This is a genomic window from Bacteroides sp. OM05-10AA, from assembly GCF_003439055.1.
Classification (GTDB): Bacteria; Bacteroidota; Bacteroidia; order Bacteroidales; family Bacteroidaceae; genus Bacteroides; species Bacteroides intestinigallinarum.
Map to the genome: position 1 here is coordinate 1 of NZ_QSUR01000026.1, position 114,250 is coordinate 114,250.

Genomic DNA, 114,250 nt, shown 5'->3' on the forward strand with positions numbered 1-114,250 from the left:
GACTTACACCCGTTAGATAATGCTCATGCCGAGCGTACAAAGAAAAGGATGAAAACGATTCAATCGCTTTCATCCTTTTTATAATGATATACAATTTCTATTTAATAAGAACGTGCAAATATGACGCGGCAAGCAGATGGTTTACCTGTGACCATACATTTACCCGGTTCTTTGTCGCCCGGAACAAATGAATCGAACGGAATACAACGAATAGTTGCTTTGGTTTCTTCCTTAATCTTTTCTTCTGTTTCGGTAGTTCCATCCCAATGAGCCAGAATAAATCCGCCTTCTTCGATCTTTTCTTTAAATTCATCGTAGGTATCTACTGTTGTAATCTTGGAATTACGATAGTCCAATGCTTTTTTGTAGATATTAGCCTGCATTTCTTCAAGCAGGTTCTGAACGTATGTTTCAATGCCTTCACAGGTAACTGTTTCTTTTTCCAGTGTATCACGGCGCATCACTTCCATCGTGTTGTTTTCAAGATCGCGACCACCCATAACCAAACGAACAGGTACACCCTTCAATTCATAATCAGCGAATTTGAAGCCCGGGCGTTTGTTATCTGCATTATCATATTTCACAGAGATGCCCAGTGCTTTCAACTTAGCTACAATGCCTTCTACTTTAGCATCGATTTGTTTCAGTTGTTCGTCATTCTTATAGATAGGAACGATTACTACCTGAATCGGAGCCAAATGTGGAGGTAATACCAATCCGTTGTCATCCGAGTGAGTCATAATCAATGCACCCATCAAACGAGTAGAAACACCCCATGAAGTAGCCCAAACATACTCCATCTTGTTTTCCTTGTTAACGAACTGAACATCGAATGCCTTTGCAAAGTTTTGTCCCAGGAAGTGGGAAGTACCACTTTGCAATGCTTTTCCGTCCTGCATCATGGCTTCTATTGTGTAAGTGTCAAGTGCACCTGCAAAACGTTCATTGGCTGATTTCACACCCTTTACAACGGGAACAGCCATATATTTTTCTGCAAATTCACCATATACATTCAACATTCTGATTGCTTCTTCCTCTGCTTCTTCGCGGGTAGCATGAGCGGTATGTCCCTCTTGCCACAGGAATTCGGCAGTACGCAGGAAAAGACGGGTACGCATTTCCCAACGGAAAACGTTCGCCCATTGGTTGCAGAGAATAGGCAGGTCACGGTATGACTGAATCCAGTTCTTATAAGTATTCCAGATGATTGTTTCTGATGTCGGACGGATAATCAATTCCTCTTCCAATTTAGCTGCAGGATCTACTACAACTCCTGAACCGTCTTCTGCATTCTTCAAGCGATAATGTGTTACTACGGCACACTCTTTCGCAAACCCTTCTACGTGTTCTGCTTCGCGGCTTAAGAATGATTTCGGGATTAATAGCGGGAAGTATGCATTTACGTGTCCTGTTTCCTTGAACATGTCGTCCAATTGACGTTGCATTTTCTCCCAGATAGCGTATCCGTAAGGCTTAATCACCATACATCCGCGCACAGCAGACTGTTCTGCCAAATCAGCTTTTACCACCAAATCGTTATACCACTGTGAGTAGTTTTCACTACGTTTGGTAAGGTCTTTCAGTTCTTTTGCCATTATATTTTTCTATTTAAAGTTTTCTTGAGTGTTAAAACAGGGTGCAAAAATACGAAAAATGCATGAACTGCCCTATTCTTCATGCATTAATTTTCTAAAGTCATGTGCTTCTATATTACATATCTCATTTTTCATATTCGTTATATAGTTGCATCCGCGACTGTGCTTGTTCAGCATAGCGCCTTTTTGAGAACTAAAGGTACTATGACCCGGTGAAAAGGTTTTATACAAAAGAAATAAGCCTTTCCTACCCAATTATGGTATTTTACTAATGTGGTGACCTCAATCATTTGTTTTCCTGTTTCCAATGGCGTAATGAAAATATCGACATAAAACAATAAATGTTTATCGTCTTTTCTCATAATTGCTTCTTGCTTGTCTTCCTCTATAATAAGTTCTTCGCTTTCAATAGCTTTAGTTTCTATACCGAAAGGTTTGACTAAACAGGCCCTTATTGCATACAACATTCGGAGCCAAGCGGGGTTATGAGCAAAGACTTTTAAAATAATATCTTTAGGAGACAGATGGTTTTCTGTAACTTCTATGGAAAAACTGTCACTGTAATCTACGGGGAGATATTTCTCTATTTTCTTAGCCATATTGGTTATTCAATTGGGGTTATTCTACAATATGTTCAGTTAGGTTTCGTCCGATAATAGATAAAACCATAGAAAAGGGGGACTTGAAAAATAAAAAATCAGGCAGTTTTTTTAAGATAACCACCTGATTTTCAAAAGAGCGGTAAACGAGGCTCGAACTCGCGACCCCCAGCTTGGGAAGCTAGTGCTCTACCAACTGAGCTATTACCGCATATTTACTGCATTTCTCGACTCAAAATGCCTTATGAAATGGTGATGCAAAGGTAAACATAATTTTTATATCTCAAATAAAATCGCAGAAATTTTAATGCAAGAAAAAAGTGAAATCAAAGTCTCTTCAATTCTTTTGTTTTGATGAAAAAAACAACCGGATATGAAAAAACGCATATTAGTACCCCGTATAATTAAAAATAGAACATCTTATAAAAGAGCGTTGAAACCTTCTTTTGTTGTATTGCTATATTCTTTCTGATGAACAAACCTCTCTTTTCATCTGTTAGAATATCTCAAATTCAGATATAACCTAACCAGTATGAAAAAAAATAAGCGACTTTGTATACTATTGACTTTGTATTTTTCCATCGGTCAGATAGATGCACAGACACCATTAAGTTTCGAAGAATCACTGCATCTGTTGAATCAAGGAAATCAGAGTCTGAAAATAGCAGATAAGAGTATTGAGATTGCGAAGGCTGAACGTGATAAGTTGAATGCTTTCTGGTATCCCAGTCTTCAGTCTACAGGTGCGTTTGTACACATGTCGGAGAAGATCGAAGTTAAACAGCCTTTATCGCAGTTTACCGATCCGGCTAAAGACTTTGTACATTCGATTATTCCGGATGACCAGATCATTTCGTCTATACTGGATCAAATTGGGGCAAATACCCTTATATTTCCTTTGACTCCAAGAAACCTGACAACTGTTGATTTATCAGCCGAGTGGGTACTCTTTTCCGGTGGTAAGCGTTTTCATGCCACCAACATCGGAAGAACGATGGTCGATCTGGCACGGGAAAGTCGGGCACAGGTATCGGCCAATCAGCAAAATTTATTGGTTGAAAGCTATTACGGGCTTCGACTGGCACAACAAATTGTGACGGTTCGTGAAGAAACCTACAACGGATTGAAGAAACATTATGAAAATGCCTTGAAATTAGAGGCAGCAGGAATGATTGACAAAGCAGGAAGGCTTTTTGCCCAGGTAAATATGGATGAAGCCAAACGTGCATTGGAAGCTGCGCGAAAAGAAGAAACAGTAGTGCAAAGTGCCTTAAAGGTTTTGCTGAATAAAAAGGATGCAGATGCCAATATCATTCCTACCTCTCCCCTTTTTATGAATGATTCATTACCACCTAAAATGCTATTTGATCTTTCAGTAAACAGTGGGAACTATACACTCAACCAATTACAGCTGCAGCAGCATATTGCCAAACAAGAAGTGCGGATTGCTCAAAGCGGCTATTTGCCGAATATAGCCCTTTTTGGAAAACAGACCTTGTATTCGCATGGTATTCAGAGTAATTTATTACCGCGTACCATGGTAGGCATTGGTTTTACATGGAACCTCTTTGACGGACTGGATCGTGAAAAAAGAGTGCGGCAATCGAAATTAACGGAACAAACTCTGGCTTTAGGCCAGATGAAGGCCCGTGATGATCTGGCTGTTGGGGTAGATAAGCTTTATACGCAGCTGGAAAAGGCACAGGATAATGTAAAAGCTTTAAATGCAACGATTGCTTTAAGTGAAGAATTGGTACGCATCCGAAAGAAATCATTTACAGAAGGGATGGCAACTTCTACCGAAGTTATTGATGCTGAAACCATGCTTGCCAGTGTAAAAGTGGCTCGCCTGGCAGCATATTATGAATATGATGTGGCACTAATGAATCTACTCTCGCTTTGTGGCACACCGGAACAATTTGCAAACTATCAACCTAAACCGTAACAAACAATGAAACCAACTAGTAAAACCCTATCATGGGCTTTTGTCATCATTCTTCTGGCTGTCGGTATTTTCACCGGCCTGGGAGTTATATTAATGCATAAACAGCCGCTGGTCTTGCAAGGACAAGCTGAAGCAACAGAAATCCGTATCAGCGGGAAACTTCCCGGCCGTATCGACACTTTCTTCGTTCAGGAGGGAGACTGGGTACACCAGGGAGATACTCTTGTCGTCATTAATAGCCCTGAAGTACATGCCAAGTATCAACAAGTGAATGCCTTGGAACAGGTGGCGGTGCAACAGAACAAGAAAATAGATGCCGGAACCCGTCGTCAGATTGTAGCTACTGCACTGCAATTATGGAATAAAACGAAGAGCGATCTAACTCTCGCCCAGACAACTTACAACCGTATTCTTACTTTATATAAGGACAGTGTCATTACTTCTCAAAGAAAGGATGAAGTAGAAGCTATGTATAAAGCGGCTGTAGCAGCCGAACGTGCTGCCTATGAACAGTATCAGATGGCTGTAGATGGTGCACAAAAAGAAGATAAAGCGTCTGCTGCCAGCATGGTGGATGCTGCCCGAAGCACAGTGGATGAAGTCTCGGCTTTGCTGGTCGATGCTCGGTTAATCGCTCCGGAAAACGGTCAGATAGCAACAATCTTCCCTAAACGTGGAGAGTTGGTTGCACCGGGAACTCCCATTATGAATTTGGTGGTGATGGATGATATACATGTTGTTCTTAACGTGCGGGAAGATCTGATGCCGCAATTTAAAATGGACGGAACATTTGTTGCGGACGTGCCCGCTATCGGTAAAAAAAATATTGAATTCAAAATCTATTATATTAGTCCGCTAGGCAGTTTTGCTACCTGGAAATCAACCAAGCAAACCGGAAGTTATGACTTACGTACCTTTGAGATTCATGCCCGCCCAACCCAAAAGGTGGATGACTTGCGTCCCAGCATGTCCGTGTTATTGACTTTAGATTAATCGACATCAAATAAACCAGAGAATGGATGAATCACAAACATATTCCCCTTTTCGTTCCGTACTGCTCAGAGAGTGGCGGCGAATGACTTCACGGCGCCTTTATTTTGGTGTCTGCATTGTCTTGCCATTGTTCACACTTTTCTTTATGGCTACGATCTTTGGTAACGGACAGATGGAAAACATTCCTATCGGTATTGTCGATCAGGATAATACTGCTACTTCCCGGACGATAGTCAGGAACATTTCTGCCGTACCAACTTTTAAAGTGACAAAGCATTTTGTAAATGAAGCAGCTGCCCGTGAATCTGTGCAAAAGAAAGAGATTTATGGATATCTTTCCATACCTCCCCAATTTGAACAGAATGCGATTACCGGAAAGAATGCAACACTCTCCTACTATTATCATTATGCATTAATGTCGGTAGGTGGTGAGTTGATGGCGGCATTCGAAACTTCCTTAGCTCCGGTGGCTCTTTCTCCTGTGGTGATGCAAGCGATGGCACTCGGAGTAGAACAGGATCAGATTACCACCTTTTTATTACCCGTACAGGCTAATAACCATCCGATATATAACCCTAGTCTGGATTATTCGGTATATTTAAGTCAGCCCTTTTTCTTTGTGCTGTTTCAGGTTTTGATTCTGTTGATTACCGTGTATGCGGTTGGCATTGAAATCAAGTTCCGCACAGCAGATGATTGGCTGGCGACTGCAAAAGGCAATATAGTGACAGCTGTTTTAGGTAAATTATTACCTTATACCATTATATATATACTGATAGGATGGTTGGCTAATTACGTCATGTTTGGTATTTTGCATATTCCTTTTCAGGGGAGTTGGTGGTTAATGAATATCATGACTGTGCTTTTCATCATTGCAACACAGGCTTTAGGGCTGTTTTTATTCTCGCTGTTTCCGGCAATATCGTTGGTTATAAGCGTAGTTTCTATGGTAGGTTCTCTGGGGGCTACTTTGTCCGGAGTAACCTTTCCGGTTCCCAATATGTATCCGTTGGTGAGGGATGCTTCCAATTTGTTCCCTGTCCGTCATTTTACGGAAATGATGCAAACCATGCTCTATGGAGGCGGTGGGTTTATCCATCTTTGGCCGTCGGCTGTGATACTCTGTATCTTCCCGTTGCTGGCCCTGTCGCTGCTTCCTCATTTAAAACGAGCTATAGAAAGTCATAAGTATGAAAACATTAAGTAAGTTACAACAGTTGTCATTCATCATTCGTCGTGAATTTCTAGCTATCAGTACCAGTTATGCGGTTTTACTGGTGTTGATGGGAGGAATCTTCGTTTACGGGTTGCTCTACAATTATATGTATGCACCGAATATTGTAACCGATGTACCTGTTGCCGTAGTCGACAATTCGCACAGTGAATTGAGCCGTGATTTTATCCGTTGGCTGGATGCTACTCCCCAGGCAGAGATTTCCAGTCAGGCTATGGACTATCATGAAGCAAAAGAATGGATGAAAGAAGGCAAAGTACAGGGAATACTCTATCTGCCTCATGACTTTGAGGAACGGGTGTTCCGGGGAGATGAAGCCGTATTTTCCCTTTATGCAACTACTGATGCCTTCTTGTATTTCGAAGCTTTGCAAGGTGCTTCTTCACGTGTCATGTTGGCTATTAATGATAAATACCGGCCAGATGAAGCGGTGTTTCTTCCACCACAAGGATTGCTTGCCGTAGCTATGGCGAAACCTATCAATGTGGAAGGCACTGCACTCTACAATTATACCGAAGGGTATGGTTCCTATCTTATTCCGGCAGTCATGATGATTATAATTTTCCAGACCTTGCTGATGGTTATTGGCATGGTGACCGGAGAAGAATACAGTAGTAAAGGAATCCGCGCATATACTCCTTTTGGGGATGGTTGGGGAGTTGCCATTCGTATAGTGGCAGGAAAAACGTCCGTGTACTGTGCTCTTTATGCCATCTTTGCCTTTTTTCTATTAGGTTTGCTCCCTCACTTTTTCAGCATCCCCAATATTGGAAACGGATTGTACATCGTACTATTATTGATTCCATATTTGATGGCAACTTCTTTCCTGGGATTAGCTGCGTCCAGGTATTTTACGGATTCTGAGGCTCCCCTACTCATGATCGCCTTCTTCTCCGTAGGATTAATCTTTCTTTCCGGCGTTTCCTATCCAATGGAACTAATGCCTTGGTATTGGAAAGTAGCCCATTACATTTTCCCAGCTGCACCAGGCACACTCGCTTTTGTGAAACTGAATTCTATGGGAGCCAGTATGGCTGATATCAGACCGGAATATATAACTCTCTGGATACAGGCACTTATTTATTTTACAATAAGTATATGGGTCTATAAGAAGAAACTGGAATCAAATTTGATTGGTTAAATTAACAAAAACAAAACATGCGCTAATTGTAACATATAGCAAAAGAACACTTTCAGATAAATCAACTTCGCAAAGTAAATAATCAACTTTGGAAATAAAAATGTTTCTAAATAGATGTTTTCTTGTAGAATCTCTCCTATTTCTTTGCATTTGTCATTGCTTTTGTCTAGTTTCGTTAACTGTTATGTTTATATGATCGTTAGAAGTAGTTTAAAAAACAACTGTTTATATGAAATACATTGTATATATTCTTCTCTTTTTTCCTGTTTGGGTTACAGCACAAACATACAAATATATAGGAATAGAAGATGGCTTGAGCAATCGCCGGATATTCAATATTCAGAAAGATGCCCAGGGCTATATGTGGTTCCTTACAAATGAAGGGATGGACCGATACAACGGTAAAGATATAAAACACTATCAATTAAATAAAGAAGGTAATACTTTAGACGCTCCCATACGTCTGGGATGGCTGTATACAGAACCGCATATAGGCATCTGGGTGATTGGCAAGCAAGGGAGAATTTTTCAATATGACGCTAATAAAGATGATTTCAGAATGGTATATAGATTACCGGATACTTCTGAAACAATTAGCTGTGGTTATTTGGACCGGAATAATAATATTTGGTTATGTCGCAAGGATACTGTATTGCTTTATAATATTAAAGATGCTCGTATCTTCCAATTCCCTAATGTGCTTCACAGTAGTATCACGGCAATAGAGCAAGTAGATGAGCACCATTTCTTTATAGCAACGGAGACAGGCGTACGATATGTCAAACAGGAAAATAATGTTTTAGAGATTATACCTGTTGAAACATTAGACTATTTCCATGCTCAGGTGAGTGAACTGTATTTTCATCAGCAATTAAAAAGACTGTTTATCGGTTCATTTGAAAGAGGAGTTTTTGTGTATGATACGAATACGCAGGAAATTATACGGCCGGACGCTGACCTTAGTGACGTAAACATAGCTCGTATCAGCCCTTTGAATGAAACGGAACTGTTGATTGCAACCGAAGGGATGGGAGTATATAAAGTTGATGTAAACACGTGTAAACTGGAACATTACATTGTAGCCAACTATCAGAGTTATAATGAAATGAACGGAAATAACATCAATGATGTCTTTGTAGATGAAGAAAAACGAATATGGCTCGCCAATTATCCTACCGGGATCACAATAATGGATAACCGCTATGAAAATTATCATTGGATGAAACATTCCATGGGTAATCACCAATCGCTAATTAACGATCAGGTACATGCGGTTATTGAAGACGAGGATGGCGATTTATGGTTTGGAACCAGTAATGGTATTAGTCTTTATCAGTCAAAAACTGGTAAATGGCACTCGTTCTTAAGTTCTTTTGACCAACAGATAAAAGATAAAAACCATATCTTTATTACTTTATGTGAAGTATCTCCCGGTATTATATGGGCAGGGGGATTTACTTCCGGCATTTATAAAATAAACAAGAATACATTGTCGGTTGAATACTTCTCTCCTTACCTGCTTTCTCACGTCAATATGCGCCCGGATAAGTATATTCGTGATATAGTTAAGGATTCAAGAGGATATATCTGGTCGGGAGGGTACTATAATCTAAAATGTTTTAATCTGGCGACTAACAGTGTTCGTTTATATCCGGGATTGAATTCTATCACATCGATTGTTGAAAAAGACAAAGACAATATGTGGATCGGAACCGTTGGAGGATTGTATTTATTAAATCGAAATACCGGCGAATATCAGTTTATTGAAATGGAAATAGGAGCTGCTTATATCAATACGCTTTATCAGGCAGATGATGGCTTGCTATATATCGGAACAAATGGTGTGGGAGTATTTGTGTACAATCATCAAAATAAAACATTCGAGCACTATTTTTCTGATAATTCCGCCCTGGTTTCAAACAGGATATTTACAATACTGCCGGAAGTGAACGGGCGTATAATGATGAGTACAGAGAATGGAATTACCTGTTTTCATACTAAAGAGAAGATATTCACTAACTGGACCAGAGGAGAAGGATTGTTACCTGCCTATTTTAATGCATCTGCAGGAGCAGTGCGTAAAAATAAAGGCTTTGTATTTGGAAGTGCGGATGGGGCGATTGAATTTCCGGAGGATGTAAAGTTTCCAAAGTATGAGTTTTCCAGACTGATATTCAGTAACTTTTATCTTTCATATCAACCTATTTATCCGGGTGTTGAGGACTCTCCTTTACAGAAAAGTATTGATGAAACGGATGTATTGGAACTCAAATATGATGAGAATACGTTTTCATTCGAAGTCTCTACAATCAACTATGATTCTCCAGAGAATGCATTATACTCTTGGAGACTGGAAGGATTTTATGAGAAATGGACACAACCGGGAACTAATAATTTGATTCGTTTCACCAATTTACCTCCAGGTAAATATACCCTTTATGTACGTGCAGTATCCAGAGAAGAACATGATATTGTCTTTCAGGAACGTAGTATGAAAATCATCATCACACAACCTTTCTGGTCGAGTTGGTGGGCTATTTTGTGCTATATTTTGTTTGTGATCGGAGGATTTTATTTCGTTTTGCGTGTGATAAATCTAAGAAAACAAAAGAATGTATCTGATGAAAAAACGCAATTCTTCATTAATACAGCTCATGATATACGTACTCCATTAACTTTGATAAAAGCACCTTTGGAGGAATTGCTGGAAGAAGAGAATCTTACTGACAACGGGATAACCCGTACGAACATTGCATTGAGGAATGTGGAAGTTCTTCTGCGGTTGGTCAGCAATCTGATTAATTTTGAACGAACGGATGTATATTCCTCTAAAATGAGTGTTTCCGAGTATGAGCTGAATACTTATATGAATGAAATATATGATACATTCTCTTCTTATGCAGCCATTAAGCGCATTGAATATGCATACGAGAGTACTTTCAGCTATATGAATGTATCGTTTGATAAGGAGAAGATGGATTCTATTTTGAAGAATATAATATCGAACTCGCTAAAATATACTCCGGAAAGTGGAAAGGTCAGCATTTCCGTATCTGATACGAACGATTCATGGAAAGTGATTATCAAGGATACAGGTATCGGTATTCCTGCCAGTGAACAAAGTAAGTTGTTCAAGCTACATTTTCGTGCCAGCAATGCCATTAACTCCAAAGTGACAGGTAGTGGTATAGGATTAATGCTGGTAGGAAAACTGGTCAGCCTTCATGGTGGTAAGATTAGTGTAGAGAGTGTTGAACATCAAGGCACGACAATCAAAATTGTCTTTCCGAAAAGCAATAAAAACTTTCAAAATACCGGGGAGGAAACGCACTCTAAGTTTGAAGCGTTGGCTCCTGTACTCCCCGCTCCGAATGTACCTGCAAATACAACTGTCACTGTGAATAATCCAAATTCACGACGGATTCTGGTTGTAGAAGACAATGATGAGTTACGTTCTTATCTGGTCAGTTCATTATCTTCTATCTATAATGTGCAAGCTTGCGCCAATGGAAAGGAAGCATTGATTATTATAAAAGAATTTTGGCCGGAACTGGTACTTTCTGATATTATGATGCCGGAGATGGGAGGAGACGAACTGTGTGTCGCTATTAAAAGCGATATTGAGACTTCACATATTCCTGTATTGTTGCTCACAGCTTTAGGAGATGAAAATAATATTCTTGACGGTCTGTCCATTGGTGCGGACGAATACCTCATCAAACCTTTCAGTGTGAAAATTCTGCGGGCAAATATTGCTAACTTACTGGCAAACCGGGAACTGTTGCGCATGAGATATGCCAATCTGGATATAGAAAAAACGATGGTTCCATCTGCAAACGGCACTAACAGCCTTGATTGGAAGTTTATATCAAATGCTAAGAAAATCGTGGATGAGAATATAAACAACCCTGAATTTTCCGTTGATGTGCTCTGTGAATCAAGTGGCATGAGCCGTACCAGTTTCTATTGTAAATTGAAAGCATTGACGGGACAGTCTCCGACAGAGTTTATTCGGGTGATGCGTTTGAAACGTGCTACCGAATTACTGAAAGAGGGTAGATATGCTATTAATGAGATTTCAGACATGGTTGGATTTTCTGAAACTAAATATTTCCGGGAAGTATTCAAAAAATACTATAAGATGAGTCCGAGCAGGTATGCTAAAGAAGGAGGTAATCCCGCTGCTACTGATCTGGAAGATGATGACGAAGAAGATTGATAAATAAAAAGCGAATAGATACGTTGTATTTTAAAAAGTTCTCCTCTGTTATGGGTATCTATAACAGAGGAGAACTTTCTTTTTCAAGGCTTATAACTCTTTTCAGGGAAAAGCGGTTATTGATAAGGAAGTTATTTGCGAATCAAATATCTAATGAATAAATAACCTCCGAATACTTGCAGGCACATTCCGGGAATTCCAATGCGGAAATCCTGAATGGCATTGTAGAAATTACCTATATACATCCACTCTCCCAATGTCCCTACAACTTGATAGGTAAGTACCACACCAATTAATACCGGGATGGAGATACGTCCGAAATGTTGTGCGGCCCAACCGGCAGCAATGGCGAGCAATACGGACTTTAATAAAATAGCAGGCAGCACCGCCGGCATCGGCATACCAAAAAGTAAGGAGTTGATAATAGGGGAAAGAACAGCAGTCAGCAGACCGACTTTCCATCCGTACTTATAAGCTCCGATCAGTGTGAAGAAATAGATAGGCAGCCAGGTTATTCCTCCTTGCGGTATGAGATGAAAAAATTGGGGAAAAAGGATGTTGCCAACGATGAATAACGAGGCTGCCAGATAAGTTCTCACATTGCCGTAATTCAGCGAATAGAGTTTTACAGTAGTTGATTCCATATCATTTTATTATTTAAAAGTTCAAATTAATACCACCCATAAACGTAGCTTTGGGCATGGGATAACCTGCATTTATTTCATAACGCTGTGCCAGCAGGTTCTCTCCTTTTATGAAGAGGTTAGCGAAACGGCAGACACGATAATTCCCACGAAGATTCCATAAAACAAAATGATCCTGTTGCTCGCTACCTTTTACAACAGAAGTATAAAGTCCTTTCACATATTGTACTCCAGTCGATATACTCCAACGTCCGGAAGTATAGTCCGCTCCTGCATATAATTTATGTTCGGGGGCAGCAAGAACGGGATTCTCCATGTGCAACCAACTATAATTGGCGTTCACATTCCAGTGTGAATTGATGTGGTAGCCTATATTCGTTTCAACTCCCCAATTCTCTATCTCTCCGGAATTGATATTCAATGGAGGAACGAGTCCGTTTGACATAATCAGATTGTCGCCATTGATATAGTAAAGGCTGACTCCGTAGGACAATGCCCCTTTCAGCAGACGTTGTGAATAGGAAAGTTCATAGCTGATTAGTTTTTCCGGTTTCAGTTCCGGGTTGGCAGGAGGAAACATATACATCTCACGAATGGTCGGATTACGGTATCCTTTGCTGACCATTGCTTTAAGTTCTGCATTCTTAGGTAAATGAAAAGCCAGTCCGCCTTGTGGAATCCATTCTGTACCTACGTGTGAATGGTGGTCTACACGAATACCTGCGTCCAGTGAGAACCAACTGCTGATATCCTGACGGAAATCAACGTATCCGGCAAACTCATCCATTTGCTTGTCTACTCCCGGAGTATGTTCACCCGTAGCCAGTACTTTGTTCCATGATTCACCTCCGAAGTGTTGATAATCAAATCCTACGGTCAAACGATTACCGGTAAAGAAAGTGGCACTCTGATACCATGATACACCCAGCATTTTGTCTTTAGAGTTGAAATGTGATTTTTGCGGTTCTTTTCCTATCTGATAGCCATCATTGATTTTATGCCGTCCCCAGTTATAGAAAAAGCTCAAACCTCCTGAAGTCTTTTCATAATGATTTTCTAAAGCAAACGATGTCATTCCACGAGTGATACGGGAATCGTTGTCGATCAGTGGTACTTGGATAGTCCCCGGATTGGAAGCATTAAAATGGGTTACATTCACATCTCCCCATACTTTCCAGAAAGAACTGATATCATAACCTAACTTTGCGTATCCACCATATTGCTCGAATCCCATATCGGGACGATGTCCATCTGTACGATTATATGATCCGGTTACGACGCTACTGAAACGTCCCTTCTTGACACGGTTGGAAAATTCAGTCTGCAACGTGTTATATGAACCGTACCCAACTTGCATATTCGTCTTCACACCTTCTTCCTGTTGCCGACGGGTAACAATATTAATCACACCACCCATGGCATTCGAACCATAAAGTACAGATGCAGGACCTCGTAAAACTTCCACTTTCTCTGCCATCATAGATTGATAAGCATCCGCTATTGGATGTCCCATCAAACCCATGTACTGGGGATGACCGTCAATCAGTACCAATAATCCCGCTGTCGGACTACCACCGATACCACGCAAGCTCATGCCACCTGCAGCTCCGGTAGATACGCCATATCCCATGATGCCACGACTGGTAGTGAATAATCCCGGTACCTGCTCCGTTAACAACGGCAAAAGAGAAGGCTCATATCTTTTCTCAATTTGTTGCCTGCCGACTACGGAAATGGTCATCGGAAGATGACGCACATCGGTTTCATTACGTGTTCCGGTGACTACGACTTCATCAATCATATAATTTCTTCCGGCCTGTATGCTATCCTTTTTAGTCTGTGCCATTCCCGAGATGGAAAGCAAGCTACCGAACAGGAATAAACAAGCTGTATTTCTTTTCATACTTTATTTCGTGTTTCAAGTTTCTTCTTTTTACTTCTTATTTCTGATCTTTTCCAGAAAATCGCGGATCAGTGGTAATATTTCTTCTGCTGATTCCACTTCGCTGCACATTGTCTCTACAGGACATCCTCCTGTATGGTTACGGTTCCAGATAAAAGGTACTTCCTCTGTAAAACCAACTTTTATATCTGATTTCTGAAGCAACTCCAGAGCTTTGGTACTGATAATATCAGTATATAACTCTTTGATTCCTCCCAGAATCATCAGGGCGGCAGCTCCCTTTCCAACCACCTTATCAGCAATCGAGGCTCCTTTAAGAAACTCCGGTTCCTGGGTCAGTAAATCATAGATATCAGCCACACCGCGTTGAGTGAAAGTACGGATTTCTCCTTTGTTGGCAATAGTACAGGAATATCCTCCCGTATGTAGTAAATTGATTAATTCTTCCATCTTTTCTTTTATAAAGTACCTTGTTTCAATTGTTCTACGAACTGATCTATCCGATGCAGCTCTTTCGGAATATCAATGTTCTGCGGACAGTGTGCCACACACTGGTTACAACCGATGCAATGGCTTGCCTGACGAAGTTTTGGCACGCTACGGTCATATCCGACTAGAAAAGCACGCCGGGCTTTTGCATAATTCTCATCCTGCCCGTTCCTGGGGACATTCCCTTCATTGACGCAACGGTTGTAATGTAACAACACAGCAGGTATATCCAACCCATAAGGACATGGCATACAATATTTGCAGTCGTTGCAAGGGATCGTTGGATATTTCAACATTAATTGTGCCGTTTCTTCGAGAAACTCTTTTTCTTCATCTGTCAACGGTTCCAAAGGAGAATAAGTGCGGAGATTATCTTGCAGATGCTCCATATAAGTCATGCCACTTAACACAGTCAGAATGTCCGGAAATGAACCGGCAAAACGGAAAGCCCAGGAAGCGACACTGCTTTCCGGACGGCGTTGTTTGAGCCGTGCCACCAGGTTGTCATTCAATTTAGACAAACGACCTCCTAAAAGCGGTTCCATGATGATAGATGGAATTCCTCGTTTATGCAGTTCTCCATACAGATATTCAGCATCCGTATTCCGGGTATTGGTTTCTTTGGCATGTTTCCAGTCTACATAGTTCAATTGTATCTGTACGAAATCCCACTTGAATTCATCGTGCCGTGAAAGCAGATAGTCATACACTTCGATATCCCCATGATAGGAGAATCCCAAATTGCGGATACGTCCTGCCTCCCGTTCTTTCACCAGAAAGTCAAGCATTCCGTTATCCAGGTAGCGTCCTTTAAGGGCTTCCATTCCTCCCATGCCGATGCCGTGAAGCAGCATATAATCAATGTAATCTACCTGCAGGTCTGCAAACGATTTGTGGTACATCTTGAGCGATGCTTCACGAGACCATGTATCGGGAGAGAAATTGGATAACTTGGTGGCGATATAATATTTGTCACGGGGATGACGGCTCAATGCAATACCCGTTGCCTTTTCGGAAAAGCCCTGTACGTATGCCGGAGATGTATCGAAATAGTTTACTCCGTGAGCGATTGCATAATCAATCAGTCCATTCACGGCATCCTGGTCGATTACTTCACCATTACCGTTGGGAGCAGGTTTGAGAGGCCAACGCATACAACCATATCCCAAGAGTGAAACACGGTTACCGGTAGTCGGAGACGTGCGGTAAGTCATTTTATCGGTAGGCACCTCTCCTTCTCCTGTTGCGCTGCTTGAAGAGGAAGTACCTTTTGAAGAGCATCCGTATAATAGCCCTGTCGATGTGGCTGCACTAATACCTACAATCTTAATGAAATCTCTTCTATTTATATCTTTCTTATTTTTATCTTCCATAATCTTATACTGATTTAGATCAAATAATTCTATGCATCTGATGTCCTGTCACATAAATAGCGCTGAAAGGACGGGACGGACAAAGGTTCTCACACGCCCCACAACCGATACATTTTTCTACATTTACTACCGGAATCTTTGGAGAATCTGTTTTTTCAGGATCGGAAGCTACCATCTGTATGGCACCTGTCGGACAATGGCGGGCACAGTTGCCACATTCCATTCCATCTGTCAAAGGTACACAGTTCTCTTTAATCCATACGGCATGTCCGATCTGAATAGCTGATTTCTCGGCAAGACTGGTGAGATGAATAGCGCCGGCGGGACAAACTTCCGAACATTTAGTACATTCGGGACGGCAATATCCACGTTCGTATGACATTTCCGGTTGCATCAATGTCAATAGGTTGTCCGATGGGCGCAATACCTGGTTGGGACAAACAGAGACACATAATTGGCAGGCTGTGCAATGTTGAGTGAAATTGCGTGCGCTTAAAGCACCGGGAGGATAGATCGGATTTTCTCTTTGGGGAATCTTTTTATCTTCGATAGTAGCCAATCCTCCGTCTACTTTTTTCTCTTGTGCTTTCAGTACAGAAGTTGTTGCAAAAATGGCCGATGCTGAAAGGAAGCTACGACGGGCATTGTCTACCTGTTCAGTAGTGACAGACTTTGCTTTCGTATCTTCGCTCGTACCTGTTTCGTTCTTAGGTTTCCGTCTTGTGTATGTAATGGCTCCATGCTTACACTTTCCGATGCAATCCATACAAGTCACACAACGGCTATAATCTATTTCATGAGCTTTCGGATTAATACACGATGCTTTGCAATTGCGGGCACACAAACCGCAACTATTGCATTTGGAAGTATCAATTACCGGTTTGAATATCGCATATTTGGATATAAACCCTAATACAGTACCTACGGGGCAGATCGTATTACAATAGGTTCGTCCGTTGCGCCACGCCAGAATGAAAAGAACAACAAGGGTAACAATGGCAATCAGCATCGTCGAAAGACTCTTCATCCATACATCTACCTCATAAAAAGCATAACTATCCATTCGTTCGGCGAAGTACGCCAACAGGTTGTTTCCCCATTGCCAGACCGGTGCAAAAAGACTGGAAGCTATCCGGCCATAAGCACTATACGGTGCCAGCAAGATAGCCAAAGAGTTCAATCCTGCAACCATCATGATAATGAATACTCCTAAAACGCCATACCGCAACCATTTCATTGCTGGTGAATAACGGAACCGGTTTTTCTTTTGTTTGCCGGATACCCACGAAACAATGTCCTGAAACACTCCCAACGGACAAATAACAGAGCAGTAGATACGTCCGAACAGGAATGTAAGTACAACTAAAAACAATACGACACCTATGTTCAAGGCTAATAAAGCCGGCAGAAATTGAATTTTCGCCAACCATCCGAACCATGTGTGCAATGTACCCGTGAAGTCGAGAAAGAGCAGGGTAATAAGTGTAAAGCACACAATGGCGGTTGTAAGTCTGATAGTACGTAGCATAAACTAATTAATTTTCAATTTATAGTAGTTATATCTAAATGTCTAAAACTGTCAGGATTGAACCATCTATATTTCAACTTTGCAAAGTTAATCAGGGAAATTTGTTTTTCAACTATACAAATTACAGAATGTTTTACCAATTTTACTGATAACAGACGGGAAAACCTTTAGCCGATTGGGTAAAGCACTATTTTTCTAATGCCACGACCTCTCCAATCTCCGGAATCAATACATTCAGAGAATCTTTATTCTTCATTTCTTCTGCATTTTTGAGAGGTTCATCCCAACGATGTTTGGCCAACGCATATTTAGAATGATGTACGGTCAGAACTCTTTTCGCTTTTAAATCTCTGGCCGTCTGTGCCATATACTGGGGCATCAAATGGATCAAGCTCCATTCTTCGTTGTATTGTCCGTTTTCGAGGATTGCAAGGTCGATGTCCGGAAATCGGTTACCTATTTCTGCGTAATGCGTATCATATCCTCCGTCTCCGCCGATGTATATCTTTTGTGAAGGAGTTTCTAACAGGAAGGAAGCCCAAAGTGATTGGTTGGCAGTAAGTCCGCGACCGGAGAAATGGCGGGCAGGCAAACAATGTATCATAAAGCCCGGAGCGAGGTTTGCGTCTTCATTCCAGTCAAGTTCTATCAGACGCTCTTTATCAAATCCCCAATATTCGAAATGTTCGCCAACACCCAACGGACAAATCACTGCTCCAATCCGGTCTTTTAATTTTTTGACTGTGTTGTAATCCAAATGATCCCAATGATCGTGACTAATCACGAGATAATCAATGTCCGGCATATCATCCGGTGTATAAAGTTCCGTACCTTTGAATGGCTTGTTGACAAAAGATACGGGAGAAGCCATACAAAATACCGGGTCAACCAATATTCGCTTTCCTCCCGTTTGAATCAGGTAAGATGAATGTCCGAACCATACCAATATTTCTTCATTACGGTCAATCTTGCGTAAATCCGTTTTTATTGCTTTGACAGCCTGTTCGGGGCGCAAACCGTCTATCTTTCTGAAAATGAACTCCCAGATTCCGCTAAAACGTCCCCTGTCGGAAGTCATCAATAGAGTTTCATGCTGATTTTTAAATTCTCCGTTTCTGTAATTAGGAGATTTCATGACTCTTTCCAGCCGTTCCCCACGGGGAGTTCTGCCGAAACTGGCTTGATTGATAAAAACAATGACTGACACCGCCAGCAATGCTATTACAGCTAATATACATCCTATAATCATACGTGCTTTGAATTTCTTGAATATGATACGCATATAATTCATAACTAAATTATTTCACGCAGCAAATATACAGGTATTCAGAGAGCTTGTTAGTATATATATTACAGATTGTTATACCATAATTACTGAAAGCAGTTGCCTGTTGGGTGTCAGTCTATTGTGTGAACAAACCCTTTTCTTGTTCAGTTATTTAGAAATAAATTTTGTAGCTGATGTTCGGAATCAGCCCCGCTCCGTCTTTTTCTTCTACTACGCTCGTTCTTTCATTGTATTGATAGAAATGCATTCCGGTACGCATACCCACATTCAGTATTTTCAGAGAAAACTCGTGGGATACTCTTTTCTTATTGATCCGGAAACTGATGGAAACATCACCGTTTATAGATGGATTGAATCGTTTAGTATAGGCTTTGCTCTCGTCAAAGACGATGTCTTTTTCTTCCTGACTTTTTTCTTCATCCACAGGTGTATAGCGTCCTCCTCCCTGAAAGAACAGACGGCCGTTTACACTTAATACATTCTGTTTGAGTCTGCCAACCATCCATTCTTTTCCGGCGAGCAGGTTCACTAAAAAACTTTTATCCAGTCTCGTATTTCGCCAGATACGGTCTCCTCCCCTATATTTCGATTTGAATAATGAAGCTGTAATCATATAGTAGAAGCCGTTTTTCATGTATTGTTCCAGTGTTATATCTATTCCATAGTTTTTGGCTATTCCGGTGTTTGTCAATATGCGGTCTAAATAGAATTCTTCATAATTGATAATCGAAAAGGAGGAGTTTTCCTCAACTGGTATGTGGAATAAGTATTGATAATAGGGTTCTATTTTCAGATGTAGGGTCTGATTGATATTCCAGTCATAAGTGAATCCGAAATGATGTGCCTTTGAGAAGTCCAGGTACCGGTTTGATTCCTTTTTACCATTGATTATCTGTTCAACAAAGTAATAGTCGAGCCTTTCCCGACGGCTATGCAAGCCGTAAGCAGCTGCTAAAGAATGTGCAGGATTTATTTTCCATTTAAGGGCAACTCTCGGTTCTATCGACCAGTTCTTGTTTAAAGTAAAATATTGTCCGGTAACCCCTAAACTGGTTGTCAGATTGTTGCTCAAGTTTATTACGGAACTACTATATGCCGAGAGGACTGTGCTTTCTCCACTGCCTTTCGATATTTGCTCCATAGGTTTGTTTAATCCCCAATAAGGGCTGACTTTGTAATCAAGATCATATTTAAGTTCCGTAATGGTAATCCCTGTTCTGTTGGTATGCCTCGGACTGAATTTCTTATTCAGATATGAATTGAATACTAAATTCCATCTACTATTCTGAATATCTGCTACATTAATAATAGCGTCGTCGGTATGTAAGTCTGCCAATGAACGGTCTTTGGAATAGGTAGCGGATAGAGAAGAACGGATATAAGTATTTTCATCCAGTACATATTTGTGCGCTAAGCCACCTGCCAGCTTATCCAGTTTATTATATCCTGACGACCGGTCTCCCATCGTTTCCCATTCGGAACGTTCCAAAACATCTGCTTTATTCCTGTCTATCAATCCTAATCCCCAAATCGAAAAGGTTCCGGCTTTACGTGTGGGAAAATTTAGTTTGAAGGCTAAATCCTGATATTTCAGGTTGATGTCATTACCCGATGCCAGTGAAGTAGTAGAAAAGCGATAATTCACCAGATAGGAACTTCCCCGTTTTTTACTGATAGGACCTTCCGAAGCTAAATCTATGCCCATGAGTCCGACCTGAAAGGCGTGTTCGTACTTCTGATTATTACCATTGCGCAAATGCATATCGAAAACACCGGATAAGGCATTACTGTATTCTGCTGGGAAAGCTCCATTGTAGAAATCGGAGTTTCCGATAACTTGCGTGCTTAAAGCAGACAGAAATCCCCCTCCCAGCCCTGCTAAATCGGCAAAATGAGTCGGATTAGGTATTTCAATTCCCTCCAGTCTCCATTGGGTAAATTGCGGAGCGTTTCCCCGGATAGCCACTGCATTGGTACCGACATCTCCTGCCACTCCAGCAAATGCAGAACTTAACCGTGCCGGATCATCAAACCCATTGGCAAATCGGGACGCTTCTTCAATACTAATCATACGCCCTCCCGTAATAGCCATCGGGTTGACTGTCCGGTCTTTTTTTATTTCCGGTTTGACAAGCACTTCAGCCAAATCCTGCACATTTTCATCCATAGGGATTTCTACAAATACTTCTTTGGATGATGTGACAGACACTTCGCTAATGATACTTGGGCGATACCCCATAAAAGATGCCTGAATATTATAACGTCCTATCGGGACGTTATTAATCCGGAAATTTCCCCGGTTGTCAGTTGAGCCTCCCAGTGAAGGTTTCTCTGCTATACAGACGGAGGCATATTCTATTGGCGTATTGGTTTTGGAATCAACAACGATTCCTCTTATGGTTTGAGTCAGTTTTTGTGTATCATCATTGGCAGGCTTTTGTCGGTTATCTTGCAAAGAAATAATAATATGATATCCTTTTATTTTATATACATATCCGGTTTCTTTTAAAAGTTGAGTCATCGCTTTGACGACAGCTACATTTTTAAGAGATAAAGACTGCTTTTTGTCTATATCCAGATTCGATTGTTCATAAGCGATGCTATATCCGGTTTGTGATTCAATTTGAGCAAAGGCTTCTTTTAATGAGATTCTTTTATTTTGTATGGTAATCTTTTTTTCTTTATTCTGTGCGACAGTTGTAAGAGAGAGAAAAGTAAAAAATAAAAAAATGGCGAGCTTAGCTGCCCGTTTATTCGTATTAATTCGATTCATTATTCTATATTTGTATGTTGATACTTCATTTTACGTCACTTGTTGAATGAGGATAGACATTTCAGAACTGGGAAGAGGGTCTCAAGCTGCTTCCCGGTTCTTTTTGTTCATAGGCTGTTTCTTTTATGGTTGGGTTAATACTATTTTATTTTCATGTTGTTGATAATCAAAGCCGATGATATCTTTCAATATATTCAGTATTTCATCCAGATCTTCATCTTTCAGAAATTTGACTGTATATCGTTTGGACGCAGGGATATTTGCCTCATTATCAATCGTGGTGTTATAGTGTCTTTCGAGGGTTCGGAATATTTCTCCGGCAGTAGCATTGGTAAAGATCAGTTTTCCCACTACCCAACTGTTGGTGTCATGAGTATCTATCACTGATATATGGATGTCTGACGACTTCTTATCGTATGTAAGCTGTTCATTGGGTTTAAGTATCCGGGGAGGTTGGGACTGGACGCTCACTTCTACCTTGCCGCTCGTCAGTGTAGTTGTTATTTTTTCATCACCAGGATAGGCTTTCACGTTGAATTTGGTTCCAAGAACCTTTACGGAAAGCTGGGGAACTTCCACGATGAAGGGGCTTGCAGTATCTTTTTGGACAGAGAAATAAGCTTCACCGTTAAGAATGACCAAACGTTTATCTTTAGCAAAAGTTTCCGGATATAAAATGGTGCTTCCCGCATTCAACCAAACTTCCGAACTGTCCGGCAAGATTAGACGTTTCTGTTCTCCATAAGCAACGGATACCTCTATCATCTCGTTTTGTGGAGAAAGATAGCAGAACATTCCTCCTGCTAATAAAAGCAATGGAACAACAACTGCGGCAACACGGGCAAACCTCTGATAAGAAGCGATGCCCGTCAGATGTTCTTTGTTGTATCCGGTTCTTAAATTCACCCGTTCCAGTGAGGCATAAGTGTTCGAATCGGCTTCTACGTCCAATTCATTCCAATAATCCAATGAAGCTTCTGCTTTCGCCTGCTGGTCTTTATCTTTAATGATCCACTTCTGTACTTTCTCTTCCGTTTCGGATGGAAAGCGGGTGGAAAGGAACATTCTGATGATTTTGGTGATATTACTTTTCTCCATTTTTACTGCACTTTACTATATATACAGTTAGGTGGCAAAAAGCTCAATAAGAAAATGAATATTTTTGGAAAAAAAATAAGTAAAGAAGAAAATAAAGTTACAATAATGATAACAGAAAACATGAAATAACCTTCCGTATCTCTTTTAAAGCGAGGCTTAGCTGGCTTTCAACATTTCTTTTGGTAGTGTTCAGTCGTTCGGCAATCTCGGCATTGGATAATCCTTCATTACGACTTAATGTATAAATCATTCTCCGTTGTTCGGGCATTCCTCCGACAAGTTCGTCAATCAGCATTTCCAATTCCTTGGCAATAAGGTCTTCTTCGGAAGTAGAGCTATATCCTGTTTCTTGATTATGGTTCAGGTAGGCATCACACACATATTTATGTTTCAGAAAGTTGATTGCTGCATTTCTTGCAATGGTGTGCAAATAAGAATTGAATGATTTGGACGTATCAATCGAATGACGGTTGATCCAAAGATTGACAAATAAATCCTCTGTCAGCTCTTCTGCATCAGGCTCCGATTTTATATATCCGTCAATAAATGCTTTGGTTTTGTTGTAGTATGTAATAAAAATAGTCTCAAAGGCCTTGTGATTCCCATCCTGAAAGGCCTCCAACGTTTTTATATCAATGTTGTTATTCATACTATTTCCCAACTTTCATTTCATTGGGACAAAAGAAGCAATAATTTATTTTAGATAGATGGTCTTTTTTGAAATATTAATGATATTAGAAAGATTTATTCTATTTTTGTACGAAGCATATAGTAAAAACGGAAATGAAACAATCAAGTAAATATGGAAAATAAAAAATCAACTCTTCGTTTTATCTATCCTCAATGGCAAGGAGGAATTGTAGATCATTGGATGCCTGATATTCCGGCGGAAGATTCATCCAGAGGCTACTATCTGGGAGCACAGTTATTGAACTATTTAGCCCCACAGACCGGTCAGAAGACCGTCGAAGTTCCGGTTTCACTGGATATCAATGACAGAGCGACGGAAAAAGGCATCAGTGCACGCAGTGTCATACTGAAACAAACTAAAGCTGCGCTTGATCTGCTTAAAGAGAATCATCCGGATCGGATTGTCACTTTAGGAGGAGAATGTTCCGTTAGTGTTGTTCCGTTTACTTATTTAATCAATAGATACCCGGATGATGTAGCTATCATCTGGATAGACGCACATCCCGACATCAATCTGCCTTATGATGAATATAAGGGTTATCATGCAATGGCACTAACAGCTTGTTTGGGAATGGGAGATGAAGAAATAATGGAATTACTTCCGGGAAAAATAGATGCTTCCAAAGCCCTGATTGTCGGACTCCGCTCATGGGATGAGGGTATGCAGGAACGACAAAGAAAGTTGGGGATTAAAGGATTATCTCCACAGGAAGTTGCCAATGATCGTACCAAGATTATGGAATGGCTGAAAAGTACCGGGGTTTCGAAGGTGGTTATACATTTCGATATGGATGTATTGGACCCGGCAGAGATAATCGCTGCCGTAGGCGTTGAGCCTAACGGCATGAAGATTGAAGAAGTAGTTCGTATCATTAATGATATATCCTCCGAATATGATCTGGTAGGACTTACAGTTGCCGAACCTATGCCACGAGTGGCAATCAAACTTAGAAATATGCTCAATCAGTTACCTCTATTGAAAGATTAAATCCCCCTTTGACGAGGACGGTAAAGAATACCGAATACATTCAGTAGATACCCCAATAAACACAATAATGGGGCAATACGTATGCGTGTTCCACTAAATATATCGGGATTATAGGCGGCAAGGGTACTCCCCTCGCCGCTCATTAATATATATCCTATGATAATCAATATAGAGCCGATAATTAAGATGACGTAATTTCTTTTGCCCAATACTGTTTTTATTTCTTCTTCTCTTATTCTTTTCGATTTCATATTCTTTGAGTTTAGTTGTGATAATTCATTAGTTGAGTGAGTCGCATATATTTCTTTTCAAATTGCTGATTACTCTGTTCATATCTCTCTTTATCCATATTCTTCAGTAATTCATTACACTGATTCCATTGCCAGAACCTATACAAACAATCCCGTTGAACCATCCCTATCCGGTTATCTCCCAATGAGAAAGCCCAGTCGATATAATTTTTCGATTCTGCTATCAGATGATTCAATAGATCGGTCGCTCTCTGCGTTTCTCCTATGGAAGCATAAGCGGTGGCTATATCATACGAACCGCTCTCGTATACTTCGGGAACATTATATGCCGGAATAGCTTGCCCAGCATACTCCAATACTTTTCTGGCACGGATGTCGTCTCCTTGTTTCACCAATTCTTTAGCCAGTTGCGCAAAAAGCCTTCGATGAGAATAACAGATGCGCAGGGTTGTTTCGTCCAGATAAAGTCCGGGAGTATCCAATCCTCCGTATTTATATCTGTTCATCACATTCTCGTAGAGTTTCTCCGTATCTATGGCATATCCGTTGCCTTCTTTTACGTCTCCCCATTCTTTATAGTTGAAAGGAGTAAACCGGAATGCTAACCCTTCCTGAACAAAGTAGTCATCAAACTTCAGTTTACTGGAGTTGCCTACCGAGATAGCCATGTACAGGGGACGTTCCCAGTTACAGTTAGCCAAGATCTCGAGCATGAGTAAGTCCACTTTAGTCAACAGACGTATATCTTTTAGAGAAATAGACAGTTTATCCGGTATTGCATCTCTCAGTTCTTCTCCTTTTAAATGACGAATGGCTTCAGGCAACATCATTCCAGAACGGAGTAGTGCATCCTTATCAATATAAATATTTATTGTATCGGTAGGTATCACATGGAATTCCTGTTTCTCCGCGAACACCCAATATTTCAGGATATTCTTTATTTCATACGGATCATCTCCAAAACTATCACGGGCTTCTTCGGGATGTTTCTGATACAATGCTTCTATCTGTTTCTTCAATTCCGGACGAACAGCCACATATTCGTTCTTCCCTTCCTGGTATTGATTTTGATCCCAACTGATCGGCAGTCCGGGAGCATCGTACAGAGGACATTGTTGCTGATAAATGTACCAGTCGGTCTGCGCATAACTTAAATTGCAGATACGTACATCTCTGCGTACTTCTTCCGTATCCTGATTATACCACAAGGGGAACGTATCATTATCCCCGTTACAGAATATGATCGGATTTCCTTTGTCGGGAAGTGTCATCAGATAGTTAGCTCCAAAGTCACGACAGGTATATCGGTTGCTTCGATCGTGGTCATCCCAAGTCTGGCTTGCCATTTGTATGGGGACAAACAGGCAAAGCAGCATGAGTAAGCTGACCGGGAGGATTTTTGCCTGTTTTCGGCGAAGCATGTCACAACATCCGGCGGCTCCCATTCCAATCCAGATAGCGAACGCATAAAACGAACCTGCATACGCATAATCCCGTTCACGAGGTTGCCCGGGAGTCTGATTCAGATAGAGCACAATAGCCAATCCCGTCATGAAGAAAAGGAAAAATAAGACACTGAATTGCTGCTTGCCTTTTTTCCCGCGTGTCCATTGCCAATAGATACCGAGTAATCCTAATAATAATGGTAAGCCATAGAATACATTGTGACCTTTGTTCTCACGCAAAGATTCCGGCAAAAGTTTTTGATTCCCCAGTCGCAGGTTATCGAGCCAGGAAATTCCTGTAATCCAGTTACCATGTTCCGGTTCACCGCTTCCTTGAATATCATTCTGTCGTCCGACAAAATTCCATAGAAAATAGCGCCAGTACATGTAGTTGAGTTGGTATGTGATAAAATAAGTCAGGTTCTCTTTTTGTGTGGGAGCCTCATTTGCACCTCCTCCGGACCATCCTTTGTAAGAAGCGGCCGAACGATCATTCCACATTCGTGGAAACAACATATTTTGAGTGTAGCACACATCTTCCTTATAGCGGATGATTTTATACTTGCCTTCTTTTTTATCCGGCCGATAGATGGCAGTCCCTTTTTCGGTCTTTACCTTGTAATAGTCTCCTTCGGGCACATACTCCGGTTCGGATGCATAGGTTCTCCCATAAAGTAAAGGAGCACTTTCATACTGTTCGCGATTCAGGTAGCTTTTGAGCGTGAAAATATTATCCGGTGCATTCTCGTTGAGCGGCGTATTAGCATTGGCACGAATGAGTATGACCGCATAGGTGGTATATCCTATGGTGAGCATGAGTAAACACCACAAACCGGTATTCACGATGCGTTTTCTAAACCGATAAATGGCTCCTATCAGTAAAAACAGGACCAAACCCAGAAAGACGATCAATCCTGACTGGAAGGGTAATCCCATCACATTGACAAAGAATAATTCGAACCATCCTCCTACATCAGCCATTCCGGGTATATAAACAAAAAGAATCAATACAATAAGAATACCGGATAATGCAATGGCCCCGATAACTCCCTTGAGTGATAGGGTCTGATATTTTTGGTAATAGAACACTAATACAATGGCAGGAATACAAAGCAGATTAAGCAAATGCACTCCGATTGAAAGCCCTATAATATAGGCTATCAGGATAATCCAGCGGTCACCGGACACAGAATCTGCTTCATCCTGCCAGCGAAGAATCATCCAAAATACCAAGGCTGTGAGGAAAGAAGAGAAAGCATATACCTCACCCTCTACCGCACTAAACCAGAATGTATCACTGAAAGTATAAGCTAAAGCTCCCACAAAACCCGCTCCCAGAATGATAATAACATCCATAACAGATAATTTCCGTTCATCGCCCACAAGCAAGGCTCTCACTAATCGGGTAATACTCCAGAAAAGAAACAAGATACAACCGGCACTCAATAGTGCATTTAAAAAGTTGACCATTCCCGACACTTGCGAAGCATCGGAAGCAAACTGGGTAAACAGGTTGCCGACAAGCATATAGAAAGGTGCTCCCGGCGGATGCCCTATCTGTAATTTTTCAGCACAAGAAATAAATTCGAGACAATCCCAGAAACTTGCGGTTGGTTCGATGGTCATCCCATACACAAATGCTGCTATCAGAAAGACCAGCCACCCACCGAAATCATTCCATCTTTTAAATAATAAGTTGCTCATTGTTCTGTACTTTTTTGTTTGCAAAGTTACAGGACATACTGCTAAAACAGGTATTTTTTACCGGACGGATACGGACGGTCGTTAATGATAATATGTTGATAATCAACAATAATAAAAATGAAGAGATAGACAAAAACAGACAGAGGATAAATTAGGTACAAATTAATAATGGCATAGTAAAGTAAATGGCATAAAAATGACAATGTATCAACTATGAGAAAACTATTGGGATATTAGGAAAAACAAGTGCCACTCTTGTTTTTTGCTATTTAATTTCGTATCTTTAATGATTTTCATTCTTCTAAAGACAGATAATCATATTACAGAATGACAAATATCACCTTATAAAGTGATATTTGTCACCCTATAGGATGCCCATCGTCCCGTTATAACGGGACAACTACCCGACTGCATAAAAGATTACTAATTTCTGTACTAAAAACCATTAATCTCTGCAACGAAAATCTTTAAATGTAGTAAGGAGATAATGAATCATTACCTGATAATAATTAATTTCTTGCACAAAATGAAAGATCCCCCAATGATTTCACAATATCTTCCAGTGACTCTTTAGAATTTGCCAACATCAGTTTCTCCGTTTTTATTCTGGAGATTCTCCGGGTCAGCGTCTCTGTAGTCAGTTTCATTAAATCAGCAAAGCAAGCAGGTTGGACTCCCTCCCGCAGAAAGGCACATACTCTTAAATCCTCTTCTGTGAGCTTCGGACCTATTTCTTTCAATTTAGATACAAGTCCATAGACGTTTTCCTGGAGTCGCAGTAACTCTGTCCAGTCTTTCTCGGAGAAAGAAGGGATTTTAGAAGACAAAACATTCCGTTCTTTAAACTGTCGTACTTTTGAAACAACGGGAGAACTTTCATAGATATGTAGTTGAAGAGACTGATACTTCTCTTCGAGATGGTTACATTGCAAGATCAGCTTATCCGATTCAACATTTTTTTTCAGTATTTCTTCTTTGAAAAGATCCAATTGGGAAAGTACGTGCCGGTTTTTCTTCCAGAGTAGTCCAAGCAACAAAGACATCACACCGAACATCCCTAAAGCAGAAGAAAGAATTACTGAAGAATCGCTTTTACCGTCATTCAACATCAACTGACTGGCGTATGCCTTTCTCTCCATTTCCAGTGCTTCATCAAAGTTACCGTATTTCTGATAATAAAGACTACATCGTTTGCAGATTTTTGCCAGATGATCGTATTCCTCTGTTTCCTTGGCAAGTTTGATTGCCTCCTTAAAGTGAATTTCTGCCTCCTCTTTCTGTTCCAGATCACTTTCTACACAAGCAAGATAATAATATGCTTTTGATTTTTGATATTCATTGCCATTTTTTTCATAATAAGATGCCGCCTGCCTGATCTGCTTATCAGAAGAATGAGGAATACTTTTGTCCTCGTTAAGCTGGGTACACAATAAATTATATTCTGCCAGTTGGGCTTCATTCATTTGACTGGTCTGAATAGTCTCAAGAATAATAGATGCCGTATCGGGGTCCTGCGCCATGAGCTGTGCGGCTTTGTCTAACCCTTGCTTCACACTCGTTCCTTCCGGATGACATGCAGCCAATGAAAGGAGCATCATATACAATAAAATTCGAAGGTTATTCATAACTCTATTTTTGTCTTTACAAAGGATTGATTGGATTTGCAAATATAAAAAATAATCGGAATTTATCCTTCCCTAAGTCATACAAAAAGTATAGTGACGCTATCCGGGTGTGATAGTGACACTATTTGGCAAGGATAGCGTCACTATGTTTTTTTGACAAATATCAAGCCGTTGTGCACTGCTAATTAAGAAGATAAGCCGTATCTTTGTAGCAAACAAAAAAATTATATATCATGATTAAAAACATTGTATTTGATTTTGGAGGGGTGATTGTAGATATTGATCGCGACAAAGCGGTTCAGGCATTTATCAAACTGGGACTGGCAGATGCCGACACCCGTCTGGATAAATATCACCAGACCGGCATCTTTCAAGAACTGGAAGAAGGTAAGCTAAGTGCGGATGAGTTTCGGAAACAACTGGGGGATTTATGTGACCGTTCATTGACGATGGAGGAAACCAAACAGGCATGGCTGGGCTTTTTCAATGAAGTGAATCTAAATAAACTCGATTATATATTAGAATTGAGAAAATCATATCATGTGTATATTTTAAGTAATACTAATCCTTTTGTTATGTCATGGGCATGCAGCCCTGATTTCTCGTCAAGGAAAAAGCCGTTGAATGATTACTGTGACAAACTATATCTGTCTTATCAGGTCGGTCACACAAAACCTGCACCGGAAATATTCGATTATATGGTGAATGATTGCAATATCATTCCTTCTGAAACTTTATTTGTAGATGACGGCGCCTCGAATATCCAAATCGGCAAAGAACTGGGATTTGAAACTTTCCAGCCGAAGAATGGTGAAGATTGGCGGGAGAAGATGACTGCTATTTTAGAGAAATAACCTTATTGGTTACTAATTTTTTATAGTGTATATATGATAGTATCATAATGGCATGCTACTATCATATATACTGACTTTTTCTCTATTTTATTTCACGTATCAAGGTACGGGCAAACAAATTGTTTACCCGATGTCCGGGACAGTATGCCACAATTTTACCTTTTATGAATTGTCCGGAAAGAGCAAGGTCACCTATTAAATCCAATAACTTATGTCGGGCAAGCTCATTGGGATACTTTAGAGGCAAAGGAGACAAATAGCCAATGTTTTCAGACGGACGTTTTTCTACAGACATTATATCAGCCAATTCATCAAGTTCTTTTTGTCCTATTGGCGTATCATAAACTACAATCGCATTTTCGAAGTTTCCCCCCTTGATGAGACCTTTCTGCAGTAAAACTTTAATATCTTTGACAAAAACGAATGTCCTACACGTAGCAATTTCTTTATCAAAATCAGATGATTCACCAAACTGCACAGATTGTTCTCCTATTACATCAGAATCGAATATAACCTTTAGATCAATGGAAAATTTTTCATCAGGAAATATACTGATACGAGAACCTGAAAGCTCATCTATATACTCAATCTTGTTTCTTATAGTAATAAATTCTCTCTCTACATTCTGTTCTTTAATACCGGAAATGCGTATTTTCTTTACATACTCTGCAGCACTTCCGTCTAATATCGGGAATTCAGACCCATATATTTTAATATGACAGTTATCTATGCTACAACCATACAGAGCCGCAAGAGCATGTTCTACGGTTCCTACTGAAAATCCTTTTTCTGACAAAGTTGTACCTCTATCTGTTGACGTTACATTTTTAGCATTGGCAGCTATAATAGGCTTGTTTGATAAATCTGTTCTTTCTATTTTATACCCATAATTTTCTTCTGCAGGACAAAATAAAACAACAGCATTTTGTCCTGTATGCAAACCTTTTCCTTTTAATGTAAATTCTCTACCTAATGTTTTTTGTTTCATTATTATATTATCAATCAATTAAAAATCTGTTTTATATCGAATCTTGCACAATTGTATGCGATAATACCTTATATATATAGTTGCTCGATCCAAAGGCATACATAAGAAAGACAAGGCAATAATTGTTATGACCAATCCGATAAGAATCAGAATGGTTGGAATTTCTGAAAAAAACAGGACTCCAAAAACAACCGCTGCGATAGGTTCGCCTCCTCCCGCTAAAATGGATACCTTGCCGTTTTCCATATAAAGCAGAGCGATACTGTAAAAAAGATAGGGCAATATGGATGTGCAGGTGGAATGTGCCACAGCAAACAACGTATTTTTCAGCGGTGCAGCCTCGATGAATGAGATAAACACTCCCCAGTTTGTAACCGGAAGTAAAGCAACTGTACATAACAACAGGCTATAAAATAGAATGGTATATGTGCTATATCCCCGATTGGCAGCAATTTTTGAAAAAATGCCGTAGAGAGCACAGAAGAAGCCGGAAAGTAACCCCATAACGATACCACGTACCGACACTTGCAGTCCCATACCAGAAGCTGCCTCAAGCACACCGCTTGCCAATGTGCATCCCACGATTGCCAATATCAGACAATTGATTTTCTTTACTGTAATCCGTTCCCTGAAAATGAATGCCGAGAGAATCATGACAAACACAGGAGCCATACTTAAGAGAATCGCTGCCAGCGAAAGCGTAATTTCACTAACTGCTTCATTATAAAAATAGTTTAGCCCCATGATTCCTAATAGTCCTGTTCCGGCAAATAGCCACAAGTCCTTCAGGTTAATTTTCAATAGTGAACGGTTGTACAATCCAATGATAATAAGCAGGAACACAGTGGCCACTATCATACGGGTGGATAGAACCGTGTAACCGTCCATCCCGAAATCATTCAGTTCTCTAACGAACACACCTGCCGACCCCCAAAGAACGCCGGCAAGTACTGGTAAAACTAAAATTAATTTTCTCATATTTTTTCATTTTATCTATTTGTGGGGCAAAGTTAAAGTGAAAACAAGATAAATATAAATGCTATTTATACGAAATGAAATACTATATTTGCAAACAATATAAAAGTAACGCAATGGAAACTAAAGTTATAGATAATCGCAAAGTGATATGCGAGATAGGATGTTCATTCAAATACGATTCCGGTGTAGAACTGACAACTTCCTTGCATTGTCATTCCGAATACGAGCTGATTTATATCATGGAAGGGCATGGTAAGGAGTTCGTTGGTGATTCGGTGAGGGAATACCATACCGATGACCTTGTACTGATAGGTGCAAACCTGCCACACTTGTTTCTTTCTGATATGCCATCGTCTTCAGAGAGCAATAATAGTTGTTGCATTTTACAATTCCCCCGTAGCCTTTTTCCCGAACAAATGGAGAGCATCCAAGAATATTCCCAAATATATACCGTACTGGAAAACAGCACACGAGGCGTTTGTTTCCATTCAAAAACTTTGAAAAGGAATGTACTTCAGATAATGGAGGGTATCAATATGCAACGTGGTATAGACCGCCTGACCTCCCTTTTCAAATTACTGGATATGCTAGGTAAGTCGGATAACATTACGTTTGTCTCGTCACTTAAATACACTAACCCTTTGGACAGATATATTCTTGATGATCCCATTTCCCGGATATTCAGTTTCTTGATAAACAACCATAGGAAAGAACTCACATTGGAAAATATCGCCACTCACGTCCACATAAATGCGACTTCTATCTGTCGCTTCTTCAAACAACGCACAGGAAAGACACTGTTTCAGTGTCTGAACGAAATTAGGGTAGAACATGCCTGCAAACTACTCGGTAACTCGAACTTGACCATTGCACAGGTGGCATGGGAGAGCGGTTTTCGCAATCAGGCGCATTTCAACAAACAATTCCGCCAAATTACCAAATTAACTCCGACAGAATACGTGAAAAACTTGAATACTTGATTAGAAATATAGGATATATGCAACCACAAGTCATACTTATCACCGGAGCATCTTCCGGGTTTGGAAAGATTACCGCTCAAATGTTATCAGCACAAGGGCACATCGTTTATGGGACAAGTCGGAAACTTTCCGAAGACATGAATGAGGTGAAAATGCTGGTTGTCGATGTTACCAATTCACTTTCTATCCGTCAAGCTGTTGATAGGATTCTATTAGAACAGGGACGGATTGACGTACTGATTAATAATGCCGGGATGGGTATTGGCGGTGCATTGGAACTTGCTACGGAAGAGGAAGCAAACATACAGATGAATACCAATTTCTTTGGTGTAGTGAATATGTGCCGGGAGGTATTGCCTGTCATGCGTAAAAACCGAAAAGGGAAGATCATCAATATCAGCTCTATTGGTGGTGTAATGGGCATCCCTTATCAGGGATTTTATTCTGCTTCCAAATTTGCGGTGGAAGGATATAGCGAAGCATTGGCTTTAGAGGTCCATCCGTTCAATATAAAAGTTTGCGTGGTAGAACCGGGAGACTTCAACACCGGATTTACTGATAATCGGAATATCTCCGAACAGACAAGACTGGATACCGATTATGGAGAAAGCTTCCGGAAATCATTGGAGATCATAGAAAAAGAGGAACGTAATGGATGCCATCCACGGAAGTTGGCTGCTGCAATCTGTAAAATAGTGGAGCGTACAAATCCTCCTTTCCGAACGAAAGTAGGTCCCTGGATACAGGTGTTGTTTGCAAAGAGTAAAAAGTGGTTGCCTGATGCGGTGATGCAGTATGCTCTGCGGATATTCTACGCAATTAAGTAAATGTGATATAATGCAAAAGAGAGTGTCAAAACGCAGATTAACGCAAATTATCGCAGATTATTTCAATTATATTGATATATTAATCAACGACTTATAAAATTATTTCTGCGGTAATTTGCGTTAATCTGCGTTTTATTATTCATTATGACACATCTTCTTTTTTGATTTGAATATCTTCTATGTGTTCCGGATCAATTCTTCGGAACTAATTCTAAAAACATGGTAGTAGTCAGCAACACAGCCAGTCCGACGCAAACGCTTATCAATAGCCAATTGATATATTTGGCTTTCGGCTTGGTGTCGGCATGCAGATTGTTCAGGAAATATTCTCTGAAGAAAAGATACAGGCCGGGAATTGTGGCACTTGCCAACAGGAAATCTTCCGGAATCTGGAAGAAATAAGTTTTGGATAATCCGATCAATGACCAGTGGCAAAGGAACAATACCAGAAACATATTGACCTTTTGCGCAAACAGCAGTAATAATCCGATGGTAAACACAACTACCGAACAAGGCATTACCGGAGAAGTCATTTCCGGAAACGAGAGTCCGCGTGCCAGTGAAACCAGAGGATATATAAAAGGCATTGCCAACAGGACGTAAGACAATAGATCATATTTGTGGGTACGTTCGAAGGTCGTATATCCTGTGATTGCATCCCATAGCCAAATGACAGCCATAACGCCCCAGAACATTGCCATCACCCCATTATAACTGCGCTCTTCACAATAGATATAATAGTAGACCACAGAAATCCATGTATAAAGACCTATCATATAGACCTTCATCGCCATTTTCACCCACGGGCGTGGTTTGCCGATAAGCAATCCGGTCAATGCAATACCAATCAGAATGATAACTATCTGTAAAAGCCAGGTAGCTGAATTATAATATGCAATTGTTCTCCAAAAAATCTCCATAAAAGTAGTTTTTAATGTCTTGTTAATGAAAAGGCTCTATGTGGGAACAGGAACATCGGGAAAGTAGCTCCTACCGCCAACATGAAAATCACTGTACTTGCTACCAGAGTATTAGAGAAGAACATGGACATGAACTTGTCCAGCTTATCCGGATCATTCACATTTTGCAGACACATGATAAGTGAAAATACCATGTTGTATGCAAACTTACCCGGAATCATGGGAAGCAATGCCGGAATGTAAAGTACCGTCATCGGACAATATACTTTTTTACCCAACCATAAACTACCGAAGCCGATGACCAATCCGGCAAACAAAGAACCTGTGGCAATATCCACACCTAAATAAGTCATTAAACAAAAACGACAAGCGTGTCCCAATGCTGCCAGTATGGCAATCATCTTGAATGCACGCAAAGGAGGATCGGAAATCGCACCAAATCCTATACCTGCTACTGCTGCAAAAAATCCATCAGTAAGAATGTCAAGTGCTATCATATCAAATTAAACTGTTTTTTACCATTAATAATGTGAAGGAAAGTCCGATCGCGATGCTGACAATCAATAAAGAAGCTTCTGTCAGACGGGCAAATCCTGTTAATACGTATCCTTCTACTACATCAATCACGCCATTAATCAAGGGAACACCGGGCACGAGATAAAGTACGCTGGTTGCCATTGCAATCTCCGAGGTTGTGTCGAAAATCAGCGCAGTGGAAGCACATAGGGAAGCAACAAAAGCCGAGACGATAAATACAATGTAATGGTTTATTTTCTTCATCTGCATTTGCTGTTTCAGGTAAAATCCTGTAATGGTAGCCGAGAACACGATCCCCATAGAAATTAAATCACCACCGAACAATTTACAGAAAGAAGCATTGGCAAATCCTACCAACAATAAAACGAAAAGGGAGTGTATTCGCGGAGCTGAAATAATTTTCTTATATTTATCTTTTAGTTCCTCCAATGATAAATGATTGTCTAATGCTTCCCAACTCAATGCGCTTAATTCTGAATTATGTTCGAAACTGATCGGGTGCGCGGGAATGTCTATAACCTCATTGCAAGCTTCGTTTGTTTCTTTGTCTATAATGGTCAAAATTATGTTCCTATGAAAGACGCTTAACTTAACATCTAGCCCGAAAGCCTCTCCGATGCGCTTTGTGTTGCGTACTACCCGCGAGGTATGCACTCCGGCTCCCATTAAATGGGCTGAATATTCTGCAATAAATCTACCTACTGATACTAAAGATTCGCCTGTCTTCATGAATATGATATTTTTAAATCGGGCGCAAAAGTACAAAAAAAATAGATACCTTTGCCGCGATTAAAAATAAAAAATGCATGAATAACCAATTTACGCATCCCAAAGAGAGAATACGTTTTGCCATATTGACTTTTTTCTTTGCTCAAGGACTTTGTATGGCAAGTTGGGCTAGCCGGATTCCTGATTTCAAAGATGTTTTTGCTGCAAATTATGCCTTTTATTGGGGATTGATCTTGTTTATGATTCCTGTAGGCAAATTTGTGGCGATACCTTTGGCGGGCTATCTTGTTTCGAAGTTGGGAAGCCGGAGTATGGTACAGGTCAGTATTCTGGGATATGCTTCTTCCTTGCTTTGCATCGGACTGGCTCATGAAGTCTATCTGCTGGGCTTCTTACTATTTTGCTTCGGTGTGTTTTGGAATTTGTGCGATATATCATTCAATACACAAGGGATTGAAGTGGAACGCCTGTATGGTAAAACCATTATGGCAACTTTTCATGGAGGATGGAGCTTAGGAGCATGTGCCGGGGCACTTATCGGTTTTGTGATGATTCTGGCAGGAGTCTCCCCTATCTGGCACTATACACTTATATTCATTGTCATCTTTATAATAGTGCTTTCCGGACGAAACTATTTGCAGGAGAGCGCACCGCAGCAAGTGGAGGTTTTTGAAACGAAGGAAAGAAGTATGGCCAAAGCCCCCAATGGCTTCCGGTTATTGTTTCAAAAACCGGAAATGTTGCTTTTGCAGCTAGGACTTGTCGGGCTGTTTGCACTGATTGTAGAAAGTGCGATGTTCGATTGGAGTGCCGTTTATTTCGAATCAGTAGTTCACGTACCTAAATCGTTGCAGATCGGTTTTCTTGTGTTCATGATTATGATGGCAACAGGGCGTTTTTTGACTAACTACGCTTATCAGCTTTGGGGAAAGAAGAAAGTCTTGCAACTGGCGGGTAGCTTTATTTGTATCGGCTTTTTTATCTCTGCCTTGTTAGGAGGTGTTTTTGAATCTATGGCTATGAAAGTCATCATCAATTCATTGGGTTTTATGCTGGTCGGTTTGGGAATATCTTGCATTGTACCTACTTTGTATAGCTTCGTAGGAGCCAAATCGAAAACACCGGTCAGCATTGCACTTACCATTCTGTCAAGTATCAGTTTTATAGGTTCGCTGATTGCTCCTCTCCTTATCGGTGCCATTTCACAAGCATTCGATATTCGTATTGCTTATATGATTATTGGCATATTGGGTGGATGCATTGTATTAATTGTCAGCTTCAGCAGCGCTTTCGATATTCAGGAATCCACAGGAAAGCCTGAACAGGATAAATAAAAAACACAGTCTTTCACAGTGTTTAAAATTAAACTTCCTGTGAGAGACTGCGTCAATCTTTTAATGCCTTAACTAACCTAACTACTTTATCTAACTATCTAACCTATCTACAAAATACCCGAAAAATCTTTTATACTACTAATAATCCTATCTTCTAATTCGTTATTTTCAACTATTGAGAAGTCACAGGCTACATTTGCCGGAGCCAGTAATACAGCTTTAGCTTCTTCTGCATCTGCCATCTCTTCCGGGTGCTCTCTGAAATAAGTTTCCCATTGGGAAGCTGATTGCGGAGTTACACCCAGCACATAGTTGATAAAATCATCATCCGTCAAAAAATCCTTTACCTTTGAGCACATATCGCATCCTTTTTAAGCGTTTACATAAATAGGACGACGTTATCCTGTATATGTACTCAACCAGTTTATCTTTTTACTAAAATTAACTTGCCAGAGTACGCAACTTTGTCAATCCGCGGTGCATCAAGTTGCGTACAGACTGATAATTCATGTTCATAATCTCGCAAATATCCTCGTATTTCTTTTCTTCTATATAATATAAGGTAAGCGCTTCACGCTGGCGGGGAGATAATTGATCCAGCAAACGTCTAACCAATGAAAATTCATTCTTGCGCTGCTCTTCTTCCATATAATCATCTTCTACATCTGTAGGGGTAGCCACGCTAACTTCCTCTACTGCCGTATCAGACATATACATGCGTTTGCGAAGTTCATCACAAAGTTTATTTTTTAATGAGATGAATAAGTATGATCTTAAATTATCAATGGTGCCTAATTCATCTTTCTTTGTATAGAGTTTCACGAAGATGTCATGAATACAATCTTTCAGCAACTCTCTATCAATGGTCAACTTCAATCCGTAATTAAAAAGGACGTTGATGTGCAAATTATACAGCTGTGAAAAAGCTGCCATGTTTCCCGCTTGAAAAGAAGCGAGTAAAGTTTCGGTTGAATGATTAGTCTGTTCCATCATAGCATTAATTCGATTGATTTGATGTTGCAAAACTAAGCAGTATCGACCGCAACCTTGGGTAAAATCTGGTTTGTGGATTGAAAAAACAAGTATCATGTTTTATAACACTCTTTTACTAGAATTTACCTATAAAAACCAAAAATCCCGCTGAAGAGTCTTCAACGGGATTTTCTGTTTTATAGCTTATGGAACCAGTAAATACCTTCTTTCTTATCAGGCACCTTTAGGTTGTATAATCCATTTATTTTCAATGATTTATTTATCGTTTCAATCTTTCCGGAAGCAGGGCGAATGTACTTTAATGCATACTTCCCGGACGATAATTGAACAGGAATTTCTGTTCCGGACTTGGAATAAATGATACTTCCAATATCAGATTTTACCATTTTCTTGTACTCATCCGTATTCGTTTCTTCCACTTCCATGGCTGCTGCATCCTTCAGGAATGCCTTATCTGTGCATGGAATTACAGGGCATGAACCACCGGCCATGAATACAGCCCATCCCATAGCCGGATAATTCTGTGCGTAGAACGTCACTGCCTTCTGGGGAAATTTCTGTCGGTACTCATTGACAGCTTTATATGCTTCATTGAAAGTGACCTTTCCTACTTTCATCTTACGCATGTGCTGACGCGGTGCCATATTCTTTCCACCTTCCGGCGCAAAGATCCCATCCGTCTTATAATGCCAGTAACGGATATCAATGATGTCTACTATGGCAGCACGTTTGGGGTCTGCAAGGATAGCATCCTGCACGTCTTTCGTGGTACTTAATGCCACTTTTGCTTTCTTTCCGGTTTCAGTTTCCCATTCGGCTATCACATCCAACCAGAACTGTACGAAGTGCAACGGTCCTGTAAATTCAGCACTTGTCAACTGAATTACATTCGAATTGTCAGCGAAGTTATTCAGGCATTGACGTATATATTGCCTGTGCAGTTCACGACGAACAGGATGGCTGACGTCATAGAACATATCCGCTACAAAGATTCGTTTGTCACCGGCAAATGGAGCAGGTTCAGGAAATCCGGTCTGATTGATGTTATTGCTGCTTCTCCACGGAGAATCTACCCAATGTGCACCGGCTTCCAGAATATTGTGCTGGAAATAGTTCTCATGAAACAAAAGCAGCCCGTCTTTATTTCCTTTCTCCGCAAACTCTTTTAAGCGACTCCAGTACCATGCATTGGGACGTTTCAAATCATATTTGCTCAATCCCTCCCACGCTGTTTCCTGACCGCTGCGTCCGAATGGCTGTTCATAGAAAGGTCCCCATACATCACCATCCCGACGGCGAATCCGTTCGTGGTCATCGCGACGGCGGTCATACCAAAGACCATAGTTCTGATCGAAAACAAGTATGTTTTTTTGTTTCATAAAATTGATAACAGAATCAATGCGGTCTGTTAATCCCAGTCCCTCGCGTCCCGGAACAAAGCGGGTAATGGCCGGACTTGCCTTTTTCAGATAATTGGTTTTGAGCTTTCCGTTCCACCAAGGGGTGGTATGACTGTTTCCAACCAATAAAATACCATCCATTTGGATACGTCCGTTAGTGATAGTTACTTCCGGTTGAGTCGGTGATTGGGTAGTAGAAGAATTTGCGGCTAATGATACCCCCCTTTTCTCTTTAATGTCATCAACTGATTTCACTCCGGCTGACTCCACCGAAGGAGTAAACTTATGATCGCCTATCCAATGTTCCAACGTTAACCGTGGATGATAAGCCTCTTTAGCCAGTTCCATAGCCACTTCAACTGTAGGGCTACTGGTTGCACTTGTATTTCTAGGCAAGATACGTGCACGTTCTGCACATTCTTTATTCAATCGTTCTTTCAATTGGGCATAAAAGATACTGCGAGGTTGTACGTGATTGTTGGATTGCGCCCATTCGCCGTCACCGGAGAACTGTGCCCAACAGCCGTATGCACGGTTCATCGCATCCTTTGCCGGAGCATAACATTCGATTTCTGCTGCGGTACATTGCCAGAACAAGCTGTTTGCCGTATTCCAACCGGCTCCATTTTTATCTTGTCCCAAATTCTTGAAAGTCAGGTTATGACCGTCGATATTTACTACATCGAACAACAGTCCACATGCCCAGGCATCGATAGAGCCGCTGAATCCTAAAGATTCGTATGAATCACATTGTACAAAAGCGTTGGGACCGGCTGCACAATATCCGGCAGCAAAGTCATGAATACCTCGTTCCGAGTAGCAACGTTGAAATAAAGTTTGTTGTCCCAGTGTGTGGAAAGTGCAACGACGCATTCCTCCGATTTCTGAAACAGGTTCTCTTGAGATACAGTCTTCGACAGTGATTTTGGAACCTGTACGCTGAACAATCACGGCACTTCCTGCAAAATGTTTGAAATTGAGTTGTCTTACCCAACAGTTTTCCGCATTCTCAATGGAAATACCTGTCCAGCAATGATCTTCATCTTTAGGATAACGCTTGTCGTAATCAGAGATCAGTGTCATATTCTCTACTCCACAATCGTAGATACGTCCGTTCCATTGATAAGTCAATAGAGAAGAAGCACCATATTTAGCATCCAGAGCTACGGTCAGCGGAGCATCCAATGTTATCTGGTTGCCATTTACTTCACTGACTGTTCTGTCCCAGGTCAGATCCATATCCCCTTCTTTCCATCCTAACGCACTGATACCTCCTCCAAAGATGTCACAACCCAAAGAGGCTATCCACTCCTTGCCGGAAGGACGGACAACCATTACACGATCTCCTTTTTTCAGAGAAATGCCTGAAGCCACTTCCAATGTTCGTGTGTTTACCGGAACATAGTTTGAAAGTACCTGCAAAGTGTCTTGTACATTCAAGTTGTCTATTCCTTCCATATAAATAAGGGCACCTCTGTCTACGCCTTTCTTCAGCAGTATTGTTTTTTCTTTATTCGTTCCCCGCAATACAATTCCGGAGGTGGAGATACGAATACTGCCGGACAGGGTAAACTCTCCCTGATCGAGCAAAACCGCTCCACGAAAACCGGAAGCATCGGGAGACAGCGAGGCTACATAATCAATGGCACGTTGAATACGTGCAGTGTTATCTCCTGCTTTCCAGGGGACAAACACAACATTGCGGACAGAAGGAATATCCTGTTCGGAGGATTTATATCCGCATGTAGAAAAATCGAGAATACGGTTTCCCCGATCGTCATTCAGGTAAGTGATTTGGTCATTCTTAACCTGTAAAGCAAAGGTTTGCGCATAACTTTGCACAAACCCAATACTTAATAATCCCAGAAGGATAGTTCTTACTTGTATATTCAATCCAATCATCTTTAATCTTTTTTCATCTGCTTATAACAGACTTTTCCGTTTAGACAATGTATCGTAATTGTTCTTCAAATCTGTCCAGTCCACTTTCTTTTTAGTGTCTATACCATTGATGTATTTTTCAATATTGGTATATCCGTCACCATTGCAGTCCATAGTTGCGTCGGTCGGGTCATTCGGATTCAGACCGTTAGCTATTTCCCAGGCATCCGGCATACCGTCGCCGTCCGAGTCTACTACTGCTTCTCCTTTGTATTCGGGAAGTCCGCCTACCTGACGAATGTCTGTAATGATGCCCTGCTTATAAGAATCAGCCGGTAACCGTCTTTTCACATAAGGAGAGACAAACTCCGGTGCATCTTTCACATAAATGGCTTTTCCTGTTTGCACGGTCTTTATAACACGGGCATCCACGGCGTCCCGTTTGGGGAAAGTGGCTCCTACATTATCCAATACAAAGGTATAAGCTTTTTTGGTATCCATCACAGTAACCGGAGGCATTTTGAAAGCTTCATCCGATTTAATTAATGGTAAAAACTTTGCGGCATCCACATCTTCTTTCAGTTGTACGCCTCCGTCCCAGTTATCTTTTGTGACCTTGGCATTGCCATGAATAATATTCCCGTTTACATAAGCCTTTCCGAATGAGAGAGGTTTGCTTTTGTCACGTCCTGCTTCCGGTTTGAGAATACGATAAGAGATTGGCTTGCCTAGCGGAGTGATGGGGCCGGGTTTGAAATAGTTGTTTATCATGTTGTAGAAACTGTTGTGGTCACCTCCGTCTACAGAACGATTCCACCAGTTGAAGACAACATTATTGACGAAGTTAAAATCACCGTCCATACCCACCGAACTGTTCCGACTGATGTTGGAAGCAAAGAGATTCCGGCAGAACATACTGTTGTGACCACCGATGGTTGCGCCAAAAGCATGGTTGTATGTATCCAGTGCTTCAGAGAAAATCGAATTTTGAATGGTAATGTTCACTGTCGGAAGTTTCAGACCGTGTCCGTCTGCCCCTCTGTTATATACATGACGGTAGATAGACATATTTTCATCCAATCCCCAACTGGCAGAGCAATGGTCTACCATGATATTTCCTACTGCATTCCCTCCTACCGCATCATCACGGAAAGCTACGTCCTGCGCACCGCGACGGAAACGCATGTGACGAATCACGACATCGTGTGTATCGATCAGGAAAGATTGTCCGGTGATACAGATACCATCTCCGGGAGCTGTTTGTCCGGCAATGGTTACATAAGGAGCGCGTACACTGATCGGGCTTTTCAGACGAATCACTCCCGAAACATTAAACACAATGATACGTGCACCTCCTGTTTCACAGGCTTCGCGGAATGTTCCGGGACCGGAATCGTCCAAAGAAGTGACAACAATCACTTTTCCTCCACGTCCACCGGGAGTGTACATACCTCCGCCTTCCGCACCGGGGAAGGCCGGGATATTACTCTTTATCAAATCTTCGGGTTTGGAGGCCCATGGCTTATAAGGGCGGCCTTTCTTTGCTTCTTCTAAAACTGTCGGCAAAGCTTTTTCCCATGCCGCGTCGGATTTCCGTTCGAACTCCGCTTCTTGTTTTGCTCCTCTTTCTTTTACCGAGTCCGGAATTACAGGATACTGGGCTGCCACAGGTAATACACAGGCAACCAGCATCCACGCTGATAATACTTTCTTAATGTTATTCATTCTTTCGAATCTTAATAGGTTTCTAAAAGGACGATTAAGAAAGCATTTTGTAATCGGTTATCTCTCTCCTTTCCGCCATTCATTCATATATTCGCGAGGGGTCTGATTATATTTCTTCCGGAAACACTTGCTGTAGTATCCCGAATCCTTGAATCCGACAGCAAAAGCAATTTCGGAGACACTTAAATCCGTGTTCTTAATCAACTCGATGGATTTATTTAAACGAATCTCTTTTACCAAATCTACAGGGGCCAGACCGGTAAGACTCTTTAGTTTCTTGAAGAATGCCGAACGACTCAATCCGATACCGGATGCTATGGTGTCAATATTAAAATCACTGTCGTCCATATTTTCTTCAATGACCTGATGTATCTTTTCAAGGAACTGCACGTCTTTCTTTACCAGATATTGTTCGTAGCTGTCTTCTTCAGTCGTTGTCTGGTTTTCCATTTGCTGGCGGATTCGTTCACGGAACAATTTCCGTTCGGCAAGCAGCTGGTCAATACGTGCCAACAGATATTCCTTACTGAAAGGTTTGGTGATGTAGGCATTTGCTCCTAAGGTAATAGCTTTGGTCTTGGCGCCCTCATCATTCTTTGCAGTCAGGATAATAACAGGAATATGGCTGATCTGGAAATCTTTGCGAATAGATTGCAACATTTCAAGGCCGTCCATTTCAGGCATCATCTGATCGGTCACTACGATATCGGGATGATACAGGTGCACTTTCTTCAAACCTTCTACTCCGTTATTGGCAATGTGGATATTGAACTTGTCTTCCAACTGAAGCTTTATCAACTGACAAAGGTCTTTGTTGTCTTCCACCAACAAAAGAGTTGGCAATGAAGCATCAATTTCCGGTTCTTCTTCCGTATCTTCTTCGGATATGGCATTAGCAACAGGTTCCTGTTCTACAGAAACGGGAACTGTTTCCGTACCTCCCACATAAAAGTCAACTTCCGACGGACGATAATGCTCCTTATCCATCAGGAGTTCTACAATAAACACCGCCCCCTGTCCTTCAGGACTTTCAGCACGAATCAGTCCGTGATGAAGATTGACTATCTCCTTTGAAAGTGCCAATCCGATACCTGTACCCTGATAATAGGAGTTTTTCGCATTCTCTCCTTGTGAGAAACGCTCAAAAATCTCGGTCAGTTTGTTTTGTGGAATACCGACTCCGTTATCTTCCACCCGCACATAGCAACGTTTTCCGTCGTCTGTCAATCCGGTAGTTATATAAATGCTTCCACCGGAATGAGTGAATTTGAATGCATTGGATATGATATTGCGGATCACAATGCTCATTTTCTCCTTGTCCGCCCATACCATAATCGGTTCATCCGGTAACTGGAAAGTGAAACTGATTTCATTTTCTTCAGAAAGCACGCGGAACTCTTTCTGGAAAGAGGCTATCATTTCATTAAAATCAATCAACGACACATGTAGACGCATTTTCCCGTTTTGAATCTTCCGGAAATCAAGTATCTGATTCACTAATTGCAGCATCTGATTGGTGTTCTTCTCCATCAAATCCACATATTGCAATCCTTTCGGAGACAGTTTTTCACGTTCCCTTAATTCTTGTATCGGGCCTTTTATCAATGTCAAAGGAGTGCGCAATTCATGAGAAATATTGGTAAAGAACTTGATTTTCATCTCTGAAACCTTTTGTTCGATATAAATATCGTTCTTCATTTTAATCATGAAGAAAGCCAGACGCAAACTAAAATAGAGGGCTGCCAGACCCAATATCACGTAAATAAGAGTTGCCCACCAGCTCAACCACCAGGGCGGAAGAATGGTGACGGCCAGCGTGCAGTTGGAAACAAGTTCCGGATTGGCTTCATCCATTGTTTCTACACGGAATGTATAATCTCCGGGAGGCACATTGGTGTAAGAAGCGATGCGATTCTTTCCGCTATAATGCCACTCTTTTTCATAACCTTCAAGTATGTAACGGTATGACACCCGGTTCTGATTATAGAAATTCAATGCCGCAAATTCAATCGTGAACATGGATTGATTGTAGTTCAGCCGGATTGCTTTGGCGTATGTGATGGATTCTTTTAGGATCGGACATTCGCGGAAACTACGCAGATCGCGATTGGATACTTTGAAATCAACGATACGTGTATCGTAGTTCGTATGCAGTGTTTCCAATTTGTCAGGAGAGAATGCCAGGATTCCCTGACGGGTACCAATCCATAAGTCTCCATTCAATGTCCGGAGTGCACTACCCTCTTCTAACTCCACATTTAGGAAACCGTCGTATTTATCATAGTTGCGGAACTGCTCCGTAGCTTTATTGAAACAAGACAAACCGATTTCCGTTGTAAACCATAAGTTGCCGTTTTTGTCTTCTACAATAGACTTGACTACGTCGTTATTCATACCTTCACGGATACCATAGGACTTGAAAATCGGTTCATGCTTTTCCTTATCATAGCGAACTAATTTATTCAAACCGCCTCCAAACACACTTACCCAGATTTGCGAATCGGTGTCTTTGTAGAGTACATAAATATCATTATCCGCTACGTTCGAATTTTCACTAACCTGACGGTACGTTTCAAACTGAATCTGTTCGGGAGTAGTAAAATGTCCGTCGAAAGACATCAAACCATCCATGGTTCCTACCCAGATACGTCCGTCTTCATCTTCCGTCATGGTACGCACTTCCATATAAAGACCATAGGCAGGATATTGTTTCAATCCGTTGTATTTATGTATGAAGGTGATGGCTCCGTTCTCTTCGGAAATCAAATTTAGTCCTCCTCCTAATAATCCCACCCAGATGCGTCCCTGGCTATCCTGATAGGTAAAATATACGTCATTGTTACTGATAGAATTTGGATTCTTGGGATCATTGATATAACGGGTAAAACGCAATCCATGAGGAGAATTCATATCCGGTTCGGCTTTGACAAGCCCATTTCCTTTAGTAGAAAACCAAAGATTACCGTCTTTGTCTTCCATAATATGATATACGGCTCCCAGCAGATAATTCTTATCCGAGAAGATTTGTTTCACTTGTCCGTTGCGATCCAGACGGTACAAAGCCTGCCACCGGGTTCCTACCCAGATGTCTCCATTTTGCGCCTGAAAGAGAGCACGTATCCCCTGATTCCAGGAAGTCGATTTCTCGGATACTAGCGGAGAGGGGGAAACTTCTGTCAATAGTTGGAATTGTTTCTTGGGGAAATTAAGTCGGTATACTCCGCTACTCGTAGATGCTAACCAGAGGATTCCATCTTTATCCAACAGAAGATGGAAGAAAAGCTGGTTGGGAAGATCATCGGAGAAAGGCTTCAATTGATTGATACGGGTCATTTCCAGCTTTTCCCTGTCGAATAGAAGAATTTCTCCTCCCGGAGTCATAAAGAACATACCTTGTTCGCCGGCATCCTGCATTTCAAAATTGCCAATGGCATTCTGATTGGGGAATGTAAAGCGGTGGTGGCTTCTGTTCAGAGGATCATAATAGGTCAATGCCTGGTTCCCTTCCTGAAACCAGATCTTATCATATTTATCATAGAATATAACTCCGTTGTCTTTTTGAGGGATGGTAAACGGGAGTTTGGTCAACTGCTTGTAGCCAATATTGTACTCGTATGCACCTTCATTGGTGGTGATGTACATCAGGCCGGATTCCGTTACCAATAGATTAGAAACCGGTTGTTTGATTTCCGGTATCTCATAACGGTTGACGACTCCATTTTGCGGATCAATGCTATAAATATGCCCCTTTTTGTCGCCCAACCATAAGAATTTGGAATTATAGGAAGCACAAGTAAACTGATCCGGATTGGCAGATACCTTTTTCTGTATAAAGTCGGCAGGCTTATCTTTTAGGGCTGCCCCTTTCCGGAGGGACAGAATCTGATAGTCCATGCCAATCCAGTTGATAAATTCTGCAGTTTCGCAGAAGATGTTATGCTTTAGACGCATATCGTACACGTTCACGTTGGGACGCGAATCGTGCAGCTGTTTCATCGTTATTTTACCTTCCTTGTCGGTATATGCACGCAAAAGACTTTTATCTTTTGTCAATAACAGTACATCTCCGTCTTCAGTTGTCTGAATCTTGATAATCTGGATGTTCTCTGAATATTCTTTCACATCATCATAGACAGCATGGAAACTCTCATGCCTTTTATCGAACAGGTAGAGTTTACGGTCGATGGTCTTAATCCACAGAAAACCATTTTTATCTTCCACGATACGTTGAATCTTACGTGGTGGAATGTCTGTGGAATAAAAACCGTCGTGATTATCATAGGAACGGAATTTACTCCCGTCAAAACTACATAGTCCATACCACGTTCCGAACCAGATAAACCCATCTTGTCCTTTTAAAGTGCAGTTGACAATATTATTGGGCAAACCACGTTCAGCCGTGTAGTGTTCTACAATCATATTCGGATAGGCAAAAGCATAAATGCCTATCATGGATAGTAATAGTATTAGGGTATTCCGTTTTCTCATTGATGGCTATAATTGGAATTAAATGTACTCAAAGATAGTCTTTTTTTTTGAATAGTGCTCTAAATCATTGTTTTCAATATCTTTTATTGTGCTATTTTTCCGTTCCAAATTCAGTTTGCTGGCGTTCCACCTCATCCAACACCTTTTGGCGTTCTTCTTCTGTCAGTTGTACTTTTCCTTCAGGTGATTCTTTAAAGGAAGTTGCTTCCGGAACGGACGATGCAGTTCTGCGTTCTGTGTAAGTTTGTTCCTCATAGCAGAAAGGAAGTTCTGCCGGAATGCTTTCCAACTCTATTTCAGTCGCTGTTGGAGCTTGAGTTCCCTCAAACTGTACACGAGCTTTCACTTTAATCTTTCCTGCTTTCCGGGTGGAGCGAATCAACACGGGAGCAGAACCGAATTCCACTGCACGGGGATTGGTGCCGATAGTAGTATCTCCGATGATTTCTCCTTCACCTTCTATGGTGAAAACAATGTTCTCTTTTGCCAGACGGCGTACATTTCCACTATCATCGGTTACTTCGGCAACAACAACGATAAAGTCGGAGCCGTCAGCTACCAGGTTCACTTTTTGAGTATCTACATAGAGGCGTAGTTTGGTGGAACGTCGGGAAGGCATTTTCTTTTGCGTGCATACCACTTTTCCGTTGATAATCCCTTCGGCCACCATATTTACTTTTTGCCAGTTTTTTTGAGTATAGCTATATCCGCGTGCTTCCCAAAAATCCCAGACATTTTCAAATACAACCGGTGCATTCGGCATGTGTCCTTTGGCATGGACTACCGGTTTCGTCCAGGTTTTCGTTCCATCATAAATAGAAAGATGCACAGAATCACAGTTGGTGAATATAACTACATCTTTATCGGAGAACTGCGACATTTCATGAGCAATGAATATCATCGGACCACATGCTGCCAATGGATGCTGAAGACTGGCAGGCGACTGGCTACGGAACATTTCGTATGCATATTTCTTCTGACGGAAAGCATCGTAGATGCCACCCCAGTAAGGATCAGGATGATAACCGCGCTGATGGTCGAACGGATGCCATTGCGCACCACCGATAAATAAACCGGTAGTACGATACATCTCGTCATAACTCTTTGCCAAGGAAAGTGCCTGCACCAATAATGGGCGTTCTCCCCAACTACGGCTGGTACGGTTGTTATTATTGTGGGCATACCAGTCATCCACATTCTCTCCAAATTCACGGGTGAAGATACATTGTTCCGGTCTGTCTTCTTTTTCGTCATCACCCGGCCAGCCATAAACAACATCATAGTGTTCTTTCACTCCTGCAGAATGAACATCGGCAGCAGCTACCGGACGTCCCGGATAAGGATATTCCTCTTTGGTAATTTCAAGAGCCTTTAAAGCAAAATCAAGTGGATAACGAGTTTCATTCAATATGGGTTCCCACATCAATACGGAAGGATGATTACGGTCGCGACGAATCATTTCACGGGTATTTTGATGAACCAACTCACCGAATTTCGGATCTTTGTTCCAGTACTGCCATCCCGGAGTAGCGACAATCACAAACAGGCCGAGTTCATCGCAAGCATCCATAAAGGCAGGATCTTGCGGATAATGTGCTACACGGATAATGGTGCATCCGGCATCACGCAAACGTTTGGCATCACGCCATTGCTGTGAGTTCGGTAAAGCATTGCCTACATAGGCAAAATCCTGATGGCGATTGGCTCCTACCAGTTGGCCGAAAGGTTTTCCATTCAGCCAAAAACCGTCTTTACCACGAAATTCTGCCAGGCGAATACCGACACGGGTAATGCCGCCATCCATAGATTTATTTCCTTTTTTAATACGGGATTGTACTTTATATAAATAAGGTGTATCCGGTGACCAGAGTTTTGGATTCTTCACTTCCATCTGTTGCTGAATGGATTTCTTCTCTCCAGGCTTTAAAGACAGCTTTCCTGAACAGCGTTTGATTACTTTTCCGTCAGCGTCTGTCAAAGTCGTTTCTACAGTGACCGATTCGGAACGCACATCCTCATTCTGAATTTCCGTATTTACATATACTTGCGCACTCTTTTCACTGATCTTATCAAAATGCACGAATACACCTCCACCGCCAACGGTTTGTGAATCAATAGCATCGGTGATAGCTACCGGAGATTTGGCAATCATCCATACATCACGATAGATGCCGCCATGATAGGCGAAGTCTAGTGTGTATTGGCGTTTTCCGGGGGGATAGGATTTGTCATCACTGTTGTCTGTGAAAACAGCAAGCAGACAGGAGTCTCCGGCTTGTACGCCATTGGCTGTTAAATCCAGAGTGAAAGGTAGATAACCTCCCAAATGTTCCTGGATGCGTTTGCCATTCAGATAAAGAATTTGTTTACCCATGGCCGCTTCAAAATGAAGAACAACCCGTTGGCCTTTTGTTTCGGCAGGGAGAACAAAATGTTTACGATACCAAGCTGGCCCCTGATAATTACGGCATCCACTTCCTTCGGCAGGCATTAATTCTACGGTATGGGGAGTGGAAACTACTTTCCAGGAACGGTCATCAAAGTTTACTGCTTCTGCTCCCCGGACATCGCCTTTGAAAAAGAGCCATCCCGGATTGAAATTATAAACTTGTCGCCCACTACCGGGAAGCTGGATAAATCCGGCAACCGATGTTTCGGGACGGTAAGTTTCTGTCGCCTGTCCTTTTTCGATTCCTAAGAACAGTAACAGAAAAGTTGATAAGATGATAAACGGTCTTTTATTCATAGTTCTTTTATTTATTTCTTTAGTTAAACCCTGCATTGTGCTAGAATATGGTTTCTATTGGGTATTTGGTTATTTTTCAATCATTATAATGATATCTTTCTTTCTACTTTCAGGTAGAACTTTCAAGTTTGTTACTTTCCCGTCTTTCAGAGTAGCTTCTACTGTTGTTTCACCAGGAGCATGCAGTTTGAAATGTACATTCCATTCTTTCGGCCATGCGGGGAAAAGAATTATTTGTTCTCCGTTTGTTTGCAATAACATTTCCTGAAGTCCTATCATGCCACTGCCTCCCCAATTATGGTCGGGTGTCCAGTCATAGCCCGGTCCCCAAAAAGCAGGAAAGCGGTGCGGCCCGTTAGAGAGTTTGGCAAGGGATAACCTTTTCGCTTCTTGGGTCAGTCCCAGGCAAGCCGCCCAAATATTGTCCTGTTTCCATCCGATATGCGAACGGAATTTGATGGCATCCGAATCATAAAAATAGGTATTGCGTGCTATGTCCAGATTCTCCTTTCCTACTCCATAAATGCGCCATGGAAATACCGGATAAAGTTGTGGTGTTTCGACATTGTTAATTCGTTCCCAACTTACGGCGGGTGAAATTGTTTGCTTCAAGGCCGGAGCAAGAGTAGGATTCAACGTATCTTTTATTTCTATATACCGCAATGGAATCGGAGGGATTGTCTTTAGCATCTCTTCTTTCTTTCCATAAGTTTCCAATACTGTTTTTAGAGCAGCGATAGTGCTGCTGGCATTATTGGTCATTTTATATGTCTCACAGGCGGAACCTGGGAAAAGAATCAAATGTCCGTTGCCATCCAGTGCCTTCCGTCCCCGACGGGAAGCAAGTTGCCGATAATGTTCGTCGAAGAATGTCAGTGAACTTTCAATCAAAGGTAAATAAGGGGTAATGTCAGCGTTCGCATAGTTCTTTGTTTCCAGCATCATCTGGCAGAATTCGAGAATCGTATCCCATTCATATTCCAGCCAGGCATTATATTCCAACCCTTTGTCGAACCAGTCCGGCCGTTTGAAACCGTATTCTGCGGGATTGGGCAGACCGAAATTTTCTATTTGTTCGCAGAAGCAAGCTCCGTCATGTTGCCAATATACACGACTCCTCCATTCTGCATTCTTCAACATACGGTTATAGAAATCAAACTGGGAAGGCATCATATCGAAGTCCCCGCTTTTCAGCATCGGCCAATAAACTAGGCGCTGATTCTGTGCTGTCATTGTGCCACCTCCCCATTTCCGGTAGTCGGGAGTAAAGGATTGTTTTTCGTCGATGTGACAAGGATCAAAAGTAAACAGTCCGCCATTGAATTTGGTTGGTACGCTACCGTAGGCATTACACCCCAGCATATAACGGAAAAGAGTGTAGTTTCTGGTTATTTCTTTTGCTTCTCCCTCCGCTTCAATGAAGCTGCGTTGCCAGAAAGCATTCCACCACGAACGGGTTTGCTTTTTATCCTGTATGACAATCTTCGATGAGACTTTGCCTTGCGGGGCTATTCTTTGCAAAGCAGTTTGCAGTCCCTGCTCCCACTGTTCTATTGTTTCTGTTTGGGCTGTATGCAATACAATACAGAAATGTTCTTTTCTGGACGCTTTGGAAGAACGGAATTTCCAGGTGCGGTAGTCTGTTCCGGCATACACGCCATCCGTGGTACCTGCAAATTCAAGGTTTTCTCCGAACAGAGTTCCTCCGAAAGTTAGATTTTTCAAGGGATTCATCATTTCTGATTTCACCTCGTCCATTCCCTGTTGAGCCACAACGGCATCAAAAACAGTCTGTTCGGGATTACGATGGTAGAACAGGAGTTGATTGGCAGAATGATTGGTTTTGCCTAAAGAAATAAAGTCAGCCGCTGTCACAGAACTTTTCGGAGGAGCCCATTTGTAAGAACATTGTTGTCCCTCTCCTTTCCTGATAGGCCGTTCCTGATAGCGCCAATTCTCATAAAAAACTTCAGTCTGTAACGCTTGCGTATTGGTTACCTCCACGTGTATAACCGGATGAAAAACATCTACCCAGAATTGTATCTGCGTGTTTCCTGCTGCAACTTCTACATATCCGTCCTTCAGTTTCAACTCTTGACGAAAATCTTTCGTATCTTTAAAAGGATTGGGTGACAGACGGAGACGTATGCGTCCTTGTTTTAGCTGACAGTTGTTTTCATCGAATGTGCCGCTACGGCTCACATAGAACATAATGTCACCTTCTTCTACCCATATATTCATTCCGATATCTCCGCCACCACAGGGCATGGATTCTGATGAATTGCGGCTGGGGGTATTCCAAATGACATTGGCATGTTGGCCCCATAGAGCCGACACGCCAACAAATATGAATAAGAGAACAAAAACTCTACGCAAATGATTCATAATTTAGATTTTCATTAGCAGTTTACCAATCATCCGAACGAAAAGATCCTAAAGGCAATCCGTCACCATATACATCTCCTTCCACATAGTTTTCAAAACAATATCGAACAGCTACCGGGTGCGGCACTTTATCGCTTTTCACCAGCATCTTACTACGCTCTATCCATGCTTTAGCCGGATAAAATACTTTATCTTCGCCGGCTACCTGAAAGTTTTTCGATTCAAAACAGTTCTTGCCGCTAATCCACATATTTGCACGTTCGAAGCTAACGACTACTGTATCATTCTTTATTTCAATGTTCTTATAGTATGGACTTTCGCCATTCACACCTTCCACCCCGTAAGTTTTAGTCAGGGCGAGAAGTGCCAAACGTTCTCCGGCAACTTGCTTTTTTGCCGGGTGGATTCCTTTTTCCATTCCTGCATCCAGTAATACGGCCATGCCACTGTTGGGGACACGGTGTTCTACTTTTGCCTGTGCTTCCCGAAGATAGGCGGAGTTTATCACTTCTTTACCTTTTTCTGTGATAATTCCATAATCATACGGAGCTATTTGGCAATAATAAAAAGGAAAATCTCCCTGTTTCCATTCAGCGCGCCAGCCGTTTATCAATGCAGTAAACATATCCGCATACGTGTGTGCCCGATTCCAGTTATCTTCGCCCTGATACCAAATCACTCCTTTCATCGTCATGCCGATAAGGGGATGTAACATACCGTTGTACAGTACGGTCGGAGTACGGTTCTTTGATTTTATATCGGCTTCCGATTGAGGAATTTTTGTGTCGGGAAAAGCTTTCAACCAGTCAGCGGTCATCCATGCTTCGCACGCCGATCCACCCCAGGCTGCAACTACCAATCCTACCGGAACCTCTATTATTTCATTGATTAATCTCCCGAAATAATAAGCCGTAGCACTGAAATCACGAACGCTGGCCGGAGTTGCTTCTTTCCATGAACCGATAACATCGGTCTGCGGAGTCAATGTAGAAGTACGTTTTACGGTAAACAAGCGAATTTTCGGATTCTTGCTGTGAAGAATATCCATATTGGCATTCTCTACAGGCTGATTATTGAATCCTTTCATTGGCATTTCCATGTTACTCTGTCCGGAACATAGCCACAATTCACCTATCAATATGTTATTCAGTGTTTTTTTACTTCCATCATCAAAGGTGACAGTGTAAGGACCTCCTGCTTTGGGAGTAGAAACCGAAAGTTTCCATGCCCCGTTCTTATCGGCAGTTGCCACGTATTGTTTTCCATTCCAGCTGGTAGTTATGGTCACTTTTTTATTGGGAGTGGCAGTTCCCCAAAGATTTGCATTTGTCTGTTGCTGCATCACCATGCCATCAGAAAAAATAGCCGGCAGTTTTACTTCTGCCTGTATCGACAAGCTACCAAACAATAGAAAACCTGCTAATATCGTACTTGTTCTGAATCTTAAACTTCTCATTATCATATATCTTCTTATTTTAATCCGTGCCAACCAGTGTTAATCTATGGTGAAACTCAAAGGGCCGAGTAATCCTGCCGGAAGCAGCTCGTTTTCCTGTTTCCGGTATTTTGCATTGGTCCAAATGCCTTCAAATGGTGCTTTTCCTTCATCAGCTCCTTTCAGTGCATTCGCCCAAGTGTTCGTAACCTCTATTTCAAGTGTATTGATTCCTTTTTTCAGAGCAGTTGTAATATCAGCACGATAAGGAGCTGTCCAAATGATACCACAGTCTATGCCATTCATACGGACAGTTGCCAAATTACAAACCGTACCCAAATTCAGGTAAATCTGTTGGCCTTTTTTTAGTTTATTCTTCCAGCGGAAAGTCGTCTTATAAGTAGCTGTCCCCGAATAATAACGTATCTGTTCGTCCGACTCTTTGCTCCAGTCGAAAAGTTCTTTCCGTGTGAGCGTTTTCTTGTTAGCTGCAAAAGTTATCGTATATTCCTCTGCTTCCAGAGCTATATTTAAAGGCTCTTTGGCTACCTCCTTTTTCTCTTTCTGTAGTCTTGAGGAGTCCTCTCCATAACCTTCATGTGCTCCCTCCATAGGATATACGATGAATACGGACTCATAAGGAGCCAATGTGAGAGTAACTTCCGTCCGATTTCCGTTGATACGGTAAGAAGGACAGCTGTTTATTTCACCCGTCACCGGATTCCAACATTCCGGTTTTCTATCGTTGATACGCATACTTGCGGTAAATGTGCGTGTTTCTTCTCTTTGATTGGCGATAAAGTAAAGTTCGCCAAGTTCACCACGACGATGTGTCCAGGCAATATCTTCCGGTACAATCATGTCACGTTCCAACCCATATACGGAGAAATCATCCGCTGTATAAGGCAAAGAAGGTATCAATACTCCCGCTTCTTTTAATTCATTGATCTTCTTCTGCACTTCCGAAGATAATACAGGTTCGGGATTCATCGGACGTGCAAGAGGAATTACCAATGCTTTATAGCTGGCTCCACCCGGCAGTGTCATTCTGCCGTCTTCCACTTTGGCCAAACGTAGTAATGCGTCTTTATTAAAACTATCATAAGCGTATCCGCGAAGTGGATTCACCCATTTTTCGGGATCAGCCATATTGGCTGAATGTGTGACGCCTACCGGACGCACACGCAAAGGTTGTCCTTCATTCGCCAAACGAATGCGTTCGCTTTCTACACGTTCCGCACCGAAAATTCCCGGAAGGGACGGAACCAATCGTTCCGGCAATATCGAACGTCTTGGTATTTCTTCACCTGTAAATACTGCAATATCTGTCACCGGATGTCCATATTGCAATAATGCCTGACAACGGGTAGCATATTCGGAAAATGCTTTTGCACCTTTATCCCACCAAGTCTGATCGCGTTGGAAGAAAAGTCCGATGCCATCCAATGTCATGCCGGGTTTGCGATCCAGCAAGGGATTATGTACATATACGTGATAGAAAAGACGATTGATTCCTAATGCGTAATTACGATCCAGCAAGGCTTTCAACATAGCAGGATATTCGTCCCACGTACCGCGTACTTCGGTAAATCCTTCAGCCTGAATGATGTTCTTTCCGTAGATATGTGCCCCGCTAATAGCATCCAGCATATCATTCGGTTTATCATGGGTAGGGCTGTTCAGCCAAAATTCTCCCATAGGAAGATCTACCTTTTGGTAATGCAGCAAGCCATCGCTTACCATAGTCGGTGCTACACACTCCGCTGAAAACTGACAATCATATTCTTTGGCACAATCTGCCAATACCTGATAGAATACATCCACCACCAATTCGGCAATCGTTGTACGGACATCTCGCAGAATCTTTTCGCTTCGTTCTGCACTTTCCATAGGAATACCTGCCAATAGTGGTAAATAAGGCATCAGGTCATAACCACGACGTTTCTGAAATTCTGCAGCGAAATTTGGATTCCAGTTCTGGCTTCCACATTCCCAACTATCTACATGCATATATTTCAATACACGACGTGCTACTTCCGGATTCGTCTTCACAAATGCTTGTGCAAACCAGTTATCAAACTGTTTTCGCACCGTTTTCGGATCGAACTTATCACATTCCAAGCCCTTTCCGCCACCGGCTGTTGCATTGGTATGTCCGGTAGCTGTATGTCCCATGCGGAGCAATTTCCATTTACCTTTAGGTAGAACAACTGTGATTGTTTTCTCTTTAGAATGACTAGCCGGGGCATTCTTATATTGTTCCGTCAGATTAATAACCTGCGAAAGTGAATAGCAGTCCTCCTTTCCTACCTCCTCTTCCCTGGTAGATTCAGCAACACGCCATACCAGTCCGGCTTTTCCTTCCCACTGATTCAAACGGGCTTCCTGATGCAGGCGCAGTTGTTTGATCTTCAGATTAGGTTTCCATTTTGCGGCATCCATATCTTCACTTCCCGGTTCACTTCCCTCGGGTGTCCAGTAGAAACGGAAATAACGGGCTGTAGTTGCGGGAATACTATGAGTAGAATTTTCATCTGTATTTTGCCATCCCTGACGGGCAGGGACTAGCTGTTTCACGAAACGATAATTTACGCCATCGTCACTTGCCATTACTTTCAGGCGATGTGCCTGATAATTATTGCCATTTAAAACGATTTCTATATTCCGGCAGGTAAAAGGCTGTTTATATTCATATTGAATATAGCATGGATACGAAGAACGGATAACGCCTGCCGCATCCATATTCACTGTTTGAGCAGATTTTACATTGTTCGCTGTTGCTAAGTTTACGCAAGTGATCTTTGCTGGCATTTCGTCTGCTGCATCCTTTACCGGTAAAGCAAATAGCGCAATATCTTCATAATAGTTTTCATAAGCTTCCGGCTGTGGCAGACGTAATGCATTGAGCTTTCCACCATCAACGATTGTATCGCTCCAAACAACTTTCTGCATTGATTCTTTCGGAGTAATCCAGGGACCTCCTGCCAATGCAAAACCGTCACAAATATGCATTCCCAGTTTCAACCCTAAACGGTCGGCTTCCTCCATGCTGAAACGCACCATTTCCCACCATTCAGGAGTCAACTGCTGTGCCTTGCCGTTATATTGTGCACCTTCACTAACCCCTTTGATCGGCATCAGATAAGTACCTCCGAGTCCTGCATGTTTCATCGCTTCCAAATCGGCAGTTATTCCTTCTTTGGATACAGCACCATACATCCAGTACCAAAAGGTCCAAGGCTTCGCTTCGTCAGACGGATTCTGAAATTGGTCGCGAAGGGAGCGTGTTTGTTGTGCATCAGCGGGACATACAGCTGTCCATGCCAATAAAGAGAATGCAAATATTTGTTGTTTCAGTCGGCTTTTCATTCCAATACTATATTTTTTCTATAATGAAGACGAAAAAAGGACTGTTTTGTACTCACTATTTGTAGTTGAGATTAGAAAAGATGTAGAAAATGAAAGATGTAGAAGAATGGTTGTTTGTTTTTACATATATCATTCAGCACATCAACCATCAATATTGAAAGATCAGAATATTACTACCAGTTTTGTCTCTGGATTTTAGGGAATCATCCGTTTCTTTAAAAGAAACATGTTGTTCCTCGGTGAGAAACGGGTCGTTCCTTTTAAAGGAACGACCCGTTGGTTTTAAACCAAAAACAGTAAATATAAAGTGTTGTATATCAACTTATTACAAAAAAAAGAATTCCGTATCGATAACCTGGAAATTTTTCTCAACATTCAAAATAGAATTTAAAACTTAAAAGGACGATTTATGCAGACTTTTTTATTACAAAGATTTAAAAAACTATGGTTAAATTAAGCTGTATCTGGAGAAATACACGCATATCCAATATAGACAGCGTATTTAATTATACAAAAGGAATATTATCCATCTACTGCTTAACAATTTCCTCAATTCTCAATAACAGGTTAGGATTACTTGGACGAGCAGCAGTGCCATAATCAATGATTTGTCCTTTTCTGTTTATCAAGATATAATATGGCAATCTATTAATTTTGAACTGTTTGGTAATCTTCTGATAATTCTCCAGTCCAATATAATCAGCAGCATAGACACATTCTATATCATGATTCTTCATCGAGTATTTATCTAAACACAATTCCCATTGCTTTTTGGTATCATTACCGCCGGAACAAATGGAATAAATAATCAAATCCTTCGTAGAATATTGGCTGCGCAACTTCTTCAAGGGTTCCATCTCTGCCAAGCAAGGCGGACAAGTTGTAGCCCAAAAATCGAAATAAATAACTTTTCCCCGGTTTTCTTCAAGTATCTTATATATGCTCTCCATATACGACATTGGAGTTAACGTATTTGAACTTTCATTGTATTTGCCATACAACAAATTATCAGAAACAGACTGTGGATTCTCCAGAACGCTTTAGTTTGCCTGTACATCTGTGCTATTTGTCCCTGCAAATGAGGTATTTTTACGATTGAGTCAAATTGCGAACGCTTCCTTGAGAGGGAAATTGTATCATTAGCTTCAAGGCTATTAGCTGTAACTTTAGTATATAGATATTGATTCAATTCATTTTCTCCTATTTCGGACATAATATCATCTATCGTTGGGTATTCTTTGTTTTTAAGAACCATTCCTGTAGGAATATAATTTTCTATCCAATCGACTATATCAAACAAGCGGGCTGATAATATTCCTTTTTTATATAATTTATTGATTTCGGGCAACAGCGTGTGATATCGTGCGAACTCTTTTCTTGTTCGATATTGACATTGGCTCGCATAAACCAGGATCGTATAATAGTAATCCTGTTTCAGTAATTCCTCCGTAAACATGACGACATCTTGCATAGGCTTGTATTTCTGCAAATATTCGGCCCTGCGTTCTAAACGTGTATTATATTCTTTCTTTAGCTCTGCTTCAAAATCCTCGACACTCAAATCATTCCTGATACCATAGTCACGCATATAATAATATCCGCTTTCTGTAAAAGCCAATATTTCCTGATTCAATTTTTCCGCATCACCTGTTATTTTAGGATGAAACATATCCTTGAAATCAATCTCTAAATGGATACTGTCACCCGGATGCACATATAAATGCTCTGCATAGTTACGAATAGAAACCTCCCGTATTTTAGCATAAACAGGAAAAGTAAAATAGAAAGAACCATCCTCTTGAATGGGAGTACGGTACTGATTTTCCATATCTCTGAAAAATGGAATAATAAGTGTCAGTTCTTTTTCTTGTGGATAAAATTCACGGTTCAAAACTTTACCTGTGATAATAATCTCTTCAGCATATTCTTCCGGAAAATCATAAACGGTTTCTGTCTGATTGGAAATATCCGGCTGAAAGTTACTTTGCACTTTTTGCCGACAACTAATAAATAATATAAATATCGGCAAAAAAACGAATAGGCAGTGTTTCATTCTCATAGGGTGTTATTTGTGTATTAATAAATACTTACTTTGCGAATATAGTCATTAAATTCAGCATTTTACATCGTATCCTGTTAAATAAACCTTTACTACACAATTAGCAGATAATGCAAAATGATATTATATAAAACGGAAACAATATTGTATTAATTACAATTTTCATTATCTTTGTTTCCGAATCGGTTCCGGATGACCTTTCGGTTGTTTTGGATTAAAAGGGAACCGGGTGTAAATCCCGGACAGTCCCGCTGCTGTGAATCTCTATAACTTTCTGATAAAGACTTTTGCCACTGGCTGTGAATTGTAGGCCGGGAAGGGATCAGGAAGGGAGTTAGTCAGAAGACCTGCCATTCATTAAAGACTGTTTCTACTCGTGGGATTAGGGATACAGTTCGAAACTATACAACAACATATTTTATAAAGTTCTCATGCAAATAACCAAAAGAAATGGGACGACGGAATCCTATAACAGGGAGAAAATTGCCGTTGCAATTAAAAAAAGCTTCGCCAGTACAGGCCAGGAAATAATAGAAGAAACCATTCAGGAAATGGTGAATGAAGTAGAACAGTTTGTACATAGTAATAGTGCAAACTGCAATGTGGAGCGCATACAGGATGAAGTGGAACGCTGCCTGATGGAGCATGGCTTTTATGCAGAAGCTAAAAACTATATTCTCTATCGCTGGCAACGCACGGAGCGCAGAAAAGCGATCAACGATATCACCACAGGGACGGGCAATCCACAAATAATGGATGTGCTAAAGGAAATACAGAAAGACTTTACCAGTAATGAATATAGTCTGACTGTGTTGGCGGAAAAGTTCTCCAGTTTCTGCAAACCGGAAATGTCGTCAGACGAACGCTTGTCGGCACTCGTCAAAGCTGCGGTAGAACTGACCACGCAGGAAGCACCGGACTGGGAGTTTATAGCCGCACGGTTACTCAACTTTCAACTGACAGAAAAGCAGGAAAAACAGGCAAGAATTTCAGATATACATTCATTCTATGAGAAATTACGTTATCTAACGAATGAAGGTTTATATGGCAGCTATATCCTGGATTCTTATTCACAACAGGAAATAGAAGAAGCTGCAGGATTTATCTGTCCGGAAAGGGATAAACTGTTTAATTATTCAGGGCTGGACCTGCTCTCCAAACGTTACCTGATCCGTACTCACTCACACGAACCTATGGAGTCTGTGCAGGAAATGTACTTGGGGATAGCTTTACATCTTGCCATGCCGGAGAAACGCGATCGGTTGCAATGGGTAAGAAAGTTCTATGACTTATTGAGCAAGCTGGAAGTAACGATGGCAACTCCTACCCTTTCCAATGCCCGTAAACCTTATCATCAACTTTCCAGTTGTTTTATTGATACGGTGCCTGACAGTTTGGAAGGCATTTACCGCAGTATAGACAATTTTGCCATGGTCAGCAAGTTTGGTGGAGGTATGGGAATGTATTTCGGGAAGGTGCGTGCTGCGGGTGGAAACATCCGAGGTTTCAAAGGTGTGGCAGGTGGAGTAATCCGATGGATGAAACTCGTGAATGATACTGCCGTAGCCGTCGATCAGTTAGGAATGCGTCAGGGGGCTGTAGCTGTATATCTGGATGTATGGCATAAAGACTTGCCGGAATTTCTTCAACTCCGTACGAATAATGGGGATGACCGCATGAAAGCTCATGATATATTTCCCTCCGTATGCTATCCGGACTTGTTCTGGCAAATGGCAAAAGAAGATTTGAATAAGCAGTGGTATTTGTTCTGTCCGAATGAGATTATGACTATCAAAGGATATTGTCTGGAAGATTATTACGGGGAAGAATGGGAAAAGAGGTATTGGGATTGCGTGAATGATCCACGTCTTTCCAGACGAACTATTAGCATCAAGGATATAGTCAGACTGGTATTGAGATCGGCTGTAGAAACAGGTACTCCTTTTACATTCAACCGGGATATAGTGAATCGTGCCAATCCGAATGCTCATCAGGGGATTATCTATTGCTCAAACCTATGCACGGAAATCGCACAGAACATGTCGGCTATTGAATCGGTTTCTACCGAAGTTCGTACTGAAGATGGTGACACGGTAGTAGTAAAGACGGTTCGCCCCGGAGATTTCGTCGTGTGCAATCTCGCCAGTCTTTCTCTCGGGCATCTACCGTTGGAGGATGAAGAATTGATGAAAGAAAAGGTAGCAACAGTGGTTCGTGCGCTTGACAATGTTATCGACCTGAACTTCTACCCTATTCCTTATGCTCAAATAACCAATCATCGTTATCGTAGTATCGGTCTTGGAGTTAGCGGTTATCACCATGCACTTGCCATACGGGGAATTCGTTGGGAAAGTGAAGAACATCTTAACTTTATAGATAAAGTGTTTGAACGTATCAATTATGCCGCGATAGAAGCCAGTGCAGAACTGGCAAAAGAAAAAGGAAGATATACCTATTTCGAGGGAAGTGATTGGCAGACCGGAGATTATTTCACCAAACGCGGCTATACTTCATCTGCCTGGAAGGAACTATCGGAAAAAGTGGCTAATTACGGCATGCGTAATGCTTATCTATTAGCTATTGCTCCAACCAGCAGTACCAGTATTATTGCCGGAACCACTGCCGGAACCGATCCGGTGATGAAACGTTTCTTTCTGGAAGAGAAGAAAGGGGCCATGCTTCCACGGGTAGCTCCGTCCTTGTCGGACAAGACATTCTGGATATACAAAGGTGCATATCTGATTGACCAGACATGGAGTATTCGTGCTGCCGGTATTCGTCAGCTGCACATTGACCAGTCACAAAGTCTAAATCTTTATATTACCAATGATTTTACAATGAAACAGGTACTTAATCTCTACCTATTAGCTTGGGAATGTGGAGTGAAAACGGTCTATTATGTCCGCAGTAAATCCTTGGAAGTGGAAGAATGTGAAAGTTGTGCATCATAAGAAATCAAAAATAAATAAAAACAAATGGGAACTATAAAACTAAAAAAGAACGCCTTATTCAATCCGTCGGGCGATACTGAAACCCGCCTTAGAAAAATGATTGGCGGAAATACAACAAATCTGAATGATTTCAATAATATGCGGTATAAATGGGTAAGCGACTGGTATCGCCAAGCCATGAATAACTTCTGGATACCGGAAGAAATCAATCTGACGCAGGATATTAAAGATTATCCGCGTCTGGATCAGACAGAACGGACTGCCTATGATAAGATTTTGAGCTTTCTTGTATTCCTGGACTCCTTGCAGAGCAACAACCTGCCAACTATCAGTGAATATATCACGGCCAATGAGGTGAACCTTTGTCTGCATATACAAGCTTTTCAGGAGTGTGTGCACAGTCAGAGTTACAGCTATATGCTCGATTCGATATGCAGTCCCGAAAAACGGAATGAAATTCTCTATCAATGGAAAACTGACGAGCATCTATTGAAAAGGAATACTTTCATAGGAAACTGCTATAATGAGTTTCAGGAAAGCCAGGATGGATATACGCTCATGAAAACGTTGATTGCCAACTATATTTTGGAGGGTATCTATTTCTACAGTGGCTTCATGTTCTTTTATAATTTGAGTCGTAACGGAAAGATGTCCGGTTCGGCACAGGAAATCCGTTACATCAACCGGGATGAGAATACTCATCTTTGGCTTTTCCGTAATATAATCCTGGAACTGAAAAAAGAAGAACCCGAATTGTTCACTCCGGACAGAGTAAAGGTATATGAAGCGATGATGCGTGAGGGAGTGGAACAGGAAATTGCCTGGGGACAATATGTGATAGGCAATCATATTCAAGGACTTAATGAGCAAATGATTGCTGATTATATCCATTATCTGGGTAATCTTCGCTGGAGCAGTCTGGGGTATGGCATCTTGTATGAAGACAATCAAAAGGAGCCTGAAAGTATGCGTTGGGTATCGCAATATTCAAATGCCAATATGGTGAAAACAGATTTCTTTGAAGCCAAAAGTACAGCTTATGCCAAGAGTACGGCTCTTGAGGATGATTTGTAATTGTCTGTTTTCCGGACTTAATTCATAAAAAAGGGTCTGTAAACATAGAGTTTCCTATGTTACAGACCCTTTCTCTTTATGCTGCATTGATTCTCTTATAGCCAACGCACAAACTTCCTGATATACCAGTTCTTTACTATTTGTGTCAGAATACAGTAAGAAAGCAAAATTCCAATCAGCCAGGGGAAATAGCTCAAAGGAAGAGCTGTCAACCCGATGGAACGTCCGAAAGCGGTGAAAGGAATAAGAATACCTATTGCCATGATTAAGAATGTCAGTCCCATTACAGGCCATGTGGCGCGGCTTTGTATGAACGGTATCTTACGGGTACGTATCATGTGGACAATCAATGTCTGTGATAACAAGCCTTCTACAAACCATCCGGTCTGAAACAGTGTTTGATGTTCGGGACTGTTACAGCTGAACACATACCACATGACCAGATACGTAATAATATCGAAGATGGAACTGATAGGTCCTATATAAATCATAAAACGACTTAGATCGGACGCATCCCATTTGCGGGGTTTCTTCAGGAACTCCGGGTCCATACGGTCAAATGGAATGGTTGTCTGCGATATGTCATACAGTAAGTTCTGAATCAACAGATGTATCGGCATCATAGGCAGAAACGGCAGGAATGCACTGGCGAACATCACACTGAACATATTACCAAAATTGGAACTGGCAGTCATCTTTATATACTTATTGATATTGCCGAATGTCTTTCTCCCTTCGAGCACTCCGTCTTCCAATACCATCAAATCTTTTTCCAACAGGATAATGTCTGCGCTTTCTTTCGCTATATCCACTGCAGAATCGACAGATATGCCAATGTCTGACTGACGTAAGGCACCTGCATCATTGATTCCATCTCCTAAAAATCCTACTGTATTGCCCTGTTCCTGTAATAGAGAGATGATTTGTGTCTTCTGCAATGGAGTTAGTTTTGAAAATAAAGTGGTATTCTTTACCGCTTCTTTCAATACCGTTTCATCCATATTCTCTATTTCTATCCCGGTAAGAAAATGACTGGTGTCAATTCCGACCTGCCGGGCAATGGCTTTTACCACGATATCATTATCTCCCGATAATATTTTAACTGCTACTCCATGTGCATATAATTGTTCGATGGCTTCAACAGCAGAAGGCTTCGGAGGATCAAGAAAGGCAAGATACCCGATCAGTACCATTTCTTTTTCATCTTCGATGGCAAAATTACAATCTTTCTCGATAAAACTTTTTTGGGAGACTGCCAACACTCTCATTCCCTGCTGATTCATTTCTTCACTAATCATCTTTGCTTTGATTTTCAAAGCATCAGTCAAGGGATGAATCTGCCCGTTGAACTCGGCATAGGAACAGACATCGAGAATCTCTTCTACCGCTCCTTTAGTAATGATCTGCCGTTTTCCTTGCTTGTCTTCTATCACAACAGACATTCTTCTGCGTGTAAAGTCGAAAGGTATTTCATCCACTTTGGTGTAGTCATCTTTCAAATGTTCCAGATTCAGATCTCTTACATGAGAAAGAATCGCTTTATCCATCAGATTTCTTAAACCGGTCTGGAAATAACTGTTAAAGTAGGCATGACGAAGAATACGTTTACTGTTGTCGTCGCTACCATCTGCATTGATATATTTCTCCAGCACGATTTTATCGCAAGTCAATGTACCGGTTTTATCAGTACAGAGTATGTCCATTGCTCCAAAATTCTGAATAGCATTGAGATTCTTTACTATTGTTTTCTTTTTGGACATGGCTATCGCTCCTTTAGAAAGGTTGGCAGTCACAATCATTGGCAACATTTCCGGGGTAAGCCCCACTGCAACGGATATGGCAAAAATGAAAGCCTCGAACCAGTCTCCTTTCGTGAAACCATTCACGAAAAACACAAATGGAACCATTACCAGCATAAAGCGAATCAACAAGAAGCTGACTTTACTAATACCTTTATCAAAAGCTGTAGTGGCACGGTGTCCAACCAGACTTTTTGCAATCGTACCCAGATATGTTTTATTCCCTGTTTCATAAACAATACCTTTTGCTGCGCCACTTATCACATTGGAACCCATATAACAAATATTGTCCAACTCTATGACGCTTCCTTTCCGAAATTGCTGGCTCTGTATCTCCGGAAACTTCTCTATCGGCTCGGACTCTCCTGTCAATGAAGCCTGACTGATAAACAAGTCTTTTGAATCGATGATCCGAATATCAGCGGGAACCATATCCCCAGCTGCCAGATACACCATATCCCCCGGAACGAGTTCCGTGATATCAATCTCTTCTTCCTGTTCACCGGCACGTTTGGCAAGACAGGTGTTCTTTACCATCTTCATTAAAGAATCCGTAGCTTCACTTGCTCGCCATTCCTGCCAGAAGCGCAGGATAGCGCTGAATATCACCATGGATGAGATAATGATTACCCCTGTCCATTCCTGTTCTCCGGGTTCGGCCATCAATACATCCAGAAACAAGGATATAATGGCAAGTCCGGTCAGAACACCAATGAAAGGATTGATAAACGTTTTGATAAACAGTATAAACGGGTTCTTTTTTTGTTCATGGACCACTTCGTTTCTTCCATAGATGGACTGTCGCTCTTGCACTTCTCCCAGCGTTAATCCAAGCTTTGTTGTCTGCAAGTATGAATAGATTGACTTACCGGGTTGTGTGGCAACCAAAAATACTTTCTCTGAATTGAATGTGTACTGTGATGAACGCAGTTTTTTCTTCCATACCATACTCTCTAATTTTTTTAAGTTACTAACTGCATTTATTAATTCGATGCAAAAGTAAGAAGGACTTCACAAGGAAGCTGTTAGAGAATGATTAGAGTGGTATTAGAAAACGATTAGAATTTCTTAGATATGCGGGAGTTTTACCACAAAGGTAGTGCCCTCATCCTTATGGGAAGATACGGTAAGTTCGCCTTTGTGAAGGTGAATAATCTTTTGTGTCAGGGTCATGCCTATACCATTTCCGGGAGCAATATTCTTGTTTTCTCCACGATAAAACAGTTTAAACAGGTTTTCCTTATCTGCATCGGACATTCCTACACCATTATCGGATAAGCGGATGATTGCCCATTGTTCCCAATAGGCGATCAGGACTGATGAAGTCCGGTTGGAAGAATATTTGCAGTTATTCTCTACCAGATTTACAAAGGCGGTAGTCAGCAGATAGCTGTTTCCGATGACTGTCAGTACATTATCCTCTTCGGCTTCCTGTTCAAAGACTAATTCGATATGATAATCCGGATGCGCTTTCAATACCAGTTCTCTGGCATCCAGTAACAGTTCATCCAGACGGACCTCTTCCATTGTTATCTGTTCTGGCTGATAGTCGGCTTTTGCCAGGTTCAATAGTCCGTCAATCAGGTTTACAATTCGGTGGGAGTCTTGAAGAGCATTGCCAATAGCCATCTGATATTGCTTTGAGGTACGTTCTTTCAATAAAGCTAAATCCAATTCGGCTGTAAGGGCCGCCATGGGAGTACGCAATTCATGAGATACATTACTGACAAACATCTTCTGTGAGTTGAAAGACTTCTCCAGACGTTCCAGTAGAGCATTGAATGTCGTACTTAATTCTCCCAGTTCATCCTGTTCATTTTTTACGGGCAGTCTTTTATCGATACGCGATGCGGTGATTTTCTCCGCTTCTTTGACGATGCTGCGTATTGGTTTTAAAGTGCTTCGAGACAGGACATAACCCACAATCACCAATACACTCAATCCTCCTATAAATGACAGAATGAGGATATTTCTTAGCGCATCCCGATTGGCGTATCCGTAACCATCATAGGCGGCAGCGGTAACAACATAATCTTTACCTTCAAATGGATACACCAATCCTACTGCCTGATATTCGTCTACATAGAAATTGATATCCCTCTGTTTCAGAATTCGCTTTATCATCTCCGGTGTTTCCTTGACAATATCGTTCTGCAGTGCATCGTGATATAATATTTTAAAATCGGTTGTATATACAGCAACTTCTACTTCATCAATAAACTTCTGATTATTTAGATAAATAGACTGCATAGTTTGCGCATCTACTTGATTTTTAAGGAATAAATGTGCTTTGGTTATAGCTTCACTTTGAAGATTACGAAAGAAAGCATTACTACGCGAATGTTCACTCACATAGTAGACGGCTATGACAAATATGAAGAATACCGCAGCTGTCAGCCCTGCATATTGTAGGGTCAGTGTTGTTCTGATTTTCATAACTTATCAGTCAGTATAAAACCCATTCCCGCTTTGGTATGAATAAGTTTTGGTTCAAAATCCCTGTCTATCTTCTTACGGAGATAGTTGATATATACATCTATGAAATTCGTTCCTGTATCAAAATGGGTGTTCCATACTTTTTCTGCTATTTCAACCCTGCTCAATACTCTTTCAGCATTTTCTACCATATATAACAGCAAGTTGTATTCCTTAGGAGAAAGTTTTATGGATATGCCGTTTCGTTCTACGTCCTTACGTTGAAGGTCAATACGTAAATCTGCATAAACAAGTTCCTGCGGCAATTCCTGTGTATTGCCTGCCACACGTTTCAATAGTACTTTGATTCTGGCATTCAACTCTCTGAAATCAAAGGGTTTCACCATGTAATCGTCTGCACCGGCATCGAAACCGTCCAGTTTATCATTCGTTGATCCTAATGCCGTCAACATTAATATAGGGATATGGGGATTGGTTTTGCGAATTTCTTTCGCCAATTCAAATCCGTCCATCTTGGGTAGAACGATGTCAGATATGACCAAATCGAATGTATGGGCCTGGAAAAGCCGTAACCCCATCAATCCGTCATAAGCCACCATTGCCTGATAACCATTTTCTTCCAGCCCGTTCATCAGCAAACTTGCAACTCTGGGTTCATCTTCTATTATTAGTATTGTGTACATAGGAAAGAATTCATTAATCTGGATGTATAAAACGAAACAAAAATAATGATTATTCCTAACTTATAGTCTTTTTCCTTGAAAAATCGGTGAGAATAGATGTATAGACCACATTTCATAGGAAAGAACCTTGTAACCATTTTATATTTGTTATATTTGCGCTATCATCACAATTTGAGCTCATGTCAGGTATTAAAAAATTAGAGATATTATTATCCAATATAGAACCCGTATTGGATGAACGTGACTTTGTCTTTTGTTCTTTCCCACTATTTGATTGGGACAAGATTCGTGAATTAACCCCGATCGGATTTTTCCAGGAGAAAGAAGGTATGACTTTTATTCTTAATCAAAAAGATGCTATAAACAAAGGTATAGATTACCAATCTGTATATCGACTTATTACTCTCAATATACATTCAAGTTTGGATGCGGTAGGTTTAACAGCCGCCTTCTCTGCTAAACTTGCAGAGAAAAACATTAGTGCAAATGTGGTAGCAGCGTATTATCACGATCATATTTTTGTGCCTAAAGAAAGAGCAGAACAAGCATTGAACGCTATACTTGAACTTCAGCAGCAGGCACGAAGAGGCTAATACCTGTATAACATTTAATTCACTGATATGCATAAAATGATAAAGAGGTACTCAATATAACATGAGTACCTCTTTATCATTTATTTACATAAACCGGAAAACGATCCGTCCGGTTTGTGGACCATTTACCCATTTTGGTTGTGAAGAAGGACCACACAAATCGGTGGAGTTTACTTTATTACGTACCGGAGGAATCACATTCAGAAGAGAAATTCCACTCTCGGGAAGAGTATAAAGCAAACGGTCGCGACCGTCACGAGGCTGATATATTCCGACATAAGCATCAGGAGTTTCGTTTGTTAGGCTGATAATGCCCTCTTTCGTCCGGATATTCATCCAGGAAACATCGCCAAAATATCCTTTGAATTCGGGATAAGTGAAAGTTTCACCGGGAATAGGGTCGTTATAGTCGTTTTCCCATACATCGTATTGTGTGCCATGAATACGATTCTGCCATACACGATATGGTCCGGCTCCCAACCAGCGTTTACTGATTACCTGATCTTCCGGATAATCGAAACAAATACCCATTAAATCCACCACACCGGAGAAATTGTAGGTATAATCCAATACCAAATCCCCACTCGGGCTGATTGTCCATTGAGCTTTATCTAAATTACCCAGCTTGTAATTGGCGGTAACAATCAGATCACCTCCATCTTGTTTTACATCCAGTTTCGTAAATACGGCAGCATCGAGGAATTCGCTATATGTACGGTCTTTTTCTTTTGCTTTCTCATCATCATGGTTATAGAATTGATCCAATGAGCGGTCTGCACGACGGGCTCCAATGAAGCGGGGACCATTGGCGAAACTAATTTTACGATTATCTACAGATACTCCTTTTAATTGTCCGTCTTTCTTTGAGAAGATGAACGTACGCTTGTTCGCCTTCACTGTGAGATCATTTTCAGTTTCCGTATAGGTAGGACGGATGGATAAGAGGGAGATCGGTTCAGTTCGCTGGTTCAGTTTATCAACCGGGAAAGTCCAACGCCAAAGTTCATGACCGTATTTATCAATAGCTGTCAGGTAAAGAGCATCTGTATTGGCAAGGATATTTGTTTTTATATCCAAGACACCTACCGAATGAGCAGCCACGTCACTACCCTGCACTTCTCCTTCTTTCAACACTTGAGCAGCGGTATTAGAAGCATCCGTTGCCTGTGGAAACTTCACTTGCTTCCAAAGGAAACGACAGGTATTCAGATTCAGATAATCATAACGGTTTTCTACGGAGAATTTGCCGTCAAATTGCCTGTCGATAGAAGTATTCATAATCTGTATCGGACTCCATAACTGCTTGATAGTGTAGTAGCTACCCTCCTTTTCGTGATGTGGTCCTACAATACCGTCTGCTCCAAAATTTCCCTGATTATCAATGAAGCCATCCATATCCACACGCTTCACTCCTTCGTCTGCCAATACCCAAAGGAAACCACCGATACAACGGGGATGCTTGCGCATCATTTCCCAATAATCATATAATCCGGCACCATGACCTCCATCGTACAAACCATGCAAGAATTCTGTAGGCATAAAGATTTCCGGCAAACGCATATAGTTCTGGCTTTCTCCATAAGAGCGGTAATGCATTGTTTCAAAACCGGAGAAATTGCCTTGCGGGTGAATAACTGGACGTTTCTGCGGGTCGTATTTATGAAACTCTCCGTCCAATTCGGTATTCCATCCTTTTTCATTACCATTGCTCCACCAGATAATAGACGGATGATTCACGTCACGTTCTATCATGCCTTCAATCAGACGTACTCCGGTGGGCGTATCATATTTGCCATGCCAGCCTCCCAATTCATCCATCACATAAAGTCCGAGAGAATCACAAGCTTCCAGAAATTCCGGGTCAGCCGGATAGTGGCTCAAACGAACAGAATTCATGTTCATGTCTTTCATTAAAAGAACATCTTCGATATTTTTCGCTTTACTCAATGTACGGCCACTTTCAGGACGGAAGCTATGACGATTGACACCACGTACATTGATACGCACTCCGTTTATATAAAGTCCGTCGCTTTCACGTACTTCAATGGTACGGAAACCAAAGTTTTCCGTTTCACTATGCAGCACTTTGCCGTCCTTATCCAACAGGGAGAATTGAGCTTTATAAAGATTCGGAGTTTCCGCAGTCCATAGTGCAGGGTTAGAGACATTCAGTTGCAGAGAAGTCCAGTCGCCACCCGCTTTTACGGGTACAGTGGTTTCCGCTAACTTCTTTCCTTTTTTATCCAGAATCTGGGTACGAATACTCATGCCGTCATTGGAGATATTGGTGTAGCAGTTGGCACGGAAAGATCCATCCATCTTTGCATCAATAGCAATATGTCGCAGGTTTACAGCAGGTTTCACCTCCAGGAATACCGGACGGAAGATACCTCCAAAATTCCAATAATCAGCACGACGTTCAGCCAGATTCACACTGGCATTTTCACTCTCTTTGGCAACAGTGACTTCCAACAGGTTTTTCTTACCATATTTCAGGAAATCCGTGACGTTATATGAAAAACGATAGAAAGCTCCCTGATGTTTGGAACCCACTTTGCGTCCATTCACTTTAACTTCCGTATCCGTCATTGAAGCCTCGAATACAAGATTCACCTGTTTGCCGCGGAATTTTTCCGGAACTTCAAACTCATACTTATACATACCTTTTTCATTGGCAACGCCTTCAGGGAATGGTTTGCCATAGAAAGTGATTCCATACTGATAGGTGCCGAATCCTTGCAGCTCCCAGCAGGAAGGTACACCGATTTTCGTCCATTTCCCGGAATTGCGTCCGTCGGTACAAAAGAAGTCCCATTCAACCATGTCGTCGCATCCGTGACCGGAGAGATACTGCCTTTCCGTTTGTGGAAGGTTTTGAGCAGCCAAGGTAGTTGCCAACGCTAAGGTTGATAATAAAGTGGTTACTTTTTTCATTGTTACTTTTATAATTGTGTTAGTTATTTATTTCTATCATTGCTTACTGATACGTAGATGCAGCGTGTGTTCCTTTTTCTCTATGGCATATTTCTTCAATACACCCGGTCCGCAACTACTGTTTCCTAATCCGAGCACGGCAGCATCCATACTTAGAATGACTTCCGCACGTGGTTTTAAATTACAATCATGAGTTTCTTGATAGATATCCTGCACAGTATAGTGCAAAGCAGATGCGGAAAACACGTTTTCTACCGCATCAACACGAATACCTTTATTCTGTTTGTCAGTTAGGGTAAGATAGTGTACTTCTTCTTTATTTCCACTATCTTGCGGACGGGGATAATGCACATATTGTTCCGCCACATTTCCTTTCCAAAGCCCTATAGCAGCAGATGTTTTGCGGTCAGGATAATTGTCCTGCGGTCCTCTGCCATACCAGGTAAATGTATTGTAAGCAGGTGCCAGACAGAATGCGATTCCTAAACGGGGGATTTCGGGAAGAACTCCTTGTGGTAGGAAAGTCGTCTTTAAATCAATCGTTCCATCTGAAGAAACAGTGTAAACAGAAGTTGTTGTCACTTTTCCTTCTTTATATAAATTGCTTGTTTGAATCCGTACAATTACCGCCCCGTCTGCACGTACTTCATGGTTGAAAGATTCTAAATTTATCTGCGGACTATCCATTGCATGCAATTTCCAGTCTTTAGCCAGCCAATTCCCGAAACTCTTGTCATTGTCTGTCGGAGCACGGAAAACTTGAGTGACGGGTTGAACAGGAAAATCATCTAAATGAGCCAACATCTCTTTGCCATTATATATAAGGGAAGTCATGCTTCCGTTCATTTTCTTTTCCCACTGAACGGAAAAACCGCGTCCGCTAATCAATAAGGACTGATTATCCTCTTTCACTTGAAGTGTTCCTTTATTGACTAGATCAGTAGAGATCAAATCTCCTTTCTGCAAGCAGAATTGCTCCCAAGTCACTTCATGCCCCGCTTTTGCCCAAAGGGCATCCGATTTCAAAACGATGCTTACTTTTAGCTGGCAATCAGACAGAGCTTTCCCTTGACCTCTCTTTGTTTGATTACTCAAAGAACCGGAGCCTTTCAATGAGCGGAAAGTCGGCAAATCTATCGTCTGACTCCCTCCGGGAGCTATTTCCGGTAAGGTAATTTCTCCCTGCTCTTTCTGCTTTCCATCGATTGACACAGTCCATAGGCAACGATATTGTGACAAATCGGTATGGTGATTCCGGTTCGTCACTTTCAGTTTCCCGTTTTCCATTTTTAGTTCGACGGGTGCATACACTTTCTTTACTTCCCAATATTTAGGCGTGGTTTCACGCTCGCTCATCAGCAATCCATTAAAGCAGAACGCTTTTAAATTCGGTTTATCACCAAAATCGCCACCATAAGCCACCATGGTACGGCCATCGGGTAAAGTTTTGTAGATTCCTTGATCTACCCAATCCCATATAAAACCACCCAGCATACGGGGATTACTATATATCTCATCCCAATATTCCTTGAAATTTCCCAATGCATTCCCCATGGAATGTGCATATTCACTTGTCATTACCGGACGGTCGTCATTGGTGCGTTCCGCAATCTCCAGCAACCGTTCCCAACGTGCATTTTCAGCGCGTTCTTTATCCTCTCCTTCGGCAATACCGGGATTCAAGTATTCTTGTTTCACCCGGGTATAAAAGCGGCTGATAACATCGACAGTTTTCGGGTCAGGATCGCCATCCACCCCTTGTGCTCCTTCATAATGTACAGGACGAGTCGGGTCAAAATCATGCAGCCATGCAGAGATAGCGGCGAAGTTCGGTCCATAACCACTCTCGTTTCCCATGCTCCACATGACGATGCTTGGATAATTCTTATCACGCTCCGCCATACGAACTGCACGGTCCATAAATGCTGCATGCCAGTCGGGAGTGCTTGCCAATATTCCGCGCAATCCATGTTCCTCTATATCTGCTTCGTCCATAACATACAGTCCCAAGCTGTCGCATAACTCATACCAACGGCTGACGTTCGGATAATGACTGGTACGTACTGCATTTATATTCGCCTGCTTCATTAAAAGAATATCCTGAAGCATTCGTTCCTCGCTCATGACACGTGCCGTTCGGGGATCATGTTCATGGCGATTTACTCCACGAAAACGAACCGGACTGCCATTCACCAACAGTTGTCCTTTTTTGATTTCTACAGAACGGAAACCCACAGCTTGTTCTATCCGTTCCAATATTTTTCCTTCCTCATTTTGCAAGGTTAAGTGCAGCTTATAAAGATAGGGCGTTTCTGCCGTCCATCTTTCCGGTGATTTTATAACGGCTGATAAACGTCCCATTTTACGAGGTCCCCGTTGCGGATACCATTCATTCATCCGGCTTGCTTTATGCTCCAAATCAAGTATATCTTCCACATCGCCTTTCAATGCAACAATTTCTTTGCCTGAAGCATCTTTTAATACTCCTTGCAGAATATAACCTTTACCGGTCATTCCTCTATACACACTGAATTGCGGATCAATCTGCAAAATAAAGTCTTTATAATTACCGGCAGATGCAGGCAGAGTACGTATAGCATAATCACGGATACGAATGTCCGGAGTATGTATCAGGTGAATACTGCGGTGAATTCCTCCAAAACGCCAGAAATCCTGATCTTCCAAGTAGGAACCGTCACTATATCGGTAAACTTCCAATGAAATCTGATTTTCTCCGGATTTCAGATACTTCGCGACGTTGAATTCACTCGGTTCCATACTACCTTGGCTATACCCTACCCGTTCGCCATTGATCCAAACATAAAAGGCACTCATTACGCCCTCAAACCGTAGAAAAGTCTGCCCGTTTGCTTCCCATCCGGCTGGCAAAACAAATGTACGGCGATATTGTCCGACAGGGTTTCGTTCTTTATACGTGGTATAGTCAGTTTTGGGTTCTCCCATCACTCGCGGGGGATCTATTTTGAACGGGTAACCTGCTGAAACATAAATAGGCGTACCATATCCGTTCACTTCCCAGTTTGCCGGAACAGGAAAATCTGTCCAGCTTTTATCATCAAAGTTTATCTGATAGAAATTCAGGACCCTTTCATTGGGAACAGGAGTCCAGCGGAATTTCCAAGTTCCATCCAAAGACATCGAACAGTCTCCTTTCTGTATAGAGAAAGGGATAAAAGCGGCTCTTGCCGGTTCACGATTAATCTGAAGAACATGATGATTCTCCCAATCATGTCTTGTTTGTGCCTGTATTGGGCTAACAAACAAGACACCAAGCAGTAAAGTATATATTTTCATTCGTTCTTTTTTCTTCATATCAAGTAGACGGACGAAAGGGCATTTTGTACCCTTTTCTTTGATTGAAATATTAAAGAACAATAATGATTGGAACAGTCTATAAAGAAAAACTTTACCTTGTGCAGTAATTTGTAATTTTAATAAGAATATAATGAAAAAACTACTATTCGGCAGCCTTCTTTTGATGGGCTACATGGGTGCGCAAGCACAACAGGAATACACGATTGAAGGCAAAGTGGAAGGTGTAAAAGACGGGACTCTCATCTCTCTTTTCTTACTTGATGGGAATGTAGGAAGCACAGTGGCTTTAGACAGCATACAAAACGGAACCTTCTTCTTCAAGCGAAATGCCGGAGAAAGTGGTATGGACAAATTATCCCTGATGTGTACCCGTAATGATGATTTTCCTTCTATGTCCCTGGAGATTTATGCAACTCCCAACGCTAGAATAAAAGTAACCGGAACGAATACTTTGATACATACATGGAAAGTAGACAGTCCTGTAAAAGAACAAATAGAACATAATAGATTTATTGAAAATTCACGTGATTTATGGGATGAATACCAACGTTTGTCTATTAAAGCAAGAAGCCTGCGTTCTGCCCCGGAAGCTGAACGTAAAGCTATGCATGCGAAAGAAGACAGTATATCAGCCTTAATCAGCAAACGTGAAATGCAACTGATGCAAGAACTTCCTGTATCAAACATCTGGATGGACAGATTGCATAGATTGAGTATGTCGGTAAAGTACAATCCAAACTTCTCTTATAAAGATGAAACGCTGGCTTTGTATAATAGAATGAATGAAGCACAAAAAGCTTCTATAAAAGGACAGGAAATTACTGTTAATCTCTTTCCGCCTGTAGTTGTGAAAGAGGGAGATGAAATGGCAGATACCGAACTTTACGATTTGGATGGAAAGATTCATCATCTGACCGATTTCAAAGGAAAATATATATTACTCGATTTTTGGAGTAGTGGCTGCGGTCCTTGCATCATGGCTTTACCAGAGATGAAGGAGATTCAGGAACAATATAAAGAGCGTCTTACTGTCATTAGTTTAAGTTCCGATACGAAAAGCAGGTGGAAGGCAGCCTCGGCAAAACATGAAATGACTTGGCAGAATTTGAGTGATCTGAAACAAAGCGCAGGACTATATGCTAAATATGGTGTCAATGGTATCCCTAATTATGTCCTTATTTCACCGGAAGGAAAGATTATGAAAATGTGGTCGGGATATGGTAAAGGCAGTCTGAAATTAAAAATGCGTAGATATTTGGATGCGACAAAGCGCGAGATGAGTATTACCCAACAAGGAAACACTAAAGTCGTTAACTATCCGACGTCAGAATCAACCAATACCGATATTCTTGAAGTTAAGCAGGTGGAACTAACAGATACTGCTACCATCGTACATTTCAATGCATATTATATACCTAAATATTGGATACAAGTAAGTAAGAATATTCAACTAGTAGATGAGAAGGGTGCATCATACACATTACAAAAAGCAGACGGCATTACTCCCGGTGAGCATTTCTTTCTACCGGAAAGTGGAGAAGCCGAATTTTCTCTGACATTCAAACCATTACCTCTCGAAACAAAATTATTTAATTTCACGGAAGGAACAGCCCAAAACGACTGGCAAATAAATGGGATAAAACTTAGTAAGTAGAGAAATAGAATAGAGGTGTGTCCAAACTCTTATAAATTGAAAGGGAAGTTTTGACACACCTCTATTTGGTTATTGAATATCCAACGCATCAAAAGCGAGCCCATCCATCTTTTCTGCCGAAAGTAAGACTTTATAATGTCCGGCATTAATAAAGGTTCCGGTAGTGGTGCTCATCATCTTCCATTTATCCGGTGTCTCGGGGAAGGTCAATATATCCTCTTTCAATACCACCCCTTTCGAATCTATGAACTTCATGATGACAGGCATTGGTTTTCCGGTAGTATTCATATACTTAAAGCGAAGCGCATACACTTGAGCCAGTCCGGTAGAAACATTCCACTCAATACTGCTCCCTTTTCCCTTACCAAAGAATACTCCCATTTGTTTACGATGTTCTTTCTTTTTGAATTTACCTTTTAGTGTAGCCGTTTCCGCTTCGTATGATATACTGACACGGGCGTTCTTGTCTTCAGGAAGCAACTCTTTTGGAGTCTTTTCCATCACTTCTTTATCTGCCTTTTCCCAACTCCAATCGGATGCAGGGAATACCGTCGGTTTCAGTTCCTCATTTGTGGAAGCAATAGCGATACCCGAAATCAAGACTTGACCAGCTTTCACTTCCGGGAAATGAATTCTCAACATTCCCCCTGTCACTGTGGTATATACCACCTTCTTGCAAACTCCGTCATGACCACTTTCTGCCCAGATGTCCAAGTCGTCTAATACGACAGAATCATTCACGGCAACGTCGAAGATACGCAGTCCTTCACAGTCGGTAGAAGCACTTCCGCCTGTGCCATGCCAGGGTTCTGTGAAATACAGTTCAATACGATAGGTTCCATCTGCCACAGGGAAACGATATTCCAACTGATGACGCCCGAAACGGAAATGTTGGAATAACTTCCAGTCACGAGTGCCACGAATCGGATCATTGGTAGTACGTTGGCTGGCAAGATATGGATTCAGATCCTTGAAGTTTTCTGCCCATGAATGAGAATAGTTCGTATTATCCTGCAACCACAACTGTCCGAAACTATCCGTATAATCATCTCCTCCGCAATTTAGACGATATAGATAATTATATCCTGCCTCTCCTTTCAATATTTTTTTATCGTCCTGATAAAGAAGTTCGAAATTCGGGGCCTGTTCCAAACCTTTAAACACAATCAGGTCTTCCGCTACCGGTTTACCTTTATAATATCCCACAGCACGAAGTACGTTATAACGAATATCCCGGTTTTCCCACATAAAATGAGTGCCCGCTCCATTGTTCTTTTTACGTCCGAGGAAGGTTGCCTTTTCATTTGTCATATCATTGTAAAGCAACACTGAATCACAATTACTGTAAGCCTCTATAGTAGCACGGCGACGTCCTTTCTCAAAACGGTCAGTCCATGTATGGGATACGAGATAGACCATCGGATCTTTGGCTGCGGAAACATAGTTGGCACGATACATATAATACACATCCAACGGTTCTTCCCATGGAGTAACCAATCCTTTGTAATTGAACGGACCGACTTTATCTATTTTGCGATATGCTTCATCCGGTTGGCGACGTCCGGGATTATCATGGCTGCTGTATATCCACTGAAACTGTCCGCAAACGCTATCTTTAGCCTGCTCCGCCAAACGGATTTTGGTTTCCATCAACTGGCACATACGGTCTTCACTCCACACACCATTCACTTGGAAATCTCCCGGTTCCGTATGCAAACCAATACTTCTCCATGCTCCATATTCCCCATTCAATAATTGGTTGGCTTGAGAAAGTTCCCGACTATATTTAGTCACATCTCCCCCATACGTACCGCTCCAATTCTGAATCACATTCCAGTCTGTACCTTCACCACCATTACAAGTTGTAATGACACGCATTGTCTTTGCAGTCGGGTCCATCTCACGAATAATATCACTGCATTCCTGTGCAAATTCACGAGGTAAAGTACTTTCATTCTGTAATCCCCACATTACCACTGAAGGAGAATTGCGACGTTCTTTCACCCATTGACGAAGTAACTTTTTGAAGTTCTCGCGAAACTCCGGAGTATCATACCATACATGAGCAGATAATTGTGTCCAGAACAGGATTCCCTCTTCATCCCAATACTTCTGATAGTCGAGATGATGGGGCTGGTGAGCATCCCGGAATGCATTAAACCCGGCCGCACGTATCTGTTTTACTCTTGCAACCACCTGTTCATTGCTGAATGCATGGCTCTGTCCGAACTGATGTTCGTACTCACATACCCCATTAATAAACACCGGTTTTCCGTTCAGGTAAAAACGTCCGTCTCCATCATTCCGTTTGACCGGCCAGCTAATGGTACGGATACCAAACGGTGTTGAAATCTCATCCGTAGTTTTTGCATCACGTTTAATCATACTGGCTAGTTTATAGAGATATGGATTTTCTGTATCCCACAAAACAGGTTTCTCGACAGGAGCTTGCTGGCGAACGACTTTCATTTCTCCCGGAGCCAAAGTTACTTTCTCCACCAAACGGAAAACTTGTTTTCCATCGGCATTGCTTAGTTTATTGACCAACTCTATCGTTTCTGTTGCCTTACCGTAATTCTTAACCTCCGTTTCAACAAATACGTTAGCAGCCTTTTCATCATTCCAGATGTGTACACCAAAAGGTTCTATACGAATTTCATCGGTCACCTCCAGCACCACAGGACGGAAAATACCGAAGGGCTGTGACCCCTCACTGAATCCCCATTCCGACGAACATCCGCCACATACCCAAGGCATATCGGCAATCATTTCCGGATGCTCGGCTTTTACTTCCAGGCGATTTGTTCCCTGCTTCATTGCATCTGTAACGTCCAAGGTTAATGTAGTACGTCCAACAGGGTGACGACCGAAGTCCGTTTCGTTTACTTTAATGGTAGCGTATGTACCTACTCCATCAAAACGAAGGAAATATCGTTTCCCGGATTTTATATCGGCGGTGAAGTCTTTCACATACATGGCAGTTCCATGCATATTTCCATGTGTCAACTGGCGGTATCCATAATAATCATCCCAATTATGAGGGATATTCACCGTCTTTGCAGGCATCATAAAACTACCCTTCAAATGAGTAGCCTCTGTAATCCAGGTCTTCCAATCCTCATTCAATGTAGTGATTAACCGACGATTTTTAATTTCCGGTTTCGGAAAGCGAACCGCCGAACGTCCCATCGGCTTACTGGTAGCGATGGCAATGCCACGTTGCTCTGCGTTGTTTACAGCACAATAGAAATGATAAACCACTCCATCATGCTTTACCACATAACTCTTATGAGCAAACAATTCATCGTAGTTCTTGGAAGGGATGACCAGGTCGGCTCCTTTCCAGTCAGTCCAGTTCACCAAATCATAGCTGGCGGCAAACGTATTGAATGCCTTATATTTACGCGAAGGTTCAAAAGCAGAGAAATAGAACATCACATACACATCTCCCATCTTCTGGATATGTGCATCTCCCGTAATCGTTCCATCCGCTTCATGTGCAAAGACCGGATTTCCCGGATAACGTTTCCAGGTCTTCATATCCTTGGAAAGAGCGATGCCGACACGTTCTCCTTTTAAATCTGTTTCTGGATGACGACCACCTGCATTGTAATACATTACAAACGGAGCGCCCAACGTTTTATCCTTATCCCAATAAACGGTACTCTTATATTGAGTCAGTTTCTCCCACCATTGGGCATCTTTATCATGGATGCTCAAGATCGGTTTGTCTAGAGATTCCCATTCGTGGGCAGTGGAAATATCTCCTTTTGTTGATGCCAGTCCGATGTAAAGCGGAGCTTTCACTGCTTCGTAGCCGGCGCCTTCGCCACCGATATACGTCATCCAATGGCGGCCTTTATAAGTTTGAAGTTCATAGCTTCCACCCCATTCCATATCCGGTAATGCAGGAAAGCCGCCACGCTGGTTACAGTCCCATTTTCCATCCCGATAAGAAAGAATTCGTCCCAAAGTACGCCATTCAAGCAAATTGTCGCTTTCCGCTATCCATGTCTCGTATCCGCGTCCGTCCGTTCCACTTTTACCGTTATAGACGACGTAGGTCATCAACCACTTGTCTCCCTGACGGAAAACGGTAGGGCAATCGATCTTATGATGATTGTCTGCCGGTGCGATGGCAAGACCGTACTTATACGGTGTCTTCACCTCTTCATAAATCTGCTCCATCCGTTCCTGCGGAACTTCGCGTCGCGCATACAGAGAGAAAGTTGTGGTTATACTAAAAACAGCCAGCAATAACTTCTTCATAATATTTTTCATCTATAATCTAATGAGATTAGTAAAATAACCAATCCATTGTTTCTTCATCCCCGGCAAGTCCGGCATTACGCACCTTCATCTCTGCAGCAGTAAATCCTAGCACTTGCAGATAACCTTTGGGTAACATCAGCGTATGCTTTCCGGCCGGAAAACTATATGCATGTACATTTGCCAAAGGCATTCCGTTGATACGGACAGCATTCGTCAACACAGGTTCCGCCTGACCGTAATCATTGGCTGATGCATCGATTTCCAGTTTCGGAGCCTTTGCATACTTTTTCTGGTCATCTTTGAAATAGGCTACTAATAATTTCACCGGAGCATCTGTTTCGAAAGTGATACTCGTGCCTTTCTCTCTCTGCTCGTTTCCATTGAAACGAAGCGCTTTCATTCCTTTCAATTCAGGAGCTACTGCTTCTATCTTACCCGGAAGATCGACAAATAAAGAAGTACCCTCCTCCACTTTCACTGCCGGATAATTAGAGATCAGTTTTACGTTTGCAGGAGCCCAGGCAGCAATCTCTACAGTTTCAGCCACCGCATTTCCATTCTGTTTTTCTTTCAACAGGGCGAGATTAGCTTTGAAGTTCTCCAATTCTTTTTCGTAGTGTACCAGCAATTCTTTCCAAGTCTTATTCTTTCCATCATCTCCACCGATAGGAATACGACGTTGAGCTGTCTGCATACTGTTGGCATACAAATAATGTTCGTCTGTCAATTCCACCAATTTACGATAATGCTCCAGGCTTTGTTCCATCAAAGGAATAGCTTCTTCAAGGTTTTTGATGTCTTTGCCCCATTGATAATCCAATACCAGCTTGGCGGCTTTCACTTTTAGGTTGAACGCATACGCAAATTCACGATAACAATGCATATCATTTTGTAAACGGGCAAATTCGTCCTTATTTGAAGATACGGAGGCAGCCGCCTTATCAATAGCCGCTACTGCCTTATCCCCGTGCTCTATTACTTGAGCAACAATATCCAAAGGCATTTCACCTACATGAGGTTGCTTTTTCCATTCTTTCTCTACATATTCTATCAGCTTCTCCCCTTCCGGTCCGCAACTTTCATAGAATCCCGGATAGATGGTATATTTATATGGATTGACAAGTTGGCTCATAAACATACCCAGCAATAATGTCTGGCGATTTCCCTCTGTGATACCGAAACGACGTAATAGCTTTGGAGCAATCTCACCACTTTCTTCATAAGCTACGCGGATATTGCTTGCATTCTCGTCAGATGTTCCATAGAACTTCCCTAACTGATGGTTCCAGTAGCCCATCTCATCTGTACGATCGCGATGGCAATTCCATGCATAACGTCCCCATGTCTGATACCAAATCCAGTCACGATCCAATTGGAACTCACGTTCGTTGTTCGGCAATTTATCAGCCGTATAGGGCCAATCCCAATAAGAAGCCTGCGGATAAAGATGCAGTGCATTGGCACCGTGTACATTATGCATGGCAGTTACCGCTTTCTGTACGAAATCCGGAGATCCCCAGCGGAATGGTTCCAGATTGGCCAGGATATGTACGTTACTGATATGGATGGAACCCAATGAACTCAAATCCGTATGTATTTTCGACCAGGGGCCACGAGGTTCGTAAGTTGTCAACGATTCACCATTATATTTATGCATCGTATAAAGATTCTTATAAAGCGGCAATGCAGCATCCATCACCAGTTTACAGTCCGTGTCGTGTGCACGCAACAAAAGAGGCGGTTCATCCGTACGTCCCAATGCCTGTAATCCGTCTTTCACTCCGGGAATAATTGTTTTTGTAAACCATTCCACATCATCCTCTACCGTACACATCGCTTCACCCAGGCAAACAAGTAGTCCTACATTGGGATATTTTTCTATGAAAGCGGCAATACTCTTGCGTGTATAATCGGCAATCAAAGGAGTAATAGGACGATTACGATCCTGTGTTTTCAGCCCGTAATGTTCAGCAAAAGGTTTGGAAAGAATAATATTATAAAACATCTGTATCACAAAGATACCGCGCTTGTCCGCTTCTTCTGTGAGGAAAGAGAACATTTCTTCATTCTTTTTGAATGTTTCTTCATCTACTTCCAGTGCAAACGGATAATCTTCCAGTTTCACCAAAGAAGCAAACGGATGTCCATTCCAGAGATACAATGAATTCATGCGATTGGCAACCAGCATATCCAAATATTTAATCCACTGTTCTTTATCATAAAACCAAGGGAAACTTTCCGGAGTATACGGATATTCATATACACCATGTCCCGGCAGGTAGGTCATCTTCTGTAATCCTACACAAGCTCCACGCAATACCATTTCAGGACCGTCCTTTAATTCTTCCGGGAAATTCAACCGACCATCCGAGTCATTCACACGGTCTATCAGTTCGCGACATCCGTAAATGACGCCACTCCCATCCCTGCCGGACACTCTGGTCAGATTGCCGGTCGTCGTAATGTGAAAACCTTCTTTCTTGAGTGTCGTGTCATTCACTTCCGTCAGCAAGATTGTTTTGATTTCGGGATCGGAGAATGTAGTATCTCCCTGCTGCATCATTACCTGATAACCGGCTTTATCCAAGGTAGCCTGTAACTGCTCCGCACCAAACAAAACACGATTTGACGCATCCGGCGGAGTCATAATCTTCACGGTTTGCCTGCCACACGCTGCTAAAAAAAGTGTGCATGCCGCAAACATGAATAATCTGATATTTTTCATTCTTCTGATATATATTATAGATTATATAATTCACTTCTTAACTAAGAAGAAGACGAAATAATCCCTTGTTTGTACTCATTCGTCTCTTTTTCCACTTTTCGGCACCAGACTTTCATTTTCCTCCCGCGGTGATACACAAACGCCTCATTATTTAAAAGTTATGCTTATCTTTGTTGGCTAATGTCTATAGAATATAAAACAGAAAACAAGAGCAAACAATATGAAAGAACAAACAAATTATGACTATGAAAAATACGTTCAGATAGCACAAATGGCCAAAATGGGATGGTGGGAGTCAGATTTGAAGAATCAGGAATATATTTGTTCCGACTTTATTGTAGACTTACTCGGCCTTGAAGGTAATCGCATTAGTTTCACCGAGTTCCACCAAAGAATATGTGAAGACCATCGGTTGCGTCTTAAAAACGAATATCTGTCCTTATCCAATTTACAGACTTACGAGCAAATGTTTCCTATCCGGGCAAAAGACGGGGAAATCTGGGTGTACTCCAAAATCAGTTTCCAGAAACCTGATAAAGAGGGATACAGGAACATGACCGGCTTTCTGCAATATATTGACAGACCTATCGATAATTCAAATGGAAACATTGATTTTCTTCAAGTCAGCAGTTTACTCTATCAGCAGAATAATATTTCATATTCATTGCTTGCGTTTCTGCAATGTGATGATGTGACTCAAGTGATAAATGAGACATTAGGAGATCTCCTCAAACAGTTTCAAGGTGACCGTATTTATATCTTCGAAATAAACAGAAAAGAACAACGTCAGGACTGTACTTATGAAGCCACAGCCGAAGGCATCTCCAAAGAGCAGGATTTTTTAAGTAATATCCCTTGGGACCCATCTACCTGGTGGAATCATCAGATAGGCGAAAGAAGAGCAATTATTCTGAACACACTGGATGATATGCCTGAAGAAGCAGAAGAATATCGCCGTACATTAGAAATGCAGGATATTAAATCACTGATGGTAGTTCCTTTAATATCTAAAGAGGAAATATGGGGTTACATGGGAATTGATATGGTAAAAACACAACGCAACTGGAGCAATGTGGATTATCAATGCTTCTCTTCTCTCGCTAATATTATCAGTATTTGCATCGAATTACGAAAATCGGAGTTGCAGGCCCAAGAAGATCGTATTGCTTTGGACAACAGCGAAAAGATATTGAGAAACATCTACAAGAATCTTCCGGCAGGTGTCGAACTTTATGATAAAGATGGCTATCTGGTAGACATCAATGATAAAGAACTTGAAATATTTGGTTTATCTGACAAGAATGAGGCACTAGGAATTAACTTGTTTGACAATCCTAATATCCCCACAGAGGTGAAAGAAAAGTTGAAAGCCAAAGAAGATGTAAATTTCTCCATTAATTATGATTTCTCAAAAATAAATCAGTATGTAGAAAGCGAGAGGGAAGGGATTATCAATCTTACTACTAAAGTTACCGCTCTCTATGATTCTCAAAACCGATTTATCAACTATCTGTTTATCAATATAGATACGACAGAGACAACCAATGCATACACTAAGATACAGGAATTTGAGAATCTGTTTCTTCTGATCGGTGATTATGCCAAGGTAGGGTTTGCCCATTTCAATGTACTGACAAGAGACGGGTATGCCCAGGATACATGGTACAGGAATTTGGGAGAAAAGGAAGGTATTCCTATGCCGGAGGTTATCGGAGTATATGCTCATGTGGTTCCTGAAGATCAGGCGGTTCTGAAGAACTTTGTGCGCGAAGTGAAAGAAGGAAAAGCAACCAGTTTGCGCAAAGAAGTTCGTGTCTGCAGGGAAAATGGTAAATATACATGGACCAGTATTAATGTAATGGTCAGAGATTATCGTCCGCAAGACGGCGTTATTGAGATGCTATGTATCAATTACGACATCACGCCTTTGAAAGAGACTGAACAGAAATTGATTATTGCTCGCGATAAAGCAGAAGAACTGGATCGCCTGAAGTCGGCTTTCCTAGCCAATATGAGTCATGAGATCCGTACTCCTCTCAATGCTATTGTCGGTTTTTCCAGCTTGTTGGCTGAAACGGACAGCAGAAGCGAACGGCAGGAATATATCAAAATCGTGCAAGAGAATAATGAACTTCTTTTGCAACTGATATCGGACATTCTCGATCTTTCGAAAATTGAAGCCGGAACATTTAATTTTGTATATACCAATGTAGATGTAAACGAGACTTGTTCTGAAATCATCAAATCAATGGATATGAAAGTGGGTAAAGGCGTTGAACTGATTTTTGAGGAGATACTGCCGGAATGTTATATCTACACAGATAAGAATAGATTCACCCAAGTAATCAGTAACTTTATAAATAATGCATTAAAGTTCACCCGGCAAGGCACTATCACCCTTGGCTACGAACAAATATCCCATCAGAAAATAAAATTCTATGTGCACGACACAGGAATGGGAATACCGGAAGAAAAGCAAAAGAGCGTATTTGAACGTTTTGTGAAACTGAATACTTTTGTTCAGGGTACAGGTTTAGGACTTTCTATTTGCAAAAGTATCGTTTCTCAAATGGGAGGAGAAATTGGCGTGGATTCAACCGAAGGAGTAGGCTCCTGCTTCTGGTTTACACATCCGTACCACGCTGCTGACTAGACTGACTATATGTGAAAGGGGATATTCAATTAATGATGGTTAGTACTAATAATAATGAATAACCTCCAACAGGAATCGGCTGTAGGATCCTGTAGCCGATTCTCTTTTAGTACTCTCTTTGTATTTTTTCCAGCGGAATATTATCACAGAAATGCATACTGGCATGTGTCCCGTTGCAGAAAGGTTTGTTGAACGACTGCCCACAACGGCACAAATGAACAGGATTCGCCGATGTTTCTAAATGTTTTCCTTTCTGATATACCAAGAAGAACCTTCTGCATTCGACATAATGATCTCCTGAAAATTCAAATGCTGCAACTTACTTCGTTTGATTCTGTCAATAATTCATATGATTGGGGTACAGTGACGGATTTAGTTGGACTAAAGCGTTGGTATAAAGTTCTCCATCATCATAATGTACTCTTTCTGATACAGAAGAAGTCTTGTTTTGTTTTAATAAAGAGACTACTTCATCCAATTCATATGCAGTAAAATCCCCAAGATCGCTTAAAGACCCAGAATGTATCTCCCCGACTCTTCTATCATAGAACGCAAGGACTGCTATTATTTGCGTAATAATAGCATATGTTTTATATGGACATAATATAGTAGAATTTGCGATATGCTTTCCCATGGCACCGATAAATGCTGAATATTTAACAGCCTTCCATATAGCTTCCCTATTAATAGGTACTTCACTATACCCAAAAGTTCTTGTTACCTTTGAGACAATACCTATTTCAATATATAAATCTTTTGTTGCTTCAAATAAGCTAATAAAAAAGGATAATAAGAAATCGTCGTTATGCTGTTCTAATAATCTATCTATATACAAATGAATAGATGTCATACATTCATCATAAAATCTAAGTATTCCACCAAGGCCATATGAACCACTAGGACATGTTGTCGTCAACAAAATTATAGCTCTTTCTTTAGGAATACGATATGGTAAGGTTATATTGTATTGTAAACAATCTTCAAAACCATATTTATAATTCTCCCAAGATTTGTCTAATGCCGCATTACCTGCCCCCAGCCAATCTACAAATTTACATGATATCTTTCTCTTACCATCATTCTTAGATATAAAGAATTGACCTGATTTAGAATGATCCGTTAACCAATTTTGAATAGAATTGTGAAAAAACACATACCTACCCTCTTGGATCCTCAATATATGTTCCAGACTGTCCAATACTTTATAAAAATTAGTTTCTGACTCTAAATCAGAACAAAATTGTAGAAGTTGAACATCCATCGCCTGCGTGGACGACAAGATAATTTGTAATACAGGAACCACTTGTTCCTGATAGAACTGATGATTTTTTTGAAATATTCTAGTAAACAAATTATAATAGTAATCATTTATACCATTAGGCAAATCTTCCAATTTGTCCAATGAATATAGTCCTTTATTTAACTCTTCTGTGGTTAATTGAAGATAAAGAAAAACACCTTCACTCTTTTCGACAATTTTGAGACATTGTTCTACTGTCGGACTGAAGTCTGATAATTCTCCCTTTAAGAATTCAATCATATCTTCTTTATTTTTATTTGTAATGAACCTATCCAAATCAAGAACTTGCGGATTATACTGTTGTAATGGAAGTCTTACTTTACTATCATTCCTACTCGTTATAATAAAACGAATCCAATGGGGCATACGATTGATGTGTCTGGCAAGTGTTTGCGCTATTTTATTATCATATTCATCGTTAGCTTCATCGAGGGCATCTATTAAAATCCATATATTTTCCTGACTCCCATCAATCTTCAACCAAGTGCTTTCACAAAATAAAAGGTCAAACAATTCATGTTCATTCTTATTACAAAGTTTATTGTCTACGACTTCAGGAAGTTGAAGCACAAACTTTCTGTATTCAGGAAATCTAACAGCCAATTGAAAAGCAAGGTTCTTCAAAATGCAACAAGGATTTGAATGATCTGGTTTCCCCCATTCCACAAATTGAACAGCAGGAATATGAGCATTATATTGTAGATGCAAGTTGGCAGCAAACATACTTTTGCCGAAACCTGGACCTGCCATTATCCAAAAGATGCGTTGTTCAGGAATCTTATCCCATTCTCTAATCTTATCATACAACCACTTACGACCATACATTTCCTTTTGTGTCAAAGATTTAATACGACCGATAGAAGAAATTGGTTCAAATACTTCTTTCAGTTTTGTTATTTCACCATTAAAACGTTCGTTTTCTGGTGTTTCTACAAGTTCTACTATCTCTCTAAATTTCTTTTGAAAATAGATACTATCAAACCCTTCATTAATATGCTCTTTCCAATCGCTCATATCAAGCCACTGGATATGAGAGAGCATTGCTGGTGGTGCAACAACATCTACAGGTTCCAATAGGATAGTTTTGATGTTCCCTCCTTTTACTCCAATGGAAATATTAATTTCGTCACGACACACCCCCGGATTTCGAGTAGAATGTTTTGATAAACCTGCAAGAACAACATCGCTACTCATAATTCCCTCTGTTATACAGTTCCGCCAATTTTTTCCAGCCTTTATTTCTGATGTGTCAATCCAAACATCATGTCGCAACTTTCCGTTATCATCTTTTGACAGGTACTCTTTTATTTTTTTTATTAAAGGAACATTTGAATCATGTCCATAACTTAAGAATATTTTCATCGTCCGGAATCAATTTTTACTTTTACATTATAACAAACATTTTATTAAGTTCCCGAATTATAAGTATGCATTTTTCTTTCTTAATTGAGGACGCATTTCCAACACATCAGCCAATTCTGCGCTTACATCATCTTTAATCTGGAGCATCAGCATATCAATATCCCTATAATCTCTCCAATAAGCCCGTTTGCTATCAACCAACTGATGAAATTTGGCAACACTCTCATCTCCAGCTACTAAATTCCCATCTTTGTCTTCTATGTCTGAAATATCATTATACACAAAAATAGCAGGACGTTTCTCTTTAGTACTTTCATAAGTCTCTACAGCAAGCTTATATTCATTCAATGTTTTCTCTCCCACATGTTTACAGATAATAAAGATGGTACAATCTGCTTTTTCTCTGATGAACTCATCATATTCATACTGATGCCCATCAATTTTATGCTTGTTTCTAAAATCCTCAAACGTATGGGAGGTTATGAAAAAATTATATTTTTCATACTGATTGTAAAGGATGCTTAACACTGCACGCGTTGCATTTCGCTCATTCGTAATAGCTGTAGATCCTCCAATGAAACACCGATATTTAATGAAATCTAATTTATTGACTCCCTCATCATCGGCTGCGACTTTCTTTATTTGGCTAAAGACAATGGGAATAATTTCGTTATGGTGTACTTTATCAAATTTCTGGTTAATACAAACAAATTTATCATCATCATTTTCTATCTGCATAGATAAAACATATTCGCCTTTTCTACGCTTTATTCGTATAACATCACTTGGCGCAATCTCTGCTTCCTTCTTTCCGTCTATGCAAACTTTTACTCTATGTTTACGTTCGGTATTATGGAGCCGAATGATATATAGTCTTGACTTTTTATAATAGACTATGATAATGATTAGTATAGATAGTACACCTAATATCAATAGCCAACAATTGACCATATTAATAAACCATCCTCCTACAACAAATACAAGTGCAATGAACAAGAAAATCCACAAAACTTTTTTCCCACCCGAACTTTTTGTAGGAGATATTGGAGAAGCCTGTTCTCTCTCATCCTCTTGAGGCATAATAGGGGAAATTGGCACAGGTTGTTGTATACCACCAATAGAAGATTCCGGAAAATTAGAGAACAGTCCACTGCGAAGAATATTATATATAACCTTCTCAAATTGTTCTTTTCCATCAAGAGCATGGGAGTCAAATTCTAACCAATGACGATTGAAAAGCAAGCGTCTGATAGAACTATCATCACTTCTATGATTCCCTATGTTAATTGGCACAATCTTACACCTGCAATCCAAAGCAAACGTGATCTCTTTTACAATCCAGTTAGATTGCACCGTATTTTCGCTGTGAAAATACAAGAGCACTTTACAATTGCGAATAGCATCTGTGATAGTATCAGCAAAGATATCTCCTGTCGCTAAATTATTTACGTCATAAAATAAGGTCAATCCCTCTTTGTTTAGTCTGTCTGCAAATACTTGAACAATAGAGGAATCCTTCCGTGAATAACAGAAATAAATATCATACTTTTTCATACTAAATGAATTATCATGATTACAATGTAAAGATAGAGGAATCTTTTTATTCCTACGAATAATTGTGAAATAAAATCTATAAATTGGTTGTTTTTGAAACTTTATCCTTTAATCAATATTCCAATGACACTATCACTTTTACTTTGTGGTCTTTTTATTCCCCTAATTTTAAAAAGCTATTGACTTTGCTCTTTTAATTTTGTATATTTGCAATAACCAATTAGCTAACAACAAAAATGATACATACAAAAATAAGGACATAAAGAGAATATTCAGACATATAAATATGTGTCGGAAAGAATAGAAACGGGGTGGAATCTGCAAAGATTTCACCCCGTTTTGTTTAATATATTCGGTATCATTTACCGAATCGCCGTGAATGCCGTTTATTATAAATATATGAGACGTTTATAATAAACTGTTTTACTTTTTATTATAAACGTCTCATGAGTTTATTAGCGTCTTGTATAAGAAAAAGAAAATAGTGCAAAGATAGAAATAGTATTGATGAGATAGACACAAATATATCTATACATTTAAAACAATAAACGACCTTTACAACTTCATTTGTTTTTCATTTATTACTTTGTTTATTTACTCCATTTAAATACTGGATAACCATTACTACCTTCTTTCCAAAGAGAAGAATCCCAGTTTATGACGGTACCTTTCAGTTCGTTAGCAGACTTAGCGACTCCCTGGAAAGAACTACCAGATGGTGATGTCTCATCCGAAACAGTAAATGTAGTCTCTCCTGCTTTCAGAATTATACCCTCATGAGCATAACAGTTCTCATAAGTAGTATTGGCAGTACCTCCTACTATACGTCCCACCTTTGTTTTATCAGTGCTAGTCAATGTACTATTCCAAGCAATACAATTCTTAACGACGAGCTTGCCATTATCGACTTTGCCTATTATACCTCCGACATTTCCTCCACCTATAGCACTGATATCGCCACTAGTATAACAGTTTTCAATACTGCTTCCATTAGCATTACCATTCACCCTTCCGATGATTCCACCGGCCTTGCCTGTATTATTGGTAATCTGATCAATAACGGTAGCACTGGAATAACAATTCTTGATATATCCCGAACCACCTAATACACCACCAATTCCACCTGCTGCACCCGACCCTTTCAGTACTCCGGAAGTATAGCAGTTTATAACCTTTCCTGTGTAATTTTCCGCACCGGCAGCTAATCCAACATAACCGGCAATAATGCCAATACCAGTATCGGGAGAAAATACATTTGCATCTACAAATCCTACATTTCTACATTCTCCGCACAATACCCCGAAAAAACTTCTATATGTACCCGATTCACAAGTCAGATTTTTAATCACGTGGTTGCGTCCGTCAAAATCAATCCATTTGTGATAACCATTTGCGTCATTCAAAGGTTGCCAACTGATTCCCTGCATATCAATATCTGCGCTTAATACAAAATAGATAGTTTGTTTTTCTATAAGAGCTTTACTCATATTCTGAATATGAGTAGCATTAGCAATCACATAAGGGTTGTTTTGAGTTCCGTCTCCATTAGCAAAATCTCCTTCAGGTTCGTTATCATGCCCACCATAATTTGCATAATCTTCTCTATCAAACTGCCATTCCAAAATTGGGAATCCCATATCTATATTTCCTACATTATACCATGGAGTTCCCCAATTAGCAATGCTATTCTGTAAATTCTGCGTGTTCTCACCTACTCCATTATATTGCCCGGTCGAAATACTACCGGCATTATCTTCCGGAGTAAATCCGGAGCAAATCATATCTTCCCATGCATAACATTCAGATGCAACAGGGTCTGCTTGATGTCCGCTTTCACCTTGCGATAGCATGCCACTAATACGTCCCGATCTGGCAGCAGGCCCGGTTATTTTCCAGTTCCAAGCCACACAAGCAGTTATTTTAGCTCCTTCGGAAGGGAGAGCGGCAATGCCTCCCACAGAATTGGACCCTATCAATACTCCCGTAGAATAGCAGTATGACACTTCACTATTTTCATACATAGAACCGACAATTCCTCCACACTCATCTCCCGTTGATATTACTTCTGCAGTGGAATAACAGTTTTTGATGTAACAAATCTGTCCTCCATACGGTCTTCCCATACGTGAAGCTATTCCACCGGCATATTTTCCCTTCACGCTTCCAGAGACATAGCAGTTTTCCACCTGTCCTGTCTTCTCTACAGCATTCGGAGCTTTCACACCGATGTAACCACCGATGACCCCTGCCCCACTGTTGACAGCAGATTCTATATGTGCATTATAAAAACCTACATTTTTACACACTCCGGCTAAAATACCGAAGAAACTAGCATAGCTCTTATCCGTACAAGTAAAATTTTTTACAATATGATTATTCCCATCAAAATGAATATAGAGATCGCCATCAGGGTTCAACGGGTCCCAATTAGATACAGACTTCATATCGATGTCAGCTCCCAACTGGAAATAAATCATCTTTCCTTTCACTAACACTTCACTCATATTCTGAATCTGCATCACATCCATAATGAGATAAGGTTTATTCACCGTGCCATACCCTTTTTCGAAAAGACCTCCTGCTCCATCGCCCTCATCTCCGTCATCTATGTCTGTGTTCCTATCCGGCGGAATACGGCTATATGAATCCATCGGATTAAAATCAGAACACGAGAAAGACACAATAGCCATCAATAAAATGGTCCAGCATCTCATTACCGAGATCACACTTATATAATAAAAATTGTTTTTCATAATCGTCATTTTTTGTTTTAGATTTCCACAACAATCACCAAAGGATAATGATCGGATAAAGAACTCACAATAGTGCGGGTAGAAAGAACTGTAGCATGTTTCACAAAAATAAAGTCGATTCTAGTTTTTTTGGAAGGGAATGTGAAGAGAGCTCCATGTTGAACAGCTGCTTCCCGATACGAATCCTTCAGTATGCCGCTTTGACAAATCGTAGTGGCTATTTCAGGAGCATCTGGAGTAGCATTAAAGTCACCGGTGCAAAATGCAGGAGTATTGTCCTTTATCTTATCGGAAACTGCATCTACCAGCATTTGGCACGCATTTTTTCTGGCATTATCGGCCAAAGGCATATGTGTTTCGAAAAGGAAGAATTCCTTTTGGGTTTTATTATCCTTAAATTTACCCCATACACAGAAACGTTTGAAGTTGGTCTCATCCCATCCGCTGGAAGGAATCTCCGGAGTTTCGGAAAACCAGAAACGGCCTTTATCTACTAATGTGTAACGGCCTTTTTTATATAAGATACCACTCATCTCTCCTGCTTTATTATCATCATTTCCGGTGTCGCGTCCATAAGCTAGAATTTCATAATCATTTGAAAGCTGCGTTCCTAAATAAGAACGTTGTTCCCAGCTTGCTTCCTCAAATCCACAGATATCAAAGTCATAGTCTTTGATTAATTGTGCCACGCGTTCACGACGGTTAGTCCATCCTGCACCGGTTTCTACCAGTAAATTGTAAGTTGCCACTCGCATGGAAGTTTCTGTCATAGGATCTTCATCTTCCTCATCATCTCCTGTATCCCATGTAAAATCGGGATAGAACAATGAATTGTCTTTATTATTTTCACAACTGCTGGCAAAAGCAGAGAATATGAAGGAAATCAGTGTATATATTATTATCTTTTTCATAATTTATCATTTATCTTTTTCATACTTTTTATTCATTCCATCCCGGATTCTGGGTTACGACACCGTCAGATAGTGTTATTTCCTGTCTTGGTACCGGATACAGATAATCTCGGTTTTCATTCCAAGTACGGTCTATCCAACTATAACACAGCAAATTACCATAATTACCTTCTGACAATGAGGTGCCGCTTCCATCAGATGCTAGTTTCACATACGTCACGCTTCCTACATTGGGTTGTGAAGATGTTGTATAGAAACAGACATCATTTGTTCCGTCTCCGTCGATATCATACGCTTTGTTGATAGCTGTGGCAGGAATATAAAATCCTTGAAAAGATTGGGCAATGCATTGTCCCTCTTTCCAGCGCATCAGGTCATAATAGCGGAAACCTTCCATAACCAGTTCTATACCACGTTCCCGTCGAATTTCCAGAATCACTCCCTTATTATCTCCTGTGACATTCACGTAACCAGTCTTTGGATCACACATGTAAGGGTCCGGATCTAGGTTTGCTGCGTTCATATTCAGTTTCCCTGTTACTCCTGCACGTGTTCGCAGTCTGTTTACTGTATTGTCAATATCAGTTTGTGTCAACGTGCCTAATTCAGCCTTTGCTTCGGCATAGTTCAGATAAACTTCTGCCAACCTGAATAGAGGAAGATCATTGTTTGAATCCCCCGTATAACTCATATTGTCATTAGCATATTTCAATAGGTGGTATCCGGTCATGGTGACATTCATATTTATATTGGAAGTACGAACTGTCTGCGCCAAACGCGGATCGCGATTCACGATTTCATCCTTGAATTCCATTACTGCATAGTTGGATTGGTCGGTGAAACGGGCTCCGTTCTTCATTAGATAATAGTTTACCAACTTTTTAGAGAGTCCGGGACGTCCTAAGGTCGGCGAATTTTCAAATGCTTGCACCTTGTGAACCAGGTTCAAATCATTATTATAATCCCTTGCCAATATGATTTCCGCATCAATCGCATTCTCCGATTTAAATAAATTACGGTATGATTGAGAACCGGACTGATATAAGGAATATCCTCCCGATGCAGTCATAACTTCGTTAGATGCAGTCACACAATCATTCAGATATTTCTCATAATCTCCCAATCCATGATATTTACGATATGTTCCTTCGAATAGCCCTACACGTGATTTCAATGCTTGGGCAGTCCACCAGGTAATACGATAAAGCTCTTTGGTCCGGTTGGTTTCTTTAAAAACCTCTATGGCAAAATTGAGATCTTCCATAATCTTTCCCATCACGAATTCACGCGAATCTCTGGCTTTATACAAATCAGCATCATCCGATCCTAACACTTTATCATACCAAGGCACATCTCCGAAACGTTTTACCTTTTCGAAATAGAAATAAGCACGAAAGAACCGAGCCACTGCCTCATATTTATTGCGTACTTTCTGGTCTTTACAGTTTTCCAGATTCTCCAATAAAAAGTTGATCGAACGCAGTGCACTCCAATTCCACCCTCCACCTGTTTCCGGAATGACACGCTGCCCACTTACTTCATCGCTCAAAGGAGATACGATCAGCATATCGGCATCATCCCTGTAAATATCACCGTCGCCCGGGAAGTTGTTTGAATAGAACTGATTACTGTACAACTTTAATTGTTCTTCATTCGTAAAATAATCCTTAGTCGTCAAACGATCTTTCGGATTTATATCCAGTATGCTTTCACAAGAAGCAAATAATAACGACAGACCAACAGTCGCCCACAATGTATATTTCATGATTTTCATACTATATCTTCTTTATATTCGTTATTGTCAAAACGTTATATCTACACCAAAAGAGTATGTCTTTGCCCAGGGATAAATGTTCGCATCACTTTTACTTGTTTTCCAGCTATTGCTTGCTGATGCCTGTTCCGGGTCAATATAATCGGAATGTAGCTTAGTGAATGTCAGCAAGTTTTCACCGCTAAAGTAAACACGTATCTTCTCGAAACCGATCTTTGAAAGCCATTTATCCGGCAATGTGTAGCCTATAGAAAGGTTCTTCAACCGACAGTAAGCCAGATTCTGCAAGTACTTCGTATTAACCACTGCTAACTCACGATTACTACCAAGTGCCACATATCCTCTGGGACGTGGAAAATAAGCATTCGAATTTTCTTCACTCCATACCTGACTCATGAAATCAGACGGAATAAAACTGGCATAAGGCCGGGAATAAGGTCCCCAGAACATGGAAGTTTCAGCACCGGGATACCAGTTTTGTTTACCGATACCTTGAAAAAGAACAGAGAAATCAATGCCATACCAATCTGCAGAAATTCCTAAGTTATAATTATAACGCGGCAATGAGTTGCCGATCACTTTCATATCCTTCCGGTCATTAGCCGATGTTGTCTGCTCTATCTTATTATTACCGTCTAAATCAACGAACTTAAGATCACCCGCATGGAGACCGTTATCCAGTGCACTCGCATTAATCATCTGGTTAACGAACGATTGGTCCACTTTATAATTCCTTGCTTCTTCATCCGTTTTAAAATATCCATCTACTACGTATCCCCATATTTCGCCTAACTGCTGTCCTTCGTAAGGATCAGTCAGCGTCCGGTTGGGATTATCATATTTCGTTACTTTGGAGGTATTATCTCCGATACCAGCCATTATTCGGTAGTTGAAAGGCTTGCTTGCCAAGGTAAAACTATCTCCCCAAGTAATAGATGCTTCCCACCCTTTCGTACGCAAGTCTGCCACATTCATTCTGGGAGAAGAGGCACCATATACGCCAGGCAAAGTCTTTCCTGCCATCAACATATCTTTGGTATCACGAATATATGCATCAAAAGATACATTCAAGCGATTATTAAGAAAGCCCAAGTCCAAACCTATATTTTTTGTGATTACAGTTTCCCAGGTCAAATCGGTAGAGTTCGGAGCTGACTCATAGGCATAATCACCTTTTGTAGTATCTCCGAAAGCATAGTTCAATACCGCTCCGGTATTAATCAGTTGCAGATAGTCATAATAGCCTACTGTTTTCTGATTTCCCAATGATCCGTAAGACAGTCTTAGTTTCAGATTGCTTACATAATTTTTGGCTTGTGTAAAGAAGGCCTCTTCACTGACACGCCATCCGGCAGAGAATGACGGGAAGAAACCGAAACGATGTCCTCGACGAAAACGGGAACTACCGTCATAACGTCCGCTGGCTTCAAATAGATAGCGGTCTTTATATCCATAATTCAAACGATAGAAAAAACCAAGAATCGCATATTCCTCTTGTCCTCCGGTTATGGATATATCATCACCTTTTGCCAGGTTAAAATCATCGAGAGATTCAGAGAGTAACCCGTTACGTTTCATTCCCAATTTCTTGAAATACTTATAATCATAGTTACCTCCCACAATGACCTTTACAGAATGTACATTTGCGAAGGTATTGTCATACGTTCCGTATAAGTTGAAAGTTTGGCGTATCTGGTTGTTTTGTATTTCCGATAAATAATTGCCTCTGGTACGTCCGTTATCCATTGTGATTGTTTCTCCCGGATTTCTGGAGTATAATACATCTACGGAACGATTCAAATTCTGCTGGTTGTAATGCGCCCAGCTATAATTTGCACGAACCTCAAAATGCTTGATGGGTTTCAATACGGCCTCGAACGTAGTAACAAACTCATATTCACGATCCCGGTTATGGTGGCCGCCATTCAATAATACGGCACTAACACCATCTGCCACTTCTCCTGTATCTGTCAGACCTGTTCTATAAACCAAGGTTCCATCTGGATGCATTGGTACAATGCTTGCCAAAGCGTGCCGCCCGGCTCTGTTGAAAATATCATTCACTCCCGATAGTCCCGGATAGGTATATTCAGAATGGTAATAGGAAGTATTGTTACTTAATTCAAACCAGGAAGTGATATTGGCAATGATTTTCGAACGGAACGTATATTTCTTAAAGCGGTCAGGATCTATTCTGATAATTCCTTTCTGATTGTAGTAGTTACCTGATAGCATGTACTTCACCTTTTCAGTTCCTCCTGAAACTGTTAAGTTATGCTCCCAAGTAGGACGGGTATTATCAAACAAACAATTATACCAGTCGAAGTTACCGTAATATTTATATTCTCCATTCTTTTCTACTACCCATGGACGGGAAGGATCTTCCACCTTGTCATTGCGACGAATCCACAATTCGTGATAATCCTCCTGGGTATAATGTGTATAAGGAACCCCTTGATATGTCTTATAGAACATATCATTGATACCGGCCGAATAATAACCACGCGTTTCAAAATCCGTAGAGGTCGTCGTTTCCCCAAAACTGAAACGTCCGTTGTAGCTAACATTGGTCTTACCTATCTTTCCATTCTTTGTTGTAACCAAAATAACCCCATAAGCAGCACGGGCACCATATACGGCAGCAGCCGAAGCATCCTTCAAAACACTGATGGATTCTACATCATTGGGATTTACCTTATTTATATCTCCCTCAATTCCATCAATGATAGTCAGTGGTGCCGCATCCGCACTAATTGAGTTGACACCACGAATATTGAAACTTCCCCCTTGTCCGGGACGTCCCGAACTAAAGTTTACGTTCATATTCGGTACAGAACCTTGCAGAAGCTGTGATAAGTTGGCAGCAGAACGAGTCGTTAATTCGTCACCCGAAACGATAGCAACGGCACCAGTCAGGTTTACTTTTTTTTGTGTACCATATCCCACTACTACCACTTCTTCCAGTGTCTTACTATCTTCGCGGAGAACTACTTGGGACAGATTTCTGCTGGTAGCAGCATAATTGACCGTAATATATCCGATGTATGAGACTGTAATCGTACTGCTTTCGGAAACATTAGCCAAAGTATAACGTCCGTCTACATTCGTTATTGTACCCAAAGAGCTGCCTTTCACCATCACACTGGCGCCAATAATCGGCTCTCCTTTCTCATCGACTACCCGGCCGGATATATTTCTTTTGTTCGCATTACTGGCCTGTTGTTCAGAATCCGTAACTTTCTCCTTCAAATAAATTTTTGTTTTTCCGATCTCATAGTTTACGTTAGTACCGAGAAACAAATCATTCAGAACTTTGGATAGTTCCTGATTCTTTACTTCTACCGTTACTATTCGATCCGGATTGACGATCGTACGGCTATAAGCTACCGTAAGACCAGTTTGCTGTGTAATAGCAGAGAATACTTTCTCCAGCTTTACTTGTTTAAGATTCATTGTCACCTTTTGGGCAGAAGCGGACACGCTTATGATTATCCCCAGCAACAATACGAGCAGAACTTTGTGTTTCATACTACTTGCTTTGATTAAAGTTAAACTTAGATTTAAAATCTCATTTATGTTTAGTAGACACACAAGTCAAAAAAGCGGGTGAGAGAAAAAAGAGTTTTTTTGCATAAGCCTAATTTATTTCATAACATTCTTATTCTAAAACAGTAAAGGCTGCGTATATACACAGCCTGTTCTCATTCTATTATCCTATCCAGTATATTCTTACTTCTTTCCGTCCTGTTTCATTCGGACTGTCACTTCTTTCCGAACTTCATCATATTCAAATCTTACCGGCGCTATCTTTTCCAAATCCTGAAGCACTTTTTCCAGTATTGTATTATCCGAGGTTAAAGTATATACATATTTCGATGCCTGCTCATCCTCTATCTTAAAGTTTACATTGTACCATCGGTTCAATACCTTGATTACTTCTGTCATAGGAGTATCTTTAAAAGAAATCACATTGTCCTTCCACATCGAGACTTGCTTTGAATAATTGTTCTTGATGATTTGACATCGGTCACTTTCTTTATTATAGATCAGCTTTTCGCCTGGTAGTAACGGATATTCTTTTGCAGAGGAGAGAGTCAGGTTTACATGGCCTTCATCCAGACAGATCACAATATCTTTGTTTTCGGGGTAAGCTTGCACGTCGAAAGAAGTTCCCAAAACATGAACCGAAGGTCCGTTCAGATTAACAATAAACGGACGTTTTTTATTCTTGGCTACCACGAAATAGGCTTCTCCCACCAGAAAAACTTCCCGTTTACTCAATCCGAACTTTTTAGGATACTTCAACCAGGAATCCGAATTGATATAAACTCGTGTCCCGTCTTGAAACATCATCTGTATCCGCTCCCCTTTGGCAACACGAATTTCCTCATATTCCGTAGTACCGAATAAATCCACCCGGGAATTGATCTGTAAATAAAGACCTATCAGGAAAATAACGGGAATCAAGATTGCAGCCACACGGAAGCAGATACGTTTGATTTGTTTACGTGATATGTTCTTTTGGATCTGATAGTACATCTTTTCTGAAGGTATAATATGGTCCACATATATTTCTGCCGTTTCGGCATTTAAACATTCCGCCTCCCGGGTCATCACAGCATCCAGATAAGTGTTCCCTTCTTCTGTGGCAAACCATTCCGCCACAAATTTTGCATCCTCCGGCGTAGCAACTCCGGCAAGCACTTCTTCTATTTGTTTATCAGTGGGTCGATTCATTCTCTTTTTATCTTAAATTGTGGACACTCAAATATGTCATTAGTGTGACAAAAGTAACAATTATTAGCATTTTACTTAAATGAATACGTAGCATTTTCAATGCTTCCGTATAATGCGTTTTGACTGTATTAACAGACAGATTCATCCGTTCGGCTATTTCCTGATTCGTTAGTTCCTCTTTCACTTTCATCAAACAAATACTGCGTTTCTGTGGCGGAAGCATATCTACCGCTTTATAAAAAGAGGCCATCAATTCTTTCTTCTCCAGATTTTCTATCAGATTATCTTCGTAGACAGGCGCCGATTGTGCTATCTCATAGTTCTTACTGATTGCACTATTCTCATTACGAATCAGATTTAAGACATGATTTTTCGTCATAGTGAACAGATAGTTTTTAAGGCTGATTCCTACATGTAGTTCCGACCTAAATTCCCATAAACGGGCAAAGACATGTTGCACTACATCTTCTGCCATGTCTGCATTCATTAAATAACGGTAAGCTAATACATATAGCAGCTTATGATATCTGCCATAAGCCTGTGTAAAAGCTCCTTTATCTCCTTTTTCTATGAAGGAAAAGAGCTTCTCGTCATCTGTATTAGTATATTGAGCTGATTTATCTAACATTCCTTGGATTTTGTTTAATTGTTTTTCCAAAAGAACAAAAGGCGTATTACAATTATGTGTCTTTCACAAAACAAAAGTAGTAAAATTTAGAAAAGGTAATGCATATTCCTAATAAAAAAAGTCCCTGATTAACAATCCTCACTATAAAAGAGGATCCGTTAATCAAGGACTACTCCACTAACTAATTAACAATGAATTATAAATGATAGGTAACAATTCTTTCTTCGGGTGAATCAATCCAGAGACGCCACACTCCTTCCGATACTTTCTCCGGTATTCCGATATTTGCTTTGGGTGGACGCCGACTATTGATTGTCAAATAGCCTTCCCCTTCTGTAGCTTTCACTTTCATCGTTTTGCCATTCATATAAACATGGATATCGCCATTCGGAGTGGGTACAGTACCCTCCATCCATTTCAGTCCTCCCAATACAGGAGCAATAGCAAACTCCTTATATCCTTCTTTCACAGGTTTCACACCCAAATAATATTTGCCGAGCAGATAGATAGGACTTGCTCCCCAGGCATGACACAGACTCTTGCCATAAGGACGGCCGTACATGGCAAGATGTTGCGTTCCAGTTTCTTCAGGGTTGTATTTTTCCCAGAAAGAGGTAGCACCCTCCTTCAACATACCGCCCCAGTAAGCTTTCATTTCCTTCATAACAGCCTCCTGTTCACCCAGAGCACAAAGAGCTTCCAATTCATAAAAACGCATATAAGGCGTTGTGATTTTCAGAATGCTGTCATTCAGAAGAACAGAGTTCTTAATGGCTTGCTGCTTATCTGCGTTCAGATACTGGAAGAATACAGAAAACATATTGGCATAACGCGTCACAGCATCACTTTGCCGACCATTCACACGATTATGCACAAATGCCTGTTTCTGATTGTTCCAGAAAGTAGGTTCTAACTTTGCTTTCAGAGTAGCGACCAGCTTCTCATACTTCTGCTTTCCAATCTCATCCCCAACTAAATCAGCACACAAAGCCATTGTTTCCAGACTTCTGCAAAATAAAACTTGCTCAAAAGAAAGTTCTCCTTTTTTATCCAGATAGCCGTCCGCCCAGTCCACAAATACCCAGTCACCGGTCATACCTTCCACCATGCCATTTTTATTTGTACGTCCCAATACATAATCCATCATCGTTTGCATACGTGGATACAGTTGGTTGACAAAGTGGCGGTCGCCACTATACATATAATAATCATATACGCTAAGGAACCAATAGAAAGTATAGTCCATAATCGTATTGCTATGGCTGGTCACAGGATCTTTGCCACGAAGCAGCCAGATTGTACGTTTCACGGATTCACTATCGAAGAAAAGATAATAATTCATCAGATAACTTTGGATAGCATCCCCACTCCATACCCAGCGGTCGCGTTTGATACCGTCAATAAAGAACTCGCGGGTAGTGAGATGCATGGTATAGGCCCCCACTTCCCAGATACGGTTCAATTCTTCATCATTGCAACGGAAACTTCCACGATACTCTTCAGGAAGATATTCATATTGCATGGATACTTCTCCTATTTGTACACCCGGTTCGTGGGTAACGTAGACATATCGAAAAGCTTTACTATTCTCCAACGTATATTCGTTATCAGAACTATTTAAGGGAGAAGTGCTACGGATGGCGAGGTCAGTCACTTGTCCCGGTTCTAACAACAGTTTGTCCAAAGTTTCACAATATGCTTTATCCTTTGCTTCTTCCGGACTTTCACCATAATAAATCTCTATTTTTCCTTTTCCGGAAAGATTCTTCAATGTGATGAATCCGAATGTCTCTTTTCCAAAATCATAAAGAATACCTCCTTCAGCCTGTTCTGTCTTCGCAACAGGTTGCTGTGGTTCACGCATCAGACTGAATTGGGAAGGAAGTTGGGTAGCCCCGTCAAAGTTCCAACATCCGGCATCCATATAGATCGTAGCAGATGTATCACTGGCTTTTCCGCTCTCATCAATCCATTCTTTATCTTCGTAAGTCACTCGCCAGGAGGAATCAGAATTCACCGTCTTCCCTTTCACATAAATGGTGGGAGGAGTAGCCTGATTCCAGACTTTGATGTTCAGGTTATGCTTACCGGCAGGAAGAGTCATCGTCTCCGGCATACCGAATTGAAGCTTTCCATCCAGCTTGACATTATACTTTCCTTCCGCAGCAATAAAAATCTCTTCCGGCTCGGAAAGATTCAGTTGCTTGCTGAATTCAACAACTACATAATGACTGTCCGTTTTCCAGAAAGGAGGGAAAAATGCACCCCGTTCCGTACGACGGTTGTTCATTTGATTTCCCAGCCAGATTTCATAATCTCCCGGATACCAAATCCAGGTCTGGGCAAATGTGCTACTTGCCAGAGACAAGACACCAAGCAATATCATATATTTCTTTTTCATTATTCTTTCTATTATTAACCGACTAATCACTATCGGACATTCAGCAAATCCTTGTATTCTGCTTCCAATCCTGCACGTTCACGAATAGCATCATCCACTTTCGGACCATTATTCTCCCATACATTTCCGGGGCCATTGGCATTTTGCAGATACTTCTCCCCTTCCGTCCAATTATCACGAACAGTAATAAAAGAAGAACCCTCATCTGTATAAAGGTAGAACCAATGATTAGGATCGTGCACATACCCCGGTTTATAGATACTATGCACACAATTCTCCGTTACATAGCTTTTGGGCTGTGAACCAAGCGTGTAAACACCCGCTACATCATACATGTGTTTCGCATAATGATGAATCAGATTTGCATGAACTCTGTTATTACGCATACAATTCACAGTTTGTGTCCATCCCCAACCAAGACTGATGCCACTATAAGGAACTTCACTAATTTCATTATGCTCGATATTAATATCACTCACATACCCCGCAGCAATGGCGAGACATCCCCAGTCCTCATTACCTACTTCCGTGAAATAGCAATTATTGATTTGTTGGTGTGTACATACTTCCCGGCGGTCAGCAGGATCATAAGGCAAATGCGTTTCGTGAGCAGCCGGAGAAAAACTACCGGCCAGCAAACCATTTCCTGCAATATCGCGAAAGAGACAACCACGAACAATACCACCCTGCACCGCTTCTTCATAATCCAGTCCGGTAGAACCCAAATGTTCAAATCGGCAACGCTCAAAATCAATCTGCCTGGCAGCAGCTATTCGGACAGCAGCCGCAGGACGACCCAACCATCCTTGATTATCCAACGGATGATTCAGATAATCCCGTTGCATTTTTGGATCAATCCGGTACCCATCCGTCAGATACATACCTGCCTGAAGAGGCACATGTCCTTTCTCCGACGGACGCATCCACGTAGTATAAGAAAAAGTAATTTTCTCAAAACGAATATGACACACAGGATGATCCAAAGTACCTTCTACCTGTACTAACGTCTCAATGGCAGGTACCATCACTTCCGCCTCCTGCATCTTCTCTCCTTCCCGTGGATAATAATACACTCTACGGGCATCCATATCGTGATACCATTCACCCGGCACATCCAATAGCTCACGGGCATTCGTCAGATAAAAAGCAGAATTATGTCCGTCCGTCGTCACCATTGGACGCGGCCAAGGATGTTCAAACTGAATCCGGCTTTCCGGCTGGTGAAAACGTACCACAGCACTATCTCCCTGCACCTCAATAGACCGAATCCGAAGATTAGCCACACACCACATCTGATGGATCACCATCTCGGCATATTCAGCCTTCAATTTTCCCTTATTATCAATAAGTCTGCGTACCGCAACCGCAGGAACATAAAGAACTTCATTCTTTTCATCCACGCTGCAAATACGGTTCATCTTTTCGAAATCCTCTACATCACGGGCACGGACAGCCTTTTCTCCATTCACCCACAACTGACGAAAATCCAATGGACGCCCATTAAATGCCGGCACATCTGCCACCCAGAGCTTTCCTTGTTTCTTCCAATTCTTGATACGGACTCCTCCACTCAACACCACCTTTTCATCGGCTACTGAACGGATCACCGTCGGTGATTCCTTTGTCCCACTATCTTCCTGGCGAATAAAAACCGGCTCATACAGAGCGTACGTTCCACCCTCCATATAAACAGTGATTCCTCCCTGTACACGGTCATCTCCCGTCCTCCGCCACTCACGCGCCTGCCGTAAAGCAGCAGTCAGCGTTGCTTTGGGAGACTGGCGGGTTCCATCATTAAAGTCATTACCTTTGGGAGAAACCCATATCTCACCGGACCATAACCAATGACTGCACAAAATACATATAGCCGTCAAAAATAACTTTCTCATCCTCATTTCTTCATTTCTGTATCATGATTTATCTGGCAAGAGGCATCCATACGGTCATCTCTCCTTTTCCTCTATTTCCCCAGGCATAATAAGGAATCAAACGAATATCCACCGTCTTCTCTGCCTGAACCACCGGACGATAAAGTACTCCTTCCCAAGAAGTTGCAGATGCCAGACGCGCTTTACCTTCGAGCGCTACAATCGGACTACCCTCAATCGTGATCTTCTTCGGAGTCAACTTTATATCAGCAGGGATCAATACATTATCAATCTTCTCTCCATTCGCTATGTCCATATTTTCCAGACAATAAACCAACGGTCCGCGCTTCACGACCACCTGGTTACGAATCTCCTCTGCCAACGGATGAGCTTCGAGCAAACGCACAGGCATATCCATCACTAACTCCACTACATCCCCCTTCTTCCATGCACGATTTACTTCCGCATACGAATTTGCCTTCACATTGACTTGCAACGGCTGTCCATTCACCGTAAGCGTAGCCTTTTCGCACCATTCAGGAATACGTAAGAAGAGCGAGAAAGTACCTGCCTTACGAGGAACTTTATCCAACGTTACGCGTACATTTCCATCCCAAGGATAATCCGTTTCCTGCGTCAGAGCTACTTCTCCCTTCTCTTTCCAAGTCGTTGTCAATGTATTTGCCCCATACAGATTGCAATAAATCCCTTCCGGACTCAATGTATATGCATAGTTTTGTGCCTGGCACAGTGTACGCAATGTGTTCGGAGGACAGCAGAAACAACTGATATATTCTGTCCGTTCCTTTGGCCAGCGAAGCGTGTAAGGAAGATCGGCACTGATACGAAGCGGATTCGTGTAGAAATACTTCTTTCCATCCAGACTAATACCGCTCAATACACTATTATAAAGACAAGTCTCCACAAGATCAGCATATTTCGCATCCCCTGTCACCTCCAGCATCCGCCAGTTGAACAGCATATTACCGATATTGGCACACGTTTCATTGTGAGCAGTGCTATTCGGCAACTGATAAGGACGTCCATAACTCTGATGCACTTTCTGAATACTATCCGGCTCATAACACGTTCCATCAGGCGATGTACCATCATAAAGAGCACCGCAAGCACCGGTCACATACATTTTCCGGGTCACGATATCATTCCAGATACTAGTCAGGTTCTTCATTAATTGCTGCTCACCGGTTTCTGCATATACATCCGCTACTCCGGCATACAGATAGTTGGCGCGTACGGCATGTCCCATCGCACGATATTGATCGCGGAAAGGAATACGGTCCTGATTATCGTCCGTACCGTTCTCCACCATACCACGGATATCAATCAGATTCTTTGAAAGTTCCAGATAACGGGGATTTCCGGTAGCCCGGTACATTTCAACTACCCCCATATAATGAGAGGGACAAATAGCATTGCGAGCCAGTTCGGCAGAAGCCGTTTCATAAAAATGACAGAGGAAATCCGTCGCTTTCACAGCAGCATCAAAAAGAGTAGTTTTTCCGGTGGCACGACGATGCACAATACCCGCCATCATCAAGTGTCCCAGATTATAAGTCTCAAAGTTCAGCCGATTGGCAAAAGCTCCTTTTTCATCCTCGTCACCTACTTTCGTTCCAATGACCGTTTGTTTATGCTGATCCTCCAATACATGAGAGTCAATCCCTTTATTCAGTTCTTCGATAACAACAGGCGTATGTATATAACCGTCTGCACGTTGGGCTTTTACGACACAAGTAATAAAGTTATCCATTAACTTGTCCAACTCCGGATCTTTATTAACTGCATAGACAGAAGCCACACCTTCCATCCATTTATACATATCTCCGTCATGAAATGGAGGTCCCCAATGCTCTCCTTTGCATACCCCGGCAGCAATCTCAAAATTACGGAAACCGTGAGAGATCTCCGGCGCGTTCCAAGTGTTCCACATACTCTGCAGGGAAGTCCGGCTAAATACCTGAAAGCGATCTCCCCAGAATCCATCCGTCCAATGTACGGCACCGATTCCGGTATTCGCCATCTTCGCAAAACGGCTCTGACTCATATCCGTCAATCCATTACTTTGCGCAAGTGCTCCCGTAACGGAGGCGGAAGCTAAAAGAAGTAACAGTTTTATCTGTTTCATTAATATGGATAATTTAAAATTTACACAATATCTTTATAAAAAGACGTGATTATCCGTATTTTGTACTCAATAAAACAAAAAAGCGAAGATTGCCAAGCAACCCTCGCTTTCAGTAAAAAATATCTGAACTAACCTTTTATTTCTTGTTTATCAGGCGTATAATTCAATCCTGCCTTCCTCGCCTGCGAATGTTGAAACTGTCGGGCAATCTTGTATTCATGTCCCTCTTTCAGCAAATAACTCCCAGTCTGCTTGAACCAAAAGCCGACATTCGCATCTATACATTGCTGCCGGATATCCAGCACCCACTCGTAGTCACACATTCGGGCTTCCTTTCCCGACTCTCCTCCGGTAACCACCTGTTCCACCCAATCCCCTAACTCGCCTCTGAAATCAATCCGGCTAAGAAGCGGCTCGCAGATAATGATTTTATGTTTAATAGGAATTTCTCTATAAATAGGTAGACGATAATCCACCCTATCCTGATTCTCCATTGTGCAGCAGATTGTTACGTTCTCATACCCATCACCCCAATCCGGAGGCAGACACTGTTGTAATCGATCGATTCGTTTGGTGATAAAAAGGAAATGCAAGTCCTGCCGTATCCGCATCATCTCCCATGCTTCGGCACGCCATTCGTCGGCATCTTCTATCAGAAAATCCGAAGTAAAACAAGTATATACCAGATTTCCCGAAGGTATCTTATACGTACCGTTCTTTTTTCGAAGCAAAGGTAAATCAAACTTCTCCGTCTTTGTCACCACCGAACTGTCTTTTCCATATTTACCATCCGTCCGGTACACATAACAATGCCGGCAGCCCTCACTCAATTTGTGACAGCCGTGCCAGAGATTCCACATTGAAGCCTTTTCACCCATCTTCTTTTTTTTCAAAGATATATTTAATCTATGATATAACCATAAAAAGAGTGCACCTTATTCTTCAACAGAATAAAGGTGCACCAAAACACAAACAAAACAAACAATAGAGCGACCTTCACAGGCAGCCGATCCACGAGGGATCTTTATCTTAGTCAGCCCATCTTGACGATGGCAGCTTTCTTTTACAGCGATACCCCTACTGCCAGCACCAATGTAGGCAAAAAGCATTCCGTGTATTGCCTTACATGAATCCGGTTTTCCATTTCCTCCCAAAATTCTAATTGCTTATAACGGGTAAAGTAGCACCCAAAAATCATAAAAGAATGTTTCTTTTTATCGAGAAGACATTTTGCTAATCGACTATTATATATAATCATTAATCCCTAATATTGTTTGTTAGTTACCTTCTGCAAAGGTCCGTATAATCACAAATACGGCAAATTATATTCATGTCTAAGAGAACAATATCTGTTTACAAACAAGACTAATAGCAAATATTATAAATAGCCTGTTTTGATATATGCAAAATTCAAACTCAAAAGCTACCACTTTTACGTTATTCGCACATTTAGGGCTACACAATCAATTATCACAATAAAAAATTTCGCCCTCATTCTCATTGTATATCCCGATGATGAATATGAATATTATTGAACAATCACTCCATTAAGCCCGATATACCTCTACAAAGATAGTATTATTCTATATATTTCTATGCAAATATTCAAAAAAACATTTGAATGATCCTTGGATATATAACCCGGATTTAACACCATGGTTATTGAGCTAGTACAACCATCGGTCTATATTCCGTTTTTCTGCACTGAACTCCACTCCTACTTTGACCAACACACGTCCGTCCGCCTGATAAGGAATCAGATAACCTTTTTCATCTATCTGTTGTAGGGCCTGTTCAGCAGTGCCATTCAGTTTAAACTCAAATACATAGATATACTTCGGAGTTTTCACCACTGCATCCGCTCGTCCACGGGCACTAAGCACCTCTGCTCCGGTAAATTGTCCCATCAGTTTAACAACCAGATAGAATACAACTTGATAATGCCGTTCGGTCTTTTCGTTCAATTCGTAAGGGAAATCAGCAAAGAAAGCCTGCAGACGGGTAAGGAAGGCATCAACGTCACCCGCACGTAATTCCTGAACAAATTTACCGATATAGAAATTTTGTTCATCTTCGCTGATTGGTGTATAATAAGGAACTAGAAAATTAAGAAATCCATAACGGACTTCATCATTAGGAAAAGCCAGACGATATAGTTGAAACTCCTTATCATAGTCTTTTATAGTCAGATAACCACTCTGATAAATCAGTGGAATAGGATTATTGGCATCCACTCGATACTCCATAAATGAAGAAGCACTAGCCTCTATCCCATCAATCAATGTACGCAAATCATACTCACTCTCTTTAAGTAATTCAACCAAAAAAGTAGGAGTACCGGTTTGGAACCAATAATTACTAAACTTATACCCATCGAAAACATTAAGCACACTGAACGGATTAAAGACTCCTTCAGCAAACTCACAAAAATGATAACCGTCATACAAAGCTGTCATTTTATTCAATGTTTCTTCATAAGTCAGTTCATTCATTTCCGCCAGCTGGTTCAATTCAGGAATAAAAGTATCTTCCAGTTCCTGCCGCGTAATACCACAAATCGTTGCATATTGAGGCTTCATGCTGATGTCATTCAACTGATTCAAGTCACTAAACACACTGACTTGCGCAAACTTAGTTACACCGGTAAGGAAAACAAAACGAAGATAGCGGTCAGAGCTTTTCAGTACGCCATAGAAGGCCTTCAATGTTTTACGATAATCATCAAGTAAAGCATTGTCACCCAACGCTTGCAACAAAGGCTTATCATATTCATCAACGAGCACTACTACACCACGCCCAGACTGTTCACTGGCACGACGAAGTGTACCAGCAAAACGCCCCGAAAGAGTTTCCTCATCTTCTCCTTTACCATACTTCAGTTCCCATTGTGTCAACTGTCGACTAAGAATCTCGACCAAGGCTTGGGGAGAATCATATTTTTCCGCATTCAAATCCAAATGCAATACCGGATACTTCTTCCACTCCTTTTCCATGTCAGCTATGGCTAACCCATCAAACAATTCCTTCTTACCTTCAAAATAAGCTTCAAAAGTAGAAAGAAGAAGACTCTTGCCAAAGCGGCGGGGACGATTAAAAAAATAAGGTTTTCCTGTGTTAGCTATCCGCCACACGAAAGCTGTTTTATCTACATAAAGATAATCCCCTTCACGAAGTTTCTCAAAAGTCTGTATCCCAATAGGAAGTTTACGCAATATCCCGTTCATAATTACTTTTCTGTCTTTAATTATTTAAAGATACGCATTTCTATGGGAATACATATACAAACTACAAAAAAAAACTGCACCTTCACAGGTGCAGCAGCTACATAAGTTCATCTTTCATTAGAACTGATTTCATATACAGCAAACAGTATATTATGTTTTCTTCAATCTATAAATCCCATACCCGATAAATAAACCCAATAAAATAATTCCATATAAATATTTACCTCCTATTCTGCTAGTATGTTTTTCAAAATCTGTCTCATGAGACTTCATTTTAGAACTTATACCCAACGAATTTACTGATTGTGAATTTACCTTTTGGAGAAGCTGTTTCTGATTAGTATTTTTCCTATCAACCACCGTTCTCACCATCATCCCTACCCTTAAACCCAATGTGTCCACAGGAAACATGATTATCGACTGCTCCATATATTCCTCCATTGTTTCCGAATCCCTTTCCGAAATAAATTCCTGTTCTTCAATACTTTTCTCCGAACAAAATTCAAAGTTCGAGTCTATTTTGACCTCCTCCCTCCTATTTACTAGCTCTCTTTTACTCCTGCATCCCGACAGCACCCCCGGAAGAACGAGACTCAATAATAAAACAAACAGCAGCTCCCTCCCACTCTTCATAAACTCCCTCACATCAAAACAAGGACACGCTTTCACATATTCATAAGGTTCGATCACCCCGTCTCCATTCAAATCCGGCGAAGTATCCCGGTGTCCCAATACCTGAAGAATAGTATATTGCCGTTGCAAATCCATTATTACTTGATAAAGCACCCGTTTTTGAGCATTTGTCCGGGTATCTGCCGGATGTCCATTCTCATCCAGTCCCCCGACATAACAGATCCCGACACTTCGCTCATTCCAACCTTTACAATGCGCTCCTGCCAAATCAATCTCCCTTCCTTTCTCCAGTCTTCCGTCCAGACGGATAACATAATGATAACCAATACCGTTGAACCCACGTTCCCGGTGCCAACGGTCAATATCTGCGGCGGTAAAATCCTGTCCGGCTTTTGTAGCCGAGCAATGCACTATAATAGAATCTATCTTTCTCATGACATTTTATTCTTATCAACTAACCTCATTAATATTCTGAAGGAGGAATGCGCTTCACACACCCTCTGATATCACACTTTTTCACCTCCGACTCTTTCTGTGCCAACTCTACTTCATGGCATTTATGTATCCAGTCGATCTTCTCTTCCTGCTCCTTGCGAAGCTCGATATAAAGCCCGTCTATTTTCTCGTCCCGCTGTGTCAGGCGATCTTCCAGCCAATCCACCTTTTTACGACGATTTTCTTCTTCCAGACTGCTTACGTTTGCCTCCTCTTTCCGTGCATCCGTTTTCCGGCAAGAGATATATCTCACCATCCATTTCACCGCTTCCAAACCACCCATAGCAGTAATGAAAGCAAGGATTGTAGTTATTTGCATATTGATCTATTTATGTAGTTATAAAGAAAGAATGAGGCCGAAGCCCCATTCCAAACAAAGTCGTTAATTCCCGACTTCCCGTTTATCAAGCTGCCGGATCGGGTGCTTCACCATTGCCTCCTGCACCTCCGTCAGGTTCCGGTGCTTCACCATTGCCTCCTGCATCTCCGTCAGGATCCGGTGCTTCGCCTCCTTCACCTGAATCACCGTCAATGATACTTGAGTCATTGATATGGTCCAAATCCTTAAACCTCAATCCATCCGAACGCGTCGAAGTTCCCGTAAAGAGACGAATATCCGAATTCGCACGAAAACAAACCCGCAGACCGCTAATGTCAGATGCAGTAAAGTCTTCCGCCTTTTCCGTTCCCTTGCTTTGAGCTGAAAGGAAAAAGTAACCCAATCCCTTAATGTTCACTGAACGGCCCGAAAGTAATGTCTTACGTAGAAGTGTACGAAAATCTTTCAATACACTAATCGTTTCACCCTCACTGACACCGGAAGTAGAAGAGATTTCTTTCGCAAACTCATCCAGTGTAGCACTCGTATCATACTGATAAGAAATCACCGGATACACTTTCTTTCCTGCCTCTTTGTTTGTCGGATCACACAGACGTTGAACTCTTTTAAATCTAATTGCCATAATACTTTTCTTTTTTAAATGAATACTGTTTAATAATTATTTCGCTAACGTTAACGATGCAAAGATGCGGCATATTCAACGGACATGAAACGACAAGCGATTATCGGCACTACAAAGCCTACAAACAATATTTATAGCAAATAATCAACCCAATACCTTGAAAAAAGCGACAAGCAGGGAGGCAAGGGAACATAAAATCGAGTAGGAGGAAAACGAAGTAGTTTTCTTCCTACTTTCGC

The 114,250-nt window shown here is 41.1% G+C and carries 67 protein-coding genes, 1 tRNA gene, 1 pseudogene and 1 riboswitch; of the genes and pseudogenes, 15 read left to right on the forward strand and 54 right to left on the reverse strand.

What is annotated here, in order from left to right; all coding sequences use genetic code 11:
• Positions 1-101: 101 nt before the first annotated feature.
• From proS to DXB58_RS18670, 3 genes are all read right to left on the reverse strand, one after another.
• Entirely contained in the window at positions 102-1,595 is a 1,494-nt protein-coding gene (gene proS / locus DXB58_RS18660) for a proline--tRNA ligase (protein ID WP_004306082.1), read from the reverse strand.
• A 170-nt stretch (positions 1,596-1,765) separates the two neighbouring features.
• Positions 1,766-2,194 carry a DUF2867 domain-containing protein gene (locus DXB58_RS18665; RefSeq protein ID WP_122137839.1) on the reverse strand — a complete coding sequence of 143 codons (429 nt, stop codon included), beginning with the start codon at positions 2,192-2,194 and terminating at the stop codon, positions 1,766-1,768.
• 138 nt (positions 2,195-2,332) lie between these two features.
• Positions 2,333-2,405 (reverse strand) — tRNA-Gly (locus DXB58_RS18670).
• Between the two features lie 321 nt (positions 2,406-2,726).
• On the opposite strand from DXB58_RS18670, the gene DXB58_RS18675 reads away from it, so the two are divergent.
• The 5 genes from DXB58_RS18675 to DXB58_RS18695 all read left to right on the forward strand — a co-directional run bounded on the left by DXB58_RS18675 (position 2,727) and on the right by DXB58_RS18695 (position 11,726).
• On the forward strand, positions 2,727-4,139 hold the full coding sequence (locus DXB58_RS18675; RefSeq protein WP_122137840.1) for a TolC family protein: 1,413 nt from the start codon (positions 2,727-2,729) through the stop codon (positions 4,137-4,139).
• A 6-nt stretch (positions 4,140-4,145) separates the two neighbouring features.
• On the forward strand, positions 4,146-5,132 hold the full coding sequence (locus DXB58_RS18680) for an HlyD family secretion protein (RefSeq protein WP_122137841.1): 987 nt from the start codon (positions 4,146-4,148) through the stop codon (positions 5,130-5,132).
• A 22-nt stretch (positions 5,133-5,154) separates the two neighbouring features.
• On the forward strand, positions 5,155-6,339 hold the full coding sequence (locus DXB58_RS18685; RefSeq protein ID WP_004306085.1) for an ABC transporter permease: 1,185 nt from the start codon (positions 5,155-5,157) through the stop codon (positions 6,337-6,339).
• A complete protein-coding gene (locus DXB58_RS18690; RefSeq protein ID WP_122137842.1) occupies positions 6,323-7,507 on the forward strand; it encodes an ABC transporter permease in 1,185 nt (394 codons plus the stop codon). The genes DXB58_RS18685 and DXB58_RS18690 overlap by 17 nt, the downstream gene beginning before the upstream one ends.
• Positions 7,508-7,736: 229 nt before the next feature.
• Positions 7,737-11,726, forward strand: coding sequence for a two-component regulator propeller domain-containing protein (locus tag DXB58_RS18695; RefSeq protein ID WP_122137843.1), 3,990 nt, complete (start codon positions 7,737-7,739; stop codon positions 11,724-11,726).
• 131 nt (positions 11,727-11,857) lie between these two features.
• Here DXB58_RS18695 and DXB58_RS18700 read toward each other — a convergent pair whose 3' ends face one another.
• The 9 genes from DXB58_RS18700 to DXB58_RS18740 all read right to left on the reverse strand — a co-directional run bounded on the left by DXB58_RS18700 (position 11,858) and on the right by DXB58_RS18740 (position 23,471).
• Complete coding sequence (locus DXB58_RS18700) at positions 11,858-12,370, reverse strand: ECF transporter S component (protein ID WP_122137844.1); 513 nt, start codon at positions 12,368-12,370, stop codon at positions 11,858-11,860.
• Between the two features lie 13 nt (positions 12,371-12,383).
• Positions 12,384-14,273 (reverse strand): TonB-dependent receptor, encoded by a 1,890-nt coding sequence (locus DXB58_RS18705; RefSeq protein WP_199487988.1) that lies wholly within the window; start codon positions 14,271-14,273, stop codon positions 12,384-12,386.
• Positions 14,274-14,303: 30 nt separating this feature from the next.
• Positions 14,304-14,723 carry a DUF1893 domain-containing protein gene (locus DXB58_RS18710; RefSeq protein ID WP_008999621.1) on the reverse strand — a complete coding sequence of 140 codons (420 nt, stop codon included), beginning with the start codon at positions 14,721-14,723 and terminating at the stop codon, positions 14,304-14,306.
• 8 nt (positions 14,724-14,731) lie between these two features.
• Positions 14,732-16,135: an aldo/keto reductase gene (locus DXB58_RS18715; RefSeq protein ID WP_117933756.1), complete on the reverse strand. Its 1,404-nt coding sequence runs from the start codon at positions 16,133-16,135 to the stop codon at positions 14,732-14,734.
• Positions 16,136-16,154: 19 nt separating this feature from the next.
• The gene (locus DXB58_RS18720; protein WP_122137845.1) at positions 16,155-17,663 is read right to left on the reverse strand and encodes a 4Fe-4S binding protein; all 1,509 of its coding nucleotides are present in this window, start codon (positions 17,661-17,663) and stop codon (positions 16,155-16,157) included.
• Between the two features lie 187 nt (positions 17,664-17,850).
• The gene (locus tag DXB58_RS18725; protein WP_117933753.1) at positions 17,851-18,954 is read right to left on the reverse strand and encodes an MBL fold metallo-hydrolase; all 1,104 of its coding nucleotides are present in this window, start codon (positions 18,952-18,954) and stop codon (positions 17,851-17,853) included.
• A gap of 148 nt (positions 18,955-19,102) precedes the next feature.
• A complete protein-coding gene (locus tag DXB58_RS18730) occupies positions 19,103-21,724 on the reverse strand; it encodes a carboxypeptidase-like regulatory domain-containing protein (RefSeq protein WP_122137846.1) in 2,622 nt (873 codons plus the stop codon).
• 123 nt (positions 21,725-21,847) lie between these two features.
• Complete coding sequence (locus DXB58_RS18735; protein WP_122137847.1) at positions 21,848-22,822, reverse strand: FecR family protein; 975 nt, start codon at positions 22,820-22,822, stop codon at positions 21,848-21,850.
• 97 nt (positions 22,823-22,919) lie between these two features.
• The gene (locus DXB58_RS18740) at positions 22,920-23,471 is read right to left on the reverse strand and encodes an RNA polymerase sigma-70 factor (protein WP_008999616.1); all 552 of its coding nucleotides are present in this window, start codon (positions 23,469-23,471) and stop codon (positions 22,920-22,922) included.
• A 153-nt stretch (positions 23,472-23,624) separates the two neighbouring features.
• On the opposite strand from DXB58_RS18740, the gene DXB58_RS18745 reads away from it, so the two are divergent.
• Positions 23,625-24,500 carry an arginase family protein gene (locus DXB58_RS18745; protein ID WP_122137848.1) on the forward strand — a complete coding sequence of 292 codons (876 nt, stop codon included), beginning with the start codon at positions 23,625-23,627 and terminating at the stop codon, positions 24,498-24,500.
• Here the strand turns inward: DXB58_RS18745 and DXB58_RS18750 are convergent.
• From DXB58_RS18750 to DXB58_RS18760, 3 genes are all read right to left on the reverse strand, one after another.
• Complete coding sequence (locus tag DXB58_RS18750) at positions 24,497-24,751, reverse strand: DUF3098 domain-containing protein (protein ID WP_004325939.1); 255 nt, start codon at positions 24,749-24,751, stop codon at positions 24,497-24,499. The genes DXB58_RS18745 and DXB58_RS18750 overlap by 4 nt on opposite strands.
• Before the next feature lie 11 nt (positions 24,752-24,762).
• A complete protein-coding gene (locus tag DXB58_RS18755) occupies positions 24,763-27,900 on the reverse strand; it encodes a DUF2723 domain-containing protein (protein ID WP_122137849.1) in 3,138 nt (1,045 codons plus the stop codon).
• Positions 27,901-28,409: 509 nt separating this feature from the next.
• The gene (locus DXB58_RS18760) at positions 28,410-29,525 is read right to left on the reverse strand and encodes a tetratricopeptide repeat protein (RefSeq protein WP_122137850.1); all 1,116 of its coding nucleotides are present in this window, start codon (positions 29,523-29,525) and stop codon (positions 28,410-28,412) included.
• Positions 29,526-29,758: 233 nt separating this feature from the next.
• Between DXB58_RS18760 and DXB58_RS18765 the strand changes: the two genes are divergently transcribed.
• Entirely contained in the window at positions 29,759-30,379 is a 621-nt protein-coding gene (locus tag DXB58_RS18765) for an HAD family phosphatase (protein WP_122137851.1), read from the forward strand.
• Positions 30,380-30,461: 82 nt separating this feature from the next.
• Here the strand turns inward: DXB58_RS18765 and DXB58_RS18770 are convergent, their stop codons facing one another.
• Together DXB58_RS18770 and DXB58_RS18775 are read right to left on the reverse strand one after the other, a co-directional pair.
• Complete coding sequence (locus DXB58_RS18770) at positions 30,462-31,367, reverse strand: UDP-3-O-acyl-N-acetylglucosamine deacetylase (protein ID WP_122137884.1); 906 nt, start codon at positions 31,365-31,367, stop codon at positions 30,462-30,464.
• Positions 31,368-31,385: 18 nt separating this feature from the next.
• Positions 31,386-32,345, reverse strand: a complete 960-nt coding sequence (locus tag DXB58_RS18775; RefSeq protein WP_122137852.1) for a DMT family transporter — start codon at positions 32,343-32,345, stop codon at positions 31,386-31,388.
• A gap of 113 nt (positions 32,346-32,458) precedes the next feature.
• On the opposite strand from DXB58_RS18775, the gene DXB58_RS18780 reads away from it, so the two are divergent.
• The gene (locus tag DXB58_RS18780) at positions 32,459-33,325 is read left to right on the forward strand and encodes an AraC family transcriptional regulator (protein ID WP_158571572.1); all 867 of its coding nucleotides are present in this window, start codon (positions 32,459-32,461) and stop codon (positions 33,323-33,325) included.
• 17 nt (positions 33,326-33,342) lie between these two features.
• Positions 33,343-34,152: an SDR family oxidoreductase gene (locus DXB58_RS18785; protein ID WP_122137854.1), complete on the forward strand. Its 810-nt coding sequence runs from the start codon at positions 33,343-33,345 to the stop codon at positions 34,150-34,152.
• 191 nt (positions 34,153-34,343) lie between these two features.
• Here the strand turns inward: DXB58_RS18785 and DXB58_RS18790 are convergent, their stop codons facing one another.
• From DXB58_RS18790 to DXB58_RS18800, 3 genes are read right to left on the reverse strand one after another with little or no spacing between them, the layout of a single operon-like run.
• Positions 34,344-35,072 carry a DUF6064 family protein gene (locus DXB58_RS18790; protein WP_122137855.1) on the reverse strand — a complete coding sequence of 243 codons (729 nt, stop codon included), beginning with the start codon at positions 35,070-35,072 and terminating at the stop codon, positions 34,344-34,346.
• Positions 35,073-35,083: 11 nt separating this feature from the next.
• Positions 35,084-35,569 carry a threonine/serine exporter family protein gene (locus DXB58_RS18795; protein ID WP_117933731.1) on the reverse strand — a complete coding sequence of 162 codons (486 nt, stop codon included), beginning with the start codon at positions 35,567-35,569 and terminating at the stop codon, positions 35,084-35,086.
• Position 35,570: 1 nt separating this feature from the next.
• Positions 35,571-36,338, reverse strand: a complete 768-nt coding sequence (locus DXB58_RS18800) for a threonine/serine exporter family protein (RefSeq protein ID WP_122137856.1) — start codon at positions 36,336-36,338, stop codon at positions 35,571-35,573.
• 77 nt (positions 36,339-36,415) lie between these two features.
• Here DXB58_RS18800 and DXB58_RS18805 point away from each other — a divergent pair, with 77 nt between their 5' ends.
• Positions 36,416-37,672: an MFS transporter gene (locus DXB58_RS18805; RefSeq protein WP_122137857.1), complete on the forward strand. Its 1,257-nt coding sequence runs from the start codon at positions 36,416-36,418 to the stop codon at positions 37,670-37,672.
• 107 nt (positions 37,673-37,779) lie between these two features.
• On the opposite strand, the gene DXB58_RS18810 is transcribed toward DXB58_RS18805, so the two are convergent.
• The 10 genes and pseudogenes from DXB58_RS18810 to DXB58_RS18855 all read right to left on the reverse strand — a co-directional run bounded on the left by DXB58_RS18810 (position 37,780) and on the right by DXB58_RS18855 (position 60,147).
• Positions 37,780-38,031 carry a hypothetical protein gene (locus DXB58_RS18810; protein WP_117933727.1) on the reverse strand — a complete coding sequence of 84 codons (252 nt, stop codon included), beginning with the start codon at positions 38,029-38,031 and terminating at the stop codon, positions 37,780-37,782.
• An 82-nt stretch (positions 38,032-38,113) separates the two neighbouring features.
• Positions 38,114-38,665 carry an RNA polymerase sigma factor gene (locus DXB58_RS18815; protein ID WP_187343846.1) on the reverse strand — a complete coding sequence of 184 codons (552 nt, stop codon included), beginning with the start codon at positions 38,663-38,665 and terminating at the stop codon, positions 38,114-38,116.
• Positions 38,666-38,841: 176 nt separating this feature from the next.
• The gene (locus DXB58_RS18820; protein ID WP_122137885.1) at positions 38,842-41,958 is read right to left on the reverse strand and encodes a DUF6298 domain-containing protein; all 3,117 of its coding nucleotides are present in this window, start codon (positions 41,956-41,958) and stop codon (positions 38,842-38,844) included.
• Between the two features lie 30 nt (positions 41,959-41,988).
• Entirely contained in the window at positions 41,989-43,671 is a 1,683-nt protein-coding gene (locus DXB58_RS18825) for a polysaccharide lyase (protein WP_122137858.1), read from the reverse strand.
• Positions 43,672-43,728: 57 nt separating this feature from the next.
• Positions 43,729-48,159 (reverse strand): two-component regulator propeller domain-containing protein, encoded by a 4,431-nt coding sequence (locus tag DXB58_RS18830; RefSeq protein WP_122137859.1) that lies wholly within the window; start codon positions 48,157-48,159, stop codon positions 43,729-43,731.
• A 91-nt stretch (positions 48,160-48,250) separates the two neighbouring features.
• On the reverse strand, positions 48,251-50,905 hold the full coding sequence (locus DXB58_RS18835) for a glycoside hydrolase family 2 protein (protein ID WP_122137886.1): 2,655 nt from the start codon (positions 50,903-50,905) through the stop codon (positions 48,251-48,253).
• A gap of 69 nt (positions 50,906-50,974) precedes the next feature.
• Positions 50,975-53,290: a DUF5703 domain-containing protein gene (locus tag DXB58_RS18840; protein ID WP_369907159.1), complete on the reverse strand. Its 2,316-nt coding sequence runs from the start codon at positions 53,288-53,290 to the stop codon at positions 50,975-50,977.
• Between the two features lie 22 nt (positions 53,291-53,312).
• Entirely contained in the window at positions 53,313-54,746 is a 1,434-nt protein-coding gene (locus tag DXB58_RS18845) for a sialate O-acetylesterase (RefSeq protein WP_122137860.1), read from the reverse strand.
• Between the two features lie 39 nt (positions 54,747-54,785).
• A complete protein-coding gene (locus DXB58_RS18850) occupies positions 54,786-58,094 on the reverse strand; it encodes a glycosyl hydrolase (RefSeq protein ID WP_122137861.1) in 3,309 nt (1,102 codons plus the stop codon).
• Positions 58,095-58,624: 530 nt separating this feature from the next.
• Positions 58,625-60,147, reverse strand: a pseudogene (locus DXB58_RS18855) (TlpA family protein disulfide reductase).
• Positions 60,148-60,319: 172 nt separating this feature from the next.
• Positions 60,320-60,523, forward strand: a riboswitch (cobalamin riboswitch).
• 61 nt (positions 60,524-60,584) lie between these two features.
• Here DXB58_RS18855 and DXB58_RS18860 point away from each other — a divergent pair.
• Both DXB58_RS18860 and DXB58_RS18865 read left to right on the forward strand, forming a co-directional pair.
• Entirely contained in the window at positions 60,585-63,104 is a 2,520-nt protein-coding gene (locus DXB58_RS18860; protein WP_122137862.1) for a ribonucleoside-diphosphate reductase subunit alpha, read from the forward strand.
• Between the two features lie 24 nt (positions 63,105-63,128).
• A complete protein-coding gene (locus DXB58_RS18865) occupies positions 63,129-64,178 on the forward strand; it encodes a ribonucleotide-diphosphate reductase subunit beta (protein WP_117933715.1) in 1,050 nt (349 codons plus the stop codon).
• 95 nt (positions 64,179-64,273) lie between these two features.
• On the opposite strand, the gene mgtA is transcribed toward DXB58_RS18865, so the two are convergent.
• From mgtA to DXB58_RS18880, 3 genes are all read right to left on the reverse strand, one after another.
• The gene (mgtA, locus tag DXB58_RS18870; RefSeq protein WP_122137863.1) at positions 64,274-66,925 is read right to left on the reverse strand and encodes a magnesium-translocating P-type ATPase; all 2,652 of its coding nucleotides are present in this window, start codon (positions 66,923-66,925) and stop codon (positions 64,274-64,276) included.
• A 120-nt stretch (positions 66,926-67,045) separates the two neighbouring features.
• Positions 67,046-68,413 (reverse strand): HAMP domain-containing sensor histidine kinase, encoded by a 1,368-nt coding sequence (locus DXB58_RS18875; RefSeq protein ID WP_122137864.1) that lies wholly within the window; start codon positions 68,411-68,413, stop codon positions 67,046-67,048.
• Positions 68,410-69,096 (reverse strand): response regulator transcription factor, encoded by a 687-nt coding sequence (locus tag DXB58_RS18880; RefSeq protein ID WP_029425865.1) that lies wholly within the window; start codon positions 69,094-69,096, stop codon positions 68,410-68,412. The genes DXB58_RS18875 and DXB58_RS18880 overlap by 4 nt, the downstream gene beginning before the upstream one ends.
• A 179-nt stretch (positions 69,097-69,275) precedes the next feature.
• Here DXB58_RS18880 and DXB58_RS18885 point away from each other — a divergent pair, with 179 nt between their 5' ends.
• Positions 69,276-69,689, forward strand: a complete 414-nt coding sequence (locus tag DXB58_RS18885) for an ACT domain-containing protein (RefSeq protein ID WP_117933711.1) — start codon at positions 69,276-69,278, stop codon at positions 69,687-69,689.
• Positions 69,690-69,773: 84 nt separating this feature from the next.
• Here DXB58_RS18885 and DXB58_RS18890 read toward each other — a convergent pair whose 3' ends face one another.
• Entirely contained in the window at positions 69,774-72,623 is a 2,850-nt protein-coding gene (locus DXB58_RS18890; protein ID WP_122137865.1) for a glycoside hydrolase family 2 TIM barrel-domain containing protein, read from the reverse strand.
• A gap of 36 nt (positions 72,624-72,659) precedes the next feature.
• A complete protein-coding gene (locus DXB58_RS18895; RefSeq protein WP_122137866.1) occupies positions 72,660-75,956 on the reverse strand; it encodes a glycoside hydrolase family 2 TIM barrel-domain containing protein in 3,297 nt (1,098 codons plus the stop codon).
• A gap of 133 nt (positions 75,957-76,089) precedes the next feature.
• Between DXB58_RS18895 and DXB58_RS18900 the strand changes: the two genes are divergently transcribed.
• Positions 76,090-77,613 carry a TlpA disulfide reductase family protein gene (locus DXB58_RS18900; RefSeq protein WP_122137867.1) on the forward strand — a complete coding sequence of 508 codons (1,524 nt, stop codon included), beginning with the start codon at positions 76,090-76,092 and terminating at the stop codon, positions 77,611-77,613.
• A 69-nt stretch (positions 77,614-77,682) separates the two neighbouring features.
• Here the strand turns inward: DXB58_RS18900 and DXB58_RS18905 are convergent, their stop codons facing one another.
• Both DXB58_RS18905 and DXB58_RS18910 read right to left on the reverse strand, forming a co-directional pair.
• Positions 77,683-81,882, reverse strand: a complete 4,200-nt coding sequence (locus DXB58_RS18905; protein WP_122137868.1) for a malectin domain-containing carbohydrate-binding protein — start codon at positions 81,880-81,882, stop codon at positions 77,683-77,685.
• 28 nt (positions 81,883-81,910) lie between these two features.
• Positions 81,911-84,610 carry a hypothetical protein gene (locus DXB58_RS18910; RefSeq protein ID WP_187343845.1) on the reverse strand — a complete coding sequence of 900 codons (2,700 nt, stop codon included), beginning with the start codon at positions 84,608-84,610 and terminating at the stop codon, positions 81,911-81,913.
• Between the two features lie 220 nt (positions 84,611-84,830).
• On the opposite strand from DXB58_RS18910, the gene DXB58_RS18915 reads away from it, so the two are divergent.
• The gene (locus tag DXB58_RS18915; protein WP_122137869.1) at positions 84,831-87,263 is read left to right on the forward strand and encodes an ATP-binding protein; all 2,433 of its coding nucleotides are present in this window, start codon (positions 84,831-84,833) and stop codon (positions 87,261-87,263) included.
• A gap of 106 nt (positions 87,264-87,369) precedes the next feature.
• Here the strand turns inward: DXB58_RS18915 and DXB58_RS18920 are convergent, their stop codons facing one another.
• The 17 genes from DXB58_RS18920 to DXB58_RS19005 all read right to left on the reverse strand — a co-directional run bounded on the left by DXB58_RS18920 (position 87,370) and on the right by DXB58_RS19005 (position 114,011).
• On the reverse strand, positions 87,370-87,528 hold the full coding sequence (locus tag DXB58_RS18920; protein WP_117933699.1) for a CDGSH iron-sulfur domain-containing protein: 159 nt from the start codon (positions 87,526-87,528) through the stop codon (positions 87,370-87,372).
• A 72-nt stretch (positions 87,529-87,600) separates the two neighbouring features.
• Positions 87,601-89,925, reverse strand: a complete 2,325-nt coding sequence (locus tag DXB58_RS18925) for a toll/interleukin-1 receptor domain-containing protein (RefSeq protein WP_122137870.1) — start codon at positions 89,923-89,925, stop codon at positions 87,601-87,603.
• Between the two features lie 57 nt (positions 89,926-89,982).
• The gene (locus DXB58_RS18930; protein ID WP_117933695.1) at positions 89,983-91,479 is read right to left on the reverse strand and encodes a toll/interleukin-1 receptor domain-containing protein; all 1,497 of its coding nucleotides are present in this window, start codon (positions 91,477-91,479) and stop codon (positions 89,983-89,985) included.
• Between the two features lie 590 nt (positions 91,480-92,069).
• Complete coding sequence (locus DXB58_RS18935) at positions 92,070-94,232, reverse strand: hypothetical protein (RefSeq protein ID WP_122137871.1); 2,163 nt, start codon at positions 94,230-94,232, stop codon at positions 92,070-92,072.
• A 17-nt stretch (positions 94,233-94,249) separates the two neighbouring features.
• Positions 94,250-95,143: an endonuclease/exonuclease/phosphatase family protein gene (locus DXB58_RS18940; RefSeq protein WP_117933693.1), complete on the reverse strand. Its 894-nt coding sequence runs from the start codon at positions 95,141-95,143 to the stop codon at positions 94,250-94,252.
• 28 nt (positions 95,144-95,171) lie between these two features.
• Positions 95,172-96,917 carry a RagB/SusD family nutrient uptake outer membrane protein gene (locus tag DXB58_RS18945; RefSeq protein ID WP_122137872.1) on the reverse strand — a complete coding sequence of 582 codons (1,746 nt, stop codon included), beginning with the start codon at positions 96,915-96,917 and terminating at the stop codon, positions 95,172-95,174.
• A 27-nt stretch (positions 96,918-96,944) separates the two neighbouring features.
• Positions 96,945-100,445 (reverse strand): TonB-dependent receptor, encoded by a 3,501-nt coding sequence (locus tag DXB58_RS18950; RefSeq protein WP_122137873.1) that lies wholly within the window; start codon positions 100,443-100,445, stop codon positions 96,945-96,947.
• A gap of 201 nt (positions 100,446-100,646) precedes the next feature.
• Positions 100,647-101,654 carry a FecR family protein gene (locus tag DXB58_RS18955; RefSeq protein ID WP_117933687.1) on the reverse strand — a complete coding sequence of 336 codons (1,008 nt, stop codon included), beginning with the start codon at positions 101,652-101,654 and terminating at the stop codon, positions 100,647-100,649.
• Between the two features lie 7 nt (positions 101,655-101,661).
• Positions 101,662-102,282: an RNA polymerase sigma factor gene (locus DXB58_RS18960; RefSeq protein WP_122137874.1), complete on the reverse strand. Its 621-nt coding sequence runs from the start codon at positions 102,280-102,282 to the stop codon at positions 101,662-101,664.
• A gap of 196 nt (positions 102,283-102,478) precedes the next feature.
• Positions 102,479-104,683, reverse strand: a complete 2,205-nt coding sequence (locus DXB58_RS18965; protein ID WP_199487989.1) for an alpha-L-rhamnosidase C-terminal domain-containing protein — start codon at positions 104,681-104,683, stop codon at positions 102,479-102,481.
• A 29-nt stretch (positions 104,684-104,712) separates the two neighbouring features.
• Positions 104,713-106,572: a right-handed parallel beta-helix repeat-containing protein gene (locus tag DXB58_RS18970; protein WP_122137875.1), complete on the reverse strand. Its 1,860-nt coding sequence runs from the start codon at positions 106,570-106,572 to the stop codon at positions 104,713-104,715.
• Positions 106,573-106,600: 28 nt separating this feature from the next.
• On the reverse strand, positions 106,601-108,697 hold the full coding sequence (locus tag DXB58_RS18975) for a glycoside hydrolase family 127 protein (protein WP_122137876.1): 2,097 nt from the start codon (positions 108,695-108,697) through the stop codon (positions 106,601-106,603).
• 128 nt (positions 108,698-108,825) lie between these two features.
• The gene (locus tag DXB58_RS18980; protein WP_122137877.1) at positions 108,826-109,575 is read right to left on the reverse strand and encodes a DUF5131 family protein; all 750 of its coding nucleotides are present in this window, start codon (positions 109,573-109,575) and stop codon (positions 108,826-108,828) included.
• A gap of 789 nt (positions 109,576-110,364) precedes the next feature.
• Positions 110,365-111,921 (reverse strand): ATP-binding protein, encoded by a 1,557-nt coding sequence (locus DXB58_RS18990; RefSeq protein WP_122137879.1) that lies wholly within the window; start codon positions 111,919-111,921, stop codon positions 110,365-110,367.
• Between the two features lie 150 nt (positions 111,922-112,071).
• Positions 112,072-112,989: an N-acetylmuramoyl-L-alanine amidase gene (locus tag DXB58_RS18995; protein WP_122137880.1), complete on the reverse strand. Its 918-nt coding sequence runs from the start codon at positions 112,987-112,989 to the stop codon at positions 112,072-112,074.
• 28 nt (positions 112,990-113,017) lie between these two features.
• Positions 113,018-113,368 carry a hypothetical protein gene (locus DXB58_RS19000; RefSeq protein ID WP_122137881.1) on the reverse strand — a complete coding sequence of 117 codons (351 nt, stop codon included), beginning with the start codon at positions 113,366-113,368 and terminating at the stop codon, positions 113,018-113,020.
• A gap of 85 nt (positions 113,369-113,453) precedes the next feature.
• On the reverse strand, positions 113,454-114,011 hold the full coding sequence (locus DXB58_RS19005) for an HU family DNA-binding protein (RefSeq protein WP_122137882.1): 558 nt from the start codon (positions 114,009-114,011) through the stop codon (positions 113,454-113,456).
• Positions 114,012-114,250: the final 239 nt, after the last annotated feature.

What these genes read in the sequence shown, in the direction of transcription:
- DXB58_RS18970 (WP_122137875.1), bottom strand. Translation starts at nt 106,572, where the DNA reads ATGAGAAAGTTATTTTTGACGGCTATATGTATTTTGTGCAGTCATTGG.
- proS (WP_004306082.1), bottom strand. Translation starts at nt 1,595, where the DNA reads ATGGCAAAAGAACTGAAAGACCTTACCAAACGTAGTGAAAACTACTCA.
- DXB58_RS18790 (WP_122137855.1), bottom strand. Translation starts at nt 35,072, where the DNA reads ATGGAGATTTTTTGGAGAACAATTGCATATTATAATTCAGCTACCTGG.
- DXB58_RS18785 (WP_122137854.1), top strand. Translation starts at nt 33,343, where the DNA reads ATGCAACCACAAGTCATACTTATCACCGGAGCATCTTCCGGGTTTGGA.
- DXB58_RS18760 (WP_122137850.1), bottom strand. Translation starts at nt 29,525, where the DNA reads ATGAATAACCTTCGAATTTTATTGTATATGATGCTCCTTTCATTGGCT.
- DXB58_RS18715 (WP_117933756.1), bottom strand. Translation starts at nt 16,135, where the DNA reads ATGGAAGATAAAAATAAGAAAGATATAAATAGAAGAGATTTCATTAAG.
- DXB58_RS18750 (WP_004325939.1), bottom strand. Translation starts at nt 24,751, where the DNA reads ATGAAATCGAAAAGAATAAGAGAAGAAGAAATAAAAACAGTATTGGGC.
- DXB58_RS18835 (WP_122137886.1), bottom strand. Translation starts at nt 50,905, where the DNA reads ATGAATAAAAGACCGTTTATCATCTTATCAACTTTTCTGTTACTGTTC.
- DXB58_RS18875 (WP_122137864.1), bottom strand. Translation starts at nt 68,413, where the DNA reads ATGAAAATCAGAACAACACTGACCCTACAATATGCAGGGCTGACAGCT.
- DXB58_RS18950 (WP_122137873.1), bottom strand. Translation starts at nt 100,445, where the DNA reads ATGAAACACAAAGTTCTGCTCGTATTGTTGCTGGGGATAATCATAAGC.
- DXB58_RS18770 (WP_122137884.1), bottom strand. Translation starts at nt 31,367, where the DNA reads ATGAAACAAAAAACATTAGGTAGAGAATTTACATTAAAAGGAAAAGGT.
- DXB58_RS19005 (WP_122137882.1), bottom strand. Translation starts at nt 114,011, where the DNA reads ATGGCAATTAGATTTAAAAGAGTTCAACGTCTGTGTGATCCGACAAAC.
- DXB58_RS18900 (WP_122137867.1), top strand. Translation starts at nt 76,090, where the DNA reads ATGAAAAAACTACTATTCGGCAGCCTTCTTTTGATGGGCTACATGGGT.
- DXB58_RS18795 (WP_117933731.1), bottom strand. Translation starts at nt 35,569, where the DNA reads ATGATAGCACTTGACATTCTTACTGATGGATTTTTTGCAGCAGTAGCA.
- DXB58_RS18890 (WP_122137865.1), bottom strand. Translation starts at nt 72,623, where the DNA reads ATGAAAAAAGTAACCACTTTATTATCAACCTTAGCGTTGGCAACTACC.
- DXB58_RS18905 (WP_122137868.1), bottom strand. Translation starts at nt 81,882, where the DNA reads ATGAAGAAGTTATTGCTGGCTGTTTTTAGTATAACCACAACTTTCTCT.
- DXB58_RS18880 (WP_029425865.1), bottom strand. Translation starts at nt 69,096, where the DNA reads ATGTACACAATACTAATAATAGAAGATGAACCCAGAGTTGCAAGTTTG.
- DXB58_RS18915 (WP_122137869.1), top strand. Translation starts at nt 84,831, where the DNA reads ATGAAAGAACAAACAAATTATGACTATGAAAAATACGTTCAGATAGCA.
- DXB58_RS18845 (WP_122137860.1), bottom strand. Translation starts at nt 54,746, where the DNA reads ATGAGAAGTTTAAGATTCAGAACAAGTACGATATTAGCAGGTTTTCTA.
- DXB58_RS18765 (WP_122137851.1), top strand. Translation starts at nt 29,759, where the DNA reads ATGATTAAAAACATTGTATTTGATTTTGGAGGGGTGATTGTAGATATT.
- mgtA (WP_122137863.1), bottom strand. Translation starts at nt 66,925, where the DNA reads ATGGTATGGAAGAAAAAACTGCGTTCATCACAGTACACATTCAATTCA.
- DXB58_RS18740 (WP_008999616.1), bottom strand. Translation starts at nt 23,471, where the DNA reads ATGAATAACAACATTGATATAAAAACGTTGGAGGCCTTTCAGGATGGG.
- DXB58_RS18830 (WP_122137859.1), bottom strand. Translation starts at nt 48,159, where the DNA reads ATGAGAAAACGGAATACCCTAATACTATTACTATCCATGATAGGCATT.
- DXB58_RS18705 (WP_199487988.1), bottom strand. Translation starts at nt 14,273, where the DNA reads ATGAAAAGAAATACAGCTTGTTTATTCCTGTTCGGTAGCTTGCTTTCC.
- DXB58_RS18980 (WP_122137877.1), bottom strand. Translation starts at nt 109,575, where the DNA reads ATGGGTGAAAAGGCTTCAATGTGGAATCTCTGGCACGGCTGTCACAAA.
- DXB58_RS18895 (WP_122137866.1), bottom strand. Translation starts at nt 75,956, where the DNA reads ATGAAGAAAAAAGAACGAATGAAAATATATACTTTACTGCTTGGTGTC.
- DXB58_RS18865 (WP_117933715.1), top strand. Translation starts at nt 63,129, where the DNA reads ATGGGAACTATAAAACTAAAAAAGAACGCCTTATTCAATCCGTCGGGC.
- DXB58_RS18685 (WP_004306085.1), top strand. Translation starts at nt 5,155, where the DNA reads ATGGATGAATCACAAACATATTCCCCTTTTCGTTCCGTACTGCTCAGA.
- DXB58_RS18975 (WP_122137876.1), bottom strand. Translation starts at nt 108,697, where the DNA reads ATGAAACAGATAAAACTGTTACTTCTTTTAGCTTCCGCCTCCGTTACG.
- DXB58_RS18805 (WP_122137857.1), top strand. Translation starts at nt 36,416, where the DNA reads ATGAATAACCAATTTACGCATCCCAAAGAGAGAATACGTTTTGCCATA.
- DXB58_RS18860 (WP_122137862.1), top strand. Translation starts at nt 60,585, where the DNA reads ATGCAAATAACCAAAAGAAATGGGACGACGGAATCCTATAACAGGGAG.
- DXB58_RS18910 (WP_187343845.1), bottom strand. Translation starts at nt 84,610, where the DNA reads ATGAAAAATATCAGATTATTCATGTTTGCGGCATGCACACTTTTTTTA.
- DXB58_RS18675 (WP_122137840.1), top strand. Translation starts at nt 2,727, where the DNA reads ATGAAAAAAAATAAGCGACTTTGTATACTATTGACTTTGTATTTTTCC.
- DXB58_RS18885 (WP_117933711.1), top strand. Translation starts at nt 69,276, where the DNA reads ATGTCAGGTATTAAAAAATTAGAGATATTATTATCCAATATAGAACCC.
- DXB58_RS18990 (WP_122137879.1), bottom strand. Translation starts at nt 111,921, where the DNA reads ATGAACGGGATATTGCGTAAACTTCCTATTGGGATACAGACTTTTGAG.
- DXB58_RS18725 (WP_117933753.1), bottom strand. Translation starts at nt 18,954, where the DNA reads ATGAATTATATGCGTATCATATTCAAGAAATTCAAAGCACGTATGATT.
- DXB58_RS18680 (WP_122137841.1), top strand. Translation starts at nt 4,146, where the DNA reads ATGAAACCAACTAGTAAAACCCTATCATGGGCTTTTGTCATCATTCTT.
- DXB58_RS18745 (WP_122137848.1), top strand. Translation starts at nt 23,625, where the DNA reads ATGGAAAATAAAAAATCAACTCTTCGTTTTATCTATCCTCAATGGCAA.
- DXB58_RS18935 (WP_122137871.1), bottom strand. Translation starts at nt 94,232, where the DNA reads ATGAAAAACAATTTTTATTATATAAGTGTGATCTCGGTAATGAGATGC.
- DXB58_RS18850 (WP_122137861.1), bottom strand. Translation starts at nt 58,094, where the DNA reads ATGAAAAGCCGACTGAAACAACAAATATTTGCATTCTCTTTATTGGCA.
- DXB58_RS18695 (WP_122137843.1), top strand. Translation starts at nt 7,737, where the DNA reads ATGAAATACATTGTATATATTCTTCTCTTTTTTCCTGTTTGGGTTACA.
- DXB58_RS18815 (WP_187343846.1), bottom strand. Translation starts at nt 38,665, where the DNA reads ATGATGGAACAGACTAATCATTCAACCGAAACTTTACTCGCTTCTTTT.
- DXB58_RS18995 (WP_122137880.1), bottom strand. Translation starts at nt 112,989, where the DNA reads ATGAGAAAGATAGATTCTATTATAGTGCATTGCTCGGCTACAAAAGCC.
- DXB58_RS18955 (WP_117933687.1), bottom strand. Translation starts at nt 101,654, where the DNA reads ATGAATCGACCCACTGATAAACAAATAGAAGAAGTGCTTGCCGGAGTT.
- DXB58_RS18720 (WP_122137845.1), bottom strand. Translation starts at nt 17,663, where the DNA reads ATGCTACGTACTATCAGACTTACAACCGCCATTGTGTGCTTTACACTT.
- DXB58_RS18965 (WP_199487989.1), bottom strand. Translation starts at nt 104,683, where the DNA reads ATGAAAAAGAAATATATGATATTGCTTGGTGTCTTGTCTCTGGCAAGT.
- DXB58_RS18755 (WP_122137849.1), bottom strand. Translation starts at nt 27,900, where the DNA reads ATGAGCAACTTATTATTTAAAAGATGGAATGATTTCGGTGGGTGGCTG.
- DXB58_RS18735 (WP_122137847.1), bottom strand. Translation starts at nt 22,822, where the DNA reads ATGGAGAAAAGTAATATCACCAAAATCATCAGAATGTTCCTTTCCACC.
- DXB58_RS18960 (WP_122137874.1), bottom strand. Translation starts at nt 102,282, where the DNA reads ATGTTAGATAAATCAGCTCAATATACTAATACAGATGACGAGAAGCTC.
- DXB58_RS18690 (WP_122137842.1), top strand. Translation starts at nt 6,323, where the DNA reads ATGAAAACATTAAGTAAGTTACAACAGTTGTCATTCATCATTCGTCGT.
- DXB58_RS18810 (WP_117933727.1), bottom strand. Translation starts at nt 38,031, where the DNA reads ATGTGCTCAAAGGTAAAGGATTTTTTGACGGATGATGATTTTATCAAC.
- DXB58_RS18665 (WP_122137839.1), bottom strand. Translation starts at nt 2,194, where the DNA reads ATGGCTAAGAAAATAGAGAAATATCTCCCCGTAGATTACAGTGACAGT.
- DXB58_RS18800 (WP_122137856.1), bottom strand. Translation starts at nt 36,338, where the DNA reads ATGAAGACAGGCGAATCTTTAGTATCAGTAGGTAGATTTATTGCAGAA.
- DXB58_RS19000 (WP_122137881.1), bottom strand. Translation starts at nt 113,368, where the DNA reads ATGCAAATAACTACAATCCTTGCTTTCATTACTGCTATGGGTGGTTTG.
- DXB58_RS18930 (WP_117933695.1), bottom strand. Translation starts at nt 91,479, where the DNA reads ATGAAAAAGTATGATATTTATTTCTGTTATTCACGGAAGGATTCCTCT.
- DXB58_RS18780 (WP_158571572.1), top strand. Translation starts at nt 32,459, where the DNA reads ATGGAAACTAAAGTTATAGATAATCGCAAAGTGATATGCGAGATAGGA.
- DXB58_RS18840 (WP_369907159.1), bottom strand. Translation starts at nt 53,290, where the DNA reads ATGAATCATTTGCGTAGAGTTTTTGTTCTCTTATTCATATTTGTTGGC.
- DXB58_RS18925 (WP_122137870.1), bottom strand. Translation starts at nt 89,925, where the DNA reads ATGAAAATATTCTTAAGTTATGGACATGATTCAAATGTTCCTTTAATA.
- DXB58_RS18700 (WP_122137844.1), bottom strand. Translation starts at nt 12,370, where the DNA reads ATGGAATCAACTACTGTAAAACTCTATTCGCTGAATTACGGCAATGTG.
- DXB58_RS18775 (WP_122137852.1), bottom strand. Translation starts at nt 32,345, where the DNA reads ATGAGAAAATTAATTTTAGTTTTACCAGTACTTGCCGGCGTTCTTTGG.
- DXB58_RS18825 (WP_122137858.1), bottom strand. Translation starts at nt 43,671, where the DNA reads ATGAATAACATTAAGAAAGTATTATCAGCGTGGATGCTGGTTGCCTGT.
- DXB58_RS18730 (WP_122137846.1), bottom strand. Translation starts at nt 21,724, where the DNA reads ATGAATCGAATTAATACGAATAAACGGGCAGCTAAGCTCGCCATTTTT.
- DXB58_RS18945 (WP_122137872.1), bottom strand. Translation starts at nt 96,917, where the DNA reads ATGAAAATCATGAAATATACATTGTGGGCGACTGTTGGTCTGTCGTTA.
- DXB58_RS18710 (WP_008999621.1), bottom strand. Translation starts at nt 14,723, where the DNA reads ATGGAAGAATTAATCAATTTACTACATACGGGAGGATATTCCTGTACT.
- DXB58_RS18940 (WP_117933693.1), bottom strand. Translation starts at nt 95,143, where the DNA reads ATGAAAAAGATAATAATATATACACTGATTTCCTTCATATTCTCTGCT.